105 protein-coding genes, 4 tRNA genes and 1 pseudogene (1 of these 110 running past the window's edge) are annotated in these 115,343 nt (G+C 60.9%); 15 read left to right on the top strand and 95 right to left on the bottom strand.

What is annotated here, in order from left to right:
• The 17 genes in view from cobK to cobM are tightly spaced (at most 41 nt apart) and all read right to left on the bottom strand, a layout consistent with a single transcriptional unit that may run on beyond the window.
• A protein-coding gene (gene cobK / locus DWW12_RS01410; RefSeq protein WP_117854631.1) for a precorrin-6A reductase crosses the window boundary here: on the bottom strand, positions 1–69 show its beginning. The gene continues 705 nt to the left of window position 1, outside the view; only the first 69 of its 774 coding nucleotides appear in the window; its start codon is at positions 67–69; its stop codon lies off the left edge, out of view.
• Positions 66–707, bottom strand: coding sequence for a precorrin-8X methylmutase (locus DWW12_RS01405; RefSeq protein WP_117854629.1), 642 nt, complete (start codon positions 705–707; stop codon positions 66–68). Before DWW12_RS01405 ends, cobK begins: the two co-directional genes overlap by 4 nt.
• Positions 708–1,223: a cob(I)yrinic acid a,c-diamide adenosyltransferase gene (locus tag DWW12_RS01400; RefSeq protein ID WP_089571806.1), complete on the bottom strand. Its 516-nt coding sequence runs from the start codon at positions 1,221–1,223 to the stop codon at positions 708–710.
• The gene (locus DWW12_RS01395) at positions 1,220–2,719 is read right to left on the bottom strand and encodes a cobyric acid synthase (RefSeq protein ID WP_233544189.1); all 1,500 of its coding nucleotides are present in this window, start codon (positions 2,717–2,719) and stop codon (positions 1,220–1,222) included. Before DWW12_RS01395 ends, DWW12_RS01400 begins: the two co-directional genes overlap by 4 nt.
• A complete protein-coding gene (locus DWW12_RS01390; protein ID WP_158564343.1) occupies positions 2,712–3,935 on the bottom strand; it encodes a histidinol-phosphate transaminase in 1,224 nt (407 codons plus the stop codon). Before DWW12_RS01390 ends, DWW12_RS01395 begins: the two co-directional genes overlap by 8 nt.
• Positions 3,932–4,906, bottom strand: a complete 975-nt coding sequence (gene cbiB / locus DWW12_RS01385) for an adenosylcobinamide-phosphate synthase CbiB (protein WP_117854624.1) — start codon at positions 4,904–4,906, stop codon at positions 3,932–3,934. Before cbiB ends, DWW12_RS01390 begins: the two co-directional genes overlap by 4 nt.
• The gene (locus tag DWW12_RS01380) at positions 4,906–5,862 is read right to left on the bottom strand and encodes a histidine phosphatase family protein (protein WP_233544187.1); all 957 of its coding nucleotides are present in this window, start codon (positions 5,860–5,862) and stop codon (positions 4,906–4,908) included. Before DWW12_RS01380 ends, cbiB begins: the two co-directional genes overlap by 1 nt.
• Before the next feature lie 41 nt (positions 5,863–5,903).
• A complete protein-coding gene (locus DWW12_RS01375; RefSeq protein ID WP_158564339.1) occupies positions 5,904–6,671 on the bottom strand; it encodes an adenosylcobinamide-GDP ribazoletransferase in 768 nt (255 codons plus the stop codon).
• Positions 6,668–7,216, bottom strand: coding sequence for a bifunctional adenosylcobinamide kinase/adenosylcobinamide-phosphate guanylyltransferase (locus DWW12_RS01370; RefSeq protein ID WP_117564099.1), 549 nt, complete (start codon positions 7,214–7,216; stop codon positions 6,668–6,670). Before DWW12_RS01370 ends, DWW12_RS01375 begins: the two co-directional genes overlap by 4 nt.
• A complete protein-coding gene (cobT, locus tag DWW12_RS01365; RefSeq protein ID WP_117854619.1) occupies positions 7,213–8,355 on the bottom strand; it encodes a nicotinate-nucleotide--dimethylbenzimidazole phosphoribosyltransferase in 1,143 nt (380 codons plus the stop codon). The genes DWW12_RS01370 and cobT overlap by 4 nt, the downstream gene beginning before the upstream one ends.
• Positions 8,348–9,730: a cobyrinate a,c-diamide synthase gene (locus tag DWW12_RS01360; protein ID WP_233544186.1), complete on the bottom strand. Its 1,383-nt coding sequence runs from the start codon at positions 9,728–9,730 to the stop codon at positions 8,348–8,350. The genes cobT and DWW12_RS01360 overlap by 8 nt, the downstream gene beginning before the upstream one ends.
• Complete coding sequence (gene cbiE, locus DWW12_RS01355; protein ID WP_117854618.1) at positions 9,727–11,199, bottom strand: precorrin-6y C5,15-methyltransferase (decarboxylating) subunit CbiE; 1,473 nt, start codon at positions 11,197–11,199, stop codon at positions 9,727–9,729. Before cbiE ends, DWW12_RS01360 begins: the two co-directional genes overlap by 4 nt.
• Positions 11,187–11,930: a precorrin-3B C(17)-methyltransferase gene (cobJ, locus tag DWW12_RS01350; RefSeq protein WP_117736322.1), complete on the bottom strand. Its 744-nt coding sequence runs from the start codon at positions 11,928–11,930 to the stop codon at positions 11,187–11,189. The genes cbiE and cobJ overlap by 13 nt, the downstream gene beginning before the upstream one ends.
• The gene (locus DWW12_RS01345) at positions 11,930–13,063 is read right to left on the bottom strand and encodes a cobalt-precorrin 5A hydrolase (protein WP_117854616.1); all 1,134 of its coding nucleotides are present in this window, start codon (positions 13,061–13,063) and stop codon (positions 11,930–11,932) included. The genes cobJ and DWW12_RS01345 overlap by 1 nt, the downstream gene beginning before the upstream one ends.
• The gene (cobI, locus tag DWW12_RS01340) at positions 13,064–13,753 is read right to left on the bottom strand and encodes a precorrin-2 C(20)-methyltransferase (RefSeq protein ID WP_117736320.1); all 690 of its coding nucleotides are present in this window, start codon (positions 13,751–13,753) and stop codon (positions 13,064–13,066) included.
• Positions 13,746–14,930 (bottom strand): cobalt-precorrin-5B (C(1))-methyltransferase CbiD, encoded by a 1,185-nt coding sequence (cbiD, locus tag DWW12_RS01335; protein ID WP_233502973.1) that lies wholly within the window; start codon positions 14,928–14,930, stop codon positions 13,746–13,748. Before cbiD ends, cobI begins: the two co-directional genes overlap by 8 nt.
• Position 14,931: 1 nt before the next feature.
• The gene (gene cobM, locus DWW12_RS01330) at positions 14,932–15,723 is read right to left on the bottom strand and encodes a precorrin-4 C(11)-methyltransferase (protein ID WP_117765632.1); all 792 of its coding nucleotides are present in this window, start codon (positions 15,721–15,723) and stop codon (positions 14,932–14,934) included.
• A gap of 458 nt (positions 15,724–16,181) precedes the next feature.
• On the opposite strand from cobM, the gene DWW12_RS01325 reads away from it, so the two are divergent.
• The 6 genes and pseudogenes from DWW12_RS01325 to DWW12_RS01300 form a co-directional block, all read left to right on the top strand.
• A complete protein-coding gene (locus DWW12_RS01325) occupies positions 16,182–17,108 on the top strand; it encodes a sirohydrochlorin cobaltochelatase (RefSeq protein WP_117854614.1) in 927 nt (308 codons plus the stop codon).
• Between the two features lie 144 nt (positions 17,109–17,252).
• Complete coding sequence (locus tag DWW12_RS01320) at positions 17,253–17,786, top strand: hypothetical protein (RefSeq protein WP_089571779.1); 534 nt, start codon at positions 17,253–17,255, stop codon at positions 17,784–17,786.
• 4 nt (positions 17,787–17,790) lie between these two features.
• The gene (locus tag DWW12_RS01315) at positions 17,791–19,362 is read left to right on the top strand and encodes an ABC transporter substrate-binding protein (protein WP_147345453.1); all 1,572 of its coding nucleotides are present in this window, start codon (positions 17,791–17,793) and stop codon (positions 19,360–19,362) included.
• Between the two features lie 22 nt (positions 19,363–19,384).
• Positions 19,385–20,407, top strand: a complete 1,023-nt coding sequence (locus DWW12_RS01310; protein ID WP_117583467.1) for an iron ABC transporter permease — start codon at positions 19,385–19,387, stop codon at positions 20,405–20,407.
• Positions 20,408–21,676 (top strand): ABC transporter ATP-binding protein, encoded by a 1,269-nt coding sequence (locus DWW12_RS01305; RefSeq protein WP_117583466.1) that lies wholly within the window; start codon positions 20,408–20,410, stop codon positions 21,674–21,676. It abuts the gene before it with no gap.
• 77 nt (positions 21,677–21,753) lie between these two features.
• Positions 21,754–21,978 (top strand): annotated as a pseudogene (locus DWW12_RS01300) (DDE-type integrase/transposase/recombinase); the annotation flags it as partial.
• A 3-nt stretch (positions 21,979–21,981) separates the two neighbouring features.
• Here DWW12_RS01300 and DWW12_RS01295 read toward each other — a convergent pair.
• The 10 genes from DWW12_RS01295 to DWW12_RS01250 form a co-directional block, all read right to left on the bottom strand.
• Entirely contained in the window at positions 21,982–22,593 is a 612-nt protein-coding gene (locus DWW12_RS01295) for a TetR/AcrR family transcriptional regulator (RefSeq protein ID WP_158556488.1), read from the bottom strand.
• 116 nt (positions 22,594–22,709) lie between these two features.
• Entirely contained in the window at positions 22,710–24,017 is a 1,308-nt protein-coding gene (locus tag DWW12_RS01290; protein ID WP_117854611.1) for a lysylphosphatidylglycerol synthase transmembrane domain-containing protein, read from the bottom strand.
• Positions 24,018–24,167: 150 nt separating this feature from the next.
• Positions 24,168–24,244: transfer RNA gene (locus DWW12_RS01285), tRNA-Glu, on the bottom strand.
• 22 nt (positions 24,245–24,266) lie between these two features.
• Positions 24,267–24,343 (bottom strand) — tRNA-Glu (locus tag DWW12_RS01280).
• A gap of 152 nt (positions 24,344–24,495) precedes the next feature.
• Positions 24,496–25,890 (bottom strand): CCA tRNA nucleotidyltransferase, encoded by a 1,395-nt coding sequence (locus DWW12_RS01275; RefSeq protein ID WP_117854609.1) that lies wholly within the window; start codon positions 25,888–25,890, stop codon positions 24,496–24,498.
• Positions 25,891–26,091: 201 nt separating this feature from the next.
• Positions 26,092–27,024 (bottom strand): 1-phosphofructokinase family hexose kinase, encoded by a 933-nt coding sequence (locus DWW12_RS01270; protein ID WP_117854608.1) that lies wholly within the window; start codon positions 27,022–27,024, stop codon positions 26,092–26,094.
• Positions 27,025–27,213: 189 nt separating this feature from the next.
• Positions 27,214–28,146 carry a 1-phosphofructokinase family hexose kinase gene (locus DWW12_RS01265; protein ID WP_055250439.1) on the bottom strand — a complete coding sequence of 311 codons (933 nt, stop codon included), beginning with the start codon at positions 28,144–28,146 and terminating at the stop codon, positions 27,214–27,216.
• 74 nt (positions 28,147–28,220) lie between these two features.
• Positions 28,221–29,924, bottom strand: coding sequence for a phosphoenolpyruvate--protein phosphotransferase (gene ptsP / locus DWW12_RS01260; RefSeq protein WP_117854606.1), 1,704 nt, complete (start codon positions 29,922–29,924; stop codon positions 28,221–28,223).
• Between the two features lie 134 nt (positions 29,925–30,058).
• Complete coding sequence (locus DWW12_RS01255) at positions 30,059–30,322, bottom strand: HPr family phosphocarrier protein (protein ID WP_022094575.1); 264 nt, start codon at positions 30,320–30,322, stop codon at positions 30,059–30,061.
• A gap of 528 nt (positions 30,323–30,850) precedes the next feature.
• Positions 30,851–32,854 (bottom strand): fructose-specific PTS transporter subunit EIIC, encoded by a 2,004-nt coding sequence (locus tag DWW12_RS01250; RefSeq protein WP_117854604.1) that lies wholly within the window; start codon positions 32,852–32,854, stop codon positions 30,851–30,853.
• A gap of 272 nt (positions 32,855–33,126) precedes the next feature.
• On the opposite strand from DWW12_RS01250, the gene DWW12_RS01245 reads away from it, so the two are divergent.
• Complete coding sequence (locus tag DWW12_RS01245; protein WP_117806188.1) at positions 33,127–33,984, top strand: MurR/RpiR family transcriptional regulator; 858 nt, start codon at positions 33,127–33,129, stop codon at positions 33,982–33,984.
• Between the two features lie 59 nt (positions 33,985–34,043).
• Here the strand turns inward: DWW12_RS01245 and DWW12_RS01240 are convergent, their stop codons facing one another.
• The 14 genes from DWW12_RS01240 to alaS all read right to left on the bottom strand — a co-directional run bounded on the left by DWW12_RS01240 (position 34,044) and on the right by alaS (position 47,237).
• On the bottom strand, positions 34,044–35,672 hold the full coding sequence (locus DWW12_RS01240; RefSeq protein WP_117854677.1) for a DNA repair protein RecN: 1,629 nt from the start codon (positions 35,670–35,672) through the stop codon (positions 34,044–34,046).
• Entirely contained in the window at positions 35,662–36,522 is an 861-nt protein-coding gene (locus DWW12_RS01235; RefSeq protein WP_055250448.1) for an NAD(+)/NADH kinase, read from the bottom strand. Before DWW12_RS01235 ends, DWW12_RS01240 begins: the two co-directional genes overlap by 11 nt.
• The gene (locus tag DWW12_RS01230; protein WP_117847823.1) at positions 36,519–37,322 is read right to left on the bottom strand and encodes a TlyA family RNA methyltransferase; all 804 of its coding nucleotides are present in this window, start codon (positions 37,320–37,322) and stop codon (positions 36,519–36,521) included. The genes DWW12_RS01235 and DWW12_RS01230 overlap by 4 nt, the downstream gene beginning before the upstream one ends.
• 35 nt (positions 37,323–37,357) lie before the next feature.
• Positions 37,358–37,597, bottom strand: coding sequence for an exodeoxyribonuclease VII small subunit (locus DWW12_RS01225; protein ID WP_006233978.1), 240 nt, complete (start codon positions 37,595–37,597; stop codon positions 37,358–37,360).
• 2 nt (positions 37,598–37,599) lie between these two features.
• Positions 37,600–38,184: a transcription antitermination factor NusB gene (gene nusB / locus DWW12_RS01220; protein WP_117847680.1), complete on the bottom strand. Its 585-nt coding sequence runs from the start codon at positions 38,182–38,184 to the stop codon at positions 37,600–37,602.
• Positions 38,185–38,187: 3 nt separating this feature from the next.
• Complete coding sequence (locus tag DWW12_RS01215; RefSeq protein WP_117854602.1) at positions 38,188–38,550, bottom strand: Asp23/Gls24 family envelope stress response protein; 363 nt, start codon at positions 38,548–38,550, stop codon at positions 38,188–38,190.
• Between the two features lie 24 nt (positions 38,551–38,574).
• Positions 38,575–39,138, bottom strand: coding sequence for an elongation factor P (gene efp, locus DWW12_RS01210; RefSeq protein ID WP_006233983.1), 564 nt, complete (start codon positions 39,136–39,138; stop codon positions 38,575–38,577).
• Positions 39,139–39,297: 159 nt separating this feature from the next.
• Positions 39,298–40,428: a Xaa-Pro peptidase family protein gene (locus DWW12_RS01205; RefSeq protein ID WP_117854601.1), complete on the bottom strand. Its 1,131-nt coding sequence runs from the start codon at positions 40,426–40,428 to the stop codon at positions 39,298–39,300.
• A gap of 132 nt (positions 40,429–40,560) precedes the next feature.
• Entirely contained in the window at positions 40,561–41,670 is a 1,110-nt protein-coding gene (locus DWW12_RS01200; RefSeq protein ID WP_117854599.1) for a hypothetical protein, read from the bottom strand.
• Entirely contained in the window at positions 41,667–42,200 is a 534-nt protein-coding gene (locus DWW12_RS01195; protein WP_099431675.1) for a shikimate kinase, read from the bottom strand. The genes DWW12_RS01200 and DWW12_RS01195 overlap by 4 nt, the downstream gene beginning before the upstream one ends.
• An 8-nt stretch (positions 42,201–42,208) precedes the next feature.
• The gene (locus DWW12_RS01190) at positions 42,209–42,706 is read right to left on the bottom strand and encodes a YqeG family HAD IIIA-type phosphatase (RefSeq protein ID WP_099431674.1); all 498 of its coding nucleotides are present in this window, start codon (positions 42,704–42,706) and stop codon (positions 42,209–42,211) included.
• Between the two features lies 1 nt (position 42,707).
• Positions 42,708–44,141, bottom strand: coding sequence for an endolytic transglycosylase MltG (gene mltG / locus DWW12_RS01185; RefSeq protein ID WP_233544185.1), 1,434 nt, complete (start codon positions 44,139–44,141; stop codon positions 42,708–42,710).
• Complete coding sequence (gene ruvX / locus DWW12_RS01180; RefSeq protein ID WP_089571740.1) at positions 44,134–44,562, bottom strand: Holliday junction resolvase RuvX; 429 nt, start codon at positions 44,560–44,562, stop codon at positions 44,134–44,136. The genes mltG and ruvX overlap by 8 nt, the downstream gene beginning before the upstream one ends.
• A 17-nt stretch (positions 44,563–44,579) precedes the next feature.
• Positions 44,580–47,237 (bottom strand): alanine--tRNA ligase, encoded by a 2,658-nt coding sequence (gene alaS / locus DWW12_RS01175; protein ID WP_117854675.1) that lies wholly within the window; start codon positions 47,235–47,237, stop codon positions 44,580–44,582.
• A 193-nt stretch (positions 47,238–47,430) separates the two neighbouring features.
• On the opposite strand from alaS, the gene DWW12_RS01170 reads away from it, so the two are divergent.
• The gene (locus DWW12_RS01170) at positions 47,431–47,670 is read left to right on the top strand and encodes a hypothetical protein (protein WP_117854598.1); all 240 of its coding nucleotides are present in this window, start codon (positions 47,431–47,433) and stop codon (positions 47,668–47,670) included.
• Between the two features lie 6 nt (positions 47,671–47,676).
• Here DWW12_RS01170 and DWW12_RS01165 read toward each other — a convergent pair whose 3' ends face one another.
• The 11 genes from DWW12_RS01165 to ileS all read right to left on the bottom strand — a co-directional run bounded on the left by DWW12_RS01165 (position 47,677) and on the right by ileS (position 60,109).
• Positions 47,677–49,086, bottom strand: a complete 1,410-nt coding sequence (locus DWW12_RS01165; RefSeq protein WP_117854596.1) for an AI-2E family transporter — start codon at positions 49,084–49,086, stop codon at positions 47,677–47,679.
• Positions 49,083–49,874 carry an RNA polymerase sigma factor SigF gene (locus tag DWW12_RS01160; RefSeq protein ID WP_022094589.1) on the bottom strand — a complete coding sequence of 264 codons (792 nt, stop codon included), beginning with the start codon at positions 49,872–49,874 and terminating at the stop codon, positions 49,083–49,085. The genes DWW12_RS01165 and DWW12_RS01160 overlap by 4 nt, the downstream gene beginning before the upstream one ends.
• Position 49,875: 1 nt before the next feature.
• On the bottom strand, positions 49,876–50,253 hold the full coding sequence (locus DWW12_RS01155; protein ID WP_117854594.1) for an ATP-binding protein: 378 nt from the start codon (positions 50,251–50,253) through the stop codon (positions 49,876–49,878).
• Entirely contained in the window at positions 50,246–50,833 is a 588-nt protein-coding gene (locus DWW12_RS01150) for a hypothetical protein (protein ID WP_117854592.1), read from the bottom strand. The genes DWW12_RS01155 and DWW12_RS01150 overlap by 8 nt, the downstream gene beginning before the upstream one ends.
• A gap of 95 nt (positions 50,834–50,928) precedes the next feature.
• A complete protein-coding gene (locus DWW12_RS01145; protein ID WP_199570618.1) occupies positions 50,929–52,278 on the bottom strand; it encodes a replication-associated recombination protein A in 1,350 nt (449 codons plus the stop codon).
• A gap of 60 nt (positions 52,279–52,338) precedes the next feature.
• Positions 52,339–53,586 carry a deoxyguanosinetriphosphate triphosphohydrolase family protein gene (locus DWW12_RS01140; RefSeq protein ID WP_117854589.1) on the bottom strand — a complete coding sequence of 416 codons (1,248 nt, stop codon included), beginning with the start codon at positions 53,584–53,586 and terminating at the stop codon, positions 52,339–52,341.
• Positions 53,587–53,617: 31 nt separating this feature from the next.
• Positions 53,618–54,040: a prepilin peptidase gene (locus tag DWW12_RS01135; protein ID WP_117854587.1), complete on the bottom strand. Its 423-nt coding sequence runs from the start codon at positions 54,038–54,040 to the stop codon at positions 53,618–53,620.
• Between the two features lie 81 nt (positions 54,041–54,121).
• Positions 54,122–55,417, bottom strand: coding sequence for a glycosyltransferase family 2 protein (locus DWW12_RS01130; protein ID WP_022094595.1), 1,296 nt, complete (start codon positions 55,415–55,417; stop codon positions 54,122–54,124).
• A gap of 82 nt (positions 55,418–55,499) precedes the next feature.
• Entirely contained in the window at positions 55,500–56,513 is a 1,014-nt protein-coding gene (locus tag DWW12_RS01125) for an RluA family pseudouridine synthase (protein WP_117854586.1), read from the bottom strand.
• On the bottom strand, positions 56,513–57,040 hold the full coding sequence (gene lspA / locus DWW12_RS01120) for a signal peptidase II (RefSeq protein WP_233544184.1): 528 nt from the start codon (positions 57,038–57,040) through the stop codon (positions 56,513–56,515). The genes DWW12_RS01125 and lspA overlap by 1 nt, the downstream gene beginning before the upstream one ends.
• Positions 57,041–57,331: 291 nt before the next feature.
• On the bottom strand, positions 57,332–60,109 hold the full coding sequence (ileS, locus tag DWW12_RS01115; protein WP_369832392.1) for an isoleucine--tRNA ligase: 2,778 nt from the start codon (positions 60,107–60,109) through the stop codon (positions 57,332–57,334).
• A gap of 509 nt (positions 60,110–60,618) precedes the next feature.
• On the opposite strand from ileS, the gene DWW12_RS01110 reads away from it, so the two are divergent.
• Together DWW12_RS01110 and DWW12_RS01100 are read left to right on the top strand one after the other, a co-directional pair.
• The gene (locus DWW12_RS01110) at positions 60,619–61,701 is read left to right on the top strand and encodes an iron-containing alcohol dehydrogenase family protein (protein WP_117854583.1); all 1,083 of its coding nucleotides are present in this window, start codon (positions 60,619–60,621) and stop codon (positions 61,699–61,701) included.
• 506 nt (positions 61,702–62,207) lie between these two features.
• The gene (locus DWW12_RS01100; RefSeq protein ID WP_117635137.1) at positions 62,208–62,810 is read left to right on the top strand and encodes a Type 1 glutamine amidotransferase-like domain-containing protein; all 603 of its coding nucleotides are present in this window, start codon (positions 62,208–62,210) and stop codon (positions 62,808–62,810) included.
• Between the two features lie 114 nt (positions 62,811–62,924).
• Here the strand turns inward: DWW12_RS01100 and DWW12_RS01095 are convergent, their stop codons facing one another.
• The 3 genes from DWW12_RS01095 to ftsH form a co-directional block, all read right to left on the bottom strand.
• Entirely contained in the window at positions 62,925–63,152 is a 228-nt protein-coding gene (locus tag DWW12_RS01095) for an IS3 family transposase (protein WP_369831449.1), read from the bottom strand.
• 177 nt (positions 63,153–63,329) lie between these two features.
• On the bottom strand, positions 63,330–63,821 hold the full coding sequence (locus DWW12_RS01090; protein WP_117629300.1) for a DUF523 domain-containing protein: 492 nt from the start codon (positions 63,819–63,821) through the stop codon (positions 63,330–63,332).
• A gap of 75 nt (positions 63,822–63,896) precedes the next feature.
• Positions 63,897–65,789, bottom strand: coding sequence for an ATP-dependent zinc metalloprotease FtsH (gene ftsH / locus DWW12_RS01085; protein ID WP_199570616.1), 1,893 nt, complete (start codon positions 65,787–65,789; stop codon positions 63,897–63,899).
• Between the two features lie 92 nt (positions 65,790–65,881).
• Here ftsH and DWW12_RS01080 point away from each other — a divergent pair, with 92 nt between their 5' ends.
• Positions 65,882–66,367: a cob(I)yrinic acid a,c-diamide adenosyltransferase gene (locus tag DWW12_RS01080; RefSeq protein WP_117854579.1), complete on the top strand. Its 486-nt coding sequence runs from the start codon at positions 65,882–65,884 to the stop codon at positions 66,365–66,367.
• An 86-nt stretch (positions 66,368–66,453) separates the two neighbouring features.
• Here the strand turns inward: DWW12_RS01080 and DWW12_RS01075 are convergent, their stop codons facing one another.
• The 4 genes from DWW12_RS01075 to thyA form a co-directional block, all read right to left on the bottom strand.
• Positions 66,454–67,803 (bottom strand): MATE family efflux transporter, encoded by a 1,350-nt coding sequence (locus DWW12_RS01075; protein WP_117854578.1) that lies wholly within the window; start codon positions 67,801–67,803, stop codon positions 66,454–66,456.
• Between the two features lie 125 nt (positions 67,804–67,928).
• Complete coding sequence (locus DWW12_RS01070; protein WP_117854576.1) at positions 67,929–68,843, bottom strand: RNA methyltransferase; 915 nt, start codon at positions 68,841–68,843, stop codon at positions 67,929–67,931.
• A gap of 109 nt (positions 68,844–68,952) precedes the next feature.
• Positions 68,953–69,471, bottom strand: coding sequence for a dihydrofolate reductase (locus DWW12_RS01065; RefSeq protein WP_117639324.1), 519 nt, complete (start codon positions 69,469–69,471; stop codon positions 68,953–68,955).
• A 9-nt stretch (positions 69,472–69,480) separates the two neighbouring features.
• Entirely contained in the window at positions 69,481–70,329 is an 849-nt protein-coding gene (gene thyA, locus DWW12_RS01060) for a thymidylate synthase (protein ID WP_089571709.1), read from the bottom strand.
• Between the two features lie 166 nt (positions 70,330–70,495).
• On the opposite strand from thyA, the gene DWW12_RS01055 reads away from it, so the two are divergent.
• Positions 70,496–71,260: a DUF134 domain-containing protein gene (locus tag DWW12_RS01055; protein ID WP_117854574.1), complete on the top strand. Its 765-nt coding sequence runs from the start codon at positions 70,496–70,498 to the stop codon at positions 71,258–71,260.
• Between the two features lie 120 nt (positions 71,261–71,380).
• On the opposite strand, the gene ffh is transcribed toward DWW12_RS01055, so the two are convergent.
• The 27 genes from ffh to DWW12_RS00920 form a co-directional block, all read right to left on the bottom strand.
• A complete protein-coding gene (gene ffh / locus DWW12_RS01050; RefSeq protein WP_117854573.1) occupies positions 71,381–72,856 on the bottom strand; it encodes a signal recognition particle protein in 1,476 nt (491 codons plus the stop codon).
• Between the two features lie 10 nt (positions 72,857–72,866).
• Entirely contained in the window at positions 72,867–73,784 is a 918-nt protein-coding gene (ftsY, locus tag DWW12_RS01045) for a signal recognition particle-docking protein FtsY (RefSeq protein ID WP_117629291.1), read from the bottom strand.
• Positions 73,784–77,320 carry a chromosome segregation protein SMC gene (gene smc, locus DWW12_RS01040; RefSeq protein WP_117854571.1) on the bottom strand — a complete coding sequence of 1,179 codons (3,537 nt, stop codon included), beginning with the start codon at positions 77,318–77,320 and terminating at the stop codon, positions 73,784–73,786. Before smc ends, ftsY begins: the two co-directional genes overlap by 1 nt.
• Before the next feature lie 10 nt (positions 77,321–77,330).
• On the bottom strand, positions 77,331–78,056 hold the full coding sequence (rnc, locus tag DWW12_RS01035; RefSeq protein WP_117765703.1) for a ribonuclease III: 726 nt from the start codon (positions 78,054–78,056) through the stop codon (positions 77,331–77,333).
• Positions 78,057–78,059: 3 nt separating this feature from the next.
• Entirely contained in the window at positions 78,060–78,302 is a 243-nt protein-coding gene (locus DWW12_RS01030) for an acyl carrier protein (protein WP_055309519.1), read from the bottom strand.
• Positions 78,303–78,426: 124 nt separating this feature from the next.
• Positions 78,427–79,446: a phosphate acyltransferase PlsX gene (plsX, locus tag DWW12_RS01025; RefSeq protein WP_117854569.1), complete on the bottom strand. Its 1,020-nt coding sequence runs from the start codon at positions 79,444–79,446 to the stop codon at positions 78,427–78,429.
• Positions 79,447–79,533: 87 nt separating this feature from the next.
• Entirely contained in the window at positions 79,534–79,713 is a 180-nt protein-coding gene (rpmF, locus tag DWW12_RS01020) for a 50S ribosomal protein L32 (RefSeq protein WP_022094017.1), read from the bottom strand.
• A 64-nt stretch (positions 79,714–79,777) separates the two neighbouring features.
• Entirely contained in the window at positions 79,778–80,332 is a 555-nt protein-coding gene (locus DWW12_RS01015) for a DUF177 domain-containing protein (protein ID WP_117786775.1), read from the bottom strand.
• Complete coding sequence (locus tag DWW12_RS01010) at positions 80,332–80,829, bottom strand: ATPase (protein WP_040358176.1); 498 nt, start codon at positions 80,827–80,829, stop codon at positions 80,332–80,334. The genes DWW12_RS01015 and DWW12_RS01010 overlap by 1 nt, the downstream gene beginning before the upstream one ends.
• Positions 80,830–80,897: 68 nt before the next feature.
• A complete protein-coding gene (gene coaD / locus DWW12_RS01005) occupies positions 80,898–81,395 on the bottom strand; it encodes a pantetheine-phosphate adenylyltransferase (RefSeq protein ID WP_117564151.1) in 498 nt (165 codons plus the stop codon).
• Complete coding sequence (gene rsmD, locus DWW12_RS01000) at positions 81,388–82,017, bottom strand: 16S rRNA (guanine(966)-N(2))-methyltransferase RsmD (RefSeq protein ID WP_117786774.1); 630 nt, start codon at positions 82,015–82,017, stop codon at positions 81,388–81,390. The genes coaD and rsmD overlap by 8 nt, the downstream gene beginning before the upstream one ends.
• Entirely contained in the window at positions 82,014–84,191 is a 2,178-nt protein-coding gene (locus DWW12_RS00995) for an ATP-dependent DNA helicase RecG (protein ID WP_117854567.1), read from the bottom strand. Before DWW12_RS00995 ends, rsmD begins: the two co-directional genes overlap by 4 nt.
• Before the next feature lie 9 nt (positions 84,192–84,200).
• Positions 84,201–85,862 (bottom strand): DAK2 domain-containing protein, encoded by a 1,662-nt coding sequence (locus tag DWW12_RS00990; protein ID WP_117765715.1) that lies wholly within the window; start codon positions 85,860–85,862, stop codon positions 84,201–84,203.
• A 27-nt stretch (positions 85,863–85,889) separates the two neighbouring features.
• Positions 85,890–86,246, bottom strand: a complete 357-nt coding sequence (locus DWW12_RS00985) for an Asp23/Gls24 family envelope stress response protein (protein ID WP_022093773.1) — start codon at positions 86,244–86,246, stop codon at positions 85,890–85,892.
• 194 nt (positions 86,247–86,440) lie between these two features.
• Positions 86,441–86,515: transfer RNA gene (locus DWW12_RS00980), tRNA-Asn, on the bottom strand.
• A 34-nt stretch (positions 86,516–86,549) separates the two neighbouring features.
• Positions 86,550–86,624 (bottom strand) — tRNA-Asn (locus DWW12_RS00975).
• A gap of 369 nt (positions 86,625–86,993) precedes the next feature.
• Entirely contained in the window at positions 86,994–88,343 is a 1,350-nt protein-coding gene (gene rpoD, locus DWW12_RS00970) for an RNA polymerase sigma factor RpoD (protein ID WP_055286388.1), read from the bottom strand.
• A 109-nt stretch (positions 88,344–88,452) separates the two neighbouring features.
• Positions 88,453–90,561, bottom strand: a complete 2,109-nt coding sequence (gene dnaG, locus DWW12_RS00965; protein ID WP_117854566.1) for a DNA primase — start codon at positions 90,559–90,561, stop codon at positions 88,453–88,455.
• A complete protein-coding gene (gene ribF / locus DWW12_RS00960) occupies positions 90,554–91,561 on the bottom strand; it encodes a riboflavin biosynthesis protein RibF (RefSeq protein WP_233544183.1) in 1,008 nt (335 codons plus the stop codon). The genes dnaG and ribF overlap by 8 nt, the downstream gene beginning before the upstream one ends.
• A complete protein-coding gene (gene truB, locus DWW12_RS00955; RefSeq protein WP_117854564.1) occupies positions 91,558–92,490 on the bottom strand; it encodes a tRNA pseudouridine(55) synthase TruB in 933 nt (310 codons plus the stop codon). The genes ribF and truB overlap by 4 nt, the downstream gene beginning before the upstream one ends.
• 15 nt (positions 92,491–92,505) lie before the next feature.
• On the bottom strand, positions 92,506–93,549 hold the full coding sequence (locus tag DWW12_RS00950) for a bifunctional oligoribonuclease/PAP phosphatase NrnA (protein ID WP_099431635.1): 1,044 nt from the start codon (positions 93,547–93,549) through the stop codon (positions 92,506–92,508).
• Positions 93,542–93,952 carry a 30S ribosome-binding factor RbfA gene (rbfA, locus tag DWW12_RS00945; RefSeq protein ID WP_117629486.1) on the bottom strand — a complete coding sequence of 137 codons (411 nt, stop codon included), beginning with the start codon at positions 93,950–93,952 and terminating at the stop codon, positions 93,542–93,544. Before rbfA ends, DWW12_RS00950 begins: the two co-directional genes overlap by 8 nt.
• Before the next feature lie 11 nt (positions 93,953–93,963).
• The gene (infB, locus tag DWW12_RS00940) at positions 93,964–96,678 is read right to left on the bottom strand and encodes a translation initiation factor IF-2 (RefSeq protein ID WP_117854563.1); all 2,715 of its coding nucleotides are present in this window, start codon (positions 96,676–96,678) and stop codon (positions 93,964–93,966) included.
• Positions 96,679–96,769: 91 nt separating this feature from the next.
• Entirely contained in the window at positions 96,770–98,017 is a 1,248-nt protein-coding gene (gene nusA / locus DWW12_RS00935) for a transcription termination factor NusA (protein WP_022094169.1), read from the bottom strand.
• 1 nt (position 98,018) lies between these two features.
• Complete coding sequence (rimP, locus tag DWW12_RS00930) at positions 98,019–98,513, bottom strand: ribosome maturation factor RimP (RefSeq protein WP_117854561.1); 495 nt, start codon at positions 98,511–98,513, stop codon at positions 98,019–98,021.
• A gap of 258 nt (positions 98,514–98,771) precedes the next feature.
• Positions 98,772–101,348: a leucine--tRNA ligase gene (gene leuS / locus DWW12_RS00925; protein WP_117854559.1), complete on the bottom strand. Its 2,577-nt coding sequence runs from the start codon at positions 101,346–101,348 to the stop codon at positions 98,772–98,774.
• Positions 101,349–101,606: 258 nt separating this feature from the next.
• Entirely contained in the window at positions 101,607–103,118 is a 1,512-nt protein-coding gene (locus DWW12_RS00920) for an IMP dehydrogenase (protein WP_117629480.1), read from the bottom strand.
• A gap of 193 nt (positions 103,119–103,311) precedes the next feature.
• Between DWW12_RS00920 and DWW12_RS00915 the strand changes: the two genes are divergently transcribed.
• Positions 103,312–103,656, top strand: coding sequence for a winged helix-turn-helix domain-containing protein (locus DWW12_RS00915; protein WP_117854558.1), 345 nt, complete (start codon positions 103,312–103,314; stop codon positions 103,654–103,656).
• Between the two features lie 100 nt (positions 103,657–103,756).
• Here the strand turns inward: DWW12_RS00915 and DWW12_RS00910 are convergent, their stop codons facing one another.
• The 7 genes from DWW12_RS00910 to DWW12_RS00880 all read right to left on the bottom strand — a co-directional run bounded on the left by DWW12_RS00910 (position 103,757) and on the right by DWW12_RS00880 (position 109,334).
• Positions 103,757–104,749: a PLP-dependent transferase gene (locus DWW12_RS00910; RefSeq protein WP_158564337.1), complete on the bottom strand. Its 993-nt coding sequence runs from the start codon at positions 104,747–104,749 to the stop codon at positions 103,757–103,759.
• Between the two features lie 128 nt (positions 104,750–104,877).
• Positions 104,878–105,849: a LacI family DNA-binding transcriptional regulator gene (locus tag DWW12_RS00905; RefSeq protein ID WP_233544198.1), complete on the bottom strand. Its 972-nt coding sequence runs from the start codon at positions 105,847–105,849 to the stop codon at positions 104,878–104,880.
• Between the two features lie 230 nt (positions 105,850–106,079).
• Positions 106,080–106,529, bottom strand: a complete 450-nt coding sequence (locus DWW12_RS00900) for a hypothetical protein (RefSeq protein ID WP_055251170.1) — start codon at positions 106,527–106,529, stop codon at positions 106,080–106,082.
• Positions 106,526–106,918 (bottom strand): helix-turn-helix transcriptional regulator, encoded by a 393-nt coding sequence (locus DWW12_RS00895; protein WP_117786888.1) that lies wholly within the window; start codon positions 106,916–106,918, stop codon positions 106,526–106,528. The genes DWW12_RS00900 and DWW12_RS00895 overlap by 4 nt, the downstream gene beginning before the upstream one ends.
• Positions 106,919–106,957: 39 nt before the next feature.
• Positions 106,958–107,365, bottom strand: coding sequence for a hypothetical protein (locus tag DWW12_RS00890; RefSeq protein ID WP_117786887.1), 408 nt, complete (start codon positions 107,363–107,365; stop codon positions 106,958–106,960).
• A gap of 94 nt (positions 107,366–107,459) precedes the next feature.
• Positions 107,460–108,029: a hypothetical protein gene (locus DWW12_RS00885; RefSeq protein WP_199570614.1), complete on the bottom strand. Its 570-nt coding sequence runs from the start codon at positions 108,027–108,029 to the stop codon at positions 107,460–107,462.
• 372 nt (positions 108,030–108,401) lie between these two features.
• The gene (locus tag DWW12_RS00880) at positions 108,402–109,334 is read right to left on the bottom strand and encodes an Abi family protein (RefSeq protein ID WP_055251177.1); all 933 of its coding nucleotides are present in this window, start codon (positions 109,332–109,334) and stop codon (positions 108,402–108,404) included.
• Between the two features lie 254 nt (positions 109,335–109,588).
• On the opposite strand from DWW12_RS00880, the gene DWW12_RS00875 reads away from it, so the two are divergent.
• Positions 109,589–110,011, top strand: a complete 423-nt coding sequence (locus DWW12_RS00875) for a hypothetical protein (protein WP_055251178.1) — start codon at positions 109,589–109,591, stop codon at positions 110,009–110,011.
• 648 nt (positions 110,012–110,659) lie between these two features.
• On the opposite strand, the gene DWW12_RS00865 is transcribed toward DWW12_RS00875, so the two are convergent.
• Positions 110,660–112,471, bottom strand: coding sequence for a UvrD-helicase domain-containing protein (locus DWW12_RS00865; RefSeq protein ID WP_158564335.1), 1,812 nt, complete (start codon positions 112,469–112,471; stop codon positions 110,660–110,662).
• Positions 112,471–114,204 (bottom strand): ATP-dependent endonuclease, encoded by a 1,734-nt coding sequence (locus DWW12_RS00860; RefSeq protein WP_117854550.1) that lies wholly within the window; start codon positions 114,202–114,204, stop codon positions 112,471–112,473. Before DWW12_RS00860 ends, DWW12_RS00865 begins: the two co-directional genes overlap by 1 nt.
• 291 nt (positions 114,205–114,495) lie before the next feature.
• Between DWW12_RS00860 and DWW12_RS00855 the strand changes: the two genes are divergently transcribed.
• Positions 114,496–115,170, top strand: a complete 675-nt coding sequence (locus DWW12_RS00855) for a hypothetical protein (protein ID WP_117854549.1) — start codon at positions 114,496–114,498, stop codon at positions 115,168–115,170.
• Positions 115,171–115,343: the final 173 nt, after the last annotated feature.

Raw genomic sequence — 115,343 nt, 5'->3', positions numbered from 1 at the left:
GCACAGAAGGCGGCCCTCGGTGGTGCCGGCGAAAATGCGCAGCGCCGGCGCGGATGCGGGCGCCGTCACTTCGGGCCGCCTGGGCGCGTGATCTGGTAGAGCAGCGCGTTCATAATGGCAGCCGCCACGGTCGAGCCGCCCTTGCGACCCCTCGCGACGATGGCTGGCACGCGTCGTGCGAGTAGCTCCTCTTTCGCCTCGACCACGTTCACAAACCCGACCGGCACCCCAACGACGAGCACGGGCGCGATCTTCCCCGCGTCCATGAGCTCGGCGAGGCGCAGAAGTGCTGTGGGAGCGTTGCCGACGGCCACGATGAGCGGACCCTCGATGCCGCAAGCTTTGTCCATGCTCGCAACGGCGCGAGTCGTGCCCGCGGCGCGCGCAGCCGCGGCGACATCAGGGTCGGCCATGAAGCACACGGCCTTGCAGCCGAGCTTCGCGAGCGCGGGCTTGCTTATGCCTGCGAGCGCCATGTTCGTGTCGGTGAGCACCGTGGCCCCTGCGCGCAGTGCGTCGAGCGCACAGTGCGCGGCGTCATGGGTAAACACGAGGGAATCGGCGTACGAGAAGTCGGCAGTGGTGTGGATGACGCGCTTCACGACGGGCTCTTCGAGCGGCGGGAACGTGCGGCCGCCGAGCTCTTCGGTGATGATCTCGAAGCTGCGCCGCTCGATGTCGCCGGGCGCCATCTCCTTGGAATCCATCTAGTACTCCACTCCTTCCCTTGCACATATCCCCTGCTCGTAGGGATGTTTCTTGCACCGCATCTCGGTTATGTAGTCGGCCTTCTCCACGATCTTGCGGGAAGGCGCGCGCCCGGTGAGCGCTACTTCGACGCCGCGCGCGGACATATCGAGCGCGCGGTCCACGAGCGCCTCGTCGACAAGCCCCTTCGAAAGCGCGTCGAGCGCCTCGTCGAGCACGAGCAGTCCCTCTTGCGCGCCCTCGAGCTCGGCGAGCGCGGAAGCGAGGTTCCCATCGTGCAGCTCGCACGTCGCGGCAAGTTCTTCCGACGTCATCGACCAGGTAAACTTGTCCGACACCTTCCCCGCGAACACGGGCACGCCGAAATGCTCGGCGAGCAGGCGCACCTCCCCGCTTTCGCCGTCTTTCAGGAACTGCACGACGACGACGCGGCGGCCTGCAGCGAGCATGCGAAGGGCGAGGCCCATCGCCGCCGTGGTCTTGCCTTTGCCGTCGCCATGATACACGTGGATCATACGCCCTCCTCGATAATGCGGTAGACATACTCCATGTCGAGCGCCCCGCGCACGACGTCGGCCAGGCGGTCGAACTCGCGCGCACGGTGATCGGCCGCGGACGCCGCGCCCGCAGCACCCACGACGCTCTCGGGCAGGCCGCGCATGCGCGCGAGTGAGCGCGCGAGGGCGAGCGCAACCCCCGGTTCGTCGAACAGGCCGTGGAGATAGGTTCCGAACACGTTTCCGCAGGCCGCGCCTTCTGGTTTGCCGCCAATTGTGCCCGCAGGAGCGCAGGAGACGGTCGTTTCGCCGTCGTGAATCTCGTACCCGCGCGCCGTCATGCCGTTCCACGCCGAGAACGCGCCTTGGGCGCCCGTGATGCGCAGCTCCGACTGGGCGAGGCGCTTTTCCTCCTTGAACACCGTACTTGCAGGGATGAGCCCGAGCCCGCGCGCGGTGCCAGCGCCTTCCCTGCCGTGCGGGTCGGAAAGCTCGTCTCCCAAAAGCTGGTAGCCTCCGCATATGCCGAGCACCGGCGTGCCCGCGCCCGAAAGCGCGCGTACACAGGCTCCGATGCCGCTAGCCGCAAGCCAGCGCGCGTCGTCGAGCGTGGTCTTCGAGCCGGGGAGCACCACCAGGTCGGGTCGGCCCAGATCGGTCGTCGAGGAAACGTAGCGCACGCCCACGCCGGGCACGCGCGAAAGCGGGTCGAAGTCGGTGAAGTTCGAAAGATGCGGAAGACGCACGACGGCGACGTCGATGACGCCGCGCGCCTCGCGGGCAGATAGGCGCGGCGCGAGCGAGTCCTCGTCGTCCAGGTCGAGCGTAAGATACGGCACGACCCCCACGACGGGAACCCCGCACATCTTCTCGAGCGGGGCCAAACCCGGGCGCAGGATTTCCACATCGCCGCGGAACTTGTTCACCACAAGCCCCCGCAAAAGCGCGCGGTCCTCGGGCGCAAGGAGCGCGACCGTGCCGTAGAGCTGGGCAAATACCCCGCCCGAGTCGATGTCGCCCGCAAGCAGCACGGGGGAGGACACGGCGCGCGCGAGCCCCATGTTGACGATGTCATTTTCAGCAAGGTTGATTTCGGCGGGGCTGCCGGCGCCCTCGATGACGATGACGTCGTTTTCCTCCGCGAGCGAATCGAACGCCTCCAAAATCTGCGGCATGAGCGCCTTCTTTCGCGCGAAGTAGTCCCTCGCAGCGAAGGCTCCCTGCGCCTTGCCGGCCACGATGAGCTGGCTTCGGTGGCCGCTTTCGGGCTTGAGCAGGATGGGGTTCATGCGCACGTCGGGCGCGATGCCGCACGCCTCGGCCTGCATGATCTGGGCGCGCCCCATCTCGAGCCCGTCGGCCGTGACGCCGCTGTTGAGTGCCATGTTCTGGCTCTTGAAGGGAGTCACGCGCAGGCCGTCCTGCGAAAGCACGCGGCACAGCCCCGCCGCGAGCAGGCTCTTCCCCGCGTTCGACATGGTGCCCTGGATCATGATGGGCTTGGCCCTACCCACGGGTATCGACCTCCTTCGCCAAGCCTCGGCCATCCGCGCCCGCCATAGCGCCGCTGAAAGAAGCGCCGCCCCGTTCGTCGGGTTCGCCTTCGCCCGATGCGTCTTCCGCCCGAAGCGCACGGCCGAACGCCATCGCAAGCCGGGCGTTCTCCTTGCGCGTGCGCACCGCGACGCGGCACCAGAAACGGGACAGTACCGAAAACGAGTCGCACGTGCGGACCAAAACCCCCTGATCATACAGGCGCTCGGGGATGTCTTTCGCCGGCGTGCGGACTAAAAGGAAGTTCGCATCCGACGGCACGACGGAAAGCCCGAGCGAGGAGAGCTCGTGGGAAAGCCACGCTCGCTCGCCCTCCAATACATCGCGCGTGCGCGAGACGTATTCGACGTCTTCCAGGGCGGCGATACCCGCAGCCTCGGCGACCGAAGAGACGGGCCACGCCTGCCCCGCCCGGCGAATCCCCTCGATGAGTTGGGCGTTTCCGCTGATCAGATATCCCAACCGCAACCCCGCCATTCCGTAGAGCTTGGTGAACGCGGAGAGCACGGCCACATGGCGCGAACACGCGGCGCGTGCGGCCACGCTCCTTTCGCGGGCGTCGGGCGCAAATCCGAGGAAGCACTCGTCCACGACGAGCAGCGCGCCCACCTGCTCGCAGCGGCAAGCCGCGGTCTCGATCACGCTGGGGTCGACGAGGCGCCCCGTCGGGTTGTTCGGATTGCAGAGGTACGCCACGTCTCCCGGCCCCTCGATCGCGCGGGCGAAGGAGGCGGGCACGTCGAAGTCGTCCGCTTCGGAGAGCGGGAACTCCTGCACGCATGCGCCGTAGTACGATGCCGCCTCCGCATATTCAGAGAACGTCGGCGCGCACACGACGATGCGTTTCGGGCGCACCGCCGCGGCGAGCCGCCAGATGATGTCGGACGCGCCCGCGCCGCAGACGATAGTATCTTCGGGAATGCCCTGGTCGCGCGCTAGCGCGCGAACGAGGGCGAGGCTTTCCCTATCGGGGTAGGCGTCGATTCGAGAAAGCGCCTTGCAAGCTGCGGCGACGGCGCGCGGCGAGGGGCCTGCCGGATTCACGTTCACCGAGAAGTCAATGAGGTCGGAGGCACCCCCTTCGCAAGCGATGCCGAGCGATTGCGCGCTGCCCCCATGCGTGCGGGCGCGCAGGATTCCCCCGGCAGCCCGGGGCGCGGCGTGGTCTTTCCTCATGCCATCGCCCCCACGGCGAGCACGACCGCCGCGCGCGCGGCGCCGAAGACGACGAGCGCGCATACGGACGCGGCGAGCATGAGCCTTGTCGCCCGGGCGATGTCGCCCCACTCGATTTCGCGGGACGCGTCGCCTATCGTCGGTTTCTCAACGAGCTTGCCGAAATACACCGCAGGTCCTGCCAGGCGCAGTCCGAGCGCACCCGCGCACGCCGACTCGGTCTGCGCCGCGTTCGGGCTCGCATGGCGACGCCTGTCGCGGCGCCAGATGCGCGCCGCCCCACGCGCGTCGAGCCCGACGATCGGGCACACGGCGATCATGAACAGGGCCGATAAGCGCGAGGGAATCCAGTTCACCGCATCGTCGAGGCGCGCCGAGGCGCAGCCGAAGTCGATGTAGCGCTCGTTTTTGTAGCCCACCATGCTGTCGAGCGTGTTCACCGCCTTGTACGCCATGCCCAAAGGCGCACCCCCGATCATAAGGTAGAAAAGCGGCGCGATGACACCGTCGCTCGCGTTCTCCGCCACCGTTTCCACGGCGGCGCGCGCGACGCCCTGCTCGTCGAGAACAGACGTGTCACGTCCCACGATGAGCCCGACGGCTTCGCGCGCCGCGACAAGTCCGCCCTTCGAGAACGCGCGGGCAACGGCCAGGCTCTGGAGGCGCAGCTCGCATGCCGCGAGAATCTGATAGCTAGCCCATGCCTCGGCCACGAAGCGCAAGCCGGAGTGAACCATGCCGCAAAGATGCAGGATTCCCCAGGTCAAAAGCCCACACGCAAGCGGAAGCGCCACGGCGAGCACAAGCCCTGCGGCGCGCGTGCCCGCGGACGTTTGCGGGAATGCGCGCCGCAGGCGGCCTTCGGCCCACGTGATCGCGCGCCCCATGGCGACGACGGGATGGGGAAGCCAGCGCGGGTCGCCGAAGGCAAGGTCGGCCGCGAACCCGGCGGCGACGGCAAAAATCGTCATCACCGGGCATCGCCCCCCCAAGCGGGGCGAACGTCGCGAAGGCAGCGCCCATCCCAAGTGGCGGCCCATGCGCCGCCCGGCTCGGTATGCACGTCGAAGTATCCCATTTTCGGGACAGCTAGCTCGGAGAGCAGCGCTTTCACGGTACCCGCGTGAACGACGAAGACGGCGCGCCCACTCCCCTGGGCGCGCTCCGATTTGCACGCCTCCCGAAACGCCGCGATGACGCGGCGGGTGAAATCGCTCTTGCCCTCGCCATGCGGGCAGCGCGTCTCGCACCAGGAGTCTACCCAGGCGCGATAGCGCGCATCCTCTTTAAGCTCGGCGGCGCTTCGCCCCTCGAAGTCGCCGAAATCCATCTCGCGCAGACCGGGGCACGCCATAAGCTCCGCGTTCGGGAAGAGGATGCGCGCCGTCTGGTCGGTACGGGCCATGCCGCTCGTGATAACACGGAACACGTCACGATCGCACGCGAGGTCGCGCAAAGCGCGCTCGCCCGCACTCGACAGGGGCTCGTCGGTGCCCGCCCCGCTGTAGCGATGGTCTTCCGTGCCCGCCGTGGCACCATGGCGCACGAAGACGACTTCCAAAAGCGCACCCGCGCCCTGCGTCCCTCGAGGTGCATCGGCAAGGTTTCCTTTGATGACCTGGGGAATCCCGCACGTCATGCGCACGACGACGTCGGCGCGCGCAGCGAGCGCGCATCCCAGGCGCCCCGCGCGCTCGCGCCATTGGGCGTCTTCCGCACTCATGGGGACGACCCCCGAGCCGACCAAGGGCAGAATCACTGCGTCGAAGCCGATCAGCCGCTCGAGCGCCCGGTCAGCGTCGAGCGCGCGTACGAGTTCCTCAGCACGGTATGCGACGCGGCCGGCAAAAGCCGCGGGCACGCCGCCCTCCGCAAGCTGCGCCGCGTCGACGAAATCGTCCGCCGCGAACCCGAGTTTTTCGCGCACGAAGGTCCTCTTCCCCGAATGCGCGCCACCTACCACGAGCATCATAGGAGCATGCCCCCCACCACCAGCATGGCAAGCATCGCGAGCTCGGCCCATTGCAGAAACCATCCGGCCAAATCCCCCGTCACCCCGCCGAAGCGGGACAGGGCAACATGGCGGTACCACGCGAGCACCAAAAGCCCCGCCACCGCCATAAAGGCGCCGACGGCCTGAGCGCACGCGACCATCCCTGCAGCCGAAGCCGCAGCGAAAGCGCAAAGCGGCACGACGATCGCCGCGCGCTTCTTCGCAGGCGAGAGCCCCGCGGCCATGCCGTCCGCCCGCGCGGCAGGCCAGCATTCAACGGCGAGTCCCGAAAGCGCGCGGGAGAACACGAGCGAGCACAGAAGCGCGAGGAACGCCCCCGCCGTAAGCGGCAGCGCGGTGAACAGGGAAAACTGCAGAATAAGGTACACAACAACACCGATGACCCCGAAGGCGCCCGCCCGCGGATCGTGCATGATCTCGAGCTTTCGCTCGCGCGGGGCCCAACTTGCAAGCGCATCGGAGGTGTCGCAGAGCCCGTCTAGGTGGATGCCTCCCGTCACCGCCACAGGCAGCGCCGCGAGCACGGCCGCGACGATGGTCGCGGGCACGCCGAGCAGGTTCGCCACGTGCCCCCACGCCGTCATGAGGAAGCCTTCCGCAAGGCCCACCAGGGGAAACGCGGCAAGTGCATGGGTTGACCCGAAATCGGTCCAGGCCGATTTCGGGACGGGGATGCGCGAGAACGTTCCGAACGCCGCGCCGATTGCCTCTGCTATCTTCACCTTGTAGGTCCTTCGCCTTTCATCCACACGGGAATCCCGCATACCACTTCGACTGCATGGTCGGCCAGCGCCGCCACGCCCGCGTTCACGCGCGCGAGCGCGCGCCTCCATGCCTCGGTCCCTTCATCGTAGCGCATCCCATCGGCGAACACGTCGACGGTGACCACCACCGTATACGCTGCGGCCTGAGCGAGCCGTTCGATGCCTCCGAGTACCTCGCGCGCCGCAGCGTCGGGGTCACGCGGGGACAAGCCGCCTTCCGCGAAGAGCTCGTTCGCAACCAGGTTGCCCACGTCCTCCAAAAGAAGTGTGCAGCCGCGCGGAAGCCCGGGCGCTGCGGCGCCCACGTCACGCGAGCACTCGAGGGTGGAAAACCCTTTGCCTTCGCGCAGCGCCCGATGGCGCGCGATGCGGCGGGCGCCATCTTCCCCGAAGGGCTCCATCGTTGCCAGGTACACGCGAGGGCCGTCGTGCCCGAGGCACAGGGACTCGGCGTAGGCGCTCTTGCCGCTCGCGGCGGCGCCGATGACGAGCGTCACCGTCATTTCCCGGCCTCGAAATGCTCGTAAGCAGCCATGCCAGTCGCCGTGAACGTCTTCCCATCCCGGTACACGCGCAGCGCCGAATCCAGAAGGGGGAGATACGCCATGGCGCCCGCGCCCTCGCCCAAGTGCATGCCTGCGTCGAGGGGCGCCTTTATGCCGAGCTCGCGAAGGAGCTCCCGGCTTGCGGGTTCGCTTGATGCGTGGGTGCCCACGAGGTAGCCCAAGGCGTTGGGGCACAGGCGCGCCGCGCACAGGGCCGCCGTGCAGGATATGACCCCGTCGAGGAGCGCCGGCGCCTTCGAGACCGCGGCCCCCAGGTAGAAGCCGCACATCGCAGCGATGTCGAAGCCGCCCACCTTCGAGAGCACGTCGATCGGGTCGGCGGGATCGGGCGAGTTCGCGTCGATAGCGCGCTCAACCACGTCGCGCTTGCGCGCGAGCGAGGCGTCCGAGAGCCCCGCGCCGCGCCCGACAAGGCTCCGCGCGTCCGCCCGGATGAGCACTGCGGCCACCGCCGCCGAGGTGGTCGTGTTGCCGATGCCCATCTCGCCCGCGGCGAGAAGGCGCACGCCGGCGCGGGCAAGCCCGCACGCGACGGCGATTCCGACCTCGATCGCGCGCACGGCCCCATCGCGAGACATAGCGGAGCCGTGAGCGATGTTGCCGCTCCCCCGCCGCACGTTCGCGCGCACCATGCGCGCGTCTTCTATGCCCCGGGTCATACCCACGTCGACGGGCACGACCTCGGCACCCGCGAACGCCGCCATGCGGCAGGCGCTCGCGGCCCCCTCGCACATGTTGCGCGCGACGGCTCGCGTCACATCTTGCCCGCTTTGCGACACGCCTTCGGCAACGACCCCGTTGTCGGAGAAGAATACCGCGAGCGCACGGGGAAACTCGGCCACCTCGGCGCTCCCCTGAGCTGCGGCGATACACGCGACGGCGTCTTCAAAGTCGCCCAATCCCCCCAAGGGGTGCGCGATGGAGTCCCACGCGGCGTACGCGGCGGCACGGGCGCACTCGTCTGCGGGCGCGATCCGGGAATGCGCGGCTTCGAGCACGGCGCCCGGCGCCGACGAGAACGCGCGCTCGACTTCCTCGCGGATGCAGGCAAGCGCGGTTTCGGTTGCTTCAGCCATGCCGTCTCCTCTCTGCGAACGACGCTGCGGCAGACGCGAACGCGCGCGCAACGTCGGGGTTCGCAGGATAGTACACATGCGGGAAGCCCGCCACCAGGGACGGGGTGGTCGTCATGCACGGCCAGCCCTTGTCGCGCCGGGGCTTCTGCGCCCAGAAGTCGCCGCCCGGGCAGGTGGACTGCCAGTAGTGGAACTCGTGCGCGCGGATGCGTGTGCCGCGTGGCCCGTAGAGCCCGTCGCGTTGGGAAGTGAGCTCCACGTACCCGAAATGGGACAGCCTTCCCCCGTTCTCGCTTGCGCCCTCAAGGGCGCCCGCAACAGGCCAGCGCCGCCCCTCGCTATCGGCGATTTCGCGCTGCAGGTACAGAAACCCACCGCATTCGGCGACCGTCGGCATGCCGGATTCCACCGCGCGCCGCACCGCCTCGCGCATCGACACGTTCTCGGAGAGCTGCCGCGCATGGAGCTCCGGGTAGCCGCCCCCCAGATAGAGGGCGCTTGTCCCCCGGGGCAACTCGCTATCACACAGGGGGCTGAAAAAGGCCAGCTCGCAACCCAGGTCCTCGAGCGCGCGCAGATTCTCCTCGTAATAGAACGAGAACGCCTCGTCACGCGCGACGGCGACGATGGGCCGCGCTCCCGCGATCGGCTCCAACCGGTAAGGTTCCTCGCGGATATCGGGTGCCGTCGCCGCTATTTCGAGCAAGCGGTCGACGTCGATGCTCTTTTCCACCAGCTCGGCCATCTTGCCGATGCGCGCGGAGAACTGCTCGACCTCGTCGGCGGTCACAAGCCCCAGATGCCGGCTTTCGAGCGAGAACGCCTCGTCGGCGGGGATATTCCCCAAAACCGCGACGCCCGTGTGCTTCTCGATCGCAGGCGCCGCGTAGGCGCAGGCAGCGGCGCTCGTCTTGTTCAGCACGACGCCGCGCACGTTCGCACAAGGCAGGAACTCGGCGATGCCGCGGATTACGGCGGCGAGCGATAAAGACGCCCCGCGCCCGTTCACCACTAAAACGACCGGCGTTTCCGTGTCGCGCGCAACCTGATAGCCGCTCGCGTCGGCCACGCCGGGCGCCATGCCGTCGTAGAAGCCCATGACCCCCTCGAGCACCGCGACATCCGCGCCCGCGGCGCCGCGTGCGAGCAGGGCGCGCAGCGTCGGGGCGTCAGTGAAGAAGCCGTCTAAGTTGCCCGAGCACGCACCCACGACGCGGCGATGAAAGAGCGGGTCAATGTAGTCGGGGCCGCATTTGAAGGCTGCGCATGCAAGGCCGCGGCGCGCGAGCGCGCGCAGGAGCGCGCACGTGACGACCGTCTTGCCGCTCCCGCTCGAGGGCGCAGCGACCATGAAGCGCGGGATGGACGTGCTCACCGGGCACCGCCTTCCCCACCTGCGGCGTTGCAGTTAGCAAGCGAGACCACCTCAACGGATGGGTTCCCCTCGACAGAGGGGTCCTCCCCGAAAGGCGACTCAGCAAGCGCGCCGACTTCGGCAAGCTCCTCGGCATCCGCGCTCGCACCGCGCGCACTGACGAGGAACACGGGGTTTTGCGCCTTCATAAGATGGTGCGAGCCTACAGCCTCAGCGCGGGCGGCCGACACCTGGCACGCCTCGAACCCCTTAAAGCGCGAACCCGAGAGGAGCGCGCACGCCTCGGTGAGCGTCTCAACGGTGACGCATGGCACGCACAGGCGAACCTGCGAGTTCTTCTCGAGCGCCGCCTCCACGATGGAGGGAAGCTCGCCCGCGCTCCCGCCGACGAACACGGCGTCGGGGACAGGCAGTTTCGCGAGCGCTTCGGGGGCGACACCGGGGACCGCATGCACGTTGCCGCACCCGAATGCATCCGCGTTCTCTCGGATGAGCCGCACGCCGGCCGCGTTGCGCTCGACCGCCCATACCGACCCCGCTCGCGCGACGAGCGCCGCCTCGATCGACACGCTCCCCGTGCCGGCGCCGACATCCCACACGGTGTCGGTCGCGGTAAGGCGCAGCTTCGCGAGCGCGACGGCGCGCACCTCCTGCTTGGTCATGGGAACGTCGCCGCGGATGAAGAGCTCGTCGGGAATGCCCGAGGAAGCGTACGGCCAGCGGGAGCTCGCGGCGCGGGATGCGCCCGCAGAGTCCGCCGCGAAAGAAGCAGCTGCGGGCGCAGACGCGCCGGCCGGCGCCTCGGAGGCTGCGCTAGAGCCCGCAGGCGACCCGGCGCAGCCTGCGAACTCGATAAGCATCACGTTCAAGTCGTCGAACGTCTGACCTGCGATTTCACTTGCGGTCGCGCAGGTGATGCGCTCGTCGGGGTACGACAGGCGCTCGGCCACCGTCACGCGCGCGTCCCCGAAGCCCGCCTGCACAAGCTCGCCCGAAAGCCGCGAGGGGTCTTCCCCGCCCGACGTGGCGAGGAAGAGCTCACCTGCGCGCTCGGCCTCGGCCACGATGTCGCACGCCACGCCGTGAGCGCTCGCGAAGCGCCAATCCTGCCATGGACGCGCGAGGCGCGCGGCGAGATACGACGCTGAGCTTATGCCGGGAATGACGTGCACGTCCACCTGCGCGTCGCCGGAGAGCGCCTCCACCAGGCGGCGCGCGCCGCTGAACAGCCCCACATCGCCCGTCATCACGACCACGGCGCGCTGCCACGACGCCGCATCGGTGAGCGCGGCGACGATGTCCGCCGTCTTCACGAGCTCGTATCTCACCACGTCGGGCGGCACGTCGATGCCGGCAAGCGCGCGATGAGCGCCGATGACCACGTCGGCGATGTCGATCGCGTCGAGCGCCGCGCGCGAGAGCAAGTCGGGGTTTCCGGGCCCCGCCCCGATGATCGTTACCTTTCGCATGGAATCTCCCGATACCCGCGCGGCGTGACCATACGGCCGCCTACGCGCTTCGTGTCCGCGTTGCCGACGAACACGGTGGTGAACATGTCGGCGTCGAACTCCCCCAGCTCGGAGAGCCTGCACATGCCCGACTGCTGCCCCTCGCGCCCGATGTTGCGTACCCAGCCGCAGAGCGTGTCGGGGGCCTTCCATTCGAGCATAATCTTCGCCGCGCGCGAGAGCCTGTCGGCGCGCTTTCTGCTGCGCGGGTTGTACAAACAGATGCAGAAGTCGGCGCTCGCCACGGCAGCGAGCCTGCGCTCGATGACCTCCCACGGCGTGAGCAGGTCGGAGAGCGACACGACCGCGAAGTCGTGGGCAAGCGGGGCGCCGAGCACCGCCGACCCGCTCTGAGCCGCGGTGGCCCCGGCGATAACATCCACGTCTACATCGGGGTAGTCCTCAGCAAGCTCCAGCACGGGGCTCGCCATGCCGTACACGCCCGCGTCACCGCTGCACACGAGCGCCACGGCTTCTCCGCTCTGCGCGCGCGAAAGCGCCAGGCGGCACCGTTCGACCTCGTGCATCATCGGCGTCGCGAGATGCGCCGCGTCGGGCACGGCGGCGAGCGCGAGCTCCACGTATTTCGTGTACCCCACAACGATGTCGGCCGCCTCGAGCGCGCGCCGAGCCGCAATCGTCATGCCGTCGGGGCCGCCCGGGCCGATCCCCACCACGAAGAGCTTTCCCATCACCGCTCCTTAAACGAAAGTTCGATAGTTACCTTGGAAAACGCGACGGTCACGCCGCCGTGAGCGAGCTTCGGGAAGATAAGTTTACCCCCGCCCGCGAGCGCCGCGCGCTCGCACACATTGTCGACCCCCACCGTCGCACGCACGAAATCAGATGGCGAAACGCTGCCTTCGACCTGCGACAACTCCTCTGCGGAATACGTCGCAAGCGGAATCTTGCGCGCGCGGCAGAAGGCGAGCAGACCCTCCTCGTGCGCCTTCACGTCGATCGTCGCCGCCTCGCGCACGGCCGAAGGCGAGATGCCCGCCTGCCCGCACGCGAGAAGAAACGCCTCCCCGATCGCTTCGGCGCACGCACCGCGACGGCACCCTATGCCCGCAACGATGCAGGGCACGACAAGGCGAAGCGGCTCGGGCGCAGGACCCTGCGCCCGCACGCCCGCCGGCTTCCCCGTCTCACCGGCGGGCACGACATCGCCCGTCGTCTCCGCTGCGCGAACGGACGCACCTGCATTCGCGCCAGCGAACGGCGACACGACGATATCGGCCCGAGCGCGGTCGGACGCAATGTCAACCCCCTCAGGCGGCTGTCCCGAAATCGGCATGTCGGAATAGAGCGCCACGCGCCCGCCCGAAAGCAGCCGCGCCGACACTCGCTTGATGGCCTCGGGATTCGAAACGGCGAGCCCCGCACAGCGCGCCCACGTATCCACCGCCCACACGCCGCGGACGTCGGTCGCCGTGGTGATGACGGGGATGGCCCCTGCCGCGCGTGCCACAGTTTGCGCAAGCTCGTTCGCACCGCCCAAATGCCCCGACAAAAGCGGGACGGCAAAGCGCCCCGCCTCGTCGATCGCCACAACCGCGGAATCGCTTGCCTTCGAGGCGACATGCGGCGCGATCGCCCGCACGGCGATGCCCGCCGCGCCCACGAACAGGAGCGCGTCCGACGCTTCCCACGCGAGCGCCGTCCATGCGCGCAGGTCGGCCTTCCCCTCGCCGAACCCGCGCGAAACGGAAACGTCCCAGCCAGGGTCATCTTCACCTGTCTGCGCGCAATCGGAAAGCGCGCGTGCGGTGCGCTCCGCCAACGCATATCCCCTCTCAGTGAACGCTATGCAGGAAACCCTCATCTAGCGCACCACCATCGTCGAGAAGTAGCTGCCCCGATCGGGCACATCGTCGACCGAGCGGTACACGCGCTCGCCCGGAAGCCCACAGTCCTCTACGAGCTCGGCACCGTCGAAGGCGCCCTCCTCGCGAAGGATGCACTTCGTGTCCGCAAGCGAGCGGCGCGCCTTCATGACCACCTTCGTCCCCGGCCAGCTGATTGCGCGGCGCACGTCGTCGTAGCCGCCGGGCACGATGTGCAGAGGCGACGACATCTCGGGCGTGAGGTCGCGCTCGAGCGCCGCGGCGACCGCGCAGAAGCTCGGCACGCCGGGAATGGCGCGCGCCTCGAACCCGCGGGCGCGCACGTCGGGCGCTATGCGCTGGAAGGTGGCGTAGATGCTCGGGTCCCCCAGGTTCAGCAGCGCGACGTCGCGGACCGCATCCAGGTGCGCGACAAGCTCGCGAACAAGCGAGGCATGCTCGGCCGCGCGGCGCTCGACGTCGCGCGTCATCGAGAATCGCACGGGGATCACCGTCTTGCCTGTAAGGTCGACGGCGCCGCGCACGATGTCGAGCGCGACCATGGCCCCGTCCGCCGTCTGCGGTGCGGCGATGACCGGACACGATTCGATTGTGCGGACGGCCTTGATCGTGAGCAGTTCGGGGTCGCCAGGCCCCGTGCCCACGCCGTACAGCACGCCTTTACTCATACGTCGCCCCCAATTCCCCGATAACTGCATCGGCGCCCGACGTGCGGAAAAGCTCGCAGCGCTCGGCGTCGAACACGACCGCGGCGATGTCGCATGCGCCCGCCGCGCGGCGGCGCAACCTGTCCTCGATTGCCGCAGCGAGCGAGGCGCGCGCAGCGTCCCCCACGCCGGCGGCCTCGATTACCTCGAGCGCCGCCGTGGTCGTGACCGACGACATGATCTCGCACACGGTCTTCGCGCCCGCGCCGGCCAAGGCCGCGTGGGCGGCCAGAATCTCCGCGCGGCAGTCGGCGGTACGCGAATGGGTGTCCATGATGCCGCCCGCGACCTTCACCAGCTTGCCGATGTGTCCCACAAGAAGGACATTGGTAAATCCCTCGCGAACGCAGCAATCAATCGCATCGCCCACAAAGTTGGAGATGAAGACCACCGGCGCACCGTTTAGGTGAAAATGCCCCGAGATGAACTGCGCGCCGTAGTTGCCGGGCGTGAGCACAACTCCGCGCCGCCCCATAGCCGCATGCTGCCGGATCTCGAGCTCGATACTGTCGCGCAAGGCAGCGAGGCTGCGCGGCTCGACGATGCCCGTCGTGCCCAGGATGGAAATGCCGTCCTCTATCCCCAGGTGTGGGTTGAAGGTCTTTTCGGCAAGGGCGACACCCTCGGGTACCGAAATCGTCACAGCAATATTTCCAGAAAAGCCGTGCGCGGCGCACACCTCGCGCACCGCCGAAGTGATCATCGCGCGCGGCGTCGCGTTGATAGCGGCCGACCCCACCGGCTGCTCGAGCCCGGGCAACGTCACGCGCCCCACGCCCACGCCGCCATCGACGGAAACTTCCGATTCGCGCGCGGGCACGCCCTTGCTGCCCGCAGCGCCCGTGCCCGACCCCGCATGTTCCACGCGCGCGTACACGAGCACGCCGTCGGTCACATCGGCATCGTCGCCTGCGTCCTTTCGCACGGCGCACTGGGCGCACCCCTCGCCGATACATGCGTCAACCACGTCCGTCTCGACAGGCAGCCCGCCGGGGGTGACGATCGACACGCGGCCGACGGGCTTTCGTGACAAGAGCATCTCGCAGGCCGCCTTCGCCGCGAGCGCGGCGCAGCTCCCCGTGGTGTAGCCGCAGCGCAGGCGGGTCGTCCCGGTATATATGTAGTGCTCGAAGGCCACGCTAGCTGCTCGCCTTTCGATACCCCGTGGCAAACGAAGGGTCGTAAAGCTTGCTGCGCTCGTACGACTCCGCTTGCGCGCCGTTGTGCGCAAGCCCGCCACGAGCTCCGAGCACGCGGCCCACCACCACGAGCGCCGTGCGGTCGATGCCCTCTCGCGCGCCCGCATCGGCGAGCGTGCCCACTGTGCAGCGCACCACGCGCTCCTCAGGCCAGGTCGCCTTGTACACGAGCGCCGCCGGCTCGTCGGAGCTGCGGCCCGCGCCCAAAAGCTCGGCGGAAAGCTCGGCGAGCATACCCGAGCTCAGGAAGATGACCATAGTCGAGCCGCTTTCCGCCATGGTGCGCATGCCCTCGCCCGCGGGCATGGGGGTACGTCCGGAAAGCCGCGTGATCACGACCGACTGGCTGATTCCCGGCAGCGTGTATTCCTGGCGAAGCGCCGCCGCGGCACCGCAAAAGCTCGACACGCCGGGCACCACCTCGTAGTCCACGCCGCGCGCGTCGAGCGCGTCCATCTGCTCCTGGATGGCGCCGTACAGGCACGGGTCGCCCGTGTGCAGGCGCACCACTTCCTCGCCCCGCGCATCTGCCGCGCACATCACGTCGAGCACTTCCTCCAAGGTCATGTGCGCGCTGTCGTAGACGACGCAGGATTCCTTGCACTCGGCGAGCAGCTCGGGATTCACAAGGCTTCCCGCCCAAACGACTACGTCGGCCGCGCGCAGAAGGCGCGCCCCGCGCAGCGTGATAAGGTCGGCGGCGCCCGAGCCTGCGCCAACGATATGAATCATCCGAGCCTTCCCTTCCCGTTTCTCATCGCAACCGTTTACGCCGCCATTCGCGCAGCGGGCAAAACACGGCGCCTGCGGCAGCAATCGGCGCAAATACGCAGGCAGGAGGCGCAATGCCGCCCGCGCTGGCTTTGACACGTTCACAAGTGCCCACTATCATAGTAAAAGTTTCGGCAACGAGCATATGACAATCGGATAAAAGGAAATGACCGGCGCGGCGCCTGCACAGCCCGCGCTGGCTTGCGGAGGGAACCAGGTGGGAATCCTGGGCAAGGGACATTACTGTATAGGACGCGCGGGCGAACCGCCTCGCGCCCCAAGCCAGACTGCTTCGCCTTTTCCTCACGGCATCGCCGTGGCGTTAGCTCCTTGTGAACCCCGAGGGGTGCGCTTTTCTTTCGCTTGTGCCGACAAGCAACTGTCGCCGGGGGACCGGCAAACCGAGGAAAGGAAAAACCATGTCCGACCAGATGTCACGCCGCGGCTTCATGGGCGCCGCAGCAACCGGAGCCGTCGCGCTCGCCGGAGTCGCGCTCGCGGGCTGCTCCAACACCTCCGCGAGTTCCGAGAAATCTAGTGAAAAGGAGAAGGCCGCGAAGCCGGTCATCCTCGTCACGAGCTTCGGCACGAGCTACAACGACTCGCGCCACATCACCATCGGCGCCATCGAAGACGCTATCCGCGAGAAGTACTGGCAGGACTACGACATCCGCCGCGCCTTCACCGCGCAGATCATCATCGACAAGCTGAAGAAGCGCGACGGCATCACGATCGACAACATGACCGAGGCGCTTGACCGCTGCGTGGAAGACGGCGTGAAGGAAATCGTCGTGCAGCCGACGCATCTCATGGCTGGCCTGGAATACGCCGACGTGAAAGACGAGCTCGACAAGTACGCCGACAAGTTCGACAAGATCTCGCTCGGCGACCCGCTGCTCACCTCCGACGACGACTACAAAAAGGTGGCCGCAGCCATTAAGGAGAACATGGCGTCCTTCGACGACGGCGAGACGGCGCTGTGCCTCATGGGCCACGGCACCGAAGCCGATTCCAACGCCGACTATGCCAAGATGCAGGAAGTGTTCAAGAACGAGGGCTTGACGCAGTTCTTCGTCGGCACCGTCGAGGCTGAACCGACCTGCGAGGATGTTATCGCCGCTGCGAGCGCCGCAGGGTACAAGAAGGCCGTGCTCACGCCGTTCATGGTGGTCGCGGGCGACCACGCGAACAACGACATGGCAGACGAGACCGACCCCGACAGCTGGGCTGCGAAGTTCGTGGCCGCCGGCTTCGAAGTGACGTGCCTGCTCCAGGGTCTGGGACAGAACGCCGCGGTCGACGACATCTACGTCTCGCACGTGGACGACGCCATCGCCAAGCTGTAAACTCGCCGCGCACGGGAGCGCCGGTCGCGTCCCCGTGCAACGGGCATGCGCCTTCCCCGACCGACGGCGCATGCCCGTTGCATTCGCATCCCGCCCGCCCACCGCACGGCGCGGGCTGTAGAAGCGATTGAAAGGAATCCCTCCATGTTGAAGAAAACCCTCGTCTTCGCCCTGTCGGCGGCGCTTCTCGCGTTCTCGCTCGCCGGCTGCGCCGGAAATTCAAGCGACAGCGCAAAGGCAAGCAATACCGATTCCCAGGAAAAGACCGAGCAGGCGGCCGATGCGACCGAGGGCGCAAGCGCTGCCCCCATCACCGCCGACAAGGTGGCCGACGGCACCTATCCGATCACCGTAGATTCCAGCTCGAACATGTTCAGGATTGTGGACGCCCAGCTCATCGTGGAAAACGGCTCCATGCACTGCGTGATGACGCTTTCCGGCACGGGCTACGGCAAGCTCTTCATGGGCACGGGCGACGAGGCTGCCGCCGCGAGCGAGGCCGACTTCATCCCCTATGTGGAAAACGCGGAAGGCAAGTACACCTACGACGTGCCCGTTGATGCGCTCGACGAGGACACCGCCTGTGCCGCGTGGAGTATTAGAAAAGAGCAGTGGTACGACCGCACGCTTGTGTTCGAATCCGCCGGCGTCGATCTGCGCGCCGACGCACTGAAGTAACGCCATGCGGTCGATTCTTCCCAAGGGGGAAAACAGGAAGCTCCACAGCATCGCGGCGCGCGCGATCGCCTGCGTTCTCGTCGCCCTGCTCGCGCTTTCCTTCGCGGGGTGCAGTGCGAGCCCGAACGCGACCGGTGGCACGGCGGGCTCTCAGGAATACACTGTGAGTGTCTCGCTTTCCGGCGGGTCAGGGCGCGCAAGCATCGCCTCACCCACCACAATTGTGAAGGATGGCGACACCTACACCGCGACCATCACCTGGTCGAGTTCGAACTACGACAAGATGACCGTCGACGGCGTGGACTACGCGCCCGTAAACGACGGCGGCAACTCCACGTTCGAGATACCCGTCACGCTCGACGAGGACATCGCCGTGTCGGCCGAGACCGTCGCCATGTCGACGCCGCACACCATCGACTACACGATCCACTTCGACTCATCCACCATGAAGGAGAAATCGGGCGACGATGCAAGCGGCAGCTCCCCTGCAGGAACGGCTTCAAGCGCCGCGGCCGACTTCCACAACGCCGATTTGGGCTGCGGCTGGGAGCCGACGGGGGCGCTTCAGCTTGAATACGCCGAGCACTTCACTGTCGACGAGTTCGAAGGCGGTCTGCGGCTTATCTGCGTTTCGAATGGGGAGCGTTTCCTCGTGGTGCCGCAAGATGCGAAGGTACCTGATGGGTTGAGCTCCGACATCGCGGTCATAAGGCGCCCCGCCGACAAGGTGTACCTCGTGTCGTCGGCGACGATGTGCCTGGTCGACGCGCTCGATGCGAACGACAATATCATCATGTCGGGCACGAAGGCCGACGATTGCTCGGTCGCGGGCTTCAAAAGCGCGCTCGAAAGTGGGGCGATCGCCTACGGCGGCAAGTACAGCGCGCCCGACTACGAGCGAATATCGGCCTCGGGCTGCACGCTCGCCATCGAGAACACCATGATCAACCACACGCCCGATGTGAAGGAAAAGCTGCAGAAGCTCGGGCTCGTCGTGCTCACCGAACAGTCGTCGAGCGAGCCCGAAGCACTCGGGCGCGTCGAGTGGATTAAGCTTTTCGGCGTCCTGTTCGACAAGGAAGACGAGGCCGCGCACCTGTTCAACGAGCAGAAGGCCCGCGTCGAGCAAACATCGGGGCTCGCGTCGTCAGGTAAAACCGTGGCGTATTTCTACATTAACTCGAACGGGGCCGCCGTCACGCGGCGGGCGGGCGACTACGTGGCGCAGATGATCGAGCTTGCAGGCGGCAGCTATGCGCTCGATGACGCGCAGACGGCGTCGACGTCAGGTTCGTCAGTAACGCTCGAAATGGAGCGCTTCTACGCGACGGCGAAGGATGCCGACATCATCGTCTACAACGGCACCATCGACGAATCGGTTGCCACCTTGAACGACTTCGTAGGCAAAAACGCGCTATTGTCGCAGTTCAAAGCCGTGAAGAACGGCAACGTCTGGGTCACAAGCGCCGACATGTACCAGCAGATGACTTCTACCGCCGACATTATCGACGAGCTGCACGGGGCGTTCACCGGCGATGACGCGAGCGACTTCCATTATCTGAGGAAGCTCGGTTAGCGCCATGAGAAGCCGGCTTTCCATGGCATACGACGAATCGGGGCGCGCCGCGCGGTGTCGCGTCGTGACGGCGCTGCTCGCTGTTGCCCTCATCGTGCTCGTCGGGGCCAACCTGTGCATCGGGAGCGCGCTCGTGCCCGCAGACCACATCCCCGGCATCCTTTCGGGCGGCGCGGCCAATTCCATGGAAAGCCAGGTCATCTGGGAGATTCGCCTGCCGCGCGTGCTTTCAGCCGTGCTTCTCGGCGGGGCACTTTCGCTTTCCGGGTTCCTGCTGCAGACGTTTTTCAACAACCCCATCGCCGACCCGTTCATCTTGGGCGTCTCCTCGGGCGCAAAGTTCGTCGTCGCGCTTACGATGATCGTACTTCTAGGCGCGAACCAGGCCATGTCCTCGCCGGCCATGGTGGCCGCAGCGTTTCTGGGCTCGCTTATCACCATCGGCTTCGTGCTCCTCATCGCACGGCGCATAAGTTCCATGGCCATGCTCATCGTGGCGGGCGTCATGGTGGGATACATCTGCTCGGCGGCGACGAACTTCCTCATCGCCTTCGCCGACGACCAGTCCATCGTGAACCTGCACAACTGGTCTTTGGGTAGCTTCTCGGGTTCGAGCTGGGACGACATCGCGATCATCGCGGTCGTGGTGATCACCGTGAGCGCATGCGTATTCGCGATATCGAAGCCCCTTTCCGCCTTCCAGCTGGGAGAAGCCTACGCGAAAAGCGTCGGCGTGAACGTCGCACGCTTCCGCGTGGTGCTCGTCCTTCTAGCGAGCATGCTCTCCGCCTGCGTGACCGCGTTCGCTGGTCCGGTGTCGTTCGTAGGCATCGCGGTTCCGCATCTCGTGAAGTCGGCGCTAAAGTCGTCGAAGCCCATCCGCGTGATTCCTGCGTGCTTCTTGGGAGGCGCCATCTTCTGCGCGGGCTGCGATTTGATCGCGCGCACGCTGTTCTCTCCCGTCGAGCTTTCCATCAGCGCCGTCACCGCCATCTTCGGCGCTCCGGTGGTTATCGCGCTCATGTTGAAGAAGCGGGTGAGGTAGATGGGGGAATTCGTGCCGCGGCCCAAAACGCTCGGAGGGGACATTCCATGCTTAGACAGTCCTGAGCTCGCACGAAAGCGCCAGAAGGCACTTTCGGCTCGTGCGGAACTGCGCGCGGAACGCCTCCTCCGAGCGGAGCCGAACCTCGAAACTACGGTCGAAACGCAGGCTGACGGAGCGCCGCTTTTCCACATAAGCGACCTGTCGGCGGGCTACGACAAGAAGGTCGTAGTCGAAGGCGTCGATCTGGAGGTTCGCGCGGGCGACGTCGTGGCGCTCATCGGGCCGAACGGCTCGGGCAAGTCGACCATCTTGAAAACCATCACACGCCATCTGGCACCGCTTGCCGGCGCGGTCGAGCTCGACGGGCGGGAGATTTCCCGATGGAAGACGGCGGAGTTTGCAAGGAACCTTGCCGTTATGCTGACAGATCGCCCCCGGACCGAGCTCCTCACCTGCCGCGATGTCGTAGAGGCAGGAAGGCACCCCTACACCGGGCGAATGGGCACACTCTCGCCCGACGACCATAGTCGGGTCGACGAGGCCATGAAAACCGCACATGTGGAAGAGCTCGCCGAGCGCGACTTTATGCAGATAAGCGACGGGCAACGCCAGCGCGTCATGCTCGCACGCGCCATCGCGCAGGATCCGCGTGTGCTCGTGCTCGACGAGCCCACGTCGTATCTCGATATCCGCTACCAGATCGACCTGCTGCGAATACTTCGCCACCTTGCGAAATCGCGGAATGTGGCTGTCATCATGTCCATCCACGAACTCGAGCTCGCGCAGAAAAGCGCCGACAAGGTGATTTGCGTGAAGGACGGCCGGGTCTTCCGCGCCGGCGCACCCGAGGACATATTCACGCGCGAGACGATTGGCGAGCTCTACGGCCTTCAGCATGGCACCTTCAACGAGCGCTTCGGCAGCGTGGAAATTGGGCGCCCGCACGGCGATGCGAACACGTTCGTCATCGCCGGCGCAGGTACGGGGTCGGCTGTGTTTCGCCAGCTCGTCCGGCAGGGCAAGGCGTTCTACGCGGGCGTTCTGCACGAAGGGGACATCGACTGCGAGCTCGCGCGCGACCTGGCAGCGGAATGCGTGGCCGAGCGCGCCTTCGAGCCGATCGGGGATAAAACCATAGCCCGCGCCAAAGAGCTCCTCGTCCACTGCGCGCGCCTTATTGTGTGCCCCGCCGCCTTCGGCACCATAAACGCCCGCAACGCAGAGCTCGTCGAGTTCGCACGCTCGCATGGTATCGAGGTCATGTGAGCGTGCGAAGGCGCATCGGAGGATTCCCAATTGGAGTGGGAAGGATAAACTGGACTTTCTTTTAATGATCCTCAGGCTACAGCTCCTACGCCGGCGAGGTCTACAAGGCGCCGGAGAACCTCGTAAACAGGAATTTCCACGCCGACGAGCCCAACCTGCTGTGGCTCACCGACATCACCGAGTTCAGACTCCCGGGCGGCGAGAAGGTCTACCTGAGCCCGGTCATCGACTGCTTCGGCGGGATGCTCGTCGCCTGGTCGATCGGGCTGCACCCCGACAAGCGCCTCACGAACTCGAGCCTGCGCCTAATCCAAGCGAGATTCCAGACTCGATAGGCCATTGAGAGTCAGGTCGTTGGCGACCTCCGAGACGCGCTCGATAGGAACCGAGCCATCAGACAGGGCCCACGTGCGATAGATACCGATAATACCCGACAGCAAGAACGCCAGATAGTAGTCGAACATCTCGTCCTTGAGACCTTGGGGCAGCAGATCGCGCTCGGCAATCTCGTGTTCGAGCGGCGCACGAAGACGAGCCATAAAATCATCGAGCGGAATGTTCTCGATCAGCTGACGATTGAGCACCAAGTTGTTGCATAGTGCCTCGTTAACGGTTTTAAAGAAGGTCGCCGCCGCGCCCAGGGCGCGCTCGTTGGTGTCGCCGTCCATGGAGGCAAGCGTTTTCTCAACCGAGTCGACAATCATCTCCACCACATCGACGGCAATGGCATCGAGCAAGCCATCAACCGTACCAAAGTGAACGTAAAAGGTCTTGCGGTCGACATTGGCCTCGCGCGCGATGGCACTCACCGTAATGTCTGCCAGCGGCTTTTCCATGAGCAGGCGCTCGAAAGCGGAAAGGATGGCATTGCGGCTGCGAACGATGCGGCGATCAAGACGCGGTTTGCTGGTGTCCATAGACGTGTCCCTTCGATATGCGGGCATTCATCAACAGATGAGAGATAATCTACGTAAGAGGATTATCCCCCATACAGCACAAATATGCCCCGCATCATGAAGAACGCACGACTGTCCTACTGCGACTTAGGGTGCTTCTTCTTATTGAGTGCCGACGGAGATACGCGGATACCGTCGCCCGTCTGTCGCACATAGGCTTTATGAGCCGGCTTAGCGGTCCCAGAAGCCTTCTGAGCGTGCTTCCTGGGATCAACGGTAACAGCATTCGTGGGGTGCGGCTTAGTGGGCGCAGAGGGCGTCTGAGGCGCGCGGCCGAGCTTGCGCATCACGCGATCCCAGCGCGCATGGATACTCTCGTTGTGGGCGCTCTTAAGGCCCAGCAGGGGCGCAGCCAAAATGGTCGGCGCGATAAACGTAATGAGACGCCACAGCAGATAGCCGGCGGTCGAAGCCGACCCAAAGAAATGACCCAAGAACAAAGCAAAGCCGCCCTCAGCGCCACCAGTTCCACCGGGCAAGGGAACCGCAGAGCTCAGCAGCTGGACAAAGGCGCTCGCGGCCATGACCGAGAAAAAGTCGACCTCGTGGTGGCCAAAGGCGAGCATCAGAAAATACGGCACCAGATAGAAAAACGCGAGCTGCAGCATGGTGATAAACACGGTGAGCAGCATGGAAGAAAAATGTCCGGCCGAAAGCTTGAACTTCTCGGAGAAGGAGTAGATCTCGCCATCGACAAACGAGCGCCATCCCTCGATCTTAGTGGCCGAGACACCTATGCGCTCGAGCCAATTGATGATGCAATGGGCGACGCGCGTGACGGTCTTAGGCATGAGCGCGACGGCGAAGATGCCGAGCAGGATGCAGCAGTGACCGCCAAAACTAAAGACGCACAGCAGCGTCATGTCGCCATAGCGCTCGGCAAAAAACGGCATGCGAGCAAGCAATAGGATAGCGCCCCAGGCAACTAGGCCAAACTGATACACAATAAATCGGGTGAACTGCGTGGCACCCGCTTCGCCCACGTTTTGGCCCGCTTTGGTCAGGCGGTAGATCTGGGCAGGCGTAGAGCCCATCATCATGGGCGTCAGGTTGCCAAAGAAGATGCCACTCGCCTCGACCGAGATCAGGTCGCGAATGCCGACGGGTGAATTGGGGTCGAGCCAGACGGCGATCGCATAGGCCACAATGCCAAAGAACAGATACATGAACATGCAAAGACACGCGACAACGAGCCAGGGCGCCTGGACGCTCGACATAGCAGCCCAGAACTGCCCCATCTGCCCGGTTACCACCAGATAGACGATATAACCCACCAGCACAACGCCGATAAAGATTGCGCCGCGGCGTGCGCTCTTATTGTCATCGCCGCCCGAGGCCTCAACCTCGACCTGGGGCTTGGACGTATGCTGAGAGGACTCCGTCATGAGACTCCTTCTAACAGTCAAAATATCTTGGTTATTGTACCCGTAAGGGCCATAAGCAGAACGCAAAGCTCTTGTTCAAACGGGAATGACAGACAGTTGTTTGATAATAAAAAACCCGGTCTTCCGTGGAAAGACCGGGTATCAGATGCGTGGTAGCCCGTACCAGATTCGAACTGGTGATCTCCGCCTTGAGAGGGCGGCGTCCTAAACCGCTAGACGAACGGGCCATAAGCCTCAGCAGAAAAGAAGTGGTAGCCCGTACCAGATTCGAACTGGTGATCTCCGCCTTGAGAGGGCGGCGTCCTAAACCGCTAGACGAACGGGCCACATGACATCTGCACTGCCGTGCTGCGAGGAAATATATTACGGGACAAAAAACGCAAGCGCAAGAAGAAATTCCAAATTGCCGAAATTTTGTCGCGAGGTTATGGAACGCGCAGGTCAACAAGGTAGCTAATTTGGGACGGGGCTATTTTAGCTACCCTAGGTGGAGATGAGTCAGGAGGGCTTCGCGGTTGTTGGGGATGTTGTCCTCGATCACGGCGTCGAGGGCGGCGTTGAGAAGCTGTCCCAGCTCCGGCCCCGGCTTGACGCCGGCGCGGATCAGGTCGCCACCATTGATGGCAAGCATCTTGAGTGTATAGGGCTCCCCCGCCTGCAGCAGATCGTGGGCGAGCGTACGCATCTCCTCGATCGTCTCGACGTAATAGAAGCACGAGGGCGCCTTGCCGAGCGTGTCGGCACGCTTAAGGTCCATGAGCTCGTCCATCAGACGCGGCGTATCGACACCCTCGCCCGAAAGCGCGCGCATCATATTGAGCAGGCAGGAGCGCTCGGGGAGCAGCGGCTTGTCATGGTATTTGATCAGCAGGCACACATCGCGCACCAAATCGTGCGAGAGCGCCAGGCGATCCATGATGACACGCGCCTTCTTGACGCCGAGCTCGGGATGACCGTAGAAGTGGCCGCTGCCGTCGTGATCGACCGTAAAGCACTCGGGTTTGGAAACGTCGTGCAAAAACGCCGCCCACATAAGGCTCGACGAGGGCGCGACGCCGTCGCACAGCGCCAGCTCCCCTGCCACCGTCAGCACGCGGGCGATATGCTCGTAGACGTTAAACGCATGATAGACGCTGCGTTGATCAAACCCGCGAGCGGACGCGAGCTCGGGCACGGCGGCGCAAACAAGCTCGGGGTAGCGCAGCATCGCGTCTCCCCCATGGCCGGTCGAAAGGATACCCTCGAGCTCAATGCCCACGCGCTCGCGCGCCACGGCATCGAGCAGCGGCGCGCACTCGGCAAGGGCACACTTGGTCTCGGGCTCAATCACAAAGTCTAGGCGGCAGGCAAAGCGCACCGCGCGCAACATGCGCAGGGCATCCTCGTTAAAGCGGCGCTTAGGATCACCGACGGCGCGAATCAGCTTGCGGTCTAGGTCGCCCTGGCCATCGTAGCGGTCGACAAGGCCGCGCTCGGGATGCCACGCCATGGCATTGACGGTAAAGTCGCGGCGCGCCAGATCGTCCTCAAGCGAAGCGGCGCGCTCCACACTCTGAGGATGACGACCGTCGGTATAGAAGCCGTCCAGGCGATAGGTGGTGACCTCAATGCGCTCGCCATCGCAAATAGCCGTAATGCCGCCAAATTTAATGCCCGACTCAACTACGGCAATACCGGCGGCCTCGAGTGCCGCCTTGGACTCCTGCCACAGGCCGCTACAGCACATGTCGACATCGTGGCTGGGACGTCCCATCAGGGCGTCACGTACCCAACCGCCCACGTACCAGGCCTCAAGACCGGCATCCTCGAGGGCTCGCAACACGCACAGAGAGGCGGCTGACGGCTGCGTAGCGTTGAGCGAAACATTGCACATTCCTGTGGCCTCCTGCAATTGCGGGCATATCGATTGATGGTTTCCATGAAGTCTAGCAAGAAATGAGAGCGGGCGCACACGCGAACGCGCTTCAAGCACGATTGGATCCCAAGGCATCGACTACAAACATGAAAAAGCACCCGCCTCGGCAATCCGAGACGGGTGCTCTACAAAGCAAAGATGCAAGGTCCGTGCGCTGCGTTAGCAGACCTGACGGATGGCGATGCCCTTCTGATACTCATCGACCTTAGCAAAATCGCCCAGACCCGGGCACTCGACCACGTTGGCGCCGGTGGCCATCGAGAGGCGCAGGGCGTCCTCGACGCGCTCGGGAGCGTCGTGCCACACGGACAGGAAGGCGGCCAGCGAAGAGTCACCGGCGCAAACGGTCGACAGCAGCTTGACCTCAAAGGTACGGTTGGCAAACCAGATGTGCTCGCCGTTGGAGAAGTACGCGCCGGCGCCACCCAGGGTCAACAGCACGTTCTTGGCGCCCTTGGCATGCAGTTCGGCCATCGCGCCCTTGACAGACTCGTCGTCGCCACCGCTCACCTTAATGCCAAAGATGTCGAGCAGCTCGTCGTCGTTAGGCTTAATGAGGAGCGGCTCCATAGCAATGAGGTCGGCCAACTGATGGCTCGAAATATCGAGCACGAACTCGGCGCCCTTTGCCTTAACGCGGCGAAGCACCTCGGCCAGGAAGCCCTCAGAGGTGTTGGGGGGCAGCGAGCCGCTAATGACCAGGCAGGTCATGTCGTCAAGTGAATCGATGAGCTCAAACATCTCCTGCTCGTTGGCAGCGTTGATGGCGGCACCGGCATTGACCATGTTGTACTCGGTGTCGGGACCGGCGTTGAGGAACACGTTGACACGCGTGATGCCGTCAGTCCACACGGGCTTGACGGGCACGCCAAGGGCCTCGGCGCCCTTAACGATAAACTCTCCCGAGAAGCCGGCGAAGAAGCCCAGGATCGTGGTGTCGACGCCGTAGTGGTCGAGCGTAAAAGAGACGTTGAGACCCTTGCCGTTGGGGGTGTAGACAGCGTTACGGGTGCGGGTGACGGTGTTGGCGGACAGGCCATCGCAGGAGATGTTGTAGTCAATAGCGGGATTTGCAGTGAGCGTATAAATCATGAATGTTCCTTTCACGAAGCAACGTGTTAATGAAAGTATATTCCACACATCGGTAAAAGGCTAGGACAACTCGGTAAACGGTGTGGAAGCGATGAAGTACGGCAGAACATGTCTCCCCCATGGCAGAACAAAAAAGGCGCCCCGGTCGAAACCGGGACGCCGTATGCGCACGAGTTTGTCGCGTTTCGCTTACTTGCGATCGAGCTTGCGGACAGCAACGCGCTTGCTGTACTCGTCGACGTGACCAAAGTCGCCGATGCCGACGGACTCAGCAACGTTGGCGCCGGTGGCCATAGCGAGCTTCATGGCCTCCTCGACGTTGTCGCGATCCCTGTACCACTTGTGCAGGAACGCAGCGAGGGTGCAGTCGCCGGCGCAGACGGAAGAGACAAGCTTGATGTTGAACTCACGCTTGGCATACCAGATGTCCTCGCCGTTGGAGAAGTAAGCGTCACCGCGGCTACCACGGGTGAGCAGCACGTTCTGGACGCCGGCCTCGTGAGCCAGCTTCATGGCAACGCGGACCTCGTCGTCGGTGTCGACCGGCACGCCGAAGATAGCCTTCATCTCGTGATGGTTCGGCTTAATGAGCAGCGGCTTCTTGTGAGCGAGCTCCTTGAGCTTGTCGGAGGACAGGTCCAGGACGACGTCGGCGCCACGGGCCTGAGCGTGCTCCATGACCTGAGCCAGGAAGTCGGGCGTAGCTTTGGGAGGCACGGAGCCGGAGACGATCAGGCACTCAAGGTCGCCCGCGGTGTCCAGGATGTTGTAGAGCTCCTCCTGGTGCTGCGGCGTGATCGGAGCACCGGGGTTGAGGATGCCGTACTCGTGCTGGCCATCGTTGACGTAGGTGTTAATGCGCGTGATACCGTCGGTCCAGACCGGGCGGCAAAGGCAACCCAGGTTCATGACCTCCTCGACGATGAACTTGCCCGTGAAGCCGGCGAAGAAGCCGAGAGCGACGGTGTCGACGCCCATCTTCTTAAAGGCGAAGGACACGTCGAGGCCCTTGCCGTTAGCCGTGTAGCTGGCCGAGCCGGTGCGGACGTTCTCGTCGGGCTCGAGCGGAGAGCTCGAAACCGTCATGTCGACAGCCGGGTTAGCGGTTAGCGTGTAGAACATTTACAGTACCCCCTGTATATGTGAGGGCCGCGTGGCCGGCCCATTCCAACCACGCGGTTACCTCTGATACCAAATTAGCGAGCTGCGGACTCGAGCAGTGCCTTGACCTCGGCAGCGGTGTTGCAGGCGAGCGCCTTCTCGGCAAGCTCGTCGCACTCGGCCTTGGTCCACTGGCTGATGGTCTTGCGGGCGCGCAGGATGGACGGAGCGCTCATCGAGAACTCCTCCAGGCCCCAGCTGATCAGCAGCGGCTCGAGCAACGGATCGGCAGCGGCCTCGCCGCACATACCGACCATGATGCCGGCCTTCACGCCGCTCTCGATGATGTTCTTGAGCGAGCGGAGCACGGCGGGATAGTAAACCTGGTACAGGTTGGAGATGGTGTCGTTGCCACGGTCGGCGCACATGGTGTAGCCGATCAGGTCGTTGGTGCCGATGGAGAAGAAGTCGGCGACCTCGGCCAGGCGGTCAGCGAGCAGCGAGGCGGCAGGCGTCTCGACCATGATGCCGACCTCGATGTTCTCGTTGAACTTGCGACCCTCTTCGGTCAGCTCGGTCTTGCACTGCTCGACGAGCTCCTTGACGGCCACGACCTCCTCGACGCAGGTGACGAGCGGGATCATGATCTTGACGTCACCAAAGGCGCTGGCGCGCAACAGGGCGCGGAGCTGGACCTTGTACTGATCGGGGTTGGCCAGGCAGTAACGCACGGCACGGAAGCCCATGAAGGGGTTCTCTTCCTTGACCATGTGCAGGTACGGGATCTCCTTGTCGCCACCCACGTCGAGAGTACGGATGATGACCGGAGCGCCCTTGAGCGCGCTGGCGACCTTGCGGTAGGCGTTGAACTGCTCCTCCTCGGAAGGAAGCTCGGCAGAGTCCATGAACAGGAACTCGGAGCGGAACAGGCCGATGGCCTCGGCATCGTGATCGAGCGCGTTGGGCACATCGTCGGGATTGCCGATGTTGCAGGCGATGATCTTCTTGATGCCGTCGGCAGTCACGGACGGCTTGCCGCGGAAGGCCTCGAGGGCCGCCTTCTCGGCAGCGAAGGCCTCGGCCTTAGCGGTGTAGGCGGCGAGCGTCTCCGCATCGGGATCGGCCTCGACGATGCCCTTGCCACCATCGACGACGACGGTCATGCCGTTACGCAGCGCGGTGCAGCTGTTGGCAACCGAAAGAACAGCCGGGATCTCGAGGGCGCGGGCGATGATCGCGGAGTGCGACGTACGGCCACCGGTCTCGGTAACGATACCGGCAACGTGAGCCTTATCGATCGTAGCGGTCATGGACGGCGTGAGGTCGTGCACGACAACGACGGTGTTCTCGGGCAGGACGGAGAGGTCCACGACCTCCACGCCCAGCAGCTCGGCCAGAATGCCGGTGCGGATGTCGGCGATATCGGCCGCGCGCAGGCGGAACATCTCGTCATCCATGGACAGGAACATGTTCTCGAACATGGTCGAGGTGTCCATGAGCGCCTGCTCGGCACAGGTGCCGGCATCAATGGCGGCGTTGATGGCGTCGGTCATGCCCGGATCCTGAGCCAGGACGATATGTCCGCTCATGATCTCGGCCTCGGCCTCACCCACCGTCTCCTTCATGTGGTCGGCCTGAGCCTGAGTCTTCTCGCAGAACACCGAAAGAGCGTTCTGGTAGCGCTCCTTCTCGGCTGCCGAATCGGCAACCTCGTGCGGCTCAAACGTCAAGTCAGGATCGGTGGCGACCATGACGGTGCCGATTCCGATGCCCTCGGAAGCGTTGACTCCCTGATACATTTCCCATTCCTCTCTCCGTGTCATGTGATAAAGCGTTTTGCCATATCCATGACAAAAGAGCGCAGCTACCTTGCAACAGGTCACTGCGCCCCCAAATATGAACTTAGTTGTTCAACATGCGACCCGTTTGAGTTCTACTCGCCAAGACCGCTCTTGATGAGCTCGATGGCAGCAGCCAGAGCCTCGGCCTCGTCAGCGCCGTCGCACTTAACCTCGACCTCGGTACCGCAGGGGATACCAGCAGCCATGAGGGCCATCGGGGACTTACCGTTGACCTCCTTCTCAGGGGTGACGACCGTCACGTCGCAGGCGTACTTGCCCATGGTGGAGGCGAAGAGGCCAGCCGGACGCATGTGCAGACCCTGAGGATTAACGAGGGTAGCCTTCTCAGAAACCATAATTGACTCCTTTTTTGTGTTTAACCCCTGTCATGCATGTGGCAGGAGTCAGATTCACGACGTTGTTTATATTAACTCACATCAAACGGTTTTTCATTGTGTTTCGCACGAATTGTTGGACAGATGTCTGTTCTGTCCGCTTGCTCGCCCCGGACCCCGCGCGCGGACCCATGAGATTTCCTGCTCTACAGTCCTGCTCGCACGAAGAGCACATTAAGTGCTCTTCGGCTCGTGCGGAACTCGCGATAAATCTCATGGCCCCCGCGCGCGGGGTCCGGGGCGAGCAAGCTGCGGAAACTCGGTCGGTCCAAAGTAATATCGTGCGAACGGAATTCTGGCTGAATTATTGTTCGCGTGGGTGATTCAGTCGATGAGGGCTATTAATGCCCTGTTGGGGACTAAGGAGTGTCCCGGGGTGCCGGCAGGAAAGGAACGTCCCTAAGTGCCAGGTGGCATGAAAAAAGGCGAGGACCCGTAGGGAGTCCTCGCCTTTGTTACAGGGGGCGATGTAATTCGCGCGCTGTGGGATTAGACCAGGCGGGCGTTGATCGTCTTGGCAATCTCGGCGGCGTCGGTGGAACCCTTGACGGTGGCACGGAAGCCCTCGTCCATGAGCGCCTCGGCGACCTTGGACAGGATCTTGAGGTGCGTGGTGCCGGCCTGGGCACCGGGGATGAGCAGAGCGATAGCCACGTTGACGGGAGCGCCGTCCATGGTGTCCCAACCGGTCACGCCGGACTCGTCCTTGACGACGATGACGGCGGCCTCGGTAATGGCATCGGACTTGGCATGCGGAATGGCGAAGCCTTCCATCATGCCCGTGGTGCCCTCGGCCTCGCGGGCCAGGAAGGCGTTCATCACGGCGTCGGCGTCGCTCGCAAAACCGGCCTTAACGGCCTGGTTGGAGACGAAGCTCAGGACCTCGTCACGAGAAGCGAAGTCCTCGGCGACAAAGACGTTCTCGACCTTCACGAAGTCGGCAGCCTCGGCCTTGGGAGCCTCGACGGCAGCGGCCTTGGAAGCCTCAACCGGCTTGGCTACAGGAGCGGCCTTCTGATTCTTCTCGAAGTCGTACTTCTTGAAGGCCACGAACAGGATGCCACCGACAACAGCACCGATGAGGATCGCGAGGACCCAAAGCGGACCGTTCTCGACAACGGGCAGGACCAGGAAGCCACCGTGAGGCGCCGGATCGTGAACGTTGAACATAATGGTCAGGATCGAAGCGATAGAGGAACCGAGCATCATGATGGGCATGACCGGCCAGATGTTCTTGGTCATGAACGGAATGGCGCCCTCGGTGATGTGGGTGCAACCAAGAATGAGGTTGACGATACCGGCGTCGTGATCCTCCTGGCTGAAGTACTTCTTGCCGACAACGACGGCGAAGGTGGTGATCAGCGGTGGAACGATGCAAGCTGCGGAGACGGCAGCCATGAAGTTGGTGCCGAAATTGTAGGTATCGGTGCCAACGCCGGCAGCCAGTGCCTCGGTGAGCATGGCGGTACCGGTAACGTAAGCAGCCTTGTTGACCGGGCCACCCATGTCAAAGGCGCACATGCAGCCGATGGCAAGACCCAGGACAACGGCGCCAGAGGCGGACAGGCCCTTGAGGAAGTCCATCATGGCGGTGTTGATGGCAGCCATGGGGCCGGAGATGCCGAGCATGACCAGACCGACGATGGCGGTCGAGAACAGCGGGTACAGGAAGATAGCCTTGAGGCCGTCCAGGTTCTTGGGCAGACCGGCAAAGACCTTCTCGAGCAGCAGGATGACATAGCCAGCGAGGAAGCCGCCGACGATGCCGCCCAGGAAGCCGAAGCCCACGCCGGCGCCACCGGCGTCGATCATGCCGGTCTCGGCGTTAACAGGCAGGCCCTGAATGGCGATCATACCGGCAACAAAACCAGGGACGAGCGCCGGGCGCTTACCGATGGACTCGGCGATGTAGGCGGAAAGCACCGGAACCATGAGGTTCATGGCGATGCCGCCGATGATCTTGAGCATGGCGGCGAAGCTGTTGTAGTCAGCAGCCGTCGAATCGAAGGATGTGATGCCCCACAGGAACGAGACGGCGGTCAGAACACCACCGGCGACGACGAAGACCAGCATGTGGCTGACGCCGTTCATGAGGTGCTTGTAGATGACGTGACCGATGGACTCCTTCTCCTCGACCTCGTCCTCGACATCGGCAGCGGCTGCAACCGTGTTGTCGCCCTTGGCGGCGAGCGCGCGGTCAATCAGCTTACCGGCGGCCTCAACGGACAGGGCCTTGGAAACACCAACGGAAACCATGGGCTTACCGGCGAAACGCTCAGCCTGGACATCCTTGTCGGCTGCGACGACGACGGCCTTGGCACCAGCGACCTCACTCTTGGTGAGCTCGTTCTCGACACCGACCTGGCCATGAGTCTCGACCTTAATGGTCAGACCGCGCTCGGCAGCTGCCTTCTCCAGCGCCTCCTTAGCCATGAAGGTGTGCGCAATGCCGGTCGGGCAACCGGTGGCGGCTATGATGTCAAACTTAGCCATGTGTCCCTCCTTTTAAAGTTTTGCGCCCGCAGGCGCTCCCCTACACGCGCGTCCTTGCGCGCTTTTCCACAACTGAAAGATACCAACCTACCGTCCGCGTGAGAAGAGACAAGGTGCAATTCTCCGGTGAAAGATTCTTTCATAACCGTAAACGGTAGGTGAAGGTTTACCATCAACACTTGAAACGGCAAGGTGTATCTTGTTATTGAAAATCCCCCTATACTATGACATTACAAAACGATTCCGATTTTCATGCCAACCAGGAGCCATCCATGACCGATAGTAGCAAGAGCGCACTTTCCCTCATTAGTACCCATCAGGGATACAGCGAGTCCGAGCAGCGCATTGTCGACTATATATTGGAGCACCAGTCCGAGGCGCCACGCCTCACGGCGGCTCAGCTCTCACGCGCCGCCGCCACGTCCGAGGCGACCGTTTCGCGCTTCTGCCGCAAACTTGGCTTTGGTAGCTTCCGCAGCTTTCAGTTTTCGTTGGCGAGGGATTTGGAAAGCCAGCGCAACGAGGGCCTGACTGACGAAGTCTCGCTCGACAATATGGAGCAGAGCCTTAAGAACATCCTGGCTGCCAAGGTGAGCGAGCTTAATGCGACCATCGACGGGATCGACCACGATACGTTGGCGGCTGTTGTGCATGCCCTTAAGCATGCAGGGGTTATTGAGTTTGCGGCTGTGGGCAATACGAACGCGGTCGCGCTCGATGCGACGTTTAAGTTTTCGCAGCTGGGCCTGCGCTGCATGGCGAGCACCATTAGCGAGACATCAATCGGCTTTGCGCTCACGTTGCGCCCGGGTGACGTCATCGTGCTCATCTCAAACTCCGGCAAGTCGCGCCGACTGAATCGCATGGCAAAAGCGGCTCGCGACTGCGGTGCCACCGTAGTCGTCATCAGCAGCGACAGCAAGTCTCCACTCGCGCGCCTGGCAGACTACACTTTTAATACCGTCAACCACGAGGCGCTGCTGACGACGGGTGACTTTGCGTTCTCCAAGATCAGCGCCACGATGATCATCGAAGTTATCTACAACTTCCTGCTGCCCGAGATTGAAGACGCTCGCGAACATATCAGCTACTACGAGGAGCTCATCCAGCCGGACAAGGTCGTTGAGTAAAACGCGTAGTGGGACAAAAATTTCAGTCTATTTTGTCCCACCAACACCGCTGATACGACCTAGCCTCGAACTTCTTCGAGCATCTGCTTTGCGTGGGCCAAGCTTGCCTCGGACTGATCGCCGCTGAGCATGCGGGCGATCTCGGCGGTACGCGCTTCGCCGGTTACCTCGTCCAAATGCGTCTGGGGAACATCGCCCGGCTCCTTGCTGACAACATAATGCTTGTCGGCCATGACGGCGACTTGCGCCAAGTGGGTTACGACAATCACTTGATGCGTAGCGGCAAGATCGGCCAGCACACCAGCAAGAGCACGAGCCGTGGAACCACCGACACCGGCATCGACTTCGTCAAATACCAGTGTGTCGACGCCGTCAGCATTACCCAAGACCACCTTGCTCGCCAGCATGACGCGACTGAGCTCGCCGCCCGAGGCAATGCGGCGCAGAGGGCGCGGCGTCAATCCGGCACCGCTGCGATACAGAAGCTCGTAGCTCGAAGGGCCCGCGGGTGTCCACTCAGCGCGAGGGAGATCGCGGGACTCCCAGACCAGCTCAGCGCCGCCCATCTCGAGGCGTGCCATCTGACGACCCACCTCGTGACAAAAACGCGGGGCTGCCGTATTGCGTGCGCGCTTAAGCGCCTTGGCAGCGGCGAACAGTTCGTGCTCCGCCGCGCCGAGTGCCTCGCGTGCCTTCCTAATCTGCTCGTCACCATCGTCCACCAGCGATAACAACTCCCGCGAGTGGTCACGCATGGCAAATACATCGTCCATGGTGGGACCCCACTGCCGCAGAAGTCCCTTAAGGTCGGAATACCGCTCGCGCATGCGAGCGAGCTCGCGCGGGTCGAAGGCGACGCCATCGCGATAGGCACGAAGCTCGTTCGCGCTATCCTCAAGGGAGATGCAGGCATCCGAAAGTGCGTCGGCGATGTCACCCAGTTTGCGATCGACGGTAGCCATGCGCGACAGTTCTGCCACGGCGCCGTTCACGGCATCGAGCGCTCCCCCTTCGGAAGTAAGCGATGCATGGGCATCGTTGGCCGTCGCCACCAGCACCTCGGCATGCTCGGAGCGCGGCAGCAGTTCCTCGAGCTCCTCATACTCACCCGGCTTGGGGTCAACCTCGGCGATACGCTCCAGGGCGAAGCGCGCCTCCTCGACGCGACTCCCCTGCGCTCGCGACGCCTCCTCTACGCGACGGACCTCCTTGGCAGCCGCACGCGACGCCTTAAAGCAGACACGGTACTTTTCCAGCGCCTCGAGCGCAGAGCGACCAGCCCAGGCATCGACCATGGCAACATGATGTGCCGGATCGAGCAGGCGCTGATGTTCATGCTGGCCGCACAGATCCATCATCACGCCGACGCGCTCGGAAAGCTCGCGCACGCTGGCAATGCGACCGTCAATCTTCACGCGGCTGCGGCCCTCGGCAGAAAGGCTACGCTGTACGGTGAACCCCTCCGTGTCGTGCGGACCGTCGAACAGGCGCGCCTCGACGCTCGCCAGCGCCTCGCCCTCGCGCACCGTCGACGAATCCGCGCGCTCGCCCAAAATAAGCTTGAGGGCCGAGAGCAGCGCGGTCTTGCCGGCGCCGGTCTCGCCGGTCAAAACCGTTAGGCCCGCACTCGGAACCAACGTCGCCTCGCGAATGAGCGCGATGTTGGAAACCTGCAGCTCATCGATCATGGCGCACTCCATAGAACACGCGACTCACCGAGTTATAGAAGCTCTCGGGACCGTAATCGAGCAGCAGCACGTCGCCGGGACCACGGCGCACGGCCACGCTCTCGACCGTGCCATCGCAGGTAATAAACTGTCCGTCGATGGCAATGGCCGGCACACTCGGGCGATCATCGGACATAAAGATCTCGACTACATCACTCGGCGAGGTCAAAAAAGCGCGAGCCTGAATGGTATGCGGGGCGATGGGCACACAGACCATACCCGTGTAATCGGGGCTGACAATGGGACCGCCGGCGGAAAGCGCGTAGCCGGTGGAGCCGGTCGCCGTCGATACGACCACACCATCGCCGCGCAGGCGGTCAATATGATGGCCGGACACCGTGATGTCAAACTCAACCATATCGGACAGGGGGCCGCGCGTAAGTGCCATATCGTTGAGGGCAAACGTGCGCACGACATCCTTCGTGCCGTCTTCGCGCACGGACACGATATCCGCGGCGATGGTGGCGCGGCGGCTCACGTGGAGCTCGCCGGACAGAGCATCGCTCACGACCTGCAGAATGTCGCGCTCCTCGGGGCTCGCAGCAGTTAAAAAGCCCAGGTGACCATAGGAAAGACCAAGGATAGGAATCTCGCGATGGTTGAGGATGCGGGCAGCGCGCAGCAACGTACCGTCGCCGCCGAGTGTAATGACCAGATCTGAGCCGTCAATATCAGGCGTGCTTTGAATCTTCGATCGCTGATCGGCCGCCCATGCGACCTCGTAGCCTTGGCGCGAAAGCCAAAGCTCGAGCATCAGGCCGCTCTCGACCGCCTCTTGCTTGTAGTAATTGGGAACCAGAAAGACCTTCATAGCGTTGCAGCTTTCTCGCTCAAAGCCGATACCTGGGATTGCAGCTCATCGTCGGCGCGCTCCCCGGGGACAAACCTTGTGCCGTACAAGAAAAACTCAACGTTGCCCTTAGCGCCATGGATGGGCGACACGCACACGTCAAGCGGGAACAGGCCCTTGGCGGCAAAAAGCTCAATCGCCGCCACGAGCGTATCGCGGCGGACGGCGGGGTCGGTCACGATACCGCCCTCGCCCACCAGCGCAGCCGGCGCCTCAAACTGGGGCTTTACGAGCGTGCAGAACGAACCCGAAGGCTTCAGGCACGCCAGCACGGCGTCGATGATATTCGCGATGCTGGTAAACGAGACATCACACACAGTCAGGTCGATGGCGCCGGCATAGCCAAGCTCAGGCAGCTGCGTCACGTTTGTGCGCTCATGCAGCGTCACGCGATCGTCCTGACGCAGCGACCAATCAAACTGGGCACGGCCCACGTCCACCGAGACAACGGTCGCAGCTCCGCGCTTGAGCAGGCAATCGGTAAAGCCGCCGGTAGAGCAGCCCACATCCAGACAGGCAAGGCCCGTCGGATTGATGCCAAATGCATCGAGCGCGCCTTCGAGCTTAAGCCCGCCGCGGCCAACATAGGGAATGCGCCCCTTCACGTGCAGCGGCAGGCCCGGGGTCACCTTAAGGCCCGGCGAAGTCAAGCGCTCGCCGCCACTCGAGACCAAGCCGGCCATAAGAGTGCGAAGGGCATCCGCGCGATCGGCGCAGATGCCCTGTGAAATCAGTTCGTCATCGAGACGCACGCGTTTCATGAATGCCATCAACCATTCGTATCCGGAGATGCGGCCTAGCTATCCTGGGATTCGTTTGCCGCATCCTCATCGTATTCCTGCTCGAGCTTATCGGCCTCACGAGGCGTCAGCTCAAACTTGTCGACCATATCGACCGCGCGGGAGCCCAGCTCAATCGCCTCGTCAAACAGATCGAGTGAACGCTCCAAGGACGTATCCTTGGAGCGAACGGTAGCGATGATCTGGTCCAGACGGTCCGAAATCTCATCAAAGTTGCGGACGGAACCCTCTGGCATGGCTACTCCTCGACGGAGTCGACATCAGTCTCGGCGGCGTCCGCGCCCTCAGCCAGCACACCAGCCTCAGCCTGGGCAACCGCAACTTTAGCGGCAGCCTCGGCAGTCTGGGCCTCCTCGCGAGCGCGATCCTCGGCGAGCAGCTCTTGGTACAAGTCCTCGCCCGGCAGCTCCTCGCTGCGAGCGATCTTGCCCAGCACGCCGTTGACGAACGACGCGGACTGGTCGGTGCCATAGGCCTTGGCGAGCTCGACGGCCTCGTTGATCACGATGGCGTCCGAGACCTCCTCGTCGGTGAGGAAACGCATCTCATAGACGGCGATACGCAGCAGATTGCGGTCGGCGCCGGGCATGCGCATAAGATCCCAGTTCTTGGCGACGGCGCGCAGGGCACAGTCGATGCGATCGATATGCTCGTAGGCACCGCGGCACAGCTCCAGCGCATAGGGGTCGAGGGGGCCCTTCGAGATCAGGAAATCGCCCTCGAGGACGCGCTCGAGCGGGCTGTCCGTGGCCTCGGCCTGGAACAGCAGCTGCAGCGCCTGACTGCGGGCAAGCGTACGCCCGCGATAAACCTTAAGGCTCAAAGGTTACTCCTTGGGGAAAACGATGCCGTCGATGCAAACGTCAACGCGCTCGACCTCAACGCCCACCTGGGCATCGATGGCAGCGACCACGGCAGCGCGAACGGCCTCGGCGAGTTTCTTGAACGGATAGCCAAAGAACACCACAACGCGCACGGTGAGTGCGAGCTTGTCGCCGACGACCTCGGTCTCGACCGCCGGCTCGGAAGCCGGGGCCTTGGACGAGAGCATCATGGAGACAAGGTTGGTGGCAAGGTCCTTGACGCCAACGGAGGCGATGCCCTCGACATCGGACACGGCGCGCGAGACGATGGCGGTCAGAACATCGGGCGAAATGCCGATGCCGTCAATCTTGATTTCCTGGGGCATGAGTCCTCCTAGAAGAGTTGGTTGCTAGACGCGGGAGACGAACTTGCCGTCGCGGGTGTCAACCTTGATGACCTCGCCCTCGTTGAGGTACATGGGGACCTGGATGACAGCGCCGGTGTCGATCGTGGCCGGCTTGGTGGAACCCTGGACGGTGTCGCCCTTAAAGCCCGGGTCGGTCTGGACGATGGTGGTCTCGATGAACATCGGCGGAGTCACGCCCATGAGCTCATCGTCGGCGAAGAGCAGCTGGCAGATGTCGTTCTCGCGCAGCCACTTGGAGTTCTCGCCCACCATGTCCTCGGGAACGGGAACCTGCTCATAGGATTCGTTGTCCATGAAGATGTAGTCGGTGCCATCGTTGTAGAGGTACTGGAACTCACGGGTGGTGAGCATGACGCTCTCGAACTTGGTGCCGGCGTTGCAGGTGTTCTCGACGACGCGGCCGCTCTTGATGTCGCGGGTCTTGTAGCGCACAAACGCGCCGCCCTTGCCCGGCTTGACATGCTGGAACTCGACGATGGTGTAGACCTTGTCCTTAATGCGGAGACCGAGGCCGTTCTTGAAGTCGGCGGTAGAAATGGTAGGCATAGCGACCTTTCTTGTTATGGGCAGAACGCACAAGCGTCCAAATTACATACGAGCGAAATTATACACTTGCAGACGGCGCCTGCAGCGAGCGCATAAAAAGAGAACGCGGGGCGTCCGAATTGCTCCGGAGGCCCCGCCCCAAAAATCTATCGAAATGAGCTAGCAATCGATGACGTGAAGGTCATGCGGCGTCTTGGTGAAGGGCTCGTAGCCGTTCTCGGTGACCACGCCGTAGTCCTCCAGACGCACGCCGCCCACGCCGGGCAGGTAGACGCCGGGCTCCATGGTGATAACCGAGCCGACCTCGATGATATTCTTGCTGCGGTTGAAGTTGGGCAGCTCGTGGATGTCAATGCCCACGCCGTGGCCCAGACCATGGTTGTAGTAATCACCATAGCCGGCATCGCCGATGATCTTCTTGGAAAGCTTGAAAATGTCGTTGCCCTCGACGCCCGGATGGATTGCGGCGACGCATTCCTCGTGCGTACGGCGCACGAGCGCGTACAGGTCGAGCTGTTCGGACGTGGGCTCGCCCATCACGACGGTACGAGTCATGTCGGAGCGATAGTCGCAGTAACCCGCGCCATAATCCATGAGAACGAAGTCGCCCTTCTCGATCACGCGGTCGCTCGGGACAGCATGCGGGTTGGCGGTGTTGGGGCCGCTCGCGACGATGGAGCCAAAGGCCAGGCTATCGGCACCGTTAGCGAACATAAAGTTCTCGAGCTCGTTGCGGACCTGTTTCTCAGTCATACCGGGCTTAATATAGCCGAGCATGTGCTGGAAGGCGGCGTCGGTGATCGACTGCGCGTGGCGCATGAGCTCGATCTCCTCGGCGTCCTTGATGGCGCGCATCTTACGGATGTCGTCATGCATCAGCGGCAGCATGCAGGCTACAGAACGATCCTCCAGGCCACGCTGAATACCCTGGTAGAAGTTGATCTGCATGTCGTCCTCGACAGCGCAGACGCGGCACTTGTTGGCCGCGATCTTGCCGGCGACCCAACCGGGGATGGTGCCCTCGTCCATGTCGTAGACCCAGGGGCTGCCGGCGGGCGTGTTCTCCTCAAAGCTGTTGAGGTAGCGCGAGTCGGTATGGAACAGGCACTGGTCAGCCGTAATAAACGCCGCGTGCGGGAACTCGAAGGTGTAATCGAAGACGCCCTTCACGCCCGTAAGCCAACGAAGATTGGCCTCGTCACGAACCACGACAGCGTCGTAGCCGCGCTCAGCCATCAGGGTACGGACACGCTCGATACGACCGGCAGGGCCGGCAGCAAACTCTGACATGCAGATTCCTTTCTTGTTGTCTCTATAAAGACGGGACGGGTCTCAACCGAACGACGGAATCGCTTGCGATCCGCGACCGATTGAAAACCCGTCCCTCAACATGATACGAAAGACGATGGATGTCAATAAATCTTAGAGAAGTTCTTTGCGAGAAGCCAAGTAGGCGTGAGCATGGCGCTCAAGAACCTCGTCCTCAACGCTCGTTAGACGAATGGCGCCGAGTGCCGCGGGCAGCGGCAACATACTGCGGTTCGAGCGGACAAACTGCTGTCTGCGGAACTCCTCGATATATGCGGCGGGCTCCAGATCGAAGGCAAGCTCCTCGATACCAAAGTCCTCCAGGCAGTCATCGACCTCAAAGACGTAATCGATATCGAAGTCGCAGGCATCATGTGCAAGGCGCGCCTCGAAGCGCATGCCCTCGGACAACAGCTGGTAGGCAGGGACCTGCGAAGCGGCATCGCCCAAGCAGGCGCGCAGGGTGCGTTCCCCCATCTTGCCAAAATCGAGCGCATGGCGAGCGCTCGGGTTCGTGGCCGTCAGCACGTCCTTGCGGGCAGTCTGAGACCATTGGACGGCATTGACGAGCGCGACCTCCTCACCAGCAAGAATCTCGGGGACAGTCTCAATAAACTGATTCCAGCGCGACTTGCTGCTCGAAAGCATGGTGCCAACAAGTACCGCATAGCCGAGCTTGAGGTCCTCGGGGTCCGCTTCGCGAACAAGGTCGAGGTCACACACGACCAAGCCCGGTTCGGGACGGAACGCGATAGCGGGAAGCGCATGCGCCGACGAGGCGACAAGCGGCTTCATGGTCGTCGCGACCGTGAGCATGGCGTCGAACGTCGTCGGCAGCAAGGCGCACTCGGTGCGACCGCACCACTGATTGGCGCACCAGCAAACAACCGAGCAGGTCGCCGTGTCGCCGACAGCGACAACGAGATCATCGCAGGTAATGCCGTTAGCCGACAGCGCGCCAAAGACGGTATCGGCATCGACCAGCGTAGCACCGGCAGGCGAAACCTCGAGGACGAGCGGCGACACGGCAAAACCGGCGTCAACAAGTGCATGTTCGACAACCTCGCCAAAACGCTCGGATGTGGCGTCGTTCCAAACCACCATCGCACGCTTAGGCTTGCCCACAGCCGAGGCAAACATGCGCGACAGCTCCTCGAACGCCCCCAATCCGACGCGGACATCGACACTGCGGTTTTGGAAATTGATAAGTTGACGGCGAATCATAGCAGTCCACGCTCCAAAAGCATCTCGGCACAAAGGTAGGAAACGTCCTCGAAGGACTTGTTGCGAATATCAAGGGTAATATCGGCCGCCTGGCGATACAGCGGACGGCGATGCTCAAACAAGCGCGCAGCGTGCTCGGGCGAGCGGAAATCGGGCCGGGTATCGGAGCGACGAATCTGGCGCAACGAGTCCTCAAAGTCGCCTTCGAGGTACACGCATGTACCCATCTCGTGCATCAGCTCAATGTTCACCGGCGTCTCGACGATGCCGCCCCCGCACGACACCAGCAGGCTGCGCTCGCTTTGAAGCGAACGGAGTGCCGAGGTCTCAAGCTCGCGAAAACGATCCTCGCCCTCGGTCTCAAATATCTCGGTCACCGACTTGCCACATCGACGCACAACCAAACGATCGGTATCGATAAAACGCCGCTTGAACATAGTGCCCACATTGCGCGCAAGCGTCGATTTGCCCGCGCCCAAAAAGCCGATAAAGAAGATATGGTCGCAGCCGTGTTTGATGTGCTGAGACATGGCGAAACCTATTCCTCGCAGGGAAGGTCGCGCAGGGCCCGGCGCTCAAAGATACGGAAGATCTGCGTGTACCACAGGTCCTGGGTTGCCTGCGGCTTGACCAGAATAGTGTCAACGCCGGCAAAGTTACCGCTCCACACGTCCGTGTACAGCTGATCGCCGATCAGCACCGCCTCGTCTGCCGTGGCGCCAAGGCGCTTAAGACCCGCCTTCAAGGCAAACGGGGCGGGCTTCATGGCGTGGCTGATGGCCTCGAGTCCCAGCTCGCGTGCAGAGCTCATGACCTGATCGCGATGCCAGTTGTTGGACACCATGCACAGCTTAAAGCCTTTGGCGCGGGCGGTATCGAGCCAAGCGGAAACCGCGGCGGGAACCTGCTCGGTGTCGCGCGGAACCAGAGTGTTATCGCGATCGAGCAGAATGGCGCGTTTGCCGTCGGCCCACAGGGTATCAAGGTCGATGCGATCGACCGAGGCAACGTATCGTTTGGGGCTAAAAATCCTCATGCTAATTCCAAGACTGTTGATGCTCTTCGTAGGTTTGCGAGAAGTACTCCTCGTCCTGCGTAATGTAGAAATACAGGTCATCGGAGTCGGTCGGCTCAAGCGTGGCCTTGAGTGCCTCGAGCGACGGAGAGCAGATGGGCGTGGGTGGCAGGCCCTCGTGCTTATAGGTGTTATACGGGCTATCGCTCTGCAGGTCATCGGCGGTAACCTCGCCACCGGTGACATACATCATGGTCGCATCGCTGTTGAGATAGCGCAGACCGTCGAGCTTGCCGGCAAGGCGGTTGTAGAAGACCGAGGCCACGTGCGCACGTTGATCGGCGTTGAGGCCCTCGCGCTCAACGATAGAGGCCAAGTTGACGATGTCGTAGTCGGACATCTCCACACCGTAGCGTTCCTTGATCTTGGCTTCGCAGCTCGCAAAGTCAAGCGACTTGTACTCGGTCTTAAACTGATCGAGCATGGCGCGAATCACGTCATCAGCCGTCGGCGAATCGCCTAACGAATAGGTCTTGGGGAATAAGAAACCCTCGAGCGAATCGTTGGCGGCGCCCTTAAGGAAGCTATAGTCGTCCACGTAGTTAGAGGCCTTGGCCTGATTGAGGAAGTCTTCCTTAGAGATGCTGTCGTAGGCCTGGGCCACACGGTCCGCGACTTGATCGACTGTCAGGCCCTCAGGGATAGTCAGCGCATTGGAGCCCGCGTTGGGGCCTTCCATGAGCTGCTGGACGACCTTGGTCGCATCCATGAGCGTGGAGAACGAGTAGGTGCCAGGCTTAAGCGACATATCGGCGTTGAGCTTTTTCACCGCCGCGTAGTAATCCTTAGGATTTTCGACGATATGGTTCTCGGAGAGAATCGAGGCGATCGTATCGCCCGAAGCACCGTCGGGAATGGTCACCGTAACCTGCTGACCAGCCGTGACCTTCGTATCCTCACCGGTAAAGAAGCCCTTGACGGCAGGCACGACAAAGAAAGCGATAGCAGCAAGCGCGATTACGGCCACCACGACGCCGACAATCATAGGCACCAGGGAGCTTTTCTTTTGGGCACCGCGACGAGCATGCGTGTTGTAGCTCGAGCGGGTCGCCGGAGCAACGCCATGCGAGCCGCGAGCGTGATGCAAATGCGATTGGGGGGCCTGCGTTCTCTGGGTAGGTGCCTGCTGCTTAAAGCGAATACCGCCTGCGGGCTGAGCCGAACGAGCAGTGGGCTGCTGAGCCGCGTGAGAAGCCGGATGCTGAACCGAACGAGCAGAAGGCTGCTGACCCGTCCGTTGAACAGGTTGGGCCGAACGAGAGGAGGACTGCACCGGACGCGCGGCAGACTGAGCTGCGCGCTGGGTCGGCTGTGCCGGACGCTGGCCAGGCTGGGCAGGGCGCGGCGTAGGCTGCCCATAGCGATTCTGCTGGCGCGGATCGGAAGCGCTAGGCATGCGAAACCTCCTCGTTTTTACGATCGAGCCATGTCTGCAAGAACAGGCTGGCGGCGATCATGTCAATCTTGCCCCTCATCTGCTTTTCGTTGAGCCCCTGCTCGCGCAGGATTCTCTTGGCCTCCTGCGAGGACAGACGCTCGTCCTCAAACTCCAGCGGAAGCTCGAGCTCGTCGGCAATCTTTTGGGCCACGGCGGCGACGCGCTCGGCCTGGGGACCGGGCTCACCGGCCATGGTCAAGGGACGTCCGCTTACCAGGATATCGGGCTCATAGTCCTCAACCAGGTAACGGAACGTCTTGGCCATGCCAGTGACCTCGGCAGCCGGAAGCACCTTGACAGGCATTGCCATCTTGCCATCACGGCTCGAGACGGCAATGCCAATCCTGGTCTCCCCTATGTCCAGTGCGAGCGCGACCACAGCGACTACTTATGTTCTTAGGCGCCAAGCGCGGTCTTGGCGGCCGCGAGGGCATCGGCGATACCGGCGGCGTTCTTGCCACCGGCCTGGGCCATGTTGGGACGACCGCCACCGCGACCATCGACCAGGCCCGCGATCTGCTTGATCACGTTACCGGCGTGGAAACCGGCCTTCACGGCGTCATCGGAGCCGGCGGCGAGCAGAGCCGGGGTGCCCTTCTCGGTCACGCTGGCAACGACGCAGGCGACGGGGCCGGCAACCTTCTGGTGCACGGTATCCCAGACGTTTCGCAGGTCAGCAGCCTCAAGGCCCTGGAGCTCAGCGACGACGAGCTTGTAGCCGTCGAGCTCGACGGCGCCCTCGATGGCGCTGGAGATAGCATCGGAGGAGCCACCGGTCAGCGCCTTCTTAAGCTTATTGGACGTCTCGCGCAGCTCAGCCTGCAGGTTTTCCACGCGGGCGGGAACCTCATCCACACGGCACTTGAGCGCAGCAGCGGCGGCGTCGACGAGCGCCAGACGGTCGGCCATGTAGTCGAGAGCACCCTTGGAGGTCACGGCCTCGATACGGCGGACGTTCGAGCCCGTGGAGGACTCGGAGATGATCTTGAACAGGCCGATCTCGGCGGTGTTGGCGGCATGGGTGCCACCGCAAAGCTCACGGGAGAACGGCTGGTCCTCGGCGCCCACGGAGACAACGCGGACGACGTCGCCATACTTCTCGCCAAACAGGGCGACAGCACCGGCGGCCTTGGCCTCGTCGATGCCCATGACGCGGGTCACGACCGGCTTGGAGGCGAAGATCTGCTGGTTGACCAGGTCCTCGACAGCCTTGAGCTGCTCGGAGGACAGGGCCTCGAAGTGCGTGAAGTCAAAGCGCAGGTGCTCGGGCGTCACCAGCGAGCCAGCCTGGGAGACATGCTCGCCCAGGACCTGCTTAAGCGCGGCGTCGAGCAGGTGCGTGGCGGTGTGGTTGCGACGCAGGAAGCCACGGCGCTCGGCGTCGAGCGCGGCGGTCACGGTAGTACCGACGGTCAGCGTACCCTCGGTGACGTGGGCGACGTGAGCATACAGGCCGTTGTGGTTCTTGGTATCGGAAACGGTCAGCGCAACGCCCTCGGCGGAAAGCTCACCGGCGTCACCCTGCTGGCCGCCCATCTCGGCATAGAACGGAGTGTGGTCGAGCACGACCTCGACATCCTCGCCCGCGGCAGCGGACTCAACGGACTCACCGTTGCGAACGATAGCGACAACCTTGGCGCCCTCGATGACGTCGTTGTCATAGCCGTCGAACTCGGTCGCAGCGACCTTGTCCGAAAGCTCGACCCACACGTCATTGAAGCTGCCCCAGGCATCGCCCTTGGCGTTGGCGCGGGCGCGGGCCTTCTGGTCCTCCATGCAGGCGGTAAAGCCGTCCATGTCGACGTCGTGACCGGCGGCGCCGGCGATCTCGACAGTCAGATCAATGGGGAAACCAAAGGTGTCGTGAAGCTTAAAGGCAACATCGCCCGGAAGGACAGCGCCGTCGGCGAGCGCGGCCAGGGCCTCGTCCAGGTAAACGCGGCCGTTGTCGAGCGTCGTTGAGAAACGCTCCTCCTCGGAGGCGACGATGCCCTTAACGAGCGCGACGTTCTTGAGCAGCTCGGGATAGGCCTCGCCCATCTGGGCGTTGACCTCGTCGATAAACTTGGTCAGGAAGGCGCCCTCGATGCCCAGCAGGCGACCGTGGAACACGGCACGGCGGAGCAGGCGGCGAAGGACGTACTCGCGACCCTCGTTACCGGGCAGGATGCCGTCGGAGATCATAAAGTCGACGGCACGGGAGTGGTCGGCGATGATGCGCAGGGAGCGGCTAGCACCGGAGTAATCGTCGGCGTCATAGGTCTTGCCGCTGATCTTCTCGCCCAGCTTGATGAGGTGCTGCATCAGATCGCCGTCGTAGTTAGCGGTCTTGTGCTGCATGATGGCGGCCATGCGCTCCAGACCCATGCCCGTATCGAGGTTGCGGTGCGGCAGCTCCGGCATGGAGCCATCCTCCTGGCGGTCGTACTGGGTAAAGACGAGATTCCAGAACTCCAGGAAGCGGTCGCAGTCGCAGCCGGGCTTGCAGTCGGGGCTGCCGCAGCCGACCTCCTCGCCCATGTCAAAGTAGATCTCGGAGCACGGACCGCAGGGGCCGGTGGGGCCAGCGGCCCAGAAGTTGTCGTCCTCGCCCAGGCGGGAGATGTGATCCTCGGCAACGCCCAGGGAGCGCCACACGTCATGGGTCTCGTCGTCCTCGGTAAAGACGGTGAAGTACAGGCGATCGAGCGGCAGCTTGAACTCCTTGGTAATGAGCTCAAAGGCCCAAGCGCAGGCCTGCTGCTTGGAGACGCCGCCAAAGGAGAAGTCGCCGAGCATCTCGAAGAAGGACAGGTGACGGCCGTCTTCGCCGATGCAATCGATGTCGTTGGTGCGGACGCACTTCTGGCAGGAGATCGCGCCGATCTCCTTCATGGTCTTCTTGCCCTGGTAGTACTCCTTAAACTGGTTCATACCGGCGTTGGCAAGCAGCAGCGAAGGGTCGTCGGGGACGAGGGACGAAGAAGGATAGAGCTTAAGACCGCGCTCCTCAAAGAAGTTGAGGAACTTAGAGCGGATCTCGGCCGTAGTCATTGACGGGTAGTCAGCACTCATAGAGGGAATCTCCTCGGTTTCACATCGAAACAGTTCAAACGTAACGATATTACCATCCCACCGCGCCTGTGCAAAAAAGAGGGCCGCCAAACGGCGACCCTCCAGCGAAAGTGCATGTTATTTAGGACTAAGCAATCCTTTAAAAAATGGTTTTAGTAAAATACCATACAAGATCATCCGGAAGGAGCGCCCAATGAATACCAAACGATTTGTCCTGAATGCACTTCTGGTAGTAGCACTTTTGGCGCTCTTGGCCTTCTCCTGCTGGTACGCAAACCAACCAGCATTTGGCTACGTATTGTATGCAGTAATGTCCGGCGATAAGGCTTATTACACCCCACGCGCAATTGACGTTCTCTTTTTCTATGTAGCCGGCCCCTTATCAATCGCTTTGCTCGCGTTTCTTGCCATTTACAACTTCAAGAAACGTTAATGGGACCTATTTAGAATCCGAATCGTCCATGGAGCCGTCGATACCGGTTTTGGTGTCGTCCGTATTGGAATCGTCATCCTTAGCGAAGGGGTTCTTGAAGAAACCGGTCGCATCGGGCTGCAGACCCGAGAGCTTGATCCAGGGATTATCGAGCTCGGGCTTGGGCATGGCCTGGGCCTCGGGCGCGGTCTCGTTGCCGATGAGCTCGGACTCGTAAATGAAGGTGTCGTCGCCGAGCGCGTCATAGGCGGCAACCGGGTTGCCATCGGTATCGCGGTACGGCGTGCCCTTAAACACGGCGCCATCATAGGCCACAAGCTGTCGGCCGGTCTCGTTCTCAAAGTAATAGACGAAGATGCCCTTGAGGGCAGCGCACAGCGGGATGGCGATAATCATGCCGATGGGGCCCATGAGTGCCGAGCCAATAACGAGCGCCGTGAGGCTCATGATGGGATGCACCTGAACCGAGCTCTGCATGACCTTGGGCGAAATCACGTTATCGGTAACGTTTTGCGCGACCATCGTCACGACGAGCGTCCACAACGCCAACATGGGACTGAACATGAAACCGAGTACCGTGGCGATTGCTGCGCTCACCCAGGGACCGACGACCGGAACCAAATGCATGATGCCGGTAAAGATAGCCATGAGCGCCGCATGCGGATGGCCGATGATCATAAAACCGATAAAGGCGAGGAAACCACCGCAGATGGACGTCACGACCATACCGCGCATGTAGCCGCCGACAGAGCGAGAAAGGATGGCGACCATAAAGCGGTACGAGGTCTCCTTCTCCTGACCGATGATGGTGCAAATCTCGTGGTGCATGCGAGGGTAGTCACAGGCCATCCAGTAGGCAAGCACCAGACCAAGGAAGATCACGAACAACCGGGAGGCCGTATTGGTGATGAGCGGGAACACACCGCGGCCAAGCTCGGCAGCGATCTGTGACACATACTTCGATGCCACAGTAACCAGCGATGAAAGATTATCGTCCAAATACTCCTTGAGCGGCGTGTTGTTGAGGGTCTTGGCATGCGAGATTATCTCATTGAGATCGCCACCCGCAACACGAAGCTGCTCGGGCAGGCGGCTCAGGACTTCCATGATCTGACCAAAAAGAATCGGCGACAAGATGCAAACGACACCGACGAGCACGGCAACGACCACAATAAGCGCGACAAGCGAACCGATGCCGCGATTCACGCCATGGTGCTCGAGCCAGTTGGTGATCGGGGACATCACAAAAGCAATGATAGAACCGACGGCAAGAAACTCAATAACCGGTGCCAGGATGCCCATAAGGTTAAAGATGACAGCGGCGATGACAATGCAGCCGACAACAGCCCAAATGCGAAGCGTCAGAATGCGGGTATCGCGCAGCGTGCGGTCGGTTTGTTGGGGGTGCTCACTCATGAACGAATCATCACTCCGTCGGGGTCGATCTTGTCCTGAATCTTCTTAAGCGTGCGGCGCAGCAGACGCGAAACCTGCACCTGAGAAATACCCAGCTTCTTGGCGATCTCGATCTGGGTCATGCCCTTCACAAAACGCAGCTCGATCACCTCGCGCTCGCGCGGCGAGAAATCGCGAATGGCTTCCTCGATCACCAGGCGGTCATCGGTAAAGTCGAGCTCGTTGTCGTCGTCGGCGTAACGGTCGAGAATCGAGGGGGCATCGTCGGAATCGGACGCACCAGGAGCCTCGATGGGCACCGAGGTATAGGCCGAAGACGATTCCATGGCCTCGAGGACCTCATCGACAGTCACATCTAGATACTCAGCGATCTCCTCAACCTTGGGCGAACGCTGAAGCTCGTTGGTGAGCTTGTCGGTGGCCTGGTTAACCTTGGCAGAAAGCTCCTGCAGACGGCGCGGCACGCGCACGCTCCAACCCTTGTCGCGGAAGTGGCGTTTGATCTCGCCCAGGATAGTGGGTGTTGCAAACGTCGTGAACTCGAGCCCGCGCTCGGGGTCAAAGCGGTCGATAGCCTTGAGCAAACCCAGATAGCCGACCTGCATGAGGTCGTCGAGCGGCTCGCCGCGATTCTTAAATTTGTTGGCAAGAAACCTTACCAGATTCATATGGGACATGACGAGCTGCTCGCGGGCGTCCGGATCACCGGTCTCCTTGTAACGACGAAACAGCTCGCGGGTTTTCTCCTTGTCCCAAGCGGTCTTACCGCTCCGGGAACGTTCGGTCATATTAGATATCCGCCTTGAGGTCGAGGGAAAGCGTCAGGGGCGCCGCAGTCTTTTCGTAGGAGTCGCACACGCTCACGAGGATGAGCTCGGCATACACCGCAGCCTGGTCGTCTTCATCGACCGTAGCCTGATCGCCAAAGGTAATAGTCATGCCAACGTGGGTCTCATCGACATCGAATATGATGGTGATGTCGTCGCAGTCGACCGCGGTACAACCAAAGATGAAAGCCTCCTCGGCAGCCATGCGGATGTCCTCGATGCGATCAACAGACATAGAGCACAGGGCACCAACGTTGGCGGCAGTCATGCGCACAAGGCGAGCGAGACGCGGGTCGCCGGCAACGGTCAGCGTGATGGGGCAGGTTGCTTCGCTACTCATCGCAGGACTCCTCAGAGGTCTCGGCGGGCGTATAGGTGTAATACTGAGCCGGCTTGGTTGCAGACTTCTGAGCCACATCTGCACCATCGGTGGCCTCGTCCTCGCCAATTAGGACACGCACGGTGGGCTGCTCGGCCTCCGCAGCGGCAGCGGCGAGCTTGCGCTCGGCGTCAGCTGCAGGTGCCTTCACCTTATTGAACAGCTTCTGCACGGCACCGGCGGCAGAATCGGTCACGCTCGACACGGCGTTGCTGGCCTCGGCCACGCTGCCCGTGACCTCGGAGATGTCGCGAACGACCGCCTCAACCTCAACGAGGTTAGACGTCAGGGCGTCAACGGCAGTCTTGCTCGACTTGAGGAGCGGCTCCATCTGGGCAAGTGCCGGCGTAAGCTCGTCAACGGCGCCATCGAGCTTTGCCACCACGGGCTGTGCCTCGGCGAGCGTATTATTGAGGTCGCTCACCGTCTTGTCGAGCGAGTCGACAACGGTGCGGGTCTTGCGCAGCGTGAGCGCGAGCTCAACGATAGCCCACACGCCGGCAATGGCAAGCACCAGCAGGGCAATTTGAATGGGACTCATACAAGCCTCCCGGAAAAATCGAAATACAGACGCTGTTCATGGTACCCCAAAGAAGGGGAAAGATACCCAAAGGGAATGTGCGAGGTGCCAATGACCTACTTGGGCGCGTTACCGCTACGGTCGCGTTCGCTTTGCTCCACACGCCACTCTTCCCAACCGCGGCCGGCAGGCTGCCAAAAGGCACCACGTTCCAGGCCTTCGGGCAAATAGCGCTGATCGACCCAGCCTTCGGGATAATCGTGCGGATACTTGTAAACGCCGTACTCATCGCTACCAGGGCGATGGCGATCGCGCAGATAACTCGGCACCTCGCGAAGCCCACTAGAATGAATATCGGCTAGCGCCGCATCGATCGAGGCCTCGCACGCATTGGACTTAGGCGCCAAGCACACATAGAGCGCAGCTTGTGCCAGGTTAATGCGACATTCAGGATAGCCAATAACTTCAGCAGATTTAAAGGCAGCATGCGCCACCAAAAGTGCCTGCGGATCGGCATTACCAACGTCCTCAGAAGCCTGAATCATAATGCGGCGGGCGATAAACTTAGGATCCTCACCCGCATCGATCATGCGCGCGAGCCAATAAATGGTGGCATCGGGGTCGCTGCCGCGCATGGACTTAATGAACGCACTGATAATGTCGTAGTGCATGTCACCATTTTTGTCATACGAAAACCCACGGCGCGGATTGGCAATCTTCACGTCATCCACGGTAATGGGATAGCGCTCCCCCGCCGCAGGCGCTGGCGTTCCCTCGGTATCGGGACGCGTGACGGCAATCTCGCTCGCCAACTCGAGTGTCGTCAGGGCCGAGCGTGCATCACCCGCAGCCAGCGTACAAATGGTCTTGACCGTATCATCATCGGCCGAGAATTTTCCATTCAAGCCCTGCGGTGCCTCAAGCGCACGCTCAATAAGCGTGGCGATATCCTCATCCTTCAGATGCTCAAGCTCCACCACGCGCCCGCGCGACAACAGTGCCGAGTTGACCTCGAAGTACGGGTTCTCCGTCGTGGCGCCAATCATAATAACGGTGCGGTTCTCAACCGCATGCAGCAAGGCATCCTGCTGCGACTTAGAGAAGCGATGAATCTCGTCGATGAAAAGAATGGTGCGACGGTCATACGTATTCAGGCGCGTCTTTGCCTCGTCAATCACGCGGCGCAAGTCCTTCACGGTGCCCGTCACGGCGCTGACCTCAACAAACTCGCTCTTGGTATGGTTAGCAATAATGTGGGCCAGCGTCGTCTTGCCCGTACCGGCTGGCCCGTACAGAATCACACTCGATAGCACGTCGTGCTCAATCGCGGCACGCAGCCATGAGCCCTTACCGACGGCCTTTTGCTGGCCCACATACTCGTCGAGCGAATTGGGGCGCATGCGCACCGCGAGCGGCGCATTTTTAAAGGAACGCTCGCGCGTTGAGGCAGAAAAAAGGTCGTCCATAGCCATCCTGTACATCAATCAAAATCGTTGTTGACCAACAGTATACCGAAAGGATACGAACTACTGTTCGTTAATATAGGTACGGTGTGGAAACTTCAAGCCCGGGAACAGCTTGCTCGTCAGCTCGCAGAAATAGCCGTCTGTCATGCTCGCGATGTAATCCACCACCGCTTGATCCTTGTCGTCCTGCCAGGTATAGGTGCGATCGTAGTAGGAAAGCTGCTGTTCAATGCGCGAAATATGATGCTTAAAGATATACGAAGACTCGTCGCCTTCGTATATATCCTGCAGGCAACGGTCGTAGAGTTTTTCGAATGCCTCGCGCAACTCCGCCTCGGAATCGCCCTCGATGCCGCCCTTGCTGTAGATCTTCTCGTAGTTCTCGCGCTTGGCCCGGCGGATTTCCTCAAACAGGTCCTCGCTCATCTCGATACGCGGTTTACCGTAACTATGTTCCACGATATCGATGGAGGCGTGTGTGAGGATCCAACTGTTGTAGGCACCGCCCCGGTCATCATCAAAAGCGTCGGGCGAAAGCAGGCCCGCCGCGATCGCATCCTGACGGTCACGACCGACGTAGGCGAGGATGTCCGAAATGCGAACGACGCAGCCCTCAAGCGTCATGGGACGCAGGTGCTCAATAGCGCCATAGCCTGTGGCGATACAGTCCTCAACCGTCTGATCGAACTGGTCAAAGGAGCTCATGTCCGAGAGCTCAAACACACGCTGCTCGTACTCGCCGTTATGGCATAGAACGCCGTCGAGCGTCTGGAGTGACACGTTGCGGCCGTACAGCGCGTCGAGCACGCGGACCGACTGCACGTTATGGAAAAAATAACGCCTCGTACGCTCGTGATAGATATCGTTGAGGAAACGCTCGCCGGCATGGCCAAAGGGCGTGTGGCCCAAATCGTGGCCCAGGCCAATCGCCTCGATCAAATCGCAGTTGAGGCCCAGGGCACGGCCGATATCGCGGGCAATGCGCGAGACGAGCTGCACATGAAGGCCGCGCCGCGACAGGTCGTCGTTGCTGCGAAAGCTAAAGACCTGCGTTTTGCCTGCATAACGCGTGTACGCAGGAAGATGAAGAATCTTTTCGGTATCGCGCATAAACGCCGGACGCATAAGCGTGCCTTTGTCGGCAGCGCGATCTATACGACGAATGACCTGGTCGTCGCAGCATCGATAAGGATTAACGACACCCGAGGCGCGGTCGGCGGCGATACGCTCGACCAGCTCGGGCGACAACGCCGCGGGAATGCGGTCCATGCGCGCCTTAATGACGGCCGTTTCTTGATTAGTTGCCATGGCATGCTCCTTAAAAAGGATGCGCAATCGGTTACAATGTCCAGCCCACGACCTCGATTATGGCAAATATCGGCACCAAAAACGGGAGCAAAGGCAGGGAGCGCGATTTTGTAAAGAGGCAGGAGAGGGCCAGGACCAGGAGCGCGACGGCAAATGCCACGATGCCGCCCAGAGGGTCGAGCGTGCAAAGCGCGAAAAGCGCCTTGGCATCCCCCATGCCGATGCCGGGGGCCTGGCGGAAACGCCGCCAAAGCGACTCGGTCAGCACAAGGGAAAGGTACACGATAACGGCAGGACCGGCGTGGTCAAGCGCCGTGTTCAAGCCCCTGTCCAGCCAAACGCCTGCAAACGCCGCCACGGCGCATGCGGCGGCAAGCGCGTTGGGAAACCGCCGTTCACGGACATCAATCGCCGCACCGGCAAAGGCGCAGATCCAAAAGGGAATATAGACCATTGAACACCTCCCGTGGCAGTCACTCAAAAGCAAAAACCACCACAAAGGTGCCTGTCCCCTTTGTGGTGGTTTTGATGGTGGTTATTTAGCGCCTTGCATGACCTCGTCGAGGGTAACGTTGACGGCGTGCTGCGTCGGGACCCAGTCGACCTTTAGGAACAGTGCAGCCACCGTGATGGGAATATAGCTGAACATAAAAATCGGGAAGGTAAACAGGTTGGTCACCAGGCGCCACTTTTGAGCGCAGTGAATGTGCTTGTACTCAAAGATGGTCGTGAGCAGCGCAAGGATAAAGAAGGTCTGGTACATCATCGCGAAGGTCATAATGAGCGAGGCGGCACAAGCCTGCATCTCGACTTCGGTAGCCAAGAAGCCGTGTGAGAGTCCACCCACGATGAGGAACGTCGCGTTGGCGAGCATGGAAATCAGGGACAGAAGCATGCCCGGAGCGATGGTCATAAACATGTCGTAGGCGGCAAAGCGATGGTAACGGAAGGTCGACTTGACCAAGTGCTTACCATATGTAAAGAACACCTGATAAAAGCCCTTGGTCCAGCGCATACGCTGCTTCCAGGATGCCTTGAACGTCACGGGTTGCTCGTCAAAGAACTCTGCCGGCGCATAACCGATGCGGATGCCGTGAATGGCGCAGAACGTGGTGAACTGAATGTCCTCGGTCAGCGTGTGGAACTGCCAGCCGTGCATGCCCTCAATAACACTGGCGGAGATGAGGTAGCCCGAACCCGAGACGGCGCAAGAAGTCTTGCAGATGTTGCGCGCGTTGTTGAGAAAGCGTGCCTCGCGCAGATACCAGGTGGCATTAGCTGCCGAGATCCACGAGCTGCCGAAGTTCTTGGAGTTGCGGTAGCTTGTGACCACATGGAAGCCCTGGTCAAAGGCGTCATTCATCTTGGATACGTAATCGCGGGAGATAACGTTATCGGCGTCAAAAATAAAGTAGCCCTCAAAGGTATCGGGATACTCGTTAAGAATGCGGTCAAAACCAAAGTCCATGACCCAGCTCTTACCCTTACGGGCCAGGTCGTTACGCTCATAGACGATGGCGCCAGCCTCGCGAGCGAGCTGCGCCGTGTTATCGGTGCAGGCATCGGCAACCACGAAGACCTCGATAAGCTCGGACGGATAGTCCTGGTCTTTGATGGAGCGCACGAGATTGGCAATTACCGCCTCCTCGTTATGCGCCGCAATAAAGAAGGCATAGCGATGGAGCTTTTTGGCCTTGGGAGGTGCGACCTCACCGCGCAGGGCGCCAATGACAAAGAAGACCACCTGGTACAGAAAGCAGACCGTGAGCAGCGTAACCACAATCTGGTTAAAGATCACGATGGGCGTGTTGGTTTGTAAAAAGGCGAGCATGCAGGCTCCCAGGAACGCGTTACGTAAACAACCCTATATCTTACCGCAGGCTAGGGGCGTTCAAGAAACCACCTAATACTAACTAGGCTTCGAGAAGACCGAGCTGCGGAACGATTTCATCTCCAGCGGCCGTGCGACCGAGCGAGCGCGGAGCCAGATCATCCAAAACCGCCGCAAGGTCCCACGGCAGCTCGTCGCGGCACTCAATGCGCTCCCCCGTCACGGGATGATCGAACGCCACACGCCAGGAATGGAGGAACTGCCTGGTCAGGCCCTGATCGGCGCGCGCATCGCACTTGCCGTAAAGCGGATCGCCCACGCAAGCGTGGTTGATATGGCGCATGTGCACACGAATCTGATGCGTGCGGCCGGTAAAAAGGTGGCACTCGACGAGCGTGTAGCCGTCGTCGAAACGCGTGGAATCAAAGCGCTCGAGCACCTTGAAGGTCGTGATGGCCTGGCGCGCAAAGGGGTCATCAGAAACCGCCATCTTCACGCGGTCGCGCGTTGAGCGGGCAATACCGGTGTTGATAGTGCCCTCGTCCATGGCGATGTGTCCGTGAACGAGCGTAATGTAGCGGCGGTCGAGCGTACGCGTACGGATGAGATTTTGAAGCGCGCGCTGGGTGTCGTCGTCTTTTGCCGCGAGCATAAGGCCCGAGGTATCGCGATCCAGGCGATGCACGATGCCGGGGCGGTCCTCACCCTGCACGGTGCCCAGATGGTCGATACCGCAGTGATAGACCAGGGCATTCGCGAGCGTACCGCTCTCATGACCATGCGCAGGATGGCACACCAGGCCGCGCTGCTTGGAAAGCACGATGAGGTAATCGTCCTCGTAGCGGATATCGAGGGGAATGGCCTCGGGAATCACGTCAGTCGGATCGTGAGGCTCGGGCAGGTCAACCGAGATGCGGTCACCGGCGCGTACGGCATACTTTTTTGACAAACAGGTCTTGCCGTTCACGATTACGGCGCCGCCCTCGATCAGATGCGCGCAGGCAGAGCGCGTAGGGCAGCCGTCATTGGCGCCCAGATAGGCGTCAAGGCGCTGACCAGCGGCATCGTCGGCAACAAGGATATGGATGTCGGCCATTAGCGCTCATTCCTTTCGCGAATCTTGCGGGCACGCTCCCCACGCTGCTTGGCTTTGCGCTTGGCGCGGGCCTCGTCACGAGCGTTAAGCTCGGCGGTCGCATCGACCTCACGGGCCGCGGGGCTCAAGAACATGTAGCCAAAGAGGGCAAGCACGACGCCTACGGTGATGCCGATATCGGCCACATTGAAGACGGGGAAGTCGATGAAGGTGGTGGCAATAAAATCAGTCACGAAGCCAAAGGCCAAACGATCGATAGCGTTGCCGATAGCACCGCCCGCAACCATCGCCATGCCCACAACCTCAAGATGGGCGAGCTGGGGTGCACGAACGAGGTACACGGCAATAGCGATAATGACCGCCAACGCCAGCGCGGCAAACGCGATGCCATGCCCCTCGCCCATGCTAAAGGCAGCACCGATATTGCGGACAAACATAAAGTCGATAACACCGGGGATGACGGTCACATGCAAAGCGTCGCCCACGGCACGAACCGCAAGCTTGGTCAGCTGGTCAACAAGCAGCACAACCAGCGCCACCCCACCAGCAGCACCCAACCGCCAACGCAAAGGCGGCGTCATATCCGCACCACGACCCAAAGAAATCCCCTACCCTCAGATAATCAAATTCCGTTTAACGCAAATAACCATCTTATATTGCCACACGCAGAGCACACGACACATACGCTAACGTCAGATAAATAACCAGCATAAAAGAAAGCGGCATTCCGGATAACGGAATGTCGCTTTTCTTCAGCGGAGCAAATGGGCCGAAGGCGTCAAATTCTCCCTATAACTAAAATGCCGAGTTACCGTGCCTTAAAGGGCATTCGCACACCTCTTGCAAATGTGAGCGTGACCGTTGTACTCGCCAACGGTGGTGCGGTAATTCCAGCAACGGTCGCAGCACTCGCCCTCGGCAGCCTCGATGGCAACGGAGAGGTCCTCGCCCTGGGTCAGTTCAACAGCGGAGACGATGTAGAACTCGGCCAGGTCGACGGCCTTGTCGCCGGTCAGCAGCGCATACATCTCGGCGGGAACGACTGCCTTGACGCGGACCTGCTGGCTCTTAGTGAAGGTGCCGGCGGAGCGGGCATCCTCAAGGGCCTTGGTCACGGCGCTACGGAGCTCGAGCGAAGCCTCAAGCACGCCCTCAAACTCATTGGCCTCGTCGACCGTAATGGGCGACTTATACCAATCGAGCAGCGCGGCGTACTTCTGGTGATCGACGCAGCCGGTGGGTGCATAGGCCATGGCCTCGTCGACCGTGTAGGACAGGATCGGCTGCAGGTCGCGCATGAGCATCGAGAAGAGCTCGGCAAGCACGGTCTGGGCGCTCCGGCGCTCGAGCGAGCCGGGCTTCTCGCAGTACAGACGGTCCTTCAGGGCGTCGAGATACACGTTGGACAGCTCGGTAACCACAAAGTCGTAAAGCGCACGGTAGGCGCGCGGGAACTCGTAGCTAGCGTAGGCGTCGTCGACCTCGGCCTGGACCTGGGTCAGGCGGGCAACCATGAGCTTGTCGAGCGGCAGCAGGTCGGCAAAGGCGACGCCGTCGGTCTCGGGCTCAAACTGACCCTCGAGCTCGGAGAGCAGGAAGCGCAGCGTGTTGCGGAAACGACGGTAGGCATCGGACGTGCGAGCAAGAATCTCGTGGTCGATGGACACGTCGGAGCTGGTATCGACGGAAGCAACCCACAGGCGGATGATGTCGGCGCCCATCTCGTCACAGACCTTGTTGGGGTCGATAACGTTGCCGAGCGACTTGGACATCTTACGGCCCTGGCCGTCGAGGGTGAAGCCCTGCGAGACGACCGCCTTGTACGGAGCGTGGCCGTTGGCGCCCACCGAGGTGAGCAGCGAGCTCTGGAACCAACCGCGGTGCTGGTCAGAGCCCTCGAGGTAGACGTCCGCCGGGTACTCCAGCTCGGGACGGTACTCGCAGACGGCCTTCCAAGACACGCCGGAGTCCCACCACACGTCAAGGATGTCCTTATCAGCCTTGAGGTGATGGCCACCGCACTTGGGGCAGACGCAGGCCTCGCCCAGATAGCTCTCAGGAGCGTCGGTGAACCAGGCGTCGGAGCCCTTCTCGTGGAAGAGCTTAATGACGGCGTCGAGCGTGGCGTCGTTCATGACCTTCTCGCCGCAGTCGGCGCATGTGTAACTGGGGATAGGCACGCCCCAGTTGCGCTGGCGGCTGATGCACCAGTCGGGACGCTGCTCGACCATGGCGCCGATGCGGTTGGCGGCGTGAGCCGGATACCACTTGACGTTCTCACGGACCTCCTTGCCAGCCTGCTCGCGCAAACCGGTCTTGTCCATCGAGACGAACCACTGGTCGGTAGCACGGAAGAGCACCGGGTGCTTGCAGCGCCAGCAGTGCGGATAGCTGTGCGTGATCTTCTTCTCGAGAACCAGGGTGCCGCGCTCGCGCAGGAACTCGATGATGTGCGGGTTGGCCTCATCGGTATCCATGCCGCTGAAGGGGCCGCCGGTGCCAAACTCCTCGCCGGTGTAGAACTTGCCGTCGTCATCGACCGGCATGCAGATGTCGGTGATGCCCTCCTTGAGGCAGGCGAAGTAGTCGTCGACGCCGTGGCCGGGCGAGTTGTGGACGATACCGGTACCGTCATCGACACCGACGTAATCGGCCAGCAGCGCCACGCCCTCAACGCCGTCAAAGATCGGCTGCTTGTAGTGGATGTGGTGGAAGGTCTCGGCGGAAACCACGTAGGGCTTGCCATCGACCATGACCGGGGTGTACTCCCAGCCAAACTCCTCACAACACTTAGGAGCCAGGTCCTCGAGCATGACCTCGGCACGGCCCTCGTGCTCAACGGCGACATAGGCGGCGCCGGGCTTAAGGGAAACGGCCTGGTCGGAGGGGATGGTCCACGGCGTGGTCGTCCAGATGATAAAGTCGACCGGGCCGTCGAAGTTCTCGAGGCCGGCGGGCTTGGAGGTCATCTCAAAGCGCACGAAAATGGACGGGCTCGTCTCGTCGGAATACTCGATCTCGGCCTCGGCGAGTGCGGTGTGGCAATGCTTGCACCAGTGAACCGGCTTGTGGCCGCGATAGATCATGCCCTTATCGAACATGGCCTTGAAGACCTCGATGTCGGCGGCATCATGCTGGTGATAGAGCGTCAGATAGGGGTTGCCCCAGTCGCCGAGCACGCCCAGGCGACGGAAGCCGGCCTTCTGCAGCTCGATGTTCTCGACAGCGAACTTGTTGCAGAGCTCGCGGATCTTAGCCGTGGAGGTCTGGTTGAACTTCTCGGTGCCGAGCTTCTCCTCGACCTTGTGCTCGATCGGCTGACCATGGCAGTCCCAACCGGGGACGTAGGGAACCTCATAGCCCTGCATCATCCAGTAGCGGTTGATCATGTCCTTGGAGATCTTATTCATGGCGTGGCCGATGTGGATCGGACCGTTGGCGTACGGAGGGCCGTCGTGCAGCACGAACTTCTTGTGACCCTCGTTCTTCTTCAGAACCTGCTCGTAGACCTTGTTGTCCTGCCAGTCCTTGAGTCGCTTGGGCTCGGACTTGGAAAGACCGGCACGCATGGGAAAACCGGTCTTGGGCAGATTCATCGTCTGCTTGTACTCGTTTGCCACGGTACCCCTTTCATGTCGTGGGCGCGCACGCCCTCTGGGCACCAAAAAAGCGCCCGTCCCTACAAGCTGGGACGAAGCGCCACAAACGGGCTGCACGCCCGCAAAAGCTCTTCGCTTAACCACCCAGCTTAGATGCCCTCGCCCGCGTATTCGCGCGCTCGCATCCGTTACTCGGCTGGTCTGTATCGACGACCATCTCGGCGATGTCTACTAAGACGAACCTACGCGGCACGTCCGTTGGGACCGCAGCTCCGGGGTGATTTTCATCGGTCGCATGCACGGGTTCTCAGCGCTTCCCGCTCTCTGTAGCATGCGGACGGCCGACTACTCGTCCCCATCAACGCTTATACGGAGTATGCTAGCACGTTCCGCACCGGCGAAAAACCCTCAACACTGGTTTTATACGTTCGAAATTTCTTGCGGCCGTGGACCTTCTCTTGGAGCAAAATACCTGTAAGCACTTTATCGAACGAAAGAAGATTGCTATGCGCACGATCGGAATGAGCGACTATACCGTTGGCGAAGACTGCTTTGACGAGCTGCACGGCGCGTTGGCCGAGTACGGAGCAACCAAGGTCGCCATCATTGGTGGTAAACGAGCACTGGCCGCAGCACTTCCCGGTATCGAAGCTGCGCTGGCAGGTACCGACGTCGAGATTCTGGAGACGCGCGTCTACGGCACCAACAGTACGCGCGCAAATATCGCCAAGGTCGTAAACTCCCCTGCCTGCCAGGAAGCTGACGTGCTTATCGCATGCGGCGGCGGCAAGGCGCTCGACACCGTGAAGACCGCAGCTATCGAGCTCAAGAAGATTGTCTTTACGGTACCGACGATCTGTTCCAACTGCTCCGCCGCGACCGCCATTGCCGTTGTCTACAACGACGACGGCTCGCTCGAGGGCTATTCGTACCCTAACCGACCTGCGCACATCTTCATCAACCCCAAGATCATCGCCGAGGCTCCGGCGGAGTACTTCTGGGCCGGCGTGGGTGATGCCCTGTCCAAGCAGCCCGAGGTCGAGTACGCCACGAGCGCCGGCAACCTGGAGCACACGGCAGGCCTTGGCCTAGCACTCGCCCACACCTGCTCCGAGCCGCTGTTTACCTTTGGCGTCCAGGGTCTTGAGGACGTGCGCCAGGACCAGTCGACCGATGCCGTCAAGCAGATCGCGCTCGACATCGTGGTCAACACGGGCTACGTCTCCAACCTGACCAACCAAAACGATTACTACTACAACTCGAGCGTGGCGCACGCGTTCTACAACGCTTCCTGCAGCATTCCGCGCGAGGGCTCCTACCTGCACGGCGAGGTCGTAAGCCTGGGTGTGCTGGTACTGTTCGCCTATACGGGCGATACCGAGAACCTTGAGCGCTACGCCGCCTTTAACAATCAGATGGGCCTGCCCGTGACGCTTGAGCAGGTCGGGCTTTCCGAGGCTGATATCCCTGCCCTGTGCGAGTACGCGCACGCCACCAACGAGTGGAAGCAGGGAAACCCCGAGCCCTTCACGGACGAAAAATTCGCCGCCGCCATCAAGGCCACCGACGTTTACGGCCACACGCTCTAGGACTGACCCAAAACCACCACAAATGGGACGGGCACCTTTCTGGTGGTTTTTTATTGATCCAGCATTCAGTTCGTACTCGAACCCGATTCTTTACGAGAAAGGGTTCGGGTACGTTTTTTGTTTATCGGAAATTCTGCGGAAGGACTACTCGGAACGGCAAACAGGAACGAACAGAGGCAGGGTATCATCGTGGTGATGGTATCCTGCCTTTTGTTTTGCGGGATCAAGGTCGCTTTATGCGAACTTGATCGCCACTTATATAGCGCATTGATGGCAATTGCTTCGTACGTGCATACCGGGAGCCTGTACACCTCTGGCAAGGCGTAACACACTAGACTTTGTTCCAAAGTCCGTGTGCTAAGGGGGCAGGCACCTTAGAATTCCTGTGGAGTGTGTACGCAGGAAAACGGCAAAATTTCGCTATATTAGGGCGTTCTTTCATTGGAGAGTATGGTATACACGGCTTAGTTCAACAAATAAGAATTTATACATAAAGGAGGATATTGATGAAACTGTTTTTATGTTCTCACTTTTCAAGTGTAGGAAGTCTGATAAAGGAAGAAATTGAAAATAAAAAAGTCGCATTTATTCCAACAGCTTCGCTGCGTGAAGGCTACACCGGTTATGTCGGCTCGGCTCGAAAATTATTCAAAAAGTTGGGAGCAATCGTAACTGAAATTGATATTTCAACGGAGGCTTATTCAACGATACAGTCTCTTTTTGAAGATGCGGATGTGATCTATTTTACCGGCGGAAATTCTTTTTTCCTTATAGACCAGCTCCGTAAAACGGGAACGGATGAGCTGTTGAAGAAAGAATTGGCAAAAGGAAAACTGATGATTGGTGAATCGGCAGGTGCGATTGTATGCGCTCCAAGCATCCAATATATCGAGCAAATGGATGAAAAGCCGGAGGACTACTCACAAGAAGATGATGCAGGGCTTAATTTGATTGATTTCTATGTTCTTCCGCATTTTCTTACAGCACCATTTAAGAAAGTTACCGAGAAAATAATAACTGAGTTTTCGGATTTGAATCTATGCCCAATTAACAATCGTCAGGGAATTGTAATTGATGGTGAAGGTTCAAAGGTTATTTGCAAAGAGTAATTTAAAATTCCAGTTTGCTGCACTCGTTCCTAGCAGGGTTTGGGGCAGGCACGCCCCAACAAGAAGCCGTCCCAAAGGGGCAAGAATGGGGACTGCGGACGATTTCTTGGACCGTTACGCGGCCCTTCCCAGCGCGGAGCGGAACTCGGCCGGGGTGCGGCCACCGAGCGCATCGCTGCGCCTCTCCGTATTGTATCGGCCGATCCAGCCCCCGAGTTCCTCGATGAAGCGGGCGGGGGTCCAGTCCGACCAGTCCCTGCCGTGCCAGAACTCCTTCTTGAGCAGGCCGAAGAAGCCCTCCATCGCCGCGTTGTCCGGGCTGCAGCCCTTGGCGGACTGGATTGGCTACGCTGATGTGGGCAGTTCCGGGAGAGGCGCAAGAGACGGGAAGGCCGTGTGCGCGTTCCTGCGCGAGGGCCGTGGGGAGGGGCTGCATGGGTACGGCGCCTGTCAACTCGGTCTACGTCTTTGTTGACCGGGTCGTACTCAATATCAACTTCACGGATGATGCCAAAACGGTCACCCGTGAGGAAGTGTTGGGTTCGAGTGCTGTGGACAATGTTCCAGTATGCTGGGATCGAACTCGCTAGCCGGAATCACACGGTACCCGTGACGCAGCAGCAGATCGACAAAAACACCATTGCCCACAGTGAGCGTGCCGCTAAAGGTGCCATCGTAGACGCGACCCGCACCGCACGAGGGGCTACGGTCCTGTAAGACGCACGCAGCGATCTCGGACGGGCCGCCCGCCTGCTCGCACATATCGAGCGCGCGCTCTGCACCCAGGCGAAACTCGCGATCAACCGAGATGCCCTCGCAGGTACAAACCTCGCCATTCACAATCTCGGACGGCTTGCGCGGTGTGGGCAAGCCGCCAAAAACCTCGGGGCACACCAACAGGACCTCGGTCCCTGTGCGTTCGCAGGCCTCGACCAACGCGCGATGGTAATTGTCGAGCCCGTTATATTTGCAGCTCTCTCCCATCAAGCAGGCACTCACCACGATCTTCATACATATCCCTCCCAAACAAAACGCCCCATTTGAGATAGAAACTCAAATGGGGCGTTCGACGTTGTGCAACCAGCCTTACTGCTGCTTTGGCATCAGCGGATTCTCGCGCGTGAGGAGATTCATGAACTCCTCGCCCGTGATCGTCTCCTTCTTGTACAGATAACGAGCCAGCTCATGGAGCTTAAACTTGTTCTCCTTGAGGATCTTCAGGGCGCGGTCATGTGCGTCCTCGATCAGCTTGGCGACGATCGCGTCGACGCGCTCGGCCGTACCGGGGGCACAGGTGAGCGACGTGTCCTGGTTGAGGTAGGCATTCTGAACGGTACCGAGCGCCATCATGCCAAACTCTTCCGACATACCAAAGCGCGTCACCATGTTGCGGGCGAGCTTGGTGGCCTGCTCGATATCATTGGCCGCGCCAGTCGTCATCTCACCAAAGATGAGCTCCTCGGCAGCACGTCCGCCGCAGTAGACAGCGAGCTTGTCGAGCACCTCCTGGCGCGTGGTCAAGAAGCGCTCGTCCTCCTCGACCTGCATGGTGTAGCCCAGAGCACCGCTCGTACGCGGCACGATGGTGATCTTCGTAACCGGCGCAGAACCCTTCTGGCGGGCGGCAACGATGGCATGGCCGATCTCGTGATAGGACACGACCTGTTTCTCGTGATCGGACAGCACCGTGGACTTACGCTGCTGGCCGGCGATGACGACCTCCACCGACTCCTCGAAGTCGTCCTGGGTTGCACGCTTGCGACCCTCGCGAACGGCGCGCAGGGCGCCCTCGTTGATGATATTGGCCAGGTCGGCGCCCGAGGCTCCGGGCGTGGCGCGGGCAATCGCGGTCAGATCGATCGGCGGCTCGGTCTTCACACTCTTGGCGTGAAGCTCGAGGATGTTCTTGCGGCCGGTCAGGTCGGGCAGCTCAACGGGGATGCGGCGGTCAAAACGACCGGGGCGCAGCAGAGCGGGATCGAGGCTGTCAGGACGGTTGGTGGCAGCGAGGACGACGATACCCTTGTGGTTGTCGAAGCCATCCATCTCGGTCAGCAGCTGGTTGAGCGTTTGCTCACGCTCGTCGTTGCCGCTAAAGCCGCCACCGTCACGCTTTTTGCCGATGGTATCAATCTCATCGATAAATACGATACAGGGGGCCTTTTCCTTAGCCTGCTTAAACAGGTCGCGCACCTTGGCGGCGCCACGGCCGACGAACATCTCGACGAACTCAGAGCCCGAAATGCTAAAGAACGGTACGCCCGCCTCGCCGGCAACAGCCTTGGCAAGCAGGGTCTTACCAGTGCCAGGAGGGCCCACGAGAAGAGCACCGCGCGGCAGCTTGGCGCCGATTTCCTCATAGCGCTGCGGCTTCTCCAGAAAGTCGACGACCTCCTTCAGGGATTCCTTGGCCTCTTCCTGACCAGCAACATCCTTAAAGGTCACGCCAACATCCTTGGAGGCGATAACGCGCGCACCGGACTTACCCAGACCGCCGCCGCCAAAGCCGCCGCCACCAAAATTCATGGACGGGCCGTCATCGCCCATGGCCTTCTTCATACGGCGGTTGAGCCACCAGCCGATGAGGAAGAAAATCGCCATGGGAAGGACGAGCGTGAGCAAGTAGTAAGTCATCAGGCCCGAGTTCTTATCGGGAACCACCGACTCCAGCGAGGCGCCGGCCTCGAGCACGCGATCGGTAAAGCCCGTGTCACTCGGCACGCCGGTCGTCTTGTAGGCGATGTTCTCGTCCTCGCCCTTCTTGGTGTAATAAATCGAGTAATCGTCCGTGTTGTACTCGACCTTGTCGACACTCTTCTTATCGAGCGCTTTGACAAACGTCGAATAATCGGTCTTCGTAATCTGCTGCGTGTGACCGATGTTGGGGAACAGAACGGTCGAGAGCACGAGGTAGACGACGAAGGCGATGAGCACGTAGAGGATCATATTCCGTCTACGTTTGTTGTCATCCATCTCCATCTGCTTGAACTCCATCTACTGGGGTTGATAATGCTAACTAGAATACCCAACCCGGCCGGCGATAAACCGACGCCGGGCACGAAAGAATAGAGATGGCATCACTCGAAGTCGGCAAGGTTCAGATCTATACGGGCGACGGCAAGGGCAAGACGACGGCTGCGCTGGGGCTCGCGCTGCGCGCCACGGGCTATGGACTTAACGTGCTCATGCTTCAGTTTGCCAAGAAGCTGCACTGCGCCGAGCATGATGCGGCACCACGCCTAGGGCTACGAATTGTACAGGCCGACCGCGACACGCCCGAGGCTTGCGCCGCACAGATCATGGAGCTCGCACGCAAGCAGATCTCACAGGTCGACGTTCTGATTTTGGACGAACTCGGCGAGGCCATGCGCCGCGGCTTCGTGACGCGCGAGGATGTCGAGGAACTGATCGCGATGAAACCCGACACCACAGAGCTCATACTGACCGGCCGCGGCCTGCTGCCCATCGCGGACCTCGCCGACCTGGTCACCGAAATGCACCTCGTCAAACACTACTTCGACGAAGGCCTCCTGGCCCGCCAAGGCATCGAATACTAATTGATCCGAAGGGGACGAAGGGAAACGGATCATCGACATCACGACGGAGAGCAATGAGCCGTTTTCCTCCGTCCCCCCAGGGATCATTAGGCAGTGGCGCGGCCTAGCCAGTTGCCGCTGTGGTGGTAGATGGTGAACATCGTGGCGGTTATTACCCAGGTTACGGGGTAGACCAGCAGCAGATGCTCGAGCGAGGGGTCGAGCGGCATAATCGAGAACACCCACGCCACGCGGAGCACGACCGTGCCGAATATCGTGAGCATCATAGGCTGGAAGCTCACGCCAGCGCCACGGATGGAGCCGGACGCGTTTTCGATAATCGAGAAGATCGCGTAGAACGGCGCGATGAAATGAAGAATCGTCGTGGTGTAGGCCGAAATTGCGACATCGTCGATAAACAGACGCGAAAGCGGGCCCGAGAATACCAGCAGCACGGCAGACAGGCCACCGATAAGCACAAACGACAGCACGAGCGACGTGTGGTATCCCTTTCGCATGCGATCGTAATTGCGCGCACCAAAGTTCTGCGCCGAGAACGTAGTAATCGACACACCAAGCGCCTCGGTCACCATCCAGATAATGCCGTCCAGGCGACCGGAAAGACCCCAAGCGGTCGTAACATCGGCTCCAAACGAGTTGACCGACACCTGAATCAAAACGTTGGAGATCGAATACGCCGCAGACTGAACGCCCAGCGGCAAACCGCACGAAAGCATGCTCTTGCAAATGCCGCGATCGATACCGAGTTTGGATAGCGACAACCGCCACGCCCCCGGAGCGCGCATCATGCGGATCACAATCATCGTGGCATTGGTGCAGATAGTCAGCGCCACCGCGATGCCGCAGCCCAGCGCTTCCATGTGCAGCACGGCGACAAAGAGAATGTCGAGCGCCACGTTGACGAAGCAGCCGGAGGCAATAATGACCGCCGGACCGCGCGTGTCGCCCACGGCGCGCAACAACGCCGTCCCCATATTGAGCAGCAGCGCCGCAAACATGGCGGCAAAGTAGCAACGGGCATACGCCACACCCTCGGCCAGCAGCTCATGCGGTGTATTCATCAGCACAAGCATCGGCTCGACAAACACCATGCCCAGAATGGAAATGACAATGCCGCCCACCAGCGCGAGCGTCATGGCCGTATGGACCGATCGGCTCAAGCGCTCGTCATCGTGCTGACCAAAAAACTGGCCGGTAATAACGGCACATCCAGCACCAACACCGACGCAAAAACCAATGCAGAGCTCCGTAAGCACCATCGTGGCCTGAATGCCACCCAGCGCGAGCTTGCCGCCAAACTGACCGACGATATAGGTACCGATAAGCGTGTATGCCTGCTGAAAGAACGAACTAAAGAAGATGGGGACGCACAGCGACAGCAGCTGCTGCCAAATAACGCCCTGCGTTACATCGATAGCCGTAGATTTCTTAGCCACACGCCCTCCCCACCAGCGTACGTCAAACAACAAAACGGCACTTTAAAACGAAAGCCAAAACCAGCTTAGCACCGACCGACGTCGGCCGAAACGTCCCGAACCAGAGCCCGGTGCGAAATATCTGCCTAGTGATACAGCCCCCGCTGGTAGTGGTACTCGTTGCTCACATGCGGGCACAGTTGCCAAAAGGCGACGGCACTCGCAGCGGCAACGTTGAGTGAATCGACCCCGTGCGCCATCGGAATGCGCGCGGCTCGGTCGCAGCCGGCAATGGTCTTGGTGCCCAAGCCGGCACCCTCGGTACCCATAAAGATCGCTAGGCGGTCAATCTCCTGCAGCACGGGATCGTCCAGCGACACCGAATCATCCGTCAACGCCATGGCGGCACACGAAAAGCCGGCATCGTGCAGCGCCGCCAGCCCATCATGCGGCCATACGCGCGCCTCGCTGCCAATGCGCGTCCAGGGCACCTGGAACACCGTGCCCATGCTCACGCGGGCCGAGCGACGGTACAGCGGGTCACAGCAAGTGGGGCTCACCAAAATGCCATCGACGTTCAGCGCAGCCGCCGAGCGGAAAATCGCGCCGACATTGGTGTGGTCGACAATGCCCTCGAGCACGCACACGCGCACCGGGCGCTCACCCGCCGCCTCGACGACGCCACTCAAGAACTCGGCTACCGGAATCTGGCGTGGACGACGGAATGCCGCGAGCGCACCGCGCGTCACGTTAAAACCCGTCAGCTGCTCCATGAGCTCCATGGAGGCAACGAACACAGGAACCGGACCCGCGCCCTCGCGCACAACCAGGCGCTCAAACAGCGGCATCATCTGATCGAGCCAGCGTTCGCCCAAAAGAAAGCTCACCGGCTCGTATCCGGCGCGAACCGCACGCTCGATGACCTTGGCGCTCTCGGCGATAAAAATGCCCTTCTGCGGCTCCAGCACGCAGCGAAGCTCACGCTCGGTCAGTCGCACGTAGGCATCGAGCCGCTCGTCCTCGAGCGAATCGATTCGCAGCACCTCAACGGCATCAGTCATAGCAGCCAGCCCGCACCCTTCTTTACAGCACATCTATACCAAACGAGGCGACGCTAAGCGCCGCCCCATGCATTCAATCAACCCGATGATACCGTTCACGCCAGGCGATTTATGCCTCAACGCGACGATACGTCACGAACTCATAATCGAGACCCTCGTCACCCTCGCCCGAGGCAATCGTGGCAACCCCGCCACGCCGCGCAATCTCCCACGCGGGATCGGCGTCCAAGTCGGGAAAGTACGTGTCCACGGGATGGACGCAGTGGTTATGCGTGACCTCGGCCTCCACGCAGCACGGCAAAAACTGACGATACACCTCGCCACCGCCGATCACCCACGCAACGGGCTCATCGGCAACCACGGCGAGCGCTTCGTCGACGCTATGCACCACGTCGACGCCCTCGGCAGCAAAGCTCTCGTCACGCGTGAGCACGATATTGCGGCGGTTCTTGAGCGGACGCCCACCGGGAAAACTCAGCAGGGTCTTGCGTCCCATAATAACCGGGCACCCTTTGGTGCACGCCACAAAATGGCGCATGTCGGCGCGATTGGACACCACCATGTCGCCCTCGCACCCAATGCCCCAGTCATCGCACACGGCGACAATGGCAGAAAGCTTACACGTCATGCGCGTCACCTACACCGCAATGGGGATGTTCTTGACCTGCGGGCCGTGCTCATAACCCTCGACGATCAGGTCGTCGGTCGTAAACGCATAGAAGTCATGCACATCGGGGTTAAGCGTTACCTTGGGCGCGGCAAACTGCGGACGCTCGATAAGCTCGCGGACGATATCGACATGACGGTCGTAAATGTGGGCATCGGCAATCACATGTAGCAGCTCGCCGGGAATCATATCGACCGATTGCGCGACCATCATCAGCAAGATGGCGTACTGGCACACATTCCAGTTGTTCGCGGCCAAAATGTCCTGGCTGCGCTGGTTGAGAATCATGTTGAGCGTCGGTTTGTCATCCTGCGGGCGCTGCGTCACGTTATACGTCACGCTGTAGGCGCACGGATACAGGTGCATCTCGGACAAATCGCTAAACACATAGGTATTCGTCATAATGCGGCGGCTGTACGGCGTGTTCTTAAGGTCGTACAGAACGCGGTCCATCTGGTCGAAATCGCCCTCGGCATAATGGCTCTTTTGCCCAATCTGATACCCGTAGGCCTTACCGATGGAGCCGGTCTCGTCAGCCCACTCATCCCAAATATGGCTGTTGAGGTCATGCACGTTATTGGACTTCTTTTGATAGATCCATAGGATCTCATCCATGGCAGATTTGAGGGCCGTACGACGCAGGGTAAGAGCCGGAAACTCCTCACGCAGGTCATAGCGCGCCGTAACGCCAAAGTTTTTAATGGTATAGGCAGGGGTGCCATCCTCCCACACCGGACGGACCTTTTGTCCTTCGGTCGTGGTGCCATGGTCCAGAATATCGCGGCACATGGCTACAAACTGTTGATCAGCCTTGCTCATTGACCCTCCTGTCAGTCGCCTATAAGCGAGATTCATTGTATCCCAGGCACATGCAGCCCCACAGCCCAAACATATGCCTTCATTTTCTGGCATATGCCAGAAATTCCTTGCGTAAATCTGCGCGGTCGTTATTCTATTGTTGACATATGTCAGATATGGAGAGTGTATGGCAGGAAGACGCGAAAAATTGCGCCGCGTCGGGATCATCCCCGAATATCGCGGCTTTACCCCTGACGGCCTAGCCAGCGGAGACGCCATCGATATGACGATCGACGAACTCGAGGTCCTGCGCCTCTGCGACCTGGAAGGACTCAATCAGGAGGATGTCGCCCAGCACATGGGCATTGCCCGCGCCACGGTGGCGGCAATCTGCAGCCGCGCACATCGCAAGGTGGCAAACGCGCTGGTCAATGGACGCGCGCTCATCATCGAAGGCGGCAATATCGCATACTCCCCCATCACCACGACAACGGCCGCATGGCCAGCAAAGGAGGTCGACACCATGAGGGTGGCAACGACGTACGACAACGGCAACATCTTTATGCACTTTGGCCGGAGCGAGCAGTTCAAGATCTACGACATTCAGGACGGCAAGGTACTCAACGAGCAGGTCGTGGGCACCGGCGGCACCGGCCACGGTGCCCTTGCGGGCCTGCTCGCCAACGGCGGCGTGGACACGCTCGTCTGCGGCGGCATCGGTGGAGGCGCCATCAACGCGCTTGTCCAAGCCGGCATCACGGTATACGCAGGTGCCCAGGGCAGCTGCGACGCTTGCGTCGCGGCCCTTATCGCCGGCACGCTCGCACAGAACGGCGAGGCCACGTGCGGCTGCCACGGCCATGACCACGACCACGCCCACGAACATGGCGAGTCCTGCAGCTGCCACGGCCATCACGAGCACGAGGGCCACGAGGGCTGCGGCTGCCACTAACGGCACGGCACCGCGAGCTCGGGGCGCGACGCTGAACGCAATCCAACAATCAAAGCCAACAACAAAGGCCACCCGGTAGCTTCCGAGTGGCCTTTGCCATATCAAGCTGGAATTACAGCCCTATTTCTTATTGCGCATCTGCGCTTCCATCTGGCGCAGCAGCTCCATATCGGACTTGGGACCGCCCGTACCCAGGCCGCCCATGCCGCCCAGACCCATAGCGTCCAGGCCAGGGATATTGGGCATGCGCATCTTCTTGCCCTTCTTTCCCTTTTTGCCCTTCTTGCCGCCGGCCTGTGCCTGATTGGCCATCGTGCGCATGCGGCCCATCATCTTGTTCATCTCGCCCCACTGCTTCATAAGGCCATTGACCTCGGTGGGGGTCACACCGGCGCCCTTGGCGATACGCGCGCGACGCTGGCCGTTGATGATGGAGGGACGCAGGCGCTCCTCCTTGGTCATCGACATGATGATGGCCTCGTTCTTGTCGAAGATGCCCTCGTCCAGGTTACCGCCCATCTGGTTGAGCGCGCGCTGGCCACCGGGGAGCATGCCCAGGATACCCTTCATGCCGCCCATCTTTTTGACGGCCTTCATCTGGTCGAGCATGTCGTTCATGGTAAAGCCCTCGCGCAGCATACGCTCGGCAGCCTCGAGCTGCTCGGCGTCAGCCGCCTCCTGGGCCTTCTCGATGATGCCGACAACATCGCCCATGCCCAAGATGCGCTTGGCCATGCGATCGGGATAGAACGGCTCAAGCGAATCGGGCTTCTCGCCCATGCTCACAAACTTGATGGGCTTGCCGGTCACCTGGCGCACCGAAAGTGCGCCACCGCCACGGGCGTCACCGTCGAGCTTGGAGATGATCACGCCGTCAAAGTCGGTGCGCTCGGCAAAGGTCGAGACGACGTTGACGATATCCTGGCCGGTCATGGCATCGACGACCATCAGCACCTGGTCGGGCTTGACGGCCTTCTTGATGTCGACTGCCTCCTGCATCATCTGCTCGTCGATCTGCAGACGACCGGCGGTATCGACAATGACCACGTCACGCAGGTGGTCGACGGCCTCCTGGATGGCGCCCTTTGCGATGTCGATCGGGTGCGCTCCGTCACCGCGGAAGACCGGCACGCCGATCTCGCCACCGAGCGTGGCCAGCTGGTCGGCAGCGGCGGGACGGTAGACGTCGCACGCGGCGAGCAGCGGGGAGCGGCCCTGCTTCTTGAGCAGGTAGGCAAGCTTTACGGCCGCCGTGGTCTTACCGGAGCCCTGCAGACCCACGAGCATGATGACATTGGGAATGCGGTTGCTAAAGACGAGCTTGCTCTCGGTTGAGCCAAGCATCTCGGTAAGCTCGTCGAGCACGATCTTGACGACGTTTTGCGCCGGCGACAGCGACTCCATGACCTCGGCGGTCATGCAACGCTCCTTGGTCTTGGCGACGAACTCCTTGACAACCTTAAAGTTGACGTCGGCCTCGAGCAACGCCATGCGAATGTCGCGCATGGCCGAGGTGATGTCGGCCTCGGTCAGCTTACCCTTGCCACGCAGGCGGTCAAATGTGTCATTGAGGCGATCGCTCAGAGAATCAAACACTAGTCACTCCTTAGTTGGACTCGCCCACCAGGGCGCGGCAGAAATCTTTGGCGTTAAACTCCTGCAGGTCATCGACCTGCTCGCCCACGCCGATGCGCAGGATCGGGAGCTTGAGCTTCTCGGCCACGGCCATGGCGATACCGCCCTTAGCCGTGCCGTCCAGCTTAGTCATGATAATACCGTCCAGGCCCAGCGCCTCGTTAAACTCGAGCGCCTGGTTCAGACCGTTCTGGCCGGTGGCGGCATCGATCACAAGCACGACCGAGACCGGCATGGGACCGGCGGCCATATTGGCGGCGCGCTTACGCGTCACGTTGACCACCTTGGCGAGCTCGCGCATGAGCTCGGGGCTCGTATGCAGACGACCGGCGGTGTCGATAAGCACCAGGTCGCTGCCGCGCCTGTCGGCCTCGTCGAGCACGTCGTAACAAACGCTCGCCGGGTCGGAGCCGCGGTCGCGCTTGATGACGGGAACACCGGCGCGCTGGCCCCACACATCGAGCTGCTCGATGGCGGCGGCGCGGAAGGTATCGGCCGAACCGATCACGACATTCTTGCCGCGGGAAGCCATGGCGCTCGCAATCTTGCCGACCGTCGTGGTCTTGCCGGCACCGTTGATGCCCACAAACAGCACGCAGCTCGGCGTATCGGAGAACGGATCGCGCTCGATGGGCACAAAGTGCTGCTCAAGCTGCTCGGCCAGAGCGCGACGAAGCTGCGGTGCGGTCTTGAGGTTCTTCTTGGCTGCGGCATCGCGCAGGTCATCGGAGACCTGAATAGCGACCTCGGCACCCATGTCACCCATAACGAGGGTGTCCTCAAGGTCCTCCCAAAAGTCCTCGTCGACCTCGCCGCCAAAGTAGAAGACCTCGTTGAGGGCCTCGCGGCTGCGCTCAAGTCCGCGCGAGAGAGCGTCAAAGAATCCCATTATGCATTCACGACCTTTCCGGTTTCGCGATCGAGTTTTTGCGAGACGACGCGACTGACGCCGTCGGCTTGCATCGAGACACCGTAGAGAACGTCAGCATCCTCCATAGTACGGCGCTGATGCGAGATTACCAAGAGCTGCGTATCGGAACGCAGCACATCGAGGGCGCCGATGAGCTTGGACAGGTTGGCGTCGTCGAGCGCGGCCTCGACCTCGTCCAGCACATAGAACGGCACCGTGCGCGTGCGATACACGGCAAAGAGCAGGGCGAGCGCCGTCAGGCTCTTCTCGCCACCCGACATGAGCATCATCTTGGTGATGCGCTTGCCGCGCGGCTGCGCCACGACCTCGATACCCGTCTCGGCCGGATGCTCGGGATCGGTCATCTCCAGATGAGCCTGGCCACCCGGGAACAGCATAGCGAAGATCTCGCGGAAGTTCGCGTCGACCTTCTCAAACGTCACCAGAAACGCCTTGCGCATCTTGCGATCAATGGCCACCGTGATCTTGGTGAGCGCCTTACGCGCGCTCTCCAGATCGGCCAGCTGCTCCTCGATGTAGTCAGCGCGGCGCTTGAGCTGCTCGTACTCCTCCATGGCAACTTGGTTCACGGGACCAAGGTTGTTGATCTGGCGCACAAGCTGGTTGAGCTCGCGCTCGGCGGCGTCGCGGTCCGTGGGCGCAGGAAGCATAAGCGCTTCCTCGAGTACCGTGTTGCCATCGGCGGTAATGGCCTTAATGGCGGCCTCTACCTGCACCTCGAGCTTGCCACGCGCGACCTTAAATTCGTTTTGCGTGGCGGTGGCGGTATCGACCTTCTCCTTAGCGCGGGCAACCTCTGCCTTGGCATCCTCGATGGTCTTCTTGAGCGAAGCGGAGTCCGCCTCCTCCAGAGAGGCCTGGTCACGCAGACGCGCTGCCCAATCCGACGCGCGCTCCAGCAGGGCCGAATAGCGCTCGTGCATGGGATCGACGCGAAGGCGCAGCAGCTCGAGCGAGCGCGAGGCCTGACGAGTCCCGCGGATACGACGATCGATACCCTCCAGACGATGCTCAAGATCGGGCACGCGGCCCCTCAGCGAACGAAGGCGCTCGCTCGTCTGAGCAAGGCGCACCTTAGCGTCGGCGAGCTTGCCGGCGGCCTCGGAATCGTCACGGCGAACGCGGTCGAGTTCGTCGTTGGCTTCGGCAATCTGAAGGCCAAGATCGCTTGCCTGCGCTCGGGCCTCGTCACGCGAGCGGGTGAGCTCGTCCACGCGCGGACGCGCAGCGCGAACGGCCTCGGCGGCCTGCTCGCGGCGCTTGGAGATGCGCACGCGCTCGACCTCGGCGTTGTTGGCGCTTTGCTCCAGGCGGCCAATCTCGGAGAGCAGCGAGCGGCGCTCGCCCTCAAGACGGGCGATCTCGCCGGCGGCATCGCCCTCAGCGGCACGCGCCTCTTCGACGGCCGCATTGGCCTCGACGACCTGATCCGACACATGATCAAACACAGCAGCCAGATCGGGTTCCAGACCCTCCAGCTCGCGAATGCGACGCTTGCGCTCCAAAGCACCCGAAGCCTCGCCGGCGTCGAGCCCCACACGCACCAGGCCGCCGCAGGCGACGCGGGCGCCATCGGGGGTCACGTAAGTCACGCCGTCAACGACCGGCGCCGACAGCGCAGCCGCCAAGTCGTCGACAACGTAATAGCCGCCGAGCAGCGCCTCGACAACCGGGCCATAGCCGGCGCGTACGGACAGGCGATCGACCAGGCGGGAACCGGCAGCGCCCTTAGCGGCAGCAGAGGCGCTCACACCGCGCGCGACCAGCAGCGCCTCGCCCGAGGCCTTCTTCTGGTCCAGAGCGGCACGACCGGCACGCTCAAGCGCGGACGCATCGTCGAACAGCAGCGCATCGATATCACCGGCGAGCAATTGCTCAACCAGGCCCTCAAGCTCACGCGGGGCCTCGAGCACGTCGCCCAGACGACCCGAGACATCGTCGCCCAGCGCACCCATCAGACGGCTCACCAGCGGCGAGCTGTCAGCCATGCGGGCATCGAGCTTCTTTTGGCTGGCAAGCTCCGAGCGCACCTCGGACAGTTTGTTGCGCGCCTCGCTCTCGCGGGCACGCAGGTCCTTAAGGGCTGCACGGGCGACCTCGGTAGCCTCGCGAGCATCAAACTGAGCTTGACGGGCCTGATCAAGTGCACTGTCGAGCTCCTCGGCGCGGTCGCGACGGCTCTCGAGTGAGGCCGTGACTTCCTCGAGCTGCTCGTCGATCTGCTCCAGGCGTGAGGCGTACATGTTGTCCTCGACCTCGGCGTTGCTCAGCGAGTCCTTCACCTTGGCGAGTTCGAGCGCCGCGTTATCGGCCACACGCTGCACATCGCGTTGCTCACGCGTAAGCTGCGAAATCTGATTGTCGAGCGCAACGCGACGCTCGTGGAGCTCGGCGGCGGCAGGTCCGGCGGCGTCAACGTCCTCCTGGGCCTGCATGTGCGCGCCGGTCACTTCCTCAAGCTGCGCACGTGCATCCTCGAGCTCCTCTACCACGCGACGACGCTGATGCTCGGAGCTCGAAATCTGCCCGCGCATGTCGGACAGGCGCGACACCATGTTGTGGCCCTTTTCCTCGAGCAGACGCATATCGGAGTTAATGCGACCGACCACATCTTGCATATGGCGGCGCTGCTCGCCCAGATCGCCCACAAACAGGCCCTTTTCCTCGAGCATGACCTGGAGCTTCTCGAGCTCGCGCTCCTTTTCGCCCATGCGGTACTGCGCAAGCTCCAGCTCGGCGGCGCCTTCCTTGGAGCGGCTCTCCAGGTCGTTCCACTGCGACTGCAGCGAACGCAGCTCGTCGACGGCTAGCATCTGCGTAAGCTCGTTCGCGCGCGAGGACAGCTCTTTGTACTTGCGCGCACGATCGACCTGACGCTCCAGCGGTCGCAGCTGACGGGCAATTTCCTTATTGATGTCGCGGGCACGCGTCAGGTGTTCGTCCATCGACTTAATCTTTTTGAGCGCACGCTCCTTGCGGCGCTTGTGCTTGGAGATGCCGGCGGCCTCCTCGATGAGGGCGCGGCGCTCCTCGGGGCGGCTCTGCAAAATGGCGTCGAGCTTGCCCTGGCTGATGATGGAATGCGTATCCTTGCCCAAGCCCGAATCGTGCAGGATGTCCTGAATGTCCATCAGGCGGCACGGACTCGAGTTGATGAGGTACTCGCTTTCGCCCGAGCGATACATACGACGGGTGATGGCGACCTCGTCAAAGTCGACGGGCAGCATATGGTCCGAGTTATCGAGCACCAGCGTGACCTCGGCGACACCCACCGGCTTGCGCGCTGACGAGCCCGAGAAGATGACATCCTCCATGGCCTGGCCGCGCAGCTGCTTGGCGCTCTGCTCGCCCAGGACCCACAGAATCGAGTCAGAGATGTTCGATTTTCCCGAGCCGTTGGGGCCGACGATGACGGTCAGGCCCGGCTCAAACGTCATATGGGCGCGGTCGGCAAACGACTTGAACCCTTTGAGCGTGAGGGACTTGAGATACACGGTTCCTCGCTTAAACAGGCTTCTTGTTGAGAATCACGCCGTTGGTGGTGTAGCCCATGCGGTCAAGTGCCTCGAGTGCAGCGGCTCCCTCGGCTTCCTTCTTTGAGGAGCCGGAGCCGCGACCCTGGCGAATACCGTCGATGAGCACCACAGCGGTAAAGGTGGGCGCATGCGCGGGGCCCTCGGAGCCGACCAGCTTATACGCGGGAGGCTCATGGCCGTCTGCCTGCACGCACTCCTGCAAGAACGACTTGGGGTTCGCAGGGTGCTCGGCACGCTCGGAGGCCAGGTGCGGTTTGAGCGTACGATGGATAAAGTCCGCCGCAACATCCCAGCCGGCATCCAGGTACAGCGCACCCACGAGCGACTCGTAGACGTTCTCGAGCGCCGAGTGCAGGCCGCGCGCGCCGGTACCGGTCTCGGAGGCACCAAATATGATGATGTCGTCGATGCCCAGCTCATGCGACACCTCGGATAGCGTAGCGCCCGAGACAAGCGACACCTTCAGGCGCGTGAGCTTGCCCTCGTCAAACTCCGGATAGGACTCAAAGAGCGAACGGGCGACGACGGCGCCCAAAATGGAATCGCCCAAGAACTCAAGGCGCTCATAGCTGGCAGAAACCGGCTGGCCCTCGACTGCCGAGGGATGCGTAAGCGCCGCGCGCAGAAGCACCTTATTATTGAACTCGTGGCCCAGGATTTCCTGGGCACGCGTAAGTCGTTCAGACAAAGCCAAGACCTAGGCCTCCCTGGCGTTTTCGATCGCGTCGACGGCGTCGGCGACAGAGTTGAGCGAGAGCAGAGTCTCGTCATCGATCTCGAGGTTGAACTCGTCCTCGATAGCCGTAACCAGCTGCAGGCGCTCGAGCGAGTTGGCATCGAGATCGTCAAAGGTGGTCTCATCGCTAATTTCGGCAACATCGACGCCCAGAACGTCAGCAGCGACCTCGGCGATCTTGTCGAAGATTTCGGAGCGGTCCATAGCGCTTCCTCTCATAGTGCATGAATACCAAAAGAATGGTACCGCCCGGGCGGTACCAAGACACGGTTCTGATTCTACCCCACGAAGCAGGCCGCGAGGCACATAACAGCGCTCTAACTCGCTCTTACAAAACGATGCCGTCCATGGAGTTGGCGACGTTCTCGACCAGCCCCGCGCGCACGGCTTCGGCCGCCGCGAGCGTACCGTTTTTAACAGCATCGACCGAGGTGGCGCCATGGCCGATTAGGACCACGCCACGCAGGCCCAAAAGAATCGCGCCGCCCTTGGCATCACCAGAGAGCTTAGCCTTAATCCCGCGCATCTGCTTTTTGATGAGCAGCGCGGCGATCTTGGTGCCGAGCGAGGCCATAAAGGCGCCCTTGAGCTCCTGCAGCAAAAACTTGGCAGCGCCCTCGGTGGCCTTGAGCGCAATATTGCCCGACATGCCGTCGGCGACCACGACGTCAAAATTGCCCGACGTAAGATCGGTGCCTTCGCAGTTACCCACAAAGCCGGGAACGGCGGCTTTCATGGCCGGGAAGCAGGCCTTGGTAAAGTTGGAGCCCTTCTCGTCCTCGGTGCCATTGGCGAGCAGACCTACGCGAGGATGCTCAACGCCCAAGACGACGCGGGCATAGGCGCTGCCCATCTGCGCAAAGCGCACCATATCGTCCACCTCAACATCGGGGTTGGCGCCCATATCGCACAGCACCGTCAGACCGCCGGCGCGATTGGGTAGCGCATTGGTCAGACAGGGACGTACCGGCTGCTTCTTGCCTTCGGCCATATATCTAAACGGCGTCACATAGGCGGTGGCGGCAGCAGTCATGGCACCGGTCGAGCCGGCAGAGAAGAACGCGTCCGCATTTCCCTTCTTGATGGCGCGGCACGACAACACGATCGACGATTTACGCTTGGTCATCACGGCGCGAATGGGATCGTCATCCATGGCGATAACGTCGGGTGCCTCAAGGGCCTCAACACGTGCATGGGAAGCAGCAAAGGGATTAACGATTTCAGCGGGGCCAGCTGCCAAGACCTCGATATCGGAATCGGCGGCAAGTGCTGCCTCGATACCATCGAGAACAACCTGAGGTTTCTCGTCTCCGCCCACAACGTCTACACAAACGCGAACGTTACTCATATACATACTCCTTATACAAAAATGGCCGACTCATTGAGCCGGCCATTGTGGTTCCATTTGGAACGGCATCGCATCCAGAGTATACCGTTACTCGGTAACGATAACCTCGCGGTCCTTGTAGAAACCGCAGCTGGGGCACACGTGGTGCGGAAGCTTGACAGCGCCGCAACGGGGGCACGTGGACTGAGCCGCAGCCGAGATCTTCATGTTGGCGGAACGACGGGTGTGAGTGCGGATACGACCCTGCTTTTGTTTAGGTACGGGCATAGTGACCTTCCTTATGAACTATCCAGTGTGGCGATTACGCGCAAGTAGCGATACTACCACAGTTTTACTCATCGAGCTTGAGATTCTTCAATGCTGCAAATGGATTTTCCGTGGCAGCGGCCCATTCTGCCTCTGCCTGGGCGGCGCAATCGCATTGCTCGACGTTGAGATTGCAACCGCAAGTGGGGCACAGGCCGCGGCAATCGGGCTTGCACAGAACGACAAACGGCGTGTCCATGACGACCGCGTCGTTGATGGGCTCACCCAGATCGACGATGCGGTCCTCACCCAGGAGCTCGTAGCCGACCTCGTAGGTCTCGGGATCCTCGGGCTCCTCGAAGAGGTAGAACTCCTCGATCTCGCCGGCGATATCAAACGAGGCAGGCTCCAGGCAACGGTCGCACTCGCCGGTGGCGTGCGCGCGGACCATGCCCGTGAGCAAGACACCGGTGCCGGCATTGGTAAAGACAACGTCGTAGTCGATGCCGTCCTGTAGCTGGTACTCCTTCTCGCCCACCGTGTAGGTGGCAACATCAACCTTGCCGGTCAGCGGATACGAATCACCAGGAAACTCGAGCTGCTCAGAAAGATCGACGGTAACGCTCGGGAACTCAGCCATTACCACTGACCATTCTGTTGGGCGGCACCCTCGTTGAGCTGCTGACGGCAACGGGTAACGGTGCCGGTCAGGCTCTTGAGGTTCTCCTCCAGGTGCGTAAAGACCTGCTCTGCGTAGTCCTCGGCAGCATAACGCGTCTCGCGCTCGTACTGCTGGGCACGATCGCGGATGTCGTCGGCCTGCTGCTGTGCCAGACGGACGATCTCCTGCTCACCGGCAATGGTGAGGGCCTGCTGCTGAGCGTCGGCGATGATGGAATCGGCCTGAGCGGCGGCGGATGCCATAAGCTCCTCGCGCTCCTTAAGGATACGGCGGGACTTCTGCCACTCCTCGGGATAGCTCATGCGGATCTCGTCGAGGATGTTGAAGAACACGTCGGCGTCGATGACCTTGAACTGAGCGTTCTTGCCGAAAGGCGGCTTGGCTTCCTCGATCAGCCCTTCGAGCTCATCGACCAAGCTGACGATCCTATCGCCAGGAAAATTCTCGCCCGGCATCCGGTCTCCTTTCATAGGTAACATATCATCGTGCTAGTTTACCACATGCCACCAGGCAATAAAAAACGTCACGAAAAGCGGTGTCTGAGCGCTTCGACCACGTTGGGCGGGACAAACGTCGATACATCGCTGCCGAGCGAGGCGATCTGGCGAACGACCGAACTCGAGATATAGCCGTACTGCGGCGCACTCATGACAAAGATGGACTCAAGCTCGTTATCCAAGCGATAGTTGAGGTCTGCCTGCTGCAGCTCGTACTCAAAGTCGGTCATGGCGCGCAGGCCCTTGACCACGGCCCCCGCCCCCTGCTCGCGAGCGAAGTCGACCAAGAGGCCGGTAAAGGGCAGGACCTCGACGCCGTCGATATCACCGAGCGCCTCGCGAGCCAGCGCCACGCGCTCATCCAGCATAAACGTGGTGCCCACACCGTTTTTACCCTGCGACTCGGCGACAGCGACGATCACGCTGGGAAAGATGCGGCGGGCACGGCGGATGACGTCGATATGGCCAAATGTGATGGGATCGAAGGTGCCCGGGACAATCACGCGGTTGATAGTGTCATTCATGGGCGTCCTCCGTGGGTGCGTCGCTATCGATACCATCATCCTCGCCGTTGCCGACCCAACGAAGCAGGTCGACCGAGGTAATGCCGTAGCGCTTCTCGCGCACGATCTCAAAGCCTGCCGGATGCGCGCCGGCATCGGCGGCGGCATGCTCAAACAGGGCATAAGCGCCAGGTGCAAGCAGACCCTGCTGAGCCAGGTTCTGCAGCAGTTCCTCGACCGGCTCGGCACCAAAAGCATAGGGCGGGTCGAGCAGGACCAGATCAAAGGGGCCGCCCGGCACACGACCGCGCGAGGCGCTCGCCAGCATGTCGCCCGTTACCACGCGCCAACGCGCACGGTCACGGCAGAGCGACTCGATATTCTTGGTAATGAGCCGCGCGGCATTCCGATCGATCTCGAACGTCGTGAGCGAACGGGCTCCCCGCGAGAGCATCTCAATGCCTAGGGCACCGGAGCCGCCAAAGGCATCCAGTACGCGGACCTCGTCCAAATCAAAGTCAAAGGCCGATAGGACCATGGATGCGCACGCTTCGCGCACGCGGTCGGTCGTCGGACGCGTAACATCGCGACCGCGCGGCTCTTCGATTTTGCGACCGCGCCATTCACCGCCGATGATTCTCATCCTCCGCTGACCTCCTTAAAAATGTGTCGATATCGCATGGCGACCGCATCGCGCAGGGGGCGCGTCGCCACGGAGTCAAGGGTGCAAGCATACCGCAAGAGCTCGACCGCGTCCAAATGGGCCCATTCGATAAGGTCCTCATCGGCGTCCAGGTCCACAAAGCGCAAGGTCACGCCGCCGTGCTGACGGTAACCCAGGATTTCGCCCTCGTGACGCAGACGCAGGTCCATCTGGGCAAGCGTAAAACCATCCGAAGTTTTTTCGAGCGATTGCAGGCGATCTTGTGCTGCCGACGCGCCGCCGTTGCCCTTGGAGTGCGTCATGACCAGGCACGTGCCCGACACACTGCCGCGGCCCACGCGACCGCGCAGCTGGTGCAGGGCAGCCAAACCAAAGCGCTCGCCGTTCTCGATGACCATGACGGTGGCGTTAGGCACGTCGACGCCCACCTCGACCACCGTAGTCGAGACGAGCACGTCAATCTCGCCACGCTTAAAGGCATCAATAACCTGGTCCTTCTCCCCCGCTGGCATACGGCCGTGAAGGCGCTCGATGGCAAGGCCCGGCAACGCCAGACGCAGGCGATCGAGCTCGGTCGCCGTATCGTGCAGCGGTACGGGAACCGTCACGCGGCCCTCATCGTCGCGGGCAATACCGGGCACGTCTTCCAGCTCATCGGCCGAGTCACTCGGCTCCACGAGCGGGCAAATCACGTAGGCCTGCTGACCCTTTTCATGCGCCTCACGGATGGCGCCATAGGCCAGGTCGCGACTCGACTCGGTGAGGACGCGCGTCGTCACGCCGGCACCCGGAATGGGACGATGGCGGATGATGCTCGTATCCAGGTCGCCATAGACCGAGAGCGCCAACGTGCGCGGGATAGGCGTGGCCGTCATAACGAGCAGGTCCGCACCGGGGCCCTTCGCGCGTAGGGCGTTGCGTTGGCCGACGCCAAACCGGTGCTGCTCGTCGATGACGACAAGCGACAGATGCTTGAACGCAACGTTATCCGAAAGCACCGCATGGGTGCCAAAGAGCACGTCAAGCTCGCCCGATTCCAGCTGCGCATGGATGCGCTCGCGCTCTGCGGCCGGCGTGGCACCCGTCAGAAGTGCCCAGGACATGCCGGCCTGCGAGAGCAGAGGGCCGGTCTTATCGGCATATTGGCGCGCCAGCACGCCCGTGGGCGCCATAACGCAGGCCTGCGTACCGCCATCGGCAGCCACAGCCAGCGCGCAGGCGGCAACGGCGGTCTTACCGGTACCGACATCGCCCAGCAGCAGGCGGTTCATCACGCGCCCGCCATCGCACATATCGCGCAGGATATCCTGGAACGCGGCCTCCTGCTCGTCGCTCAGCGAAAACGGCAGGGCCTGCTTGAGCGCGACCAGGTGCTCGCCCGCGGTGTGGGCATAGGGCACCACATCGACCAGGCCGCCGTCGTTGCGCAGACGCAGCGCCAGCTGCAGGTAGAGACACTCCTCGTAGGCAAGACGCCGGCGTGCGATGTCGCGCTCAGCCATGCTCGAGGGAAAGTGGATCGATCGAAGCGCACGAGCATTGCTCATCAGGCGACGCTTAACGCGTAAGCGTGCCGGAATGGGATCAAAGGGATTGCCGACGACCTCGAGCGCGCCGCTTACGATGCGGCGCATCCACGCCTGGCTCACGCCATCACTGACGTAATGGACCGGCAGGATAGTGCCTGCGGCACGCCCTTCCTCGAGCTTTTCAAAGTGCGGCGAGGCCATCTGCTTAAAACCGTAGGCAAACTCAACCTTGCCCATCACGGCCAGGCGGTCGCCCTGCTTAAGCTGCTGGGCAATCCAGGGCTGGCGGAAAAAGGCGACCTGTAGCACGCCCGTCTCGTCAACGAGTGAGACCTCGGTCACCTGCATGCGCGGACGCGGCTGCTTTTGGACGATGCGGTCGACCGTGGCGATGATAGTGCACACGGTACCGATGGGCGCCATCTCGATGGACCACGAACGAGTAAAGTCGAGGTAACGATGAGGGATATGGAGAAGGAGGTCCCCCACCGTCCGAATTCCCAGACGGCGAAGGGCCTCCTCACGTTTACCTGAAACATATTTGAGTCGCGCGATATCTTCGTCGAGCGCATTGCTCTGGGCAAAGCGCTCCGAGACGCGCGGCACGGAGCACAGCTCGGACATGGGCAGAGCCTACTCGATCGAGAAGATCACGGGATAGAGCGGCTGCTCGCCACGATGGGCGTCGATCTCCAAATCGGGCTGAGCCTCCTCAATGGCGTCTACGATCTCCTGGAAGGCCTCATCGGACAGTTCCTCGCCGGCCAGAATCGTCAGCGCGTCGCCCTCCTCTTCCTCCTGCATACGGTTGATGCAATCGAGCGTGACCTGCTTCACGTCGGAGCCGACCACGTCGATGGAGCCGGCGATGATACCCATGACGTCACCGGAGTGAATCGGCGAGCCGTCGGAGGCGCTGGAATCGCGCACGGCACGGGTGACCTCGCCATCGCGAACCTCGCTGATGGCGTCGACCATAGCGGCGACGGCATCCTCGAGCTCGGAATCGGGCAGGACCGCGAACAGCGCGGAGAAGGCCTGCGGGACGGTCTTGGTGGGAACGACGGCTACCTTCTTGTCGGTGCAGGCTGAGGCAGCGGCCTCGGCAGCCATGCGGATGTTGCCGTTGTTGGGCAGGATGATGACCGAGGTCGCGTTGACCTGGTCAACGGCGCCCAGCAAGTCTGCAGTCGAGGGGTTCATGGTCTGGCCACCCGACACGATCACGTCGACGCCGAGGGACTTGAGGATGTCTGCCTCGCCGGAACCGGCGGCAACGGCGACAAAGCCCAGCGCCTTGGCGGGCTCGGCGGCCTTTTCCTGGTCCTCGTGGATCTTGGCGGTACGGTCGTGGGCCTCCATCTCCATGTTGTGGATAAAGACCTCGTAAATCTGACCAAGCTGAAGCATGTGCTCGAGCACCAGGTTGGGGGTGTTGGAGTGCACGTGGATCTTGTAATCGGGGTAGGCGCCCACGAGTAGCTCACAGTCGCCCATGGAACCCAGGAACTTAAGGCACTCATCCTCGTCAAACGGGGCGTCGGCCTTAAAGAGGAACTCGTTGCAGTAGCGGAACTCCGAGCCCTCCCAATCGTCGTTGGCCTCGATCTCAACGCGGCCAAGAGCGGCATCGCGTGCAGAGCCAGCGGAATCGAACGTAGCGGAGAAATCCTCGACAACGGTGCTGCGACCAAGCGCGGCGGCAACAAAGTTCTCAAGGAAGATGGCAAATCCAAAGGCGCCGGAGTCGACCACGCCGTTCTCCTTCAGAACGGGCAGCAGGTCGGGCGTACGGGCGACGGACTGATAGGCCTCGACGACGATGGCGTCGAGCGCGTCCTCGGCCGAGAACTTCTTCTTCTCGCACTCGTCTGCCTTGGTCGAGACGTCGCGCAGCACCGTGAGGATCGTACCCTCGATGGGCTTACGCACTGCCTGGAAGGCAACCTTGACGGCTCGGCGGAACGCATAGGCGATGTTGGCGGAAGTGATGGGCTCATCGGCAGAGACAAGGCCCTCGGCCACACCACGCAGAATCTGCGAGGTGATGACGCCGGAGTTGCCACGGGCACCCATCAGGGAGCCATGGGTGATGGCACCGGCGATGGCCTCCATGTCGGCGTCGGCAGGAAGGGCGGAGAGCTCCTTGGTCACCGAGGCGAGCGTGAGCGACATGTTGGTGCCGGTATCGCCATCGGGTACGGGGAAGACGTTGAGCTTGTTGATCTCCTCGGCCTTGTCGGAAACGGCAGCCGCAGCGATCGGAAAACAGGTGCGAATGGTCTTTGCAATCATGGGTATTTGAATCTCCGTTTTCGGATGCTAGTTCAGACGGCTCTTGAGCGCGTCGATATGGATGCCGATCTTAAGGCTGGCGGGGTCGATCTGGGCGATCTCCTGCAGGGTGAAGGCAACGGAGCTCGAAAGATTGTGGCAGACGGACTTCATGTTGACGCCGTTCTCGAGCACGACGTGAAGATCGACCGTAAGGCCGTTCTCGTCGGCGGAGACAAGCACGCCCTTGCGGAGGCGCTGACCGGCAAGCAGGCGCACGCTCTCGGCGCCTTGGAGCTGCTCAGCCATACCGACGACGCCATAGCACGTCATCGCGGCATAACCGGCAATATCGGCAATAACGTCGTTCGAGACGCTCAGGCTGCCGTTAATGGTCTCAGACACAAGAATCTCCTTATCTGGTGCTCACGGCACCATGTCGTGGGAGCAATCATTGCAATATTCTACAACGACCGCGCCATGTTGAGGTGATGGGTCGCGGGATTACATCCTCGACACGAAATGTTGATATGGCAACGTTCGAGTCAAGTGGTCGCGGCATGAAAAAACCCGCCGCATAAGCGACGGGTTCTACAACCTGGCTCCCCGGGTAGGACTCGAACCTACAACAGCGCGGTTAACAGCCGCGTGCTCTACCATTGAGCTACCGAGGAATTAAAAAGCCCAGCGGAATGGGCTGAGAAATTCTGGCTCCCCGGGTAGGACTCGAACCTACAACAGCGCGGTTAACAGCCGCGTGCTCTACCATTGAGCTACCGAGGAATAGGTGCGTGCTCTCAAGCAACGAAATTTATTATACGGACGAATCAGCGCAGGGCAAGAACTTTTTTGAGATTTTTTCCGACCTAGTCATTGGGGACGTTCTTAAACGACTAGTCATTCAAGAACGTCCCCAACGACTACTCATTTAAGTCTGTCCCCAATAACCACCCCCAAACTGTCGCACAACTGACAGCCATAGCAACGCCGCAGATAGAGGACGGACAGCGAAAACCCGCCAGAGCGAGCAAGGTGCCTTGAAACAAGGCGGCATTGACCTTTTGGTCATGCCGCCGAAGTTGAAAGGCAGATTGCCGCTCTGGCGGGTTTGCAGCATCGGCCAGTTACGGCGTTCGGTAGAACGCCGCAACCCTAAGACTCGATGTAGTCCTTCAGCTTGCTGCTGCGGCTCGGGTGACGAAGCTTGGCCAGGGTCTTGGACTCGATCTGGCGGATGCGCTCGCGCGTGACGCCAAACTCGCGGCCGACTTCCTCGAGCGTGCGGGGATGCCCGTCGACAAGGCCAAAGCGCAGCTCGATAACCTTGCGCTCACGATCGGCAAGCGAGTCGAGCACCTGGGTGAGCTGCTCCTGCAGCATGGAGAAGCTGGCAGCATCGGGCGGAACGATAGCCTGGGAGTCCTCGATGAAGTCGCCCAGCTGGGAATCCTCTTCCTCGCCGATGGGGGTCTCGAGCGACACGGGCTCCTGCGAGATCTTCTGGATCTCGCGGACGCGGTCGGCGCTCATGTCCATCTCGGCACCGATCTCCTCGGGGGTCGGGTCGCGACCCAGGTCCTGAAGGAGCTGGCGCTGCACGCGGACGAGCTTGTTGATAGTCTCGACCATATGCACGGGAATACGGATGGTACGGGCCTGGTCGGCGATAGCGCGCGTAATGGCCTGACGGATCCACCACGTGGCGTACGTGGAGAACTTGAAGCCCTTCTGGTAGTCGAACTTCTCGACGGCGCGAATCAGACCGAGGTTGCCCTCCTGGATCAGGTCAAGGAACAGCATGCCGCGGCCGACATAGCGCTTGGCGATGGAGACGACCAGACGCAGGTTTGCGCTGATGAGCGCCTGCTTGGCTTCGAGGCCGACGTTCTCAATGCGCGTAAGACGACGCATCTCGGCACGCGTGAGCTCGAGCTCACCGGCATCGGCGGCCTCGAGCTTCTCGGTGGCCTCGAGACCGGCCTCGATCTTCATGGCCAGATCGACCTCTTCGGAGGCGGTCAGCAGGTCGACCTTGCCGATCTCCTTGAGGTACATACGAACCGGATCGCCGGTCAGCATCACCGTGGAGGCATCGATGCCACGCACGCGGGAGCGTGAACGGGACGTGCGCACGGTGCGCTTCTTCTTGCTCTTGGAAGAACCCATCTCGGCGTCGGCCTGACGGGCCATCTTGAGCTCGTGATCGTCGAGCGAGCCGGAATCGTGCTCGTCGTCGTCATCGAAATCGTCGGTATCGGTATCGTTATCGTCATCGTCGACGTCCATGGGGGCGTCGTCGTTACCGCTCGCGGAGATAATCTGGATGCCGCTGTTGCGCAGCGCGGAATACACCGCGGTGAGCTGCTCGTCAGAAACATCGATATCCTTCAGGGCGACCTGAATCTCGTCCTCGGTTACCGAAGTCCTGTTTGAGCCGTTGCCCATGAGCTTTGCAACGTAGGATTCCAGCCCAGTACCCGTGCTCTCAGTCTTTTTTGGCACAGATTCTCCCTTCATAGTCCACAGGACTCAATACTTTAGCACACACATAGGCGTCTATACCCAAAAGAGGACTGGATATAGGCGAGAATACGCTGGTTGACCACAACATCTAGGCCTGTTCGGTGCCTGCGGCCTCCAGACCGATCAAACGGAACGGGTCCGCCACGCCGCCGATCGACTTTTGCAGCTCGCGTTGACGCTGCGAATCCTGCGCGGCCTGCACGGTCAGCGCACGACGGGCCTCATCATCGAGCGAACGGTCCTGGCGCAGCTTGGCCTGTGCGGCACGCATGCGGCGCTTGATGGTGTAGAGTTCGAGCGTATCAAGCATGAACACGATGTTCGTCTCGGTGGGGTGCTTACTCGTCGCCGAGATGCGCCCGGCACTCACAAGCGTTGCCGCCTCGGGACACACCGAGCGCGCCGCATCCATGCAGGCTGCAGGATCGGTTCCCGGCGGCGTCGCCAGCACGGCCCACGCGATGGACTCGTGGCGCGGATCCACCCACTCGATGGAGCAGATACGGTCGGCATACGTGCGGAACAGGTCGGGGTAGCTCGTGAGCATCGTCAACAGCTCGCGCTCCCCTGCCAAGGACTTGCGCTCAAGATCGGTAAGAACCATCGGCGCCGCCGCAGCCGGAGCGCCCGAACCATCAGTCACAGGCACAGCACCCATACCATCAGGCACATCGATCGGCGGCAGGTCGTCGACGACCTCCACGGGCGCGGCACCGTAGGCATCGAGCGGGACGTAGTCATACGGCTCTTCTTCGACCGGCGCGGACACCGGCGGCGTCGCGCCCGATGCCCAAGCGTCACGACCGGCATCGCGAGAACTCGACGCCCGACTGCCCGTCCCGCCGGACCGCTCAGCCTGTGCCCGCTGGCGCTCATAGTTCTGCTCACGACGTCGCTCGGCATCCTCACGCTTGGCGACATCGCGAAACACGCGACCCGAACTCGCGCGAACCGTCTCCAGATCCAAACCCAGCAGATCGGCAATCTGGATAAAGTACGTATCGATCATATAGCTGTCACGAAGCGGATAGATGAGCGTGAGAGCATCCTCCAGCGCCTTGGCACGACCGCCCGGCGTGGAGATGTCGCTCGACTCCTGCAGCGAACGGTAGACAAAGTCCATGAGCGGCTCGGCCGCGTCGATGCGCGCCTGCAGCTCCTGGCCACCGTGCGCCGTAATAAACTCCATGGGATCGTTGCCGTCGGGCAGCACCACGCAGCGCAGGTCCATCGAATCCTGCTCGATAAACTGAATCGCGCGGCGCGCGGCCTTTTGACCGGCAGCGTCGCCATCGAACATATACACGATGCGCTTGGCAAAGCGGGTGAGCGTCTTGACGTGATGCTCCGTGAGCGCGGTGCCCAGCGTGGCGACAACGTTTTTGATCCCCGCCTCCCAGCAGGCGATGCAATCGGTATAGCCCTCCACCACGATGGCCGTATCCTGCGCGACGATAAACTCCTTGGCCCAATTAAAGCCATAGAGGTTTCGCTTTTTATGAAACACACTCGTCTCGGCGGTATTGAGGTACTTGGGTTGGCCGTCACCCATGATGCGCCCGCCAAAGGCAATGTTGTGACCCTGCTCGTCAAAGATGGGGAACATCACGCGGTCGTAGAAGCGGTCGGCAAGCTGCCCGCGCCCGCGGCTCACGGCAACGTTGGCGTCGATCATCTCCTGCGGGGTAAAACCCGCCTGGGACAGGTGCGACACCAGCGCGTTGCGGCCCGGTGCAAAGCCCAGGCAGTAGCGGCGGCAGACGTCGCCACCCATACCACGGCTGGCAAAGTACTCGCGTGGACGGCCGTCCTTACCGCGCATAAGCATGGTGTGGTAGAACTGGGCGGTCTCGGCACACAGATCGTAGATGCGAGCACGCTTGGTACCGCGCTCGCGACGATCTCCGGTGTCATGCAGCTCAATACCCGCACGATCGGCCAAATAGCGGATTGATTCGGGAAAGCTCAGGTTCTCGCGCTTCATGATATAGGTGAAGACGTCGCCACCCTCGCCGCAGCCAAAGCAATGCCACACCTGCGTGGCGGGGATAATGTGGAAAGAAGGCGTCTTTTCGCCATGGAAGGGGCAGCAACCCCAAAACTCATGGCCGCGGGGCTTGAGCTCAACCGTTTCCTGCACGATGGCAACCAGGTCAGACGCAGCGCGTACCTGGTCTTTTTCCTCATCGCTAATCACGGATGCTCACCCCCTGCTCACCCAAGTTATGACGAATATCCTCGATATTACCCTCGACGGTCGCAATCAACTCATCCAGCGAGTCGAACACACGCGAGGGACGCAGCCAGCGCGTAAACGCCAGCGAAACGGAAGCGCCGTACAGGTCGCCCGTATAACCAATTAAGTTAGCCTCGAGATGCGATGAAGCGGCATCGTCGGCATACGTCGGCGGCAGGCCGACGTTAACGGCAGCAGGCCATACGGTGTCATCGACGAGCACCAGGCCCTCATACACGCCATCGGCAGGCACCTGAATGCCGTCGGGAACCTGCAGGTTTGCCGTGGGAAAGCCCATGCCAGAGCCCTCGTGACGGCCGCGAATAACACCGCCGCGCAGCATATACGGGCGGCCGAGCAACTCAGCAGCCAGCTCCACATGGCCCTGTCCCAGCTCATGACGGATGCGGGTGGCGCAAATGGCCTCGCCGCACTCGCAAAGCAGATCGTGACCATACACGTCAACGCCGTGCTCGGAACCCCAGACGCGCATCTCGGCAACACCAGAAGCACCGCCACGACCCAGCCTAAAATCGCTGCCAACGCGAATCGAACGAATGTCGACCACGCGTGACAACAGTGTGAGAAAACCGACATGGTCGAGTGCCGCAACCTCAGGCGTAAAGGGAACGGCCACCACTGCATCGACCCCGGTCTGAGCCAAGGCATGTAGACGGTCGGCCGTCGTCATCAATTTTTGAGCGGGCGAAGGACTCACCACAACGTCCGGATCGGGATCGAAAGTGACCACGACCGCCTTGCAGCCATGGGCACGGGCATCACGGACAAGCGCTTCGATGAGTTCCCGGTGTCCACGGTGAACGCCATCGAACACGCCAATGGCGATCGAGGCAGCACCCAAGTGCTCGCACTCATCAAATGCATCGGCAGCAACGATGCGAGCCTCGTCCGACTCGCCCGCGAAAAAGATACGCGCGAGCTCGCGAGCGGACAACATCATCGAACACCGCCGATTGACTGCGGAAACACGTGCTCCATGACAAAGCGGCCACCCTCGATGCGGGCGAGCGCCTTGAGTCCCCCATCGAGCACCAACGCAAACGGCGGCTTCGCGGTATCGAAATCGGCAAGCGCACGCTCAACGGGAATGCGTCGGCCGCAGAGCAGGTCGTCGGCAAGATTGCCCGGCAAGTCAACACGCGTGGCGCCCAGAGCCGCAATGGGGTCCAGGGCAAAGCCAGCCGCGGACTCGGGAGAAAGCTCCTCGACCGCATGACAAGCGCCAATGGAAACAACACCGGAGGCCGTGCGGCGCAGCGCGGAAATGTGCGCGGCGCTCTCGCAGGCGCGGCCCAAGTCGCGAGCGAGCGCACGGATATAGGTACCCTTGCTCACCGAGAACGCCACGGTCCACACACACGTATCACCTTCGCCGCCAACGGCGATCAGGTCGGCGGCATAGACCTCGACGGGGCGCGGAGGTAGGTCCACCGCGTTGCCCTCACGAGCAGACTTATAAGCGCGAACGCCATTGACCGAGATAGCCGAAAACGCCGGCGGCACCTGCATCTGCGGACCCATCATGGAGGCCAAGCGCTCACGGGCATAGGCAGGATCGCTGAGCTCGTTGGCAACAGCCACCGTGCGGACCGCCTCGCCCTCCGCATCATCGGTATTGGTCTCGGCGCCAAACGAGATATCGGCGACGTAGCTTTTGGTATCGAGCGTGAGCATGCCCAGCAGACGGGTGGCCTGGCCCACACCCACCACCATGACACCCGATGCCATGGGGTCGAGCGTGCCGGCATGGCCGACGCGACGCTCATGGAGGGCGCGCCGACATTGCGAGACCACATCGTGGGACGTGCAGCCCACCGGCTTATCGACGGCGAGCAGCATATTCAGTTGAGAAGGCGTACGACGAGCCATGTACCATCCAAAAAGTTAAAGCTCGACGGTCACCGAAGCGGGATCCTCCCCTACCAGTTCGGCCAGCATGGGAAGTGCCACGGTGAGCGTCTCGAGAATCGTTCCGTTGTTGGAGAAACCGGCGGCAGCGGGATGTCCGCCTCCGCCAAAGGCAGCAGCGATCTCGGACACGTTGAGGTCGCCCTTGGAGCGCAGGTTGCCGCGCACCTTGGTATCGCCCTCAATGCCCTTCAGGAACAGGCAGACTTCGACGCCCATCACCGAGCGAACCACATCGACCAGGCCGTCGCACTCATCCGAGGTGACACCGCAAGCCTCAAGGTCACTCTGGTACGCGTAACTATACGCGACGCGCCCGTGGGCCACCGTCTTGATGCGGCCCATAACGATGGACTTGAGGTGCAAAAACTCAACGCGCATGCTCTGGTAGACCTCGAGTGCCACACGCGCCGGATCGGCACCGTGGGCAACCAGACGCGAGGCTGCATGGAACGCGGCGGCATCGGCGTTTTGGTACTGAAAACGGCCGGTATCGGTAACCAAGCCACACAGCAGGCAGGTCGCAACGCCATCACGTGCGACAATGCCGCAATTGTCCAAGAAGCGGTCGATGATCATGGCGCAGGCTGCAGCTTCGACGCGCCTCAGGCTGAGCTCGGCAAACTCCTCGCGCGCCGGATGGTGATCGAAGCACACCACATGCTTGGAGCGACGAAGCACCTCGGCGGAATTATTGAGACGCTCGACGACCGGCACGTCCACCGAGATGAACAGGTCCGGATTGCCGGTATACGCAGATGCCGGTACCAGGCGATCGGAGCCTTCCATAAAGCGGTAGATACGCGGAACCGGATCATCGTCTGCCAGCAGCAGGGCAATGTCCTTGTTAGGGAAAAACTTCATAAGCGAGAGGCCCAGACCCAACACGGAGCCCAGGGCGTCGCCATCGGGAGAAGTGTGTCCCGAAATCGCAATGGAGGACGCACCCTCGATGAGCTCGAGGATGCGTCGCTGAATATCTGCAGACTCGCACGAGGCGAGGTCGGCGGAATTAGTCATCTAAAGCTGCCTCCTGGGCGGCATCCGCTATCGGATAGCCGTCCTCGTCCTTTTCGATCGCAAGCGTGGCGGGAACGTTTTCCAGCGCACGCGTGATGCGCTCGGCCTCATCGGTCGAGCGATCGATGCGAAAATCGAGCTCGGGCGTAACACGCCAATCGAGCGAGCGAGCCAACAGGCTGCGAATACGGCCCTTAGCGCTTGCGAGCGCCTCCATGACCTCGTCGTAGCGGCTCGCATCGCACGACACGAACACACGCGCGAACGAACGGTCCACCGCGACCTCGACCGCGGTCAAAGTAACCAGGTCGAGACGCGGATCGGAAACCTCAAAGAGCAGGATATAACCGAGCTTCTCGCGAAGCTGCTCGCCCAGACGGCGGGTTGCCTGCGTTTGCTTCATAGCGCTACCCCCTACTCGGTACGGGCAACCTGGTCGATGCGGTAACCCTCGATCTGGTCGCCGGGCTTGATGTCCTGGAAATTCTCCAGGCCAATGCCGCCCTCGGAACCGCTCTTGAGGCTCTTGGCCTCGTCCTTGTAGTGACGCATCGAGGCGATCTTGCCGTTGAAGACCACGATGCCGTCGCGCACCAGACGCACGGAATCGGTCGCGGCGATCTCGCCCTCTTCGACGCGGACACCGGCGGCGATACCGACCTTGGGCACCTTGAAGGTGTCCAGAACGGTCGCGGTACCCGTGGAAACCTCGACCTCGGTGGGCTTGAGCATGCCGATACGGGCTGCGTCGAGGTCCTCGAGGCACTTGTAGATGACGTCGTAGCAACGGATCTCGACGCCCTCGCGCTCGGCGGCGGAGCGGGCCTTGCCGTCGGGACGGACGCCAAAGCCGATGATGATGGCGTTGGAGGCGTCGGCCAGAACGACGTCGGTCTCGTTGATGGCGCCAACGGCGGAGTGGATCGTGTTGATGCGCACCTCGGACTGGTCCATCTTGTCGAGGGAGTCCTGAAGGGCCTCGATAGAACCCTGGACGTCGGCCTTGATGATCAGGTTGAGCTCCTTGACCTCGGCGTCGGCGATGGTCTCGAAGAGGTTCTCGAGCGTCACATGCTTCACGCGGCTCTGCTCCTCGATGCGGGCCTTGAGCGAACGCTCGTCGGCCAGGGCGCGAGCCTCGCGCTCGTCCTCGAACACGCGGAACTCATCGCCGGCGTTGGGGACGGACTGCAGGCCCAGAATCTCGACGGCGTCGGAGGGACCGGCCTCGGTGACGGCGTTGCCCTTGGGGTCGAGCATGGCGCGGACGCGGCCGTAGGTAAGGCCGGCGACCAGCGTATCGCCCACGTGCAGGGTACCGCGGGTCACGAGCACCGTGGCAACCGAGCCGCGGCCCTTGTCGAGCTTAGCCTCGAGGACGTTGCCCGAAGCGAACGTATCGGGGTTGGCCTTGAGCTCGAGCACGTCGGCCTGGAGCAGGACGGTCTCGAGCAGGTCGTCGATACCGATCTTCTGCTTGGCCGAGATGTTGACGAACATGTTCTGTCCGCCCCACTCCTCGGGGATGATGCCGTACTCGGTGAGCTCCTGGCGCACGCGGTCGGGGTTGGCGCCCGGCTTATCAATCTTGTTGACGGCGACGACGATGGGAACGCCGGCGGCCTTGGCGTGGTTGATCGACTCGATGGTCTGGGGCATGACGCCGTCGTCGGCAGCCACGATCAGGATGACGATGTCGGTCACCTTGGCGCCGCGGGCACGCATGGCCGTAAAGGTGGCGTGACCGGGGGTATCGATGAAGGTGATCTTGCGGTCGTTGATCATGACCTGCGAAGCGCCGATGGCCTGGGTAATGCCGCCCGCCTCGCCGGCAGCGACGCCGGTGTGACGGATGGCGTCGAGCAGGCTCGTCTTGCCGTGGTCGACGTGACCCATGACGGTGACGACCGGGGCGCGCGGCTTAAGGTCGGCGGGATCGTCGTAGAACGAGAAGGTGTTCTCCTCCTCGGGGGTGATGATCTTGATCTGACGGCCCAAGTCGTCGGCAACGAGCTCGACAAGGTCGTCGGACATGGACTGCGTCATGGTAAGCGGCGTACCCAGCAGGAACAGGCGCTTGATGATGTCGTTGGCCGGAACGTCGAGCGCCTCGGCGAGCTCCTGGACGGTAACGCCCTGGGAGACCTTGATGGCGTCGAGGTCCTCGGGGTTCACGCCCTGGGCCAGCGCCTCCTCAATCTTGCGCTCTTCCTGAGCCTTTGCGGCCTCGCGCTCGCGCTTCTCCTTGCGCTTTTTGCGACGACCAGTGGACTCGCGAGAGGCCTCCTCGACGGCGGCACGAGCCTCCTCGAGCACCTTCTCACGGCTGTACTCCTCGGCCTCGCGAGCCATGCGGCTGTAGTGGTCCTCTTCGTTGTTGTGACCGCCCTTGCGCTTCTTGCCCTTGCCCTGCTTGTCGGGGTTGGGGAAGTCCATACCGGCAGCGACGTTGTTGCTGGCATTGGTGCGATGGCTGTGCGGGCGGTTCTCGGAGGCGTTGCGCTCGGAGTTGTTGTCGGAGGCGTTGCGATCGTTACGACGGCCACCGCGACGGTCGTTGTTGCCGCCACGACGGTTGCCGCGCTCGGCAGCGCGCTCGGCCTTGGCCTTCTGCTCGGCGTCCTTCTTCTCCTTGAGCACGGTCTCCTGTGCGGCGATCTGGTCGAGCAGAGAGCGGAAACGCGAACCGGAGTCGGAAGCGGGAACGGCGCGGCGCTGGGCCTCGCGGGCAGCCTCCTCCTTCTCGCGGGCAAGGCGCTCCTGCTCGGCCTTCTTCTTGGCCTCGGCCTCGGCGCGGGCGGCCTCCTCGGCAGCCTGGGCGGCGGCGAACTGGCGGCGCTCCTCCTCGCGTGCCTTCTCGGCGGCGATGCGCTCGCGCTCTGCCTCGGCAGCGCGTGCTGCCTCCTCGGCGGCAGCGGCCTGCTCCTCGGCCTGCTTGGCGGCCTCGACTTCCTGGGCGCGGGCCTCGATCACCGAGGCGAGCTGCTTGCGGACCATAGCGACGTAGGCGTCCTCCAGAGCGGAGGAAGCGGACTTAGCGGGAATCTTCATTTCGGCGAGATGACCCATCAGTTCCTTGGAGGTCATGCCGAACTCTTTGGCCAGGGTGGACACACGGACTTTTGCCATATGACTTCACCTACCCTTTCTGACACCTTGGGTGCCTAGAGACTGAACGAGCGTGGGGTATGCGCTGGGACCTGCCCGGCGCGACCGCGCGCTAGATCAGGTCCTCCGCATCATCGAAGGCGTCGGTGTCGTGGACACCGCAGAAACGGGAGCCGGGACGGGCCTGGTTGCGGCACTGGATGCCGTCCTCGGACACGAACTCGCAGCGACGGACGTCCTCGTCCTCCTCGTCACCGATCAGGTCGGCGGCGGGCTCCTCGTGAACGGGAACGTTCTTGAGGATGTCGGCGGCAAGGGTCTCGGACTTGATGTCGATATGCCAACCGGTCAGGCGCGCGGCGAGGCGGGCGTTCTGGCCCTCCTTGCCGATGGCGAGGGACAGCTGGTCGTCGGGCACGATAACGCCGGCGTAGGCCTTCTCCTCGTCGATAAGGACGCGGGTGACCTTGGCAGGCGACAGGGCGTTGGCGACATAGACGGCCGGATCGGCATCCCACAGGATGACGTCGACGCGCTCGCCACGGAGCTCGCCCACGACGGCGCGAACACGGCTGCCCTTGGGGCCGACGCAGGCGCCAACGGGATCCAGGCGATCGTCGAGCGAGTGGACGGCGACCTTGGAGCGCTGGCCGGGCTCGCGGGCGATCGACTTGATCTGGACGGTGCCCTCATAGATCTCGGGCACCTCCTGCTCAAACAGACGACGCATGAGCTCGGGGTGGGTACGGGAGATGACAATCGGCGGACGGCTGTGCTCGCCACGAACCGGCTGCAGGTTGGAGTTGGGGTCGCGAACGTCGATGATCACGGCCTTGATGTGCTGATTGTGCAGGTAGCGCTCGCCCATCGGACGCTCGTTGCGCTCGTTCTCATAACGACGCTGGTCAAAGTGCGGAAGCTCGGCCTCGACGCCCTCGCGGATCTTGACAATCGTGAAGTCGGGCGTGGACTGCAGCACGGTGCCGCTGATGAGGTCACCGATGCGGCCGGAGAACTCCTCGTAGATCTGCTCGCGGGCGGAGTTGCGCACGATGGCGTTGATCTCTGCCTTGGCGTGCTGGGCGGCGATGCGGCTCGTGTTCTTGGGGGTGACGTCGATCTCCTCGAACTCGGTGAAGTTGCCCTCCTCGTCCATGGAATCGTCGATCGGCTCCAGGCGGTAGACATAGATCTTGCCGGTGGTGCGGTCGATGGTCACCTTGGCGCCCCACTCAAGATGCAGGATCTCGGCGTAGCTCTTGGCGAGCGACTGCTCCAGGCGGTCGATCAGGTAGAGCTGGTCGATGTGCTTCTCCTGGCAAAGCTCCATCAGGGCGGACATCATGTCGGATGCTGCCATCTTACTTTCCTTCCTTCGCGGGCTTGAAGTCGTAGGTGGGCTTCAACTTGCACTTTTTAACATCAGAGAAATCGAGGGTAACGGACTCGCCGTCCTCGAGCTCGAGGGTCACGTTCGTCTCGGTCGCGACGGCAATCTTGCCGGTGTACTTACGACGGCCCTCGGTGGCGGTGGAGGTGAGCTCGCAGTCCTCGCCCACAAAGCGGGCAAAGTCGCGCGGACGGCGCAGCGGGCGCGCCATGCCCGGGCTCGACACCTCGAGCGTGTAGCTCAAAGAGATGGGGTCGAGCTCCTCAATCACATCGCCGACCCACTTGGTGTTGGCCGTGACGTCGTTGAGCGACAGGCTCTGACCCTCGGCACCCTCGATACGCACGCGCACGCAGGGGGCCTTGGTGGCACCCACGAGCTCGACGTCGACGATGTCGACATCGTACTGGGGAGCGACGGCCTCGAGCGCGTCGATAATCGCCTGCTCGGTCTTGGTCTTGACCATTGCGGCACCTCCATCCATACAAAAAAGAAGCGGGGCCGAAACCCCACTTCTTTCAATTACAACTTCATTTGCAAGCAAACTATACCAATAGCTGCGGAAACGTGCAAGCACAGTACGAATCTGCAGGTCAGCGTGCGCACAGGTTCTCCACAAGAATAGAACAATTGACCGCGGGCGCTTTGGGCAGGCAAAACAAAACGAGGGACGACCCAGCCGGATCGCCCCTCGTCTTAGAAGCATCAGCTATGCGTGCGACGTTTACTTGACCACAAGGTTGACAAGCTTGCCGGGCACGCAGATGGCCTTGACGACGGTCTTGCCCTCGGTCCACTTGGCGACGGCGGCCTCGGCGGCAGCCTGCATCTCCTCGTTGGAGGCGTCGCGGGCGACGTCGATGCGGCCACGGACCTTGCCGAGCACCTGTACGACGATCTGCACCGTGTCCTCGATGGACTCGGCCAGGTCGAACTCGGGCCAGGCGGCGGTGTAGGCGTTGCCCTCGCAGCCGAGTGCCTCATGCCACAGTTCATCGGCCCAGAACGGGCAGATGGGGGCAAGGACGCTTACGATATCCTTGGCCACGCCGTAGCACAGCGCCTTGTCACGGGAAGCGCCCTCAGTAGCATTGAGGTAGGCACTCGCGGCATTGACGAGTTCCATGACGGCCGAGATGGCGGTGTTGAACTGACCGCGATCGAAGTCCTCGGTGCACTTGGCGATGGTCCGGTGACGCTCGCGATAGAGCTTCATCGCAACCTCGTCGAGCGCGGACTTGTCGAAGGCCACGTTGGCGTCGCCGGACTGGACGAGCTGCCAAACGATACGCCAGGCGCGCTTGATGAAGCGGCTGGCGCCCTCAACGGCCTTGGGATCCCAGTCGAAGTCCTTCTCGGGCGGGGCGATAAACAGGATCGCCAGACGCATGGTGTCGGCGCCGTAGGGCTCGATGACCGAGCTCGGGGGCACGACATTGCCCTTGGACTTGGACATGGTGTCGCCGTTCTCGTCCTTAACCATGCCCTGGCACAGCAGGTTGGTGAAGGGCTCGTCCACGCTCAGCAGGCCCAGGTCGCGCAGCGCCTTGGTAAAGAAGCGGCTGTAGAGCAGGTGCAGGATGGCATGCTCGATGCCGCCGATGTAGTTATCGACAGGCATCCAACGGTCGGCGGCTTCGCGGGAGAAGGGCAGCTCGGTGTTGTGCGGGTCGGTATAGCGCAGGTAATACCAGCTGGAGCAGGTAAAGGTGTCCATGGTATCGGTCTCGCGCTTGGCCGGGCGGCCGCAGACCGGGCAGGTGGTCTCGTAGAAGTCCTTGCACTCGGCAAGCGTCTCGCCGGCACCCAGGTCCAGGTTCTCGGGCAGCGTCACCGGCAGCTGATCCTCGGGCACGGGCACGATGCCGCAGTGCTCGCAGTGGATGGCCGGGATGGGGTTGCCCCAATAGCGCTGGCGGGAAATGAGCCAGTCGCGCAGACGGAACTCGACCTTACGACGACCGCAGCCCATGGCCTCGAGGTCAGCCACGATGGCAGACTCGCCCTCGGAGTGCTTACCGCCGCGCATGCCGGTGTACTTGCCCGACTGGACCAGCGTGCCCTCGGCAGCGTGGGCGCATTCCCAGTCGACAGTCTCGGCATGGAAGGTATCGATGGTCTCGCCGCTGGCCTCGACGGCAGCGCGATCATCGTCGTCCAGGATGATCGGCACGATCGGCAGATCATACTTGCGGGCAAACTCAAAGTCGCGCTGGTCGCCGCAGGGAACGGCCATGACGGCGCCGGTGCCGTAGTCGGCCACGACGTAGTCGGCAACCCACACGGGGACCTTTTCGCCGTTAACGGGGTTCACCACGTATCGGCCAGTAAAGGCACCGTGCTTCTCGAGAGTGCCCTGGGCACGCTCGACGGCAGAAATGTGCTTGGAGTCCTCAACGATCTTGGTGACGGCCGCCTCGTACTCCGTGCCCTCGACGAGCTCGTGCAGACGGGCGTACTCGGGAGCCAGGACAAAGAAGGAGACGCCAAAAAGGGTATCGGCACGCGTGGTGAAGACGGTGATCTTGCCCTCATCGCCCTCGATGGGCTCGCCATCGGCATCGCACAGGGTAAAGTCGACCTCGGCACCCTCGGAGCGGCCGATCCAATTGGCCTGCATCTGCTTGACGCGCTCGGGCCAGCCAGGGAGCTTCTCCAGGTCATCGAGCAGCTCCTGGGAGTACTCGGTAATCTTGTAGTACCACTGCTCGAGGTCGCGCTTCTCGGGCTCGGTGCCGCAGCGCCAGCACTTACCCTCGGTGACCTGCTCGTTGGCCAGAACGGTCTTGCAGGTGGGACACCAGTTGACCGGGTTCTTCTTGCGGTAGACCAGGCCCTTTTCCCACATCTTCTCAAAGATCCACTGACCCCAGCGATAGTAGTCGGGGCTGCAGGTCTTAACGGTGCGATCCAGGTCGTAGGAGAAGCCCATGCGCCTCATCGTGGCGAGTGCCTGGTCCATGTTCTTATACGTCCAGGCGGCAGCCTGCGTGTTGTGCTTGATGGCGGCGTTCTCAGCGGGCAGGCCAAAGGCGTCAAAGCCGATGGGGTGCAGCACGTCAAAGCCGCGCATGCGGGCCTGACGGGCCATGGCATCGCCGATGGTGTAGTTGCGCGCGTGGCCCATGTGTAGGTCGCCCGACGGATACGGGAACATTTCGAGCACGTACTTCTTGGGCTTGCTGGCGTCGGTGTCGACGGCAAAGAGGTTGGAGTCCTCCCAGGCCTTCATCCACTTGGACTCAATGGCCTGCGCGTCGTAAGCAGGGATCTCATCCTTATGATCTGTGCAATCGCACATATCAGCTCCTTTAATCTTGCTGGGGTCGGACGGCTTAGCTTTATTCGCTACTGCGGACAGTCCTGCGCAAGACGAAGAGCACATTAAGTGCTCTTCTTTGCGTGCGGAACTTGTAGCGAACAAAGCTAAGCCGCCCGACCCTAAGGTTGACTCGACTGATAATAGCAAATACGACAAGCGAGATGCCTGCGACTTGCAGGCATCTCGCTTTATCTAAATAACGTGGTTGAGGCTCAACCTTTATGTGCAGGTCTTATCTTATCGATACGTTACGCTCTGTTGGGAGTCCTTGACTACGACGTCGTGGGCTCCGCCTTCGACGATCGAGGTCGAGGAGACCAAGGTCAAGCGTGCCTTTTGCTGAAGCTCAGGGATCGAGAGGGCGCCGCAGTTGCACATCGTGGACTTGACCTTGTAGAGTGTGCCGCCCACGCCGTCCTTGAGGGAGCCGGCGTAGGGAACGTAGGAGTCGACGCCCTCGACGAAGCTGAGCTTCGCGGCGCCGCCCAGGTCGTAGCGCTGCCAGTTGCGGGCACGCGCAGAACCCTCGCCCCAGTACTCCTTCATGTACTGGCCGTTTACGTTGACGCGCTCGGTCGGGCTCTCGTCAAAGCGGGCGAAGTAGCGGCCCAGCATCATAAAGTCGGCGCCCATGGCAAGGGCGAGCGTCATGTGGTAGTCGTAGACGATGCCGCCGTCGGAGCACACGGGCACGTAGACACCGGTCTCCTCGTAGTACTCGTCACGGGCGCGGCAGACGTCGATCAGCGCGGTGGCCTGGCCACGGCCGATGCCCTTGGTCTCGCGGGTGATGCAAATGGAACCGCCGCCGATACCGACCTTGATGAAGTCGGCCCCGCAGTCGGCCAAGAAGCGGAAACCCTCGGCGTCGACGACGTTACCGGCACCGACCTTGACGTCCTCGCCGTAGTTGGCGCGGATCCACTCGATGGTGCGCTTCTGCCACTCGCTGAAGCCCTCGGAAGAATCGATGCACAGGACATCGGCACCGGCCTCGATGAGCAGCGGCACGCGCTCGGCATAGTCGCGGGTATTGATACCGGCGCCGACCATATAGCGCTTGTCGTTATCGAGCAGCTCGTTGGGGTTGGTCTTGTGGCTGTCGTAGTCCTTGCGGAAGACGATGCCCATAAGGTGATCGTTGTCGTCGACGATAGGCAGGGCGTTGAGCTTGTTGTCCCAGATGACGTCGTTGGCAACCTTGAGGCTGATGTTCTTGTCGCCCACGATGAGCTGCTCGCGCGGGGTCATGAACTCGGAGACCTTCTTCTGGTGGTCATCGCGGCTGGGACGATAGTCACGGCTGGTGACAATGCCCAGGAGCTTGCCCTTGGGAGTGCCGTCGTCGGTGACCGGCATGGTGGAGTGGCCGGTCTTCTCCTTGAGCTCGATGACCTGCTCCATGGTCATGTCGGGGGTCAGCGTGGAATCGGACTGAACGAAACCAGCCTTGTGATCCTTAACGGCCTTAACCATAGCAGCCTCGGACTCGGGGGTCTGAGAACCGTAAATGAAGGACAGGCCACCCTCGGTAGCGAGCGCGACACCCATGTCGACGCCCGAGACGGACTGCATGATGGCGGAAACCATGGGAATGTTCAGGGTGATTGCCGGCTTCTCACCGCGCTTGAAGCGGGTTAGCGGCGTCTTAAGAGAGACGTTGTTGGGGATGCACTGCGAGGACGAGTAACCAGGGACCAGCAGATACTCCGAAAACGTGTGGGACTCACCGGGAAAGAACGTAGCCATGTTTCTCCTTTTTCCATGCGACCGGTCGGCTGCAGGCCTCGTAGGACCCAGCCCAACCTTGGGCGCCCAATACTGGGGAAGTATCTTAACGCACTTTGACTGCTACAATGCATGGTTTAGAAAGAGCACACGAGGGTTTGACGCAGGCTTTGCGTTTGCCCAGCAAACACTTTAGCGGGAAGACGTGGAGCACATGGAGTACAAGACGACGGCAAAGTTGGTCATTCAAGCGTGCGACAAAGATCTGCCGGGCGTGTTTGGTCACGGCTGCGTCTTGTTGCTGCAGGGTATTGCCCGCGAGCACTCGCTCAACCGCGCCGCCAAAAGCATGGGCATGGCCTATTCCAAGGCTTGGCGCATTGTGAACGAAGCCGAAGGGCAGCTGGGATGCAAACTCATCGAGCGCGACGGCGCCCGCGGATCCACGCTCACGCCTGCCGGCGAGCGCGCCATAGCGGTCTACGAGGAGCTGCAGGCCGACATAAACCAAGTCATTGCCACCAAAGCCGACGCCCTCATCGCCAGCATCAAAGAGTAGCCAATTTGGGACGGGGCCTTTTTTAGCTACCATCCAGAGCATTCTTGACTCATAGCAAAAAATGACATTGGGTAGCTAAAAAAGCCCCGTCCCAAATTAGCTACTTGCGGAGGGCGTTGTCTAGGGTGGCTGCCGCGACCAGGGGGTTGTCGGTGCCGGCGAAGAGGCGGATGGTGCTCCCCTGCTTACCTCGCGGAGCAGAGAGGCGCGTCGTTGCGCCGCCGGCGGGCGATGTGCGAAACTCCCCCGGCAAAGCATCGAACAGCTCTCCCGCGCTACGCTCAATAAGGTCAAATTCAACTGCTGGCCCAAATCCGTGCTCCAGGATTCCCGTTGCAACAGCATGGTCAGGATGCGAGCTCAGCCCGGGATAGCGCACGTTGCGCACCATTTCGTTGGCGGCCAGATACTCGGCCAGCGCACGGGCGCGGTCGAAATGCTCCTGCATGCGGGCATCGAGCGTGTCCAGCCCCCGCTCCAGCACACCCGCCTCCTCGGTAGAAAGGTCGAGTGACAAAGCACGGCAACCCGCAAACAACGCATTCGCGCACTCGGCAGCATCATCCACATGATGGCGCTTGAGCTGCGAACGCGCCACCGAAGCGGCAACGAGCTTGCGCGGAGCCTTGCCGGCGCACACGCGATCGAGCGCCTCGAGCGACAGCGCAGCACCCAGCCGCAGCGAATCGCAGCCAAAAGCCGACGCCACGGTGTTGTCTACAACCAGCAGCGCATGGGCCTCACGCGCCGCCCGACCCAGAGCGCGCAGATCGGGCACACGCAGACCAAACCCGCCGATGGAGTTCACAAACCACCACAGGTGCGGACCCTCGGCATCAAACGAAGCATCAAAGCCCTCGGACGCAGCGGCAAACGCCTCGGCGGACGGCGAGCCCACCAGCGCGACATCGCAGCCATCAAAGCCGCACGCAAACGCATCGGCAAAGTCGTCCGCAAAGGCCACCAAGCGGTCACCGGGACGCACAATCCCCAGCTGCGACAGCGCTGCCGGCACATGCGGGGCCGCAAGCAACCGCGCCTCACGCGCACCGGTCCTCAAAGCCCAGGCCTCTTCTAGCTGCTGTACGCCCATGCGATACCGTCCCTTCAAAACAAAAACCCACGATGCGGGTGTTCCCCGCATCGTGGGCAACGGCTGCAGTATAGCGCCGATAGGCGACTGAACGCCTAAATGTTGAGCGCGCGGTAGATCACGTAAGCCTAGACATTCATCAGCTGATGGCCGAGCTTGAGCGTCTTTAAACCGCTCTCCCCCTCCACGCCATCGAGCGTATTGAGCAACATATTAGTCGCCTCGACGCCGCTGGTCAGGTAGCCGTAATGCACGGTGGGAATGCCGTCCGTCAGCGCGCGCAAAAATGCGTTGTCGCCAAAACCGCTCACGCGACGCACACCCTCGCCCATGCCGCGAACCTCGTCAAGAGCGCGCAGGGCGCCGGCCGCCATAGTATCGGTCGCGCACGCGATAAACGAAACATCGGGATCGACGGAGAGCAGTTCGCGTGCAGCGCGATAGCCCGAGTCGAGCGTAAAGGACCCCTGGCAAATCAGGCTCGGATCAAGTGCCACGCCCGCGGCGCGCAAGCCGGCCTCAAAACCACGACGACGGTCATAACCGGCGGCGCGGTCTTCCTCGGTAACTCCGATGTAGGCGATCTTGCCCTCAGCACGCTTCGCGAGTGCCTGACCCAGCTCGAAAGCGGCCTCGTAATCGTCGTGATAGACGCACGCCGCGCCCTCGACATGTTGGCCGATCAACACAATGAGCACACGGCACGACTCAATCGCCCGGCGATGCTCGCCGGTAATCATAGTTGCCACCAGCACAATGCCATCGACCGGATGGTTTTGGAATAAATCGAGGTATTCGAGCTCGCGATCGGGGACGTTATCGGTATTGGCAAGAAGCATCTGGTAGCCGCGGCGGCCAAGCACCTGTCCGATGCCCGCCGTAATGCGGCTCACCGACTCGGAATTAATCTTAGGCACGATGACGCCGATGAGCTTGGTGGAACCGGTTCGCAGCGCGCGAGCCTGGCTGGATCGCACGTATCCGGTCAGCTCAATCGCCTGCTTAATGCGCTCGGCCTTGTCCGCCGAGATATACCCACCATTGAGGTAGCGCGAGACGGCGGCGCTCGAAACGCCCGCCAGCTCGGCCACATCTTTCATCTTTACCACGAGCACCCCTGTCGTTGAAATCGCTTTCACCATGATACCCGTGCGGAGCTACATGCGTGTCGCAAGACGGGACGTCACGGTCAATTTAGCTGTCGCAGCACGGGCATCGCAGGGCTTCAACTAGAAACTTCGAAATATAAATGCCGAATCAGTCAGACTACCGATTCGGCACCCCGTTACATTTGCACACAGCGGCAGGCAAAATCCAACTCGAGAACAACTTACTCACTTTGGAAAGATGCATCGCTGTCCGCTGCCAATTCCGAAGGAAGAATTGCCGGCAGCGTCAAAGCCCCCATGGGCGAAAGTCCAGTAACGACCATCAGATAGCTCTTAGCGTGACCATACGCCATGGAAATCGCATTAGAGAGAAGATAACGGCGCGCTTCATCGTCTGAAATGTCGAACGGCATTTTTGTTGACACCGAAATAGCAACCGTCACATCAGCGCGCATTTTTTCCTTTGCATCGTCCCTATCAATCAGACTGCCACACACATACAGCTTTAAGTCTGCACGCTCGCCCGCCTTGTTCCTCAATAGATGGACGTCCTGATAGCTAACGTCAACTTTTAAATCCATATTCTGGGAGGGCTCATTCTCGATATGAAAAGTTGAGTCGACAACAAACAAATGAACAACCTGAATAGGCGCAATGAAATCCTTGCTCATGCAGCCAAACCTCCCGGAATCATCTCAAAGTTCAATCGTTTCGCCGAGCAGTCGCTGTTAAATGAAGACCATTGTTCTCGGACAGAATTATTAGACGAAGAAAACGGCGCCTCATTCGAATAACTGGAAATGACCTGAGGAATGATTTTGATACCCAACGCAAGCTCAAACTTTGCGATTGTTTTCAGCGTCATGTTGGGCTGAGAATTCAACAATTTCGAAAGCGACTGAAGACTCACGCCCATACGCTTTGCCAGCTCACTTTTACTCAAGCCCGAGCGCTGCATCTCGCGATGAACAATAAACTCAATATCTAGTGCGTGCTCATAGGCACGGGTTTCGCTCGTTTCCGTTTGCGCGTAAAAGTCTGATAAATCGACCTTAACCATTACAAGTCTCCGTTTCGTAAGCGGGCAAAAAAGCCGACGCTATGACTCCAAAAGCTGCTTTGCTATCGGGGCCAACTGTTTTGCGCGTTTAATTTCTTTGGAAATATTTCCCGAGCCTTGATGGCCCTTAAACCAAAAAAGCAAAACAATCTTGTCCACGCCTTGGCAAATCGCGTAGACCATTTCTCGATTAACCCCATCAAAACCCTTGAGTTCGTATAGTCCAATCTTAGGCTCGATACATCGAAGCTTTGACGTTCCAGTGACATCCTTTAGCCCGTAATCATAGATTTTTGAAATCTGATTGATCATTTTACGGGCGGTAAACTTCGTTTTAGGATCAGACATCATCTTCTGAAATTGAGAGTTCTCAGGAGAGGTGGTTAGTTCCCAAAAAGGTCGTCCCTCGGGATCAGCATATTCGACAAGTTCATAGTCACTAACCAAAGGCCACCCCCTCCGCCTCAGATAAAACCAAATGTGGTTAACTTATAGGTTAAGTTTAGTCAAATTCAAATACAGGGCAAGCCCCAAGCCGAGTTCAAGCAATCTGCATTATTAACTCAGAAAAATGTGGGAAAGAAGCGGCAGAAACTACATTGGCAAATAAGGCCCCGCGAAGTGCCCGAACTTTTATGGTGACCAACAAAATACCTAGGAAGACGAGGGCAAGGCACGCAACCGCCCAGTCACCGTGGCCGGTCTTAGGGAGCGCGGCGGCTTGCGTTGTTGCGGGCTTGGTCTTTTTGGTGGTCTTGGTCGCAGGCGTCTTGATAGACGCGGGCGCGGGCTTGGCGTCCGACTTGGGCGACGAATCAGGCGTGGGGGGCGGGTTTTCACTGGGCTTGGTCTCATCACCGGGCTTTTCTTCGCTACCGGGCTTTGTATCCCCCGCGGGATTGCCACCGGTGGGCTCATCGATACCGGGCTGGGTCTTCCCCGCCGGCGGCTGGGCGCCTGTGGGTTCAATTACCACATGCTGAGCAACGACCCCACTGACGTCAATCACGCTGGAGCTACCAAAGGCCCCGCCCGTCGGCGACACAAACAGTGCAGACGTAAGCGAGCCGCTCTTGCAGGCAACGCCCGCGCTGGTGCCGGTCGCATCCACCCAATGGGCATCCACGACAAACCGGCCATCGGAGGCGTACACGCCAAAGAAGCGGCAGTCCTCGCCCGATCCGTCGCCAGCAGCAACAACGTGCGCGCCACCCAGCCGGGGCCCGAGACACCCGGCTCGTCGAAGGTCTGCCCCACAATGGTAAGGCTATCCACACCCGCGGCATAAGAAGGCCCGCCTAGCAAAACGCATAGGCAGGCCAGGCGAGTCTCGAAGAAGCGCGAGACGGCCTCATGCTGGAGCTGCCGCATCACGTATAGCCAACGAAGCGCGGGCGGGACGCCACCAATGGGCAACGTCCCGCCCGCTCTGCGCAATCTCATGCGCATCCAACTTGTAGAGTAAATTCATCGCTCGCGTCGATTACGACCCCAATATTTCCCTAGGAAACACACTCGATAAATCGTTAACACCCATAGCGAAAAGCACCTTTGCGCTGGCATCGTTGCTGAGCTCGTCGCTCAACTTAAGTGCATCAAGCAGTATATTTCGTCGTAACATCTTATAGTCATCCTCAGTCAGCACTAGCTCAAGATCGCTTAAAACCCCTACTAGATTGACATCGTGAGACGGAGACACCCTGGCGCAGAATAGACGTTCGTCATGCGCACAGATATTTCGAAAATCTTTAATGTGATCGTATGCAAGTCTTAGCCTACGCGGGCTGATGCGCTTATCGACTTCATGCGTCTCGGAATAAAGATCAGAAAACGACTTGGCAATGGAATTTCTCATGCTTTCTGGCTGAAACTCATAGAACTTGAATGCCTGACCAAGCATCAAATAATTCATAAGAATCCATACCGGCGTATTGTCGTGATTATTCTCATAATGCCGAATGTAGTCCCTTTTATAATCGCTTTTCCATTTTTGAGACCTACACAGCACCTTCTCGAAATCACCAATAAGCATGTCGATCTTTTTTCGATAACCAGCATCGGCACGGTAGGATCTTCTATCCAGGTATGCCTCCGGGCTATCTTTATGGGCCATTGCGAAACGATAAGAACAGACGGTTTTAAGCACTGCTTCCGCCTTGTTAAAGTATTCAAACATGAGCAGACGCAATGAACGGTCAAATTCGAATAAACGATATATATCAGAAAACTTCGTACCTTTTACGAATAGCTCGTGGCAAGAATCTCCACGCTGGTCGAGAAACAAATCCTTGTAGCCGTTAATAACCGGATAGTATCCCTCGCGTTCCAAAACTAAACGAGTATTGTTATCGCATTCGAGTCCACGGCTTTCAAGAATAGCAATCTGCTCATCAATAGATTTAAATGGTTTATCCATTTGGGCCCCTTAAACGCGAAAACCGCCTTTCGGCGGTTCCCACGGACCAAGCCGGACGTACCGTCGCAAGGCCTCATCACAAGACTTACTTTAAGGGAGAACTCCGGGTCCGTCAATCCTATGCCGCCAATCCTCCAAATCAACCTTTGGACTCATTCTTTGGATAGCTGGCAGATTATAGCCATTAATGGGCACCATGTTGACATCAAGACAACAAAAGAAGCGCTGCAACAAATCGAATAGACAGGAGTGACATGCAAGCGATCGAAAAACTAAAGACCACCGATGATTTAGGTGAACACGGAGGCGGCATATGGAAGAAATGGCCCTGGAAGGACTCCGATCATTATGAATTAATGTCCGATCTCATCCTTAAGGCTAAATACAGCATTCAAGATTTCAATTCCACTATCGGCGGGGGCTTCTTGCCCAACCCAAAGGACACCGTTTATCTTGTGGCACTTGCTACTTGGATAAAAGATGCTTCTGGCAAATTAAAGGGAACTGTCTTCGAAAAGAGATCGAAAACGATTTTGAGTTCTCTAAACAAAGTGAACTCGACGACGCGAGCAAATATCTCCAAGTTGTTCGCTCGGCAGTTATTGCCCACCCCCTCAATTCAACTAGACATCAAGATTATGGTTTTGGATCAGAAGGAAGAATCTGCATTGACATAAGAGGGAAAAGCCTACTTGATTCCTTTCCTAAGGCAGTTATTTATCGCATCACACCAAAAGGATTTTCAAGAATCAACTGCGTGGGCGATAATGACATCGCATTGATGACATGTCGCAATATCCGCAGCGCCAAAGAACAAAAAGGCAAGCTGCACTTTGAAAGATGCTGCCTCGACATGCGAGACATACGCGATTCTGCCGAGCTTTTCATTGACGCTATATACGAACTGGACCGCCACCTTGGTCGGATCAGGAGGAAGGATTTTATTAAATAGCCTCAGCTCATTAGCATAAGAGCCGATCGTTCGACCACTTCATCCTAGAAGAAACAGCCGTCACGGACAAAGACGTGCATAATACGACCCGTACCAACAATGAGCGAAGTCAACATGCGGCAGCGGGGCGAAACCGGACGTTAGCAAGAAGAAGGCGCCGGGACTCATGTCGGCCCCGGTGCCTAGGCGCAATGCCACGGTGCTGCTTCGCAATATTCAACAGTGGCTAATTAAACAAACACCGCATCCCACCAAAACGCTAGTGCCCAAGCCGTTCTAGCCAAAGAACAGCTTGGACACATTCCATGAGACCACAGCAAGAGCCGCAACCAGACCTCGCGTCAGTAGCAAACACGCTCCATACCGCCACAAATCACCCCTCCCCGTCCATGACCGTCCAACTCACGGGCTCAATACCCGGAAGAGACGTTAGGCAAGAGGGGCAGGCAACCTGATAGTTCCCGTAATTTGTCCTGCGCTGCATAGAAGCGGAGAGATATACCGCTTTGCGGGCGCGAGTGACGCCGACGTACAGCAGGCCCATTTCCTCAATAAGCCCGTCTGGCATATTCATCGCATCAACGATCCGGCATCCATACGCAGAGCGTGAGCATATACCAGCTCTTTCACACCGAGAGCAAATCCCTCCAGGCCAATCGAAACGCGTAACGCCCGGAATGAAAACGGTGTCCCACTCGAGCCCCTTAGCGGAGTGAACGGTCATCATGGAGATGCCCACATCAAGGTAATCGGAGAAACGTCGCAGGGAGCCCTCGGAAAAGATACTAACGATATAGTCGAAGCGCTCCGAAGGTCCCATCGCGACGCAGTCATTTTTAAGGTGTTTCCGCAGCGCTCCTAGAAGCATGGCATAGGACCGCCCATACTCGAACCTCTTGGAGCCAGTCAGCAGTTCATCAGAGATGGAGTCGATTATTTTGTCCGCAGTAGACCGGCTGACGCCCTTTTCTCCAGACACTGCATCGGTAATCCTGGATAAAGCAAACGCATTGAATTCGATGAACCCCCGACTTGTATCCGAGAAGAGTCCGTTGAAGTAAGAGATACCTTCTTTAGCAAGCTCTTCCATAATGAGATCGGCAAGGGCACCGCGCTTGCGAACAAGAATCGCGATCCTCCCGACACCGACTTGGATGTGCGCCGCAACCTTGGAAACAATGGCTGTCGCTTCGTCTTGCTGTGCAGCGCCAACATATATGGGAAGTCGGGGCATACCGCTGGCAATGGCACCCTTCATGTTGGAGCGAATCGCAGCACCGAGCTCCCCAACAATAGATCCCCCAGAAAACCTATGATTATGTTCGAGCTCCAGCGGCGATAGACACAAGTCGGTAGTGGCCTTTGTCTTTAAGCCTTCCATTGCGCCAATAAAACCATAGACACGCTGAATAGGGTCGCCGAACATGCAGATTCCTGATTCATCGGAAAGCAGGCCTTTTAGAAAGATGTAGCACAGGGCATTCGTGTCCTGCGCTTCGTCGACGAGTACGACAGGAAACGCCGTCGACAGGTAGGACCTCAACTTTGAGAAATCGGCAAGCAATTCAATTGCAAGGGAAATCATTCCTGAATATGGCAAGAGACCGTTCGGTACGAATCTATCCTTAATGATCCTATTAAAAGAACGCACGCCGCGTCTCAAGTCGTCGTCTTGACCGTTCCTCATGGAGCGGAGGAAGTTGTCAACGACCTTCTTTTCATCCCAGATTAGCCTGCCGCCTCGCGAACTCAGCTCGTTAACGGCACCGTTGTCATCAACCATAGAGAGCTCGTCAACGTTTACTGATAGCGAGAGCGATCTCCAGTACCTGCGCAGCAGGGCCCAAGCAAAGCCGTGGAAGTTAGTCGCCATGACCCTGTTCTCAAAGCTCTTGGCCAAGGGGCCAGGAAGCGCCGACATAGTGGCTCCCAAATCCGTACGCATTCTCCGAGCGGCGGCGACACTGAAGGTTAGTGCCAAAATCCTTTTTGGCGGCTGGACTTCCCCAGATGCCAGCAACCAGCAAGCCCGCCCAGTCATCACTGTGGTTTTCCCGTAGCCTGCCGGCGCCTCCACGAACACCCTCTTCGAAGGCGCAAAAATCGCAGAGCGCTGTGATGCATCTCCACCACAGCGCACCTCAATCGCAGTTCTAACACTATCCCGCAAATCAGCCTGACCCATCACCATTCGAGCCCCACGGCCTTACGAATAATTCTTTCGTAACATGCGGGAACGCCATCAGAACCGAGAGCCTCTGCCAGAGCGACACCTGATGCGACATCCTTGTTCGATGAGAGCCATGCATACATAAGCGCACGCGATTTGCGAGTATCGGCGAATTCCCCGTCAAACTCCGATCCTTGAAAATCATACTCGGAGTCCGTCAGGCAAACGCCATAGACAGCGCAGGCTTTTTTCAGTGTCTTACTATTGCCCTTGATGGAAGTTGCCCTCTGAAAACGATCAACCGACTCGAGAAGTGCGATGAACGCGCTTTGATTATCGCTAGCGAAGAACGATTCAACGACCTCACCTTCGAAATCCCGTTCGGTTGTCTTTATATGGCCTCCAGAAGTTTCTTGCAGCTCATCATCATCTCTGTCGACAATGGAATAATTTGGAATCTCAAACTTGTCCAGAAGTTCGCAGATCGGCTCGACGTTCTTTTTTCCGCCAGCCCTGATAGGCACAACTCCATAATCATCCAGATCCATCCCAAGGTTGCGTGCAAAGACCGGAATGGCCCCAGACTCCGTCTGCCCCTCAAAAGCCAAAACCGACCGCGCGAAAAAAGCCTCTCGTATTGACTCAAAGTTCAGCATAAGATGCTTTTCAACCTTGTCAGACAGGTCAATATCCTTGCCGCACATGACCCTTGGAGAATCTTCGCCCTGCCCAAATCGCACGATGTTCTTATAGCCGCGAGCCAGAATGTTTGGCGAATGCGTCACCATGATCAGCTGAGCTTTGATTGAATCAATTCCGAAATAGTCCTTTAGAAGAGCATTGAATCTATCATCCTTCCCTTCGCAAATCCTATGCAAGCTCTTCGAGAGACGCCTCTGCATATACGGGTGAAGGTGGGCTTCGGGTTCGTCATAAGCCAGAACGGCATGCAGCACGCGTCTGTCATCATCATCTGAGCAAAGGCTCTCTTGAAGGCGTTTAGGCGAAAGACGCATAATGCTCTCGATTATCGAGAGCGAGGCAATAGCGAGGTACTGCAAGCCTACCCCTGCCTTTTTAAAATGAACGCCCCTCTTGTCAAGCAAGGTAACCAAACTTCCAAGCGTTCCGCCATCCGATGAATCGACGCCAGGCCTCACACCATATGATGACAGGATCGGGACGTCGCCGACGATTTCGCCGAGATCTGCAACCAGACCTTCGAGCTCGCTCCCATCCAGAAAATCGGAGACCTCTTTACCCTCCTTATCTAGATAAAGAGCGATACCTTTGGAGAGAACTTTACCGACACCTCGAGTACCATCAAACGCCAGGTCTCCCCTATTAAAGGATGCAGTCGAGTACCTGAACATGTGAACGGATCGCATCAGAGAGGGTGGAATACTTTCTCCGCTCCCTTCGGCCTTAAATTCAATTCGAGAATCCGGGTCGTCAGCAAAAGCGCAGATGGTTATAGTGTTTCCGGTCGTAGGATCGATGTCGAGCCCCGTTATTCCGATCTCGTCCTCGTCCAACTTTAAAGTTACTAGAGCCCCTGCGCGCTTTTCAATGTCAGCGAAATCCTCTTCGCTAATCGTCGCTTGATTGAAAATTGTATTGAGCAAGTCAAGCACATTCGTTTTGCCGAGGTTGTTCTCGCCGACAATATAGCTCACGTCCTCGTCAAAACTAATCGACACTCCATCGAGATTCCGATAGTTCTCAATCCTCAGTTTAGAGATCCTCATGCGTCCTCCCGACCTTTATGGTTTTATGGCTTCCAACAATCTAACACGCCTCGTGTTGTACTGAACTTGAGGCACAGCCACTTCGAGAGGCTTGTAAATCATAAGCGTAGTCCTAAGAAGGTTGTTTGCATGCACCAAACCGTCTCCTAAGGCTCCCTCCCCCAACATTCCCCAGAAAGTTCCCTGATGTTGACTGGGGTTCCCGTAAAATAAACCCCAACAAAATATGTGCGGAGTGCTGGCCTGGAGCTGCCTTCGGACCCTATTGGCTGCTCACCGAGAGGCTCCGCTATGAAACGACCCCTTTACTACCTGCTCTGCGCGATCGCGTGCGCGTCCATGGTCGGCGCGACGATGCCCATGGCGGCCATTGCGGAAGCCATCCAGCCTCCAGCAACAGCCGAGCAGCAGGCGCAAGCCGACGCCACGAACAGCGACATAGGCAAGGCTGAAGACGGCGCCAGCACAAATGCGACAGCAGATACCGTAGAGGACAGCACCGCAACATCCACCGGCACCAGCGCAGTCAACACGGAAAGCGCCAACGGCACCAATGACGACACCACCGCCGCAACCGGCGCCCCCGCCCCATCCCTCCGTGCCCAAACCAACGGCACGCCCGAGGCGATCCCCACCACGTCACAAACCACCTACGCCCACTCCGCCACCGCAAGCCAAAACGGCGTCACCTTCACCGTCTCGTGGAACGACGCCCCCGCGGGCACCGCGACGACCTTCCACGTAACCCAGACCAACGGCTCGTCCCAGGCCAAGGCGCGCATGGACGTGCCCACCTATTGGGACGGCGGCAGCCAGGAAAGCGTCTGCGACCCGTCGCGCCAGGCATGGGCCAGCTACTACAGCCTTCGGGCCCGCGCTCGCGATCGGGCCCAAAGAATCCACGTGGGACCACAATTCACTTGCATGGAGCTAGCGAAGGTGCCTATCCCAAATCAGAAATGGTAAAACCAGCAGCAGTGCGATGCAGAGGGGCGCGGCCAGCAGGGTGGCCACGCCCGAGTTGATGCGCTCGCGAATTTCTTGGGAGCTCAAGAGATGAGCTCGTTCACGCGCTTTTGCACAGACGCATAGAGGCTTCCGAGCTTCTTTGAATAGCAGGGGCGCGCCGGCGTTTGCCG

Origin of the sequence: Collinsella sp. AF14-35, from assembly GCF_003464565.1 — a bacterium.
GTDB lineage: Bacteria > Actinomycetota > Coriobacteriia > Coriobacteriales > Coriobacteriaceae > Collinsella.
This window is presented reverse-complemented; position numbering and strand designations above follow the sequence as displayed.

Coding starts and splice junctions, on each gene's coding strand:
- DWW12_RS01055 (WP_117854574.1), top strand. CDS start 70,496: ATGGCAGGAAGACGCGAAAAATTGCGCCGCGTCGGGATCATCCCCGAA.
- DWW12_RS00865 (WP_158564335.1), bottom strand. CDS start 112,471: ATGGGTCAGGCTGATTTGCGGGATAGTGTTAGAACTGCGATTGAGGTG.
- DWW12_RS01265 (WP_055250439.1), bottom strand. CDS start 28,146: ATGTTCTACACGCTAACCGCTAACCCGGCTGTCGACATGACGGTTTCG.
- DWW12_RS00875 (WP_055251178.1), top strand. CDS start 109,589: ATGCAAGCGATCGAAAAACTAAAGACCACCGATGATTTAGGTGAACAC.
- DWW12_RS01130 (WP_022094595.1), bottom strand. CDS start 55,417: ATGCTCGCCTTTTTACAAACCAACACGCCCATCGTGATCTTTAACCAG.
- DWW12_RS00920 (WP_117629480.1), bottom strand. CDS start 103,118: ATGGCTACGTTCTTTCCCGGTGAGTCCCACACGTTTTCGGAGTATCTG.
- mltG (WP_233544185.1), bottom strand. CDS start 44,141: ATGCCTAGCGCTTCCGATCCGCGCCAGCAGAATCGCTATGGGCAGCCT.
- DWW12_RS01305 (WP_117583466.1), top strand. CDS start 20,408: ATGGGGGAATTCGTGCCGCGGCCCAAAACGCTCGGAGGGGACATTCCA.
- DWW12_RS01240 (WP_117854677.1), bottom strand. CDS start 35,672: ATGATCGATGAGCTGCAGGTTTCCAACATCGCGCTCATTCGCGAGGCG.
- DWW12_RS01225 (WP_006233978.1), bottom strand. CDS start 37,597: ATGCCAGAGGGTTCCGTCCGCAACTTTGATGAGATTTCGGACCGTCTG.
- DWW12_RS00900 (WP_055251170.1), bottom strand. CDS start 106,529: ATGAGCAAGGATTTCATTGCGCCTATTCAGGTTGTTCATTTGTTTGTT.
- ileS (WP_369832392.1), bottom strand. CDS start 60,109: ATGAATCTGCCCAAGACCGGTTTTCCCATGCGTGCCGGTCTTTCCAAG.
- cobI (WP_117736320.1), bottom strand. CDS start 13,753: ATGAGTAAAGGCGTGCTGTACGGCGTGGGCACGGGGCCTGGCGACCCC.
- ptsP (WP_117854606.1), bottom strand. CDS start 29,924: ATGTATCAGGGAGTCAACGCTTCCGAGGGCATCGGAATCGGCACCGTC.
- cobJ (WP_117736322.1), bottom strand. CDS start 11,930: ATGGGAAAGCTCTTCGTGGTGGGGATCGGCCCGGGCGGCCCCGACGGC.
- DWW12_RS00990 (WP_117765715.1), bottom strand. CDS start 85,862: ATGATTGCAAAGACCATTCGCACCTGTTTTCCGATCGCTGCGGCTGCC.
- rimP (WP_117854561.1), bottom strand. CDS start 98,513: ATGGTCAAGACCAAGACCGAGCAGGCGATTATCGACGCGCTCGAGGCC.
- DWW12_RS01320 (WP_089571779.1), top strand. CDS start 17,253: ATGTTGAAGAAAACCCTCGTCTTCGCCCTGTCGGCGGCGCTTCTCGCG.
- DWW12_RS00860 (WP_117854550.1), bottom strand. CDS start 114,204: ATGAGGATCTCTAAACTGAGGATTGAGAACTATCGGAATCTCGATGGA.
- DWW12_RS01110 (WP_117854583.1), top strand. CDS start 60,619: ATGCGCACGATCGGAATGAGCGACTATACCGTTGGCGAAGACTGCTTT.
- DWW12_RS01325 (WP_117854614.1), top strand. CDS start 16,182: ATGTCCGACCAGATGTCACGCCGCGGCTTCATGGGCGCCGCAGCAACC.
- DWW12_RS01405 (WP_117854629.1), bottom strand. CDS start 707: ATGGATTCCAAGGAGATGGCGCCCGGCGACATCGAGCGGCGCAGCTTC.
- DWW12_RS01090 (WP_117629300.1), bottom strand. CDS start 63,821: ATGAAGATCGTGGTGAGTGCCTGCTTGATGGGAGAGAGCTGCAAATAT.
- alaS (WP_117854675.1), bottom strand. CDS start 47,237: ATGAGTGCTGACTACCCGTCAATGACTACGGCCGAGATCCGCTCTAAG.
- DWW12_RS01160 (WP_022094589.1), bottom strand. CDS start 49,874: ATGACCGAACGTTCCCGGAGCGGTAAGACCGCTTGGGACAAGGAGAAA.
- DWW12_RS00895 (WP_117786888.1), bottom strand. CDS start 106,918: ATGGTTAAGGTCGATTTATCAGACTTTTACGCGCAAACGGAAACGAGC.
- DWW12_RS01205 (WP_117854601.1), bottom strand. CDS start 40,428: ATGTCAGAGTTTGCTGCCGGCCCTGCCGGTCGTATCGAGCGTGTCCGT.
- DWW12_RS01345 (WP_117854616.1), bottom strand. CDS start 13,063: ATGAGGGTTTCCTGCATAGCGTTCACTGAGAGGGGATATGCGTTGGCG.
- DWW12_RS01230 (WP_117847823.1), bottom strand. CDS start 37,322: ATGAAACGCGTGCGTCTCGATGACGAACTGATTTCACAGGGCATCTGC.
- DWW12_RS01235 (WP_055250448.1), bottom strand. CDS start 36,522: ATGAAGGTCTTTCTGGTTCCCAATTACTACAAGCAAGAGGCGGTCGAG.
- ribF (WP_233544183.1), bottom strand. CDS start 91,561: ATGATGTTGTCCGCTCGCGAGCTCGCGCGTATCTTTTTCGCGGGCGAG.
- cobM (WP_117765632.1), bottom strand. CDS start 15,723: ATGATTCATATCGTTGGCGCAGGCTCGGGCGCCGCCGACCTTATCACG.
- DWW12_RS01125 (WP_117854586.1), bottom strand. CDS start 56,513: ATGGCCGACATCCATATCCTTGTTGCCGACGATGCCGCTGGTCAGCGC.
- DWW12_RS01135 (WP_117854587.1), bottom strand. CDS start 54,040: ATGGTCTATATTCCCTTTTGGATCTGCGCCTTTGCCGGTGCGGCGATT.
- DWW12_RS00915 (WP_117854558.1), top strand. CDS start 103,312: ATGGAGTACAAGACGACGGCAAAGTTGGTCATTCAAGCGTGCGACAAA.
- DWW12_RS01155 (WP_117854594.1), bottom strand. CDS start 50,253: ATGAGTAGCGAAGCAACCTGCCCCATCACGCTGACCGTTGCCGGCGAC.
- efp (WP_006233983.1), bottom strand. CDS start 39,138: ATGCCTACCATTTCTACCGCCGACTTCAAGAACGGCCTCGGTCTCCGC.
- DWW12_RS01270 (WP_117854608.1), bottom strand. CDS start 27,024: ATGATTTATACGCTCACTGCAAATCCCGCTATTGACTACAACATCTCC.
- DWW12_RS00905 (WP_233544198.1), bottom strand. CDS start 105,849: ATGAAAGATGTGGCCGAGCTGGCGGGCGTTTCGAGCGCCGCCGTCTCG.
- DWW12_RS01190 (WP_099431674.1), bottom strand. CDS start 42,706: ATGAGGATTTTTAGCCCCAAACGATACGTTGCCTCGGTCGATCGCATC.
- DWW12_RS01100 (WP_117635137.1), top strand. CDS start 62,208: ATGAAACTGTTTTTATGTTCTCACTTTTCAAGTGTAGGAAGTCTGATA.
- DWW12_RS01080 (WP_117854579.1), top strand. CDS start 65,882: ATGGCATCACTCGAAGTCGGCAAGGTTCAGATCTATACGGGCGACGGC.
- nusA (WP_022094169.1), bottom strand. CDS start 98,017: ATGGCAGCATCCGACATGATGTCCGCCCTGATGGAGCTTTGCCAGGAG.
- DWW12_RS00880 (WP_055251177.1), bottom strand. CDS start 109,334: ATGGATAAACCATTTAAATCTATTGATGAGCAGATTGCTATTCTTGAA.
- DWW12_RS01140 (WP_117854589.1), bottom strand. CDS start 53,586: ATGGCAACTAATCAAGAAACGGCCGTCATTAAGGCGCGCATGGACCGC.
- DWW12_RS01275 (WP_117854609.1), bottom strand. CDS start 25,890: ATGTGCAATGTTTCGCTCAACGCTACGCAGCCGTCAGCCGCCTCTCTG.
- DWW12_RS01315 (WP_147345453.1), top strand. CDS start 17,791: ATGCGGTCGATTCTTCCCAAGGGGGAAAACAGGAAGCTCCACAGCATC.
- infB (WP_117854563.1), bottom strand. CDS start 96,678: ATGGCAAAAGTCCGTGTGTCCACCCTGGCCAAAGAGTTCGGCATGACC.
- DWW12_RS01390 (WP_158564343.1), bottom strand. CDS start 3,935: ATGAGGAAAGACCACGCCGCGCCCCGGGCTGCCGGGGGAATCCTGCGC.
- DWW12_RS00855 (WP_117854549.1), top strand. CDS start 114,496: ATGAAACGACCCCTTTACTACCTGCTCTGCGCGATCGCGTGCGCGTCC.
- DWW12_RS01400 (WP_089571806.1), bottom strand. CDS start 1,223: ATGATCCACGTGTATCATGGCGACGGCAAAGGCAAGACCACGGCGGCG.
- cobT (WP_117854619.1), bottom strand. CDS start 8,355: ATGGCTGAAGCAACCGAAACCGCGCTTGCCTGCATCCGCGAGGAAGTC.
- DWW12_RS00950 (WP_099431635.1), bottom strand. CDS start 93,549: ATGACTAATTCCGCCGACCTCGCCTCGTGCGAGTCTGCAGATATTCAG.
- DWW12_RS01145 (WP_199570618.1), bottom strand. CDS start 52,278: ATGGACGACCTTTTTTCTGCCTCAACGCGCGAGCGTTCCTTTAAAAAT.
- plsX (WP_117854569.1), bottom strand. CDS start 79,446: ATGAGTAACGTTCGCGTTTGTGTAGACGTTGTGGGCGGAGACGAGAAA.
- DWW12_RS01165 (WP_117854596.1), bottom strand. CDS start 49,086: ATGAGTGAGCACCCCCAACAAACCGACCGCACGCTGCGCGATACCCGC.
- DWW12_RS01255 (WP_022094575.1), bottom strand. CDS start 30,322: ATGGTTTCTGAGAAGGCTACCCTCGTTAATCCTCAGGGTCTGCACATG.
- DWW12_RS01030 (WP_055309519.1), bottom strand. CDS start 78,302: ATGGACCGCTCCGAAATCTTCGACAAGATCGCCGAGGTCGCTGCTGAC.
- rbfA (WP_117629486.1), bottom strand. CDS start 93,952: ATGAAGCAAACGCAGGCAACCCGCCGTCTGGGCGAGCAGCTTCGCGAG.
- DWW12_RS01015 (WP_117786775.1), bottom strand. CDS start 80,332: ATGGCTGAGTTCCCGAGCGTTACCGTCGATCTTTCTGAGCAGCTCGAG.
- cbiB (WP_117854624.1), bottom strand. CDS start 4,906: ATGACGATTTTTGCCGTCGCCGCCGGGTTCGCGGCCGACCTTGCCTTC.
- DWW12_RS01215 (WP_117854602.1), bottom strand. CDS start 38,550: ATGCCCCAGGAAATCAAGATTGACGGCATCGGCATTTCGCCCGATGTT.
- DWW12_RS01070 (WP_117854576.1), bottom strand. CDS start 68,843: ATGACTGATGCCGTTGAGGTGCTGCGAATCGATTCGCTCGAGGACGAG.
- DWW12_RS01170 (WP_117854598.1), top strand. CDS start 47,431: ATGAATACCAAACGATTTGTCCTGAATGCACTTCTGGTAGTAGCACTT.
- DWW12_RS01290 (WP_117854611.1), bottom strand. CDS start 24,017: ATGACGGAGTCCTCTCAGCATACGTCCAAGCCCCAGGTCGAGGTTGAG.
- DWW12_RS00995 (WP_117854567.1), bottom strand. CDS start 84,191: ATGTCCGAGCTGTGCTCCGTGCCGCGCGTCTCGGAGCGCTTTGCCCAG.
- leuS (WP_117854559.1), bottom strand. CDS start 101,348: ATGTGCGATTGCACAGATCATAAGGATGAGATCCCTGCTTACGACGCG.
- DWW12_RS01065 (WP_117639324.1), bottom strand. CDS start 69,471: ATGACGTGTAAGCTTTCTGCCATTGTCGCCGTGTGCGATGACTGGGGC.
- ftsH (WP_199570616.1), bottom strand. CDS start 65,789: ATGGAGATGGATGACAACAAACGTAGACGGAATATGATCCTCTACGTG.
- rpmF (WP_022094017.1), bottom strand. CDS start 79,713: ATGCCCGTACCTAAACAAAAGCAGGGTCGTATCCGCACTCACACCCGT.
- DWW12_RS01150 (WP_117854592.1), bottom strand. CDS start 50,833: ATGAGTCCCATTCAAATTGCCCTGCTGGTGCTTGCCATTGCCGGCGTG.
- DWW12_RS00910 (WP_158564337.1), bottom strand. CDS start 104,749: ATGGGCGTACAGCAGCTAGAAGAGGCCTGGGCTTTGAGGACCGGTGCG.
- DWW12_RS01250 (WP_117854604.1), bottom strand. CDS start 32,854: ATGGCTAAGTTTGACATCATAGCCGCCACCGGTTGCCCGACCGGCATT.
- DWW12_RS01200 (WP_117854599.1), bottom strand. CDS start 41,670: ATGATTCGCCGTCAACTTATCAATTTCCAAAACCGCAGTGTCGATGTC.
- DWW12_RS01010 (WP_040358176.1), bottom strand. CDS start 80,829: ATGCCGGGCGAGAATTTTCCTGGCGATAGGATCGTCAGCTTGGTCGAT.
- rsmD (WP_117786774.1), bottom strand. CDS start 82,017: ATGAGAATCATCGGCGGTGAATGGCGCGGTCGCAAAATCGAAGAGCCG.
- thyA (WP_089571709.1), bottom strand. CDS start 70,329: ATGAGCAAGGCTGATCAACAGTTTGTAGCCATGTGCCGCGATATTCTG.
- DWW12_RS01295 (WP_158556488.1), bottom strand. CDS start 22,593: ATGGACACCAGCAAACCGCGTCTTGATCGCCGCATCGTTCGCAGCCGC.
- ftsY (WP_117629291.1), bottom strand. CDS start 73,784: ATGGGATTCTTTGACGCTCTCTCGCGCGGACTTGAGCGCAGCCGCGAG.
- cbiE (WP_117854618.1), bottom strand. CDS start 11,199: ATGCGAAAGGTAACGATCATCGGGGCGGGGCCCGGAAACCCCGACTTG.
- DWW12_RS01245 (WP_117806188.1), top strand. CDS start 33,127: ATGACCGATAGTAGCAAGAGCGCACTTTCCCTCATTAGTACCCATCAG.
- DWW12_RS01310 (WP_117583467.1), top strand. CDS start 19,385: ATGGCATACGACGAATCGGGGCGCGCCGCGCGGTGTCGCGTCGTGACG.
- truB (WP_117854564.1), bottom strand. CDS start 92,490: ATGGCTCGTCGTACGCCTTCTCAACTGAATATGCTGCTCGCCGTCGAT.
- coaD (WP_117564151.1), bottom strand. CDS start 81,395: ATGAATGACACTATCAACCGCGTGATTGTCCCGGGCACCTTCGATCCC.
- DWW12_RS01195 (WP_099431675.1), bottom strand. CDS start 42,200: ATGTCTCAGCACATCAAACACGGCTGCGACCATATCTTCTTTATCGGC.
- DWW12_RS01370 (WP_117564099.1), bottom strand. CDS start 7,216: ATGACGGTGACGCTCGTCATCGGCGCCGCCGCGAGCGGCAAGAGCGCC.